The 113,234-nt window shown below is 60.7% G+C and carries 111 protein-coding genes and 1 pseudogene (2 of these 112 running past the window's edge); 57 read left to right on the top strand and 55 right to left on the bottom strand.

All coding sequences use genetic code 11. The features are described 5' to 3' along the window. The 4 genes from CQ020_RS01895 to CQ020_RS01880 form a co-directional block, all read left to right on the top strand. Positions 1-777, top strand: the 3' portion of a protein-coding gene (locus CQ020_RS01895) for a cytosine permease (RefSeq protein WP_105690292.1). 567 nt of this gene lie to the left of the window's left edge; the window shows 777 of its 1,344 coding nt (coding positions 568-1,344); its start codon lies beyond the left edge, outside the window; its stop codon occupies positions 775-777. Positions 778-782: 5 nt separating this feature from the next. Next, entirely contained in the window at positions 783-2,330 is a 1,548-nt protein-coding gene (locus CQ020_RS01890) for a hydantoinase/oxoprolinase N-terminal domain-containing protein (RefSeq protein WP_105690412.1), read from the top strand. Between the two features lies 1 nt (position 2,331). After that, the gene (locus tag CQ020_RS01885; protein WP_105690291.1) at positions 2,332-3,474 is read left to right on the top strand and encodes a DUF917 domain-containing protein; all 1,143 of its coding nucleotides are present in this window, start codon (positions 2,332-2,334) and stop codon (positions 3,472-3,474) included. Between the two features lie 65 nt (positions 3,475-3,539). Next, positions 3,540-5,129 carry a CdaR family transcriptional regulator gene (locus CQ020_RS01880; RefSeq protein WP_105690290.1) on the top strand — a complete coding sequence of 530 codons (1,590 nt, stop codon included), beginning with the start codon at positions 3,540-3,542 and terminating at the stop codon, positions 5,127-5,129. A gap of 6 nt (positions 5,130-5,135) precedes the next feature. On the opposite strand, the gene CQ020_RS01875 is transcribed toward CQ020_RS01880, so the two are convergent. Continuing rightward, positions 5,136-6,221 (bottom strand): hypothetical protein, encoded by a 1,086-nt coding sequence (locus tag CQ020_RS01875; protein ID WP_258141670.1) that lies wholly within the window; start codon positions 6,219-6,221, stop codon positions 5,136-5,138. 235 nt (positions 6,222-6,456) lie between these two features. Here CQ020_RS01875 and CQ020_RS01870 point away from each other — a divergent pair, with 235 nt between their 5' ends. After that, positions 6,457-7,920, top strand: a complete 1,464-nt coding sequence (locus CQ020_RS01870) for a YdiU family protein (protein ID WP_105690288.1) — start codon at positions 6,457-6,459, stop codon at positions 7,918-7,920. Between the two features lie 387 nt (positions 7,921-8,307). On the opposite strand, the gene CQ020_RS01860 is transcribed toward CQ020_RS01870, so the two are convergent. From CQ020_RS01860 to CQ020_RS01845, 4 genes are all read right to left on the bottom strand, one after another. Continuing rightward, positions 8,308-8,724, bottom strand: coding sequence for a MarR family winged helix-turn-helix transcriptional regulator (locus CQ020_RS01860; RefSeq protein ID WP_105690287.1), 417 nt, complete (start codon positions 8,722-8,724; stop codon positions 8,308-8,310). A gap of 148 nt (positions 8,725-8,872) precedes the next feature. Further along, entirely contained in the window at positions 8,873-9,172 is a 300-nt protein-coding gene (locus tag CQ020_RS01855) for a DUF4193 domain-containing protein (RefSeq protein ID WP_105690286.1), read from the bottom strand. Positions 9,173-9,257: 85 nt separating this feature from the next. Beyond that, positions 9,258-9,770: a hypothetical protein gene (locus tag CQ020_RS01850; protein WP_105690285.1), complete on the bottom strand. Its 513-nt coding sequence runs from the start codon at positions 9,768-9,770 to the stop codon at positions 9,258-9,260. Between the two features lie 125 nt (positions 9,771-9,895). Beyond that, positions 9,896-10,477 carry a DUF1349 domain-containing protein gene (locus CQ020_RS01845; protein WP_105690284.1) on the bottom strand — a complete coding sequence of 194 codons (582 nt, stop codon included), beginning with the start codon at positions 10,475-10,477 and terminating at the stop codon, positions 9,896-9,898. A 158-nt stretch (positions 10,478-10,635) separates the two neighbouring features. Here CQ020_RS01845 and CQ020_RS01840 point away from each other — a divergent pair, with 158 nt between their 5' ends. Together CQ020_RS01840 and CQ020_RS01835 are read left to right on the top strand one after the other, a co-directional pair. After that, positions 10,636-11,298, top strand: a complete 663-nt coding sequence (locus CQ020_RS01840) for a hypothetical protein (RefSeq protein ID WP_105690283.1) — start codon at positions 10,636-10,638, stop codon at positions 11,296-11,298. 2 nt (positions 11,299-11,300) lie between these two features. Then, a complete protein-coding gene (locus CQ020_RS01835) occupies positions 11,301-11,528 on the top strand; it encodes a helix-turn-helix transcriptional regulator (RefSeq protein ID WP_105690282.1) in 228 nt (75 codons plus the stop codon). Positions 11,529-11,677: 149 nt separating this feature from the next. Here the strand turns inward: CQ020_RS01835 and CQ020_RS01830 are convergent, their stop codons facing one another. The 3 genes from CQ020_RS01830 to CQ020_RS01820 all read right to left on the bottom strand — a co-directional run bounded on the left by CQ020_RS01830 (position 11,678) and on the right by CQ020_RS01820 (position 13,174). Next, on the bottom strand, positions 11,678-12,088 hold the full coding sequence (locus CQ020_RS01830) for an alpha/beta fold hydrolase (protein ID WP_105690281.1): 411 nt from the start codon (positions 12,086-12,088) through the stop codon (positions 11,678-11,680). Positions 12,089-12,188: 100 nt separating this feature from the next. Then, positions 12,189-12,620: a hypothetical protein gene (locus CQ020_RS01825; RefSeq protein WP_146116589.1), complete on the bottom strand. Its 432-nt coding sequence runs from the start codon at positions 12,618-12,620 to the stop codon at positions 12,189-12,191. Between the two features lie 224 nt (positions 12,621-12,844). Then, positions 12,845-13,174, bottom strand: a complete 330-nt coding sequence (locus tag CQ020_RS01820) for a PadR family transcriptional regulator (protein WP_105690279.1) — start codon at positions 13,172-13,174, stop codon at positions 12,845-12,847. A gap of 207 nt (positions 13,175-13,381) precedes the next feature. Between CQ020_RS01820 and CQ020_RS01815 the strand changes: the two genes are divergently transcribed. After that, positions 13,382-13,741 (top strand): iron chaperone, encoded by a 360-nt coding sequence (locus tag CQ020_RS01815; RefSeq protein ID WP_105690278.1) that lies wholly within the window; start codon positions 13,382-13,384, stop codon positions 13,739-13,741. Between the two features lie 208 nt (positions 13,742-13,949). Here CQ020_RS01815 and CQ020_RS01810 read toward each other — a convergent pair whose 3' ends face one another. Beyond that, positions 13,950-14,957: an alanine and proline-rich secreted protein Apa gene (locus CQ020_RS01810; RefSeq protein WP_258141669.1), complete on the bottom strand. Its 1,008-nt coding sequence runs from the start codon at positions 14,955-14,957 to the stop codon at positions 13,950-13,952. Between the two features lie 382 nt (positions 14,958-15,339). Here CQ020_RS01810 and CQ020_RS01805 point away from each other — a divergent pair, with 382 nt between their 5' ends. The 4 genes from CQ020_RS01805 (at position 15,340) to CQ020_RS01785 (ending at position 17,754) form a co-directional block, all read left to right on the top strand. Beyond that, positions 15,340-15,651, top strand: a complete 312-nt coding sequence (locus CQ020_RS01805; RefSeq protein ID WP_258141668.1) for a hypothetical protein — start codon at positions 15,340-15,342, stop codon at positions 15,649-15,651. Positions 15,652-15,684: 33 nt separating this feature from the next. Beyond that, positions 15,685-16,110 (top strand): hypothetical protein, encoded by a 426-nt coding sequence (locus CQ020_RS01800; protein WP_105690276.1) that lies wholly within the window; start codon positions 15,685-15,687, stop codon positions 16,108-16,110. Positions 16,111-16,261: 151 nt separating this feature from the next. After that, entirely contained in the window at positions 16,262-16,570 is a 309-nt protein-coding gene (locus CQ020_RS01795; protein WP_146116590.1) for a hypothetical protein, read from the top strand. Positions 16,571-17,136: 566 nt separating this feature from the next. Beyond that, positions 17,137-17,754, top strand: a complete 618-nt coding sequence (locus CQ020_RS01785; RefSeq protein WP_105690273.1) for a hypothetical protein — start codon at positions 17,137-17,139, stop codon at positions 17,752-17,754. Position 17,755: 1 nt separating this feature from the next. Here CQ020_RS01785 and CQ020_RS01780 read toward each other — a convergent pair whose 3' ends face one another. Then, positions 17,756-18,955, bottom strand: a complete 1,200-nt coding sequence (locus CQ020_RS01780; RefSeq protein WP_181151721.1) for a glycoside hydrolase family 26 protein — start codon at positions 18,953-18,955, stop codon at positions 17,756-17,758. 70 nt (positions 18,956-19,025) lie between these two features. On the opposite strand from CQ020_RS01780, the gene CQ020_RS01775 reads away from it, so the two are divergent. After that, on the top strand, positions 19,026-19,484 hold the full coding sequence (locus CQ020_RS01775; protein ID WP_105690272.1) for an SRPBCC domain-containing protein: 459 nt from the start codon (positions 19,026-19,028) through the stop codon (positions 19,482-19,484). A 53-nt stretch (positions 19,485-19,537) separates the two neighbouring features. Here the strand turns inward: CQ020_RS01775 and CQ020_RS01770 are convergent, their stop codons facing one another. From CQ020_RS01770 to CQ020_RS01745, 6 genes are read right to left on the bottom strand one after another with little or no spacing between them, the layout of a single operon-like run. Next, the gene (locus CQ020_RS01770; RefSeq protein ID WP_105690271.1) at positions 19,538-20,215 is read right to left on the bottom strand and encodes a response regulator; all 678 of its coding nucleotides are present in this window, start codon (positions 20,213-20,215) and stop codon (positions 19,538-19,540) included. Then, positions 20,212-22,836 carry a DUF4118 domain-containing protein gene (locus CQ020_RS01765; protein WP_105690270.1) on the bottom strand — a complete coding sequence of 875 codons (2,625 nt, stop codon included), beginning with the start codon at positions 22,834-22,836 and terminating at the stop codon, positions 20,212-20,214. Before CQ020_RS01765 ends, CQ020_RS01770 begins: the two co-directional genes overlap by 4 nt. Before the next feature lie 29 nt (positions 22,837-22,865). Then, positions 22,866-23,480 carry a potassium-transporting ATPase subunit C gene (locus CQ020_RS01760; RefSeq protein ID WP_105690269.1) on the bottom strand — a complete coding sequence of 205 codons (615 nt, stop codon included), beginning with the start codon at positions 23,478-23,480 and terminating at the stop codon, positions 22,866-22,868. A 9-nt stretch (positions 23,481-23,489) separates the two neighbouring features. Beyond that, positions 23,490-25,625 carry a potassium-transporting ATPase subunit KdpB gene (gene kdpB, locus CQ020_RS01755; protein ID WP_105690268.1) on the bottom strand — a complete coding sequence of 712 codons (2,136 nt, stop codon included), beginning with the start codon at positions 25,623-25,625 and terminating at the stop codon, positions 23,490-23,492. Continuing rightward, positions 25,622-27,289 (bottom strand): potassium-transporting ATPase subunit KdpA, encoded by a 1,668-nt coding sequence (gene kdpA, locus CQ020_RS01750; RefSeq protein ID WP_105690267.1) that lies wholly within the window; start codon positions 27,287-27,289, stop codon positions 25,622-25,624. The genes kdpB and kdpA overlap by 4 nt, the downstream gene beginning before the upstream one ends. 6 nt (positions 27,290-27,295) lie before the next feature. Further along, positions 27,296-27,394 carry a potassium-transporting ATPase subunit F gene (locus CQ020_RS01745; protein ID WP_105690266.1) on the bottom strand — a complete coding sequence of 33 codons (99 nt, stop codon included), beginning with the start codon at positions 27,392-27,394 and terminating at the stop codon, positions 27,296-27,298. A gap of 377 nt (positions 27,395-27,771) precedes the next feature. On the opposite strand from CQ020_RS01745, the gene CQ020_RS01740 reads away from it, so the two are divergent. Next, complete coding sequence (locus CQ020_RS01740) at positions 27,772-29,196, top strand: TrkH family potassium uptake protein (RefSeq protein WP_105690265.1); 1,425 nt, start codon at positions 27,772-27,774, stop codon at positions 29,194-29,196. Positions 29,197-29,495: 299 nt separating this feature from the next. Here CQ020_RS01740 and CQ020_RS01735 read toward each other — a convergent pair whose 3' ends face one another. Next, positions 29,496-30,941, bottom strand: a complete 1,446-nt coding sequence (locus CQ020_RS01735) for a hypothetical protein (RefSeq protein WP_105690264.1) — start codon at positions 30,939-30,941, stop codon at positions 29,496-29,498. A 186-nt stretch (positions 30,942-31,127) separates the two neighbouring features. Between CQ020_RS01735 and CQ020_RS01730 the strand changes: the two genes are divergently transcribed. From CQ020_RS01730 to CQ020_RS01715, 4 genes are read left to right on the top strand one after another with little or no spacing between them, the layout of a single operon-like run. Beyond that, the gene (locus CQ020_RS01730) at positions 31,128-31,595 is read left to right on the top strand and encodes a hypothetical protein (RefSeq protein ID WP_105690263.1); all 468 of its coding nucleotides are present in this window, start codon (positions 31,128-31,130) and stop codon (positions 31,593-31,595) included. Continuing rightward, positions 31,588-31,818: a helix-turn-helix domain-containing protein gene (locus tag CQ020_RS01725; RefSeq protein WP_105690262.1), complete on the top strand. Its 231-nt coding sequence runs from the start codon at positions 31,588-31,590 to the stop codon at positions 31,816-31,818. The genes CQ020_RS01730 and CQ020_RS01725 overlap by 8 nt, the downstream gene beginning before the upstream one ends. Positions 31,819-31,841: 23 nt before the next feature. Further along, positions 31,842-32,108, top strand: a complete 267-nt coding sequence (locus tag CQ020_RS01720; protein WP_105690261.1) for a hypothetical protein — start codon at positions 31,842-31,844, stop codon at positions 32,106-32,108. Then, the gene (locus tag CQ020_RS01715; protein WP_105690260.1) at positions 32,109-32,339 is read left to right on the top strand and encodes a hypothetical protein; all 231 of its coding nucleotides are present in this window, start codon (positions 32,109-32,111) and stop codon (positions 32,337-32,339) included. A 120-nt stretch (positions 32,340-32,459) separates the two neighbouring features. On the opposite strand, the gene CQ020_RS01710 is transcribed toward CQ020_RS01715, so the two are convergent. The 4 genes from CQ020_RS01710 to CQ020_RS01695 all read right to left on the bottom strand — a co-directional run bounded on the left by CQ020_RS01710 (position 32,460) and on the right by CQ020_RS01695 (position 37,630). Then, positions 32,460-32,873, bottom strand: a complete 414-nt coding sequence (locus CQ020_RS01710) for a hypothetical protein (RefSeq protein WP_146116591.1) — start codon at positions 32,871-32,873, stop codon at positions 32,460-32,462. Positions 32,874-33,324: 451 nt separating this feature from the next. Beyond that, on the bottom strand, positions 33,325-35,679 hold the full coding sequence (locus tag CQ020_RS01705; protein ID WP_219844468.1) for a N,N-dimethylformamidase beta subunit family domain-containing protein: 2,355 nt from the start codon (positions 35,677-35,679) through the stop codon (positions 33,325-33,327). Between the two features lie 3 nt (positions 35,680-35,682). Then, positions 35,683-36,030 carry a hypothetical protein gene (locus tag CQ020_RS01700; RefSeq protein ID WP_146116592.1) on the bottom strand — a complete coding sequence of 116 codons (348 nt, stop codon included), beginning with the start codon at positions 36,028-36,030 and terminating at the stop codon, positions 35,683-35,685. Between the two features lie 193 nt (positions 36,031-36,223). Continuing rightward, positions 36,224-37,630, bottom strand: coding sequence for an APC family permease (locus tag CQ020_RS01695; RefSeq protein ID WP_105690257.1), 1,407 nt, complete (start codon positions 37,628-37,630; stop codon positions 36,224-36,226). A 310-nt stretch (positions 37,631-37,940) separates the two neighbouring features. On the opposite strand from CQ020_RS01695, the gene CQ020_RS01690 reads away from it, so the two are divergent. Next, complete coding sequence (locus tag CQ020_RS01690) at positions 37,941-38,939, top strand: helix-turn-helix transcriptional regulator (RefSeq protein ID WP_105690256.1); 999 nt, start codon at positions 37,941-37,943, stop codon at positions 38,937-38,939. Positions 38,940-39,115: 176 nt separating this feature from the next. Here the strand turns inward: CQ020_RS01690 and CQ020_RS01685 are convergent, their stop codons facing one another. Further along, a complete protein-coding gene (locus tag CQ020_RS01685) occupies positions 39,116-39,775 on the bottom strand; it encodes a GntR family transcriptional regulator (protein ID WP_181151720.1) in 660 nt (219 codons plus the stop codon). Between the two features lie 80 nt (positions 39,776-39,855). On the opposite strand from CQ020_RS01685, the gene CQ020_RS01680 reads away from it, so the two are divergent. The 7 genes from CQ020_RS01680 to CQ020_RS01650 all read left to right on the top strand — a co-directional run bounded on the left by CQ020_RS01680 (position 39,856) and on the right by CQ020_RS01650 (position 46,892). Continuing rightward, the gene (locus CQ020_RS01680) at positions 39,856-40,653 is read left to right on the top strand and encodes a sulfite exporter TauE/SafE family protein (RefSeq protein WP_105690409.1); all 798 of its coding nucleotides are present in this window, start codon (positions 39,856-39,858) and stop codon (positions 40,651-40,653) included. Further along, on the top strand, positions 40,634-41,962 hold the full coding sequence (locus CQ020_RS01675) for an amidohydrolase family protein (protein ID WP_105690254.1): 1,329 nt from the start codon (positions 40,634-40,636) through the stop codon (positions 41,960-41,962). Before CQ020_RS01680 ends, CQ020_RS01675 begins: the two co-directional genes overlap by 20 nt. A 29-nt stretch (positions 41,963-41,991) precedes the next feature. Beyond that, positions 41,992-43,296, top strand: a complete 1,305-nt coding sequence (locus tag CQ020_RS01670) for an MFS transporter (RefSeq protein ID WP_105690253.1) — start codon at positions 41,992-41,994, stop codon at positions 43,294-43,296. Between the two features lie 5 nt (positions 43,297-43,301). Next, positions 43,302-44,000 (top strand): fumarylacetoacetate hydrolase family protein, encoded by a 699-nt coding sequence (locus CQ020_RS01665; RefSeq protein WP_105690252.1) that lies wholly within the window; start codon positions 43,302-43,304, stop codon positions 43,998-44,000. Next, a complete protein-coding gene (locus tag CQ020_RS01660; RefSeq protein ID WP_105690251.1) occupies positions 43,997-44,887 on the top strand; it encodes a polysaccharide deacetylase family protein in 891 nt (296 codons plus the stop codon). Before CQ020_RS01665 ends, CQ020_RS01660 begins: the two co-directional genes overlap by 4 nt. 200 nt (positions 44,888-45,087) lie before the next feature. After that, positions 45,088-46,026 (top strand): alpha/beta fold hydrolase, encoded by a 939-nt coding sequence (locus CQ020_RS01655; RefSeq protein ID WP_181151719.1) that lies wholly within the window; start codon positions 45,088-45,090, stop codon positions 46,024-46,026. A 44-nt stretch (positions 46,027-46,070) separates the two neighbouring features. Beyond that, complete coding sequence (locus tag CQ020_RS01650; protein WP_105690407.1) at positions 46,071-46,892, top strand: alpha/beta fold hydrolase; 822 nt, start codon at positions 46,071-46,073, stop codon at positions 46,890-46,892. Between the two features lie 615 nt (positions 46,893-47,507). On the opposite strand, the gene CQ020_RS01645 is transcribed toward CQ020_RS01650, so the two are convergent. The 12 genes from CQ020_RS01645 to rfbB all read right to left on the bottom strand — a co-directional run bounded on the left by CQ020_RS01645 (position 47,508) and on the right by rfbB (position 65,027). Further along, positions 47,508-48,890 carry an O-antigen ligase gene (locus CQ020_RS01645; protein ID WP_105690250.1) on the bottom strand — a complete coding sequence of 461 codons (1,383 nt, stop codon included), beginning with the start codon at positions 48,888-48,890 and terminating at the stop codon, positions 47,508-47,510. A gap of 1,539 nt (positions 48,891-50,429) precedes the next feature. Next, positions 50,430-51,050: an LPXTG cell wall anchor domain-containing protein gene (locus CQ020_RS01640; protein WP_105690249.1), complete on the bottom strand. Its 621-nt coding sequence runs from the start codon at positions 51,048-51,050 to the stop codon at positions 50,430-50,432. Between the two features lie 177 nt (positions 51,051-51,227). Then, positions 51,228-53,105 carry a DUF4012 domain-containing protein gene (locus CQ020_RS01635; RefSeq protein WP_105690248.1) on the bottom strand — a complete coding sequence of 626 codons (1,878 nt, stop codon included), beginning with the start codon at positions 53,103-53,105 and terminating at the stop codon, positions 51,228-51,230. Between the two features lie 3 nt (positions 53,106-53,108). Continuing rightward, a complete protein-coding gene (locus CQ020_RS01630; protein ID WP_105690247.1) occupies positions 53,109-54,422 on the bottom strand; it encodes a UDP-glucose/GDP-mannose dehydrogenase family protein in 1,314 nt (437 codons plus the stop codon). Between the two features lie 44 nt (positions 54,423-54,466). Beyond that, positions 54,467-55,903, bottom strand: coding sequence for a sugar transferase (locus CQ020_RS01625; protein ID WP_105690246.1), 1,437 nt, complete (start codon positions 55,901-55,903; stop codon positions 54,467-54,469). Positions 55,904-56,085: 182 nt separating this feature from the next. After that, a complete protein-coding gene (locus CQ020_RS01620) occupies positions 56,086-57,234 on the bottom strand; it encodes a glycosyltransferase (protein ID WP_105690245.1) in 1,149 nt (382 codons plus the stop codon). Positions 57,235-57,285: 51 nt separating this feature from the next. Next, positions 57,286-58,404: a glycosyltransferase gene (locus CQ020_RS01615; RefSeq protein WP_219844469.1), complete on the bottom strand. Its 1,119-nt coding sequence runs from the start codon at positions 58,402-58,404 to the stop codon at positions 57,286-57,288. 31 nt (positions 58,405-58,435) lie between these two features. Continuing rightward, a complete protein-coding gene (locus CQ020_RS01610; RefSeq protein ID WP_146116593.1) occupies positions 58,436-59,626 on the bottom strand; it encodes a lipopolysaccharide biosynthesis protein in 1,191 nt (396 codons plus the stop codon). Between the two features lie 7 nt (positions 59,627-59,633). Beyond that, positions 59,634-60,749, bottom strand: coding sequence for a glycosyltransferase (locus CQ020_RS01605; RefSeq protein WP_105690243.1), 1,116 nt, complete (start codon positions 60,747-60,749; stop codon positions 59,634-59,636). Between the two features lie 128 nt (positions 60,750-60,877). After that, positions 60,878-62,377, bottom strand: a complete 1,500-nt coding sequence (locus tag CQ020_RS01600; protein ID WP_105690242.1) for a polysaccharide biosynthesis tyrosine autokinase — start codon at positions 62,375-62,377, stop codon at positions 60,878-60,880. 243 nt (positions 62,378-62,620) lie between these two features. Continuing rightward, positions 62,621-64,027: a bifunctional dTDP-4-dehydrorhamnose 3,5-epimerase family protein/NAD(P)-dependent oxidoreductase gene (locus tag CQ020_RS01595; RefSeq protein WP_105690241.1), complete on the bottom strand. Its 1,407-nt coding sequence runs from the start codon at positions 64,025-64,027 to the stop codon at positions 62,621-62,623. A gap of 1 nt (position 64,028) precedes the next feature. Beyond that, a complete protein-coding gene (rfbB, locus tag CQ020_RS01590; protein WP_105690240.1) occupies positions 64,029-65,027 on the bottom strand; it encodes a dTDP-glucose 4,6-dehydratase in 999 nt (332 codons plus the stop codon). A 55-nt stretch (positions 65,028-65,082) separates the two neighbouring features. Between rfbB and rfbA the strand changes: the two genes are divergently transcribed. Both rfbA and CQ020_RS23970 read left to right on the top strand, forming a co-directional pair. After that, positions 65,083-65,979, top strand: a complete 897-nt coding sequence (gene rfbA / locus CQ020_RS01585; RefSeq protein WP_105690239.1) for a glucose-1-phosphate thymidylyltransferase RfbA — start codon at positions 65,083-65,085, stop codon at positions 65,977-65,979. A gap of 194 nt (positions 65,980-66,173) precedes the next feature. Next, positions 66,174-66,365: a hypothetical protein gene (locus tag CQ020_RS23970; RefSeq protein WP_146116594.1), complete on the top strand. Its 192-nt coding sequence runs from the start codon at positions 66,174-66,176 to the stop codon at positions 66,363-66,365. Positions 66,366-66,451: 86 nt separating this feature from the next. On the opposite strand, the gene wecB is transcribed toward CQ020_RS23970, so the two are convergent. From wecB to CQ020_RS01570, 3 genes are all read right to left on the bottom strand, one after another. Further along, positions 66,452-67,594, bottom strand: a complete 1,143-nt coding sequence (gene wecB, locus CQ020_RS01580; protein WP_308727304.1) for a non-hydrolyzing UDP-N-acetylglucosamine 2-epimerase — start codon at positions 67,592-67,594, stop codon at positions 66,452-66,454. Positions 67,595-67,693: 99 nt separating this feature from the next. Next, positions 67,694-68,242 (bottom strand): YdcF family protein, encoded by a 549-nt coding sequence (locus tag CQ020_RS01575; RefSeq protein WP_105690237.1) that lies wholly within the window; start codon positions 68,240-68,242, stop codon positions 67,694-67,696. After that, complete coding sequence (locus CQ020_RS01570; RefSeq protein WP_105690236.1) at positions 68,239-68,703, bottom strand: Lrp/AsnC family transcriptional regulator; 465 nt, start codon at positions 68,701-68,703, stop codon at positions 68,239-68,241. Before CQ020_RS01570 ends, CQ020_RS01575 begins: the two co-directional genes overlap by 4 nt. A gap of 171 nt (positions 68,704-68,874) precedes the next feature. Between CQ020_RS01570 and pdhA the strand changes: the two genes are divergently transcribed. The 5 genes from pdhA to CQ020_RS01545 all read left to right on the top strand — a co-directional run bounded on the left by pdhA (position 68,875) and on the right by CQ020_RS01545 (position 73,837). Further along, on the top strand, positions 68,875-70,098 hold the full coding sequence (gene pdhA, locus CQ020_RS01565) for a pyruvate dehydrogenase (acetyl-transferring) E1 component subunit alpha (protein ID WP_105690235.1): 1,224 nt from the start codon (positions 68,875-68,877) through the stop codon (positions 70,096-70,098). Then, positions 70,095-71,192, top strand: coding sequence for an alpha-ketoacid dehydrogenase subunit beta (locus CQ020_RS01560; RefSeq protein ID WP_105690234.1), 1,098 nt, complete (start codon positions 70,095-70,097; stop codon positions 71,190-71,192). Before pdhA ends, CQ020_RS01560 begins: the two co-directional genes overlap by 4 nt. Before the next feature lie 2 nt (positions 71,193-71,194). Continuing rightward, complete coding sequence (locus CQ020_RS01555; protein ID WP_258141663.1) at positions 71,195-72,709, top strand: dihydrolipoamide acetyltransferase family protein; 1,515 nt, start codon at positions 71,195-71,197, stop codon at positions 72,707-72,709. Positions 72,710-73,160: 451 nt separating this feature from the next. Further along, positions 73,161-73,565 (top strand): VOC family protein, encoded by a 405-nt coding sequence (locus tag CQ020_RS01550; protein WP_105568142.1) that lies wholly within the window; start codon positions 73,161-73,163, stop codon positions 73,563-73,565. After that, positions 73,562-73,837, top strand: coding sequence for a helix-turn-helix domain-containing protein (locus CQ020_RS01545; RefSeq protein ID WP_105690405.1), 276 nt, complete (start codon positions 73,562-73,564; stop codon positions 73,835-73,837). Before CQ020_RS01550 ends, CQ020_RS01545 begins: the two co-directional genes overlap by 4 nt. A 335-nt stretch (positions 73,838-74,172) precedes the next feature. On the opposite strand, the gene CQ020_RS01535 is transcribed toward CQ020_RS01545, so the two are convergent. Both CQ020_RS01535 and CQ020_RS01530 read right to left on the bottom strand, forming a co-directional pair. Then, positions 74,173-74,982 carry a MerR family transcriptional regulator gene (locus tag CQ020_RS01535; protein WP_105690232.1) on the bottom strand — a complete coding sequence of 270 codons (810 nt, stop codon included), beginning with the start codon at positions 74,980-74,982 and terminating at the stop codon, positions 74,173-74,175. Positions 74,983-75,202: 220 nt separating this feature from the next. Then, entirely contained in the window at positions 75,203-75,619 is a 417-nt protein-coding gene (locus tag CQ020_RS01530; protein WP_105690231.1) for a GNAT family N-acetyltransferase, read from the bottom strand. Between the two features lie 184 nt (positions 75,620-75,803). Between CQ020_RS01530 and CQ020_RS01525 the strand changes: the two genes are divergently transcribed. Next, entirely contained in the window at positions 75,804-76,106 is a 303-nt protein-coding gene (locus CQ020_RS01525; RefSeq protein WP_258141662.1) for a hypothetical protein, read from the top strand. A gap of 154 nt (positions 76,107-76,260) precedes the next feature. Further along, on the top strand, positions 76,261-76,632 hold the full coding sequence (locus CQ020_RS24085; protein ID WP_181151718.1) for a hypothetical protein: 372 nt from the start codon (positions 76,261-76,263) through the stop codon (positions 76,630-76,632). A gap of 75 nt (positions 76,633-76,707) precedes the next feature. Here CQ020_RS24085 and CQ020_RS24295 read toward each other — a convergent pair whose 3' ends face one another. The 5 genes from CQ020_RS24295 to CQ020_RS23965 all read right to left on the bottom strand — a co-directional run bounded on the left by CQ020_RS24295 (position 76,708) and on the right by CQ020_RS23965 (position 79,542). Then, on the bottom strand, positions 76,708-77,058 hold the full coding sequence (locus CQ020_RS24295) for a DUF5956 family protein (RefSeq protein ID WP_258141661.1): 351 nt from the start codon (positions 77,056-77,058) through the stop codon (positions 76,708-76,710). A gap of 49 nt (positions 77,059-77,107) precedes the next feature. Beyond that, positions 77,108-77,551, bottom strand: a complete 444-nt coding sequence (locus tag CQ020_RS01515) for a hypothetical protein (protein WP_146116595.1) — start codon at positions 77,549-77,551, stop codon at positions 77,108-77,110. 224 nt (positions 77,552-77,775) lie between these two features. Next, entirely contained in the window at positions 77,776-78,108 is a 333-nt protein-coding gene (locus tag CQ020_RS24695; RefSeq protein WP_105690229.1) for a PadR family transcriptional regulator, read from the bottom strand. A 156-nt stretch (positions 78,109-78,264) separates the two neighbouring features. Next, entirely contained in the window at positions 78,265-78,717 is a 453-nt protein-coding gene (locus tag CQ020_RS24290) for a hypothetical protein (protein ID WP_146117216.1), read from the bottom strand. A 558-nt stretch (positions 78,718-79,275) separates the two neighbouring features. Continuing rightward, positions 79,276-79,542 (bottom strand): hypothetical protein, encoded by a 267-nt coding sequence (locus tag CQ020_RS23965; protein ID WP_105714876.1) that lies wholly within the window; start codon positions 79,540-79,542, stop codon positions 79,276-79,278. A 97-nt stretch (positions 79,543-79,639) separates the two neighbouring features. Between CQ020_RS23965 and CQ020_RS01500 the strand changes: the two genes are divergently transcribed. Together CQ020_RS01500 and CQ020_RS01495 are read left to right on the top strand one after the other, a co-directional pair. Further along, positions 79,640-80,410, top strand: coding sequence for a cyclopropane-fatty-acyl-phospholipid synthase family protein (locus CQ020_RS01500; RefSeq protein WP_105690227.1), 771 nt, complete (start codon positions 79,640-79,642; stop codon positions 80,408-80,410). Positions 80,411-80,486: 76 nt separating this feature from the next. Beyond that, positions 80,487-81,146, top strand: a complete 660-nt coding sequence (locus CQ020_RS01495) for a maleylpyruvate isomerase family mycothiol-dependent enzyme (RefSeq protein ID WP_105690226.1) — start codon at positions 80,487-80,489, stop codon at positions 81,144-81,146. On the opposite strand, the gene CQ020_RS01490 is transcribed toward CQ020_RS01495, so the two are convergent. The 4 genes from CQ020_RS01490 to CQ020_RS01475 all read right to left on the bottom strand — a co-directional run bounded on the left by CQ020_RS01490 (position 81,143) and on the right by CQ020_RS01475 (position 83,439). After that, positions 81,143-81,667, bottom strand: coding sequence for a hypothetical protein (locus CQ020_RS01490; RefSeq protein WP_146116597.1), 525 nt, complete (start codon positions 81,665-81,667; stop codon positions 81,143-81,145). The two genes, CQ020_RS01495 and CQ020_RS01490, sit on opposite strands and share 4 nt — an antisense overlap. Further along, complete coding sequence (locus CQ020_RS01485; RefSeq protein ID WP_258141660.1) at positions 81,664-82,347, bottom strand: hypothetical protein; 684 nt, start codon at positions 82,345-82,347, stop codon at positions 81,664-81,666. Before CQ020_RS01485 ends, CQ020_RS01490 begins: the two co-directional genes overlap by 4 nt. 95 nt (positions 82,348-82,442) lie before the next feature. Continuing rightward, a complete protein-coding gene (locus CQ020_RS01480) occupies positions 82,443-82,961 on the bottom strand; it encodes a hypothetical protein (RefSeq protein WP_105690224.1) in 519 nt (172 codons plus the stop codon). After that, positions 82,948-83,439, bottom strand: a complete 492-nt coding sequence (locus tag CQ020_RS01475; protein WP_105690223.1) for a MarR family winged helix-turn-helix transcriptional regulator — start codon at positions 83,437-83,439, stop codon at positions 82,948-82,950. Before CQ020_RS01475 ends, CQ020_RS01480 begins: the two co-directional genes overlap by 14 nt. A 62-nt stretch (positions 83,440-83,501) precedes the next feature. On the opposite strand from CQ020_RS01475, the gene CQ020_RS01470 reads away from it, so the two are divergent. After that, complete coding sequence (locus tag CQ020_RS01470) at positions 83,502-83,870, top strand: VOC family protein (RefSeq protein ID WP_105690222.1); 369 nt, start codon at positions 83,502-83,504, stop codon at positions 83,868-83,870. 26 nt (positions 83,871-83,896) lie between these two features. Here the strand turns inward: CQ020_RS01470 and CQ020_RS01465 are convergent, their stop codons facing one another. Further along, positions 83,897-84,673, bottom strand: coding sequence for an AraC family transcriptional regulator (locus CQ020_RS01465; RefSeq protein WP_105690221.1), 777 nt, complete (start codon positions 84,671-84,673; stop codon positions 83,897-83,899). A gap of 38 nt (positions 84,674-84,711) precedes the next feature. Between CQ020_RS01465 and CQ020_RS01460 the strand changes: the two genes are divergently transcribed. The 9 genes from CQ020_RS01460 to CQ020_RS01410 all read left to right on the top strand — a co-directional run bounded on the left by CQ020_RS01460 (position 84,712) and on the right by CQ020_RS01410 (position 96,439). Continuing rightward, on the top strand, positions 84,712-85,182 hold the full coding sequence (locus tag CQ020_RS01460) for a DUF2000 family protein (RefSeq protein WP_105690220.1): 471 nt from the start codon (positions 84,712-84,714) through the stop codon (positions 85,180-85,182). A 51-nt stretch (positions 85,183-85,233) separates the two neighbouring features. Continuing rightward, complete coding sequence (locus CQ020_RS01455) at positions 85,234-85,599, top strand: cupin domain-containing protein (protein ID WP_105690402.1); 366 nt, start codon at positions 85,234-85,236, stop codon at positions 85,597-85,599. Positions 85,600-85,916: 317 nt separating this feature from the next. Then, a complete protein-coding gene (locus CQ020_RS01450; RefSeq protein ID WP_105690401.1) occupies positions 85,917-87,581 on the top strand; it encodes a TROVE domain-containing protein in 1,665 nt (554 codons plus the stop codon). Beyond that, a complete protein-coding gene (locus CQ020_RS01445) occupies positions 87,571-87,783 on the top strand; it encodes a hypothetical protein (protein WP_105690219.1) in 213 nt (70 codons plus the stop codon). The genes CQ020_RS01450 and CQ020_RS01445 overlap by 11 nt, the downstream gene beginning before the upstream one ends. 169 nt (positions 87,784-87,952) lie before the next feature. Next, a complete protein-coding gene (locus CQ020_RS01440) occupies positions 87,953-90,172 on the top strand; it encodes a S8 family serine peptidase (RefSeq protein ID WP_105690218.1) in 2,220 nt (739 codons plus the stop codon). A gap of 131 nt (positions 90,173-90,303) precedes the next feature. Further along, positions 90,304-91,176 (top strand): MBL fold metallo-hydrolase, encoded by an 873-nt coding sequence (locus tag CQ020_RS01435; protein ID WP_258141658.1) that lies wholly within the window; start codon positions 90,304-90,306, stop codon positions 91,174-91,176. Between the two features lie 129 nt (positions 91,177-91,305). Beyond that, complete coding sequence (locus CQ020_RS01430) at positions 91,306-92,370, top strand: hypothetical protein (protein WP_258141657.1); 1,065 nt, start codon at positions 91,306-91,308, stop codon at positions 92,368-92,370. Between the two features lie 98 nt (positions 92,371-92,468). Further along, positions 92,469-94,475 carry a cell wall anchor protein gene (locus tag CQ020_RS24075; protein ID WP_181151717.1) on the top strand — a complete coding sequence of 669 codons (2,007 nt, stop codon included), beginning with the start codon at positions 92,469-92,471 and terminating at the stop codon, positions 94,473-94,475. Between the two features lie 746 nt (positions 94,476-95,221). Then, the gene (locus CQ020_RS01410; protein ID WP_105690212.1) at positions 95,222-96,439 is read left to right on the top strand and encodes an MFS transporter; all 1,218 of its coding nucleotides are present in this window, start codon (positions 95,222-95,224) and stop codon (positions 96,437-96,439) included. Positions 96,440-96,535: 96 nt separating this feature from the next. Here CQ020_RS01410 and CQ020_RS01405 read toward each other — a convergent pair whose 3' ends face one another. Next, positions 96,536-97,936 (bottom strand): acyltransferase, encoded by a 1,401-nt coding sequence (locus CQ020_RS01405; protein ID WP_258141656.1) that lies wholly within the window; start codon positions 97,934-97,936, stop codon positions 96,536-96,538. Positions 97,937-98,155: 219 nt separating this feature from the next. Here CQ020_RS01405 and CQ020_RS01400 point away from each other — a divergent pair, with 219 nt between their 5' ends. After that, entirely contained in the window at positions 98,156-98,428 is a 273-nt protein-coding gene (locus tag CQ020_RS01400; RefSeq protein WP_105690211.1) for a hypothetical protein, read from the top strand. A gap of 147 nt (positions 98,429-98,575) precedes the next feature. Here CQ020_RS01400 and CQ020_RS01395 read toward each other — a convergent pair whose 3' ends face one another. Then, positions 98,576-99,487, bottom strand: coding sequence for a phosphatase PAP2 family protein (locus tag CQ020_RS01395; protein ID WP_181151716.1), 912 nt, complete (start codon positions 99,485-99,487; stop codon positions 98,576-98,578). A 154-nt stretch (positions 99,488-99,641) separates the two neighbouring features. Here CQ020_RS01395 and CQ020_RS01390 point away from each other — a divergent pair, with 154 nt between their 5' ends. From CQ020_RS01390 to CQ020_RS01375, 4 genes are read left to right on the top strand one after another with little or no spacing between them, the layout of a single operon-like run. Continuing rightward, on the top strand, positions 99,642-101,060 hold the full coding sequence (locus CQ020_RS01390; RefSeq protein WP_105690210.1) for a sugar ABC transporter substrate-binding protein: 1,419 nt from the start codon (positions 99,642-99,644) through the stop codon (positions 101,058-101,060). Then, positions 101,057-102,022: a carbohydrate ABC transporter permease gene (locus CQ020_RS01385; RefSeq protein ID WP_105690209.1), complete on the top strand. Its 966-nt coding sequence runs from the start codon at positions 101,057-101,059 to the stop codon at positions 102,020-102,022. Before CQ020_RS01390 ends, CQ020_RS01385 begins: the two co-directional genes overlap by 4 nt. Before the next feature lie 8 nt (positions 102,023-102,030). After that, a complete protein-coding gene (locus tag CQ020_RS01380; RefSeq protein WP_024817753.1) occupies positions 102,031-102,903 on the top strand; it encodes a carbohydrate ABC transporter permease in 873 nt (290 codons plus the stop codon). A 31-nt stretch (positions 102,904-102,934) separates the two neighbouring features. Next, a complete protein-coding gene (locus CQ020_RS01375) occupies positions 102,935-104,395 on the top strand; it encodes a glycoside hydrolase family 32 protein (protein WP_105690208.1) in 1,461 nt (486 codons plus the stop codon). Positions 104,396-104,539: 144 nt separating this feature from the next. On the opposite strand, the gene CQ020_RS01370 is transcribed toward CQ020_RS01375, so the two are convergent. The 4 genes and pseudogenes from CQ020_RS01370 to CQ020_RS01360 form a co-directional block, all read right to left on the bottom strand. Then, entirely contained in the window at positions 104,540-105,595 is a 1,056-nt protein-coding gene (locus CQ020_RS01370; protein WP_105690207.1) for a LacI family DNA-binding transcriptional regulator, read from the bottom strand. Positions 105,596-105,657: 62 nt separating this feature from the next. Beyond that, complete coding sequence (locus tag CQ020_RS01365; RefSeq protein ID WP_258141686.1) at positions 105,658-106,122, bottom strand: DUF2510 domain-containing protein; 465 nt, start codon at positions 106,120-106,122, stop codon at positions 105,658-105,660. Between the two features lie 27 nt (positions 106,123-106,149). Next, positions 106,150-106,245, bottom strand: a pseudogene (locus tag CQ020_RS24405) (DUF2510 domain-containing protein); the annotation flags it as partial. Next, positions 106,242-106,883 carry a DUF2510 domain-containing protein gene (locus CQ020_RS01360; RefSeq protein ID WP_105690205.1) on the bottom strand — a complete coding sequence of 214 codons (642 nt, stop codon included), beginning with the start codon at positions 106,881-106,883 and terminating at the stop codon, positions 106,242-106,244. The gene CQ020_RS01360 and the pseudogene CQ020_RS24405, both read right to left, overlap by 4 nt. A 103-nt stretch (positions 106,884-106,986) precedes the next feature. Here CQ020_RS01360 and CQ020_RS01355 point away from each other — a divergent pair, with 103 nt between their 5' ends. The 5 genes from CQ020_RS01355 to menD form a co-directional block, all read left to right on the top strand. After that, complete coding sequence (locus tag CQ020_RS01355) at positions 106,987-107,595, top strand: hypothetical protein (RefSeq protein ID WP_258141655.1); 609 nt, start codon at positions 106,987-106,989, stop codon at positions 107,593-107,595. 61 nt (positions 107,596-107,656) lie between these two features. After that, positions 107,657-108,673, top strand: a complete 1,017-nt coding sequence (locus CQ020_RS01350) for an o-succinylbenzoate synthase (RefSeq protein WP_105690203.1) — start codon at positions 107,657-107,659, stop codon at positions 108,671-108,673. Positions 108,674-108,751: 78 nt separating this feature from the next. Continuing rightward, positions 108,752-110,839 (top strand): PhoX family phosphatase, encoded by a 2,088-nt coding sequence (locus tag CQ020_RS01345; protein ID WP_105690202.1) that lies wholly within the window; start codon positions 108,752-108,754, stop codon positions 110,837-110,839. A 231-nt stretch (positions 110,840-111,070) separates the two neighbouring features. After that, positions 111,071-111,646, top strand: a complete 576-nt coding sequence (locus CQ020_RS01340) for a heme-binding protein (RefSeq protein WP_105690201.1) — start codon at positions 111,071-111,073, stop codon at positions 111,644-111,646. Between the two features lie 181 nt (positions 111,647-111,827). Then, positions 111,828-113,234, top strand: the 5' portion of a protein-coding gene (menD, locus tag CQ020_RS01335; protein WP_105690200.1) for a 2-succinyl-5-enolpyruvyl-6-hydroxy-3-cyclohexene-1-carboxylic-acid synthase. 303 nt of this gene lie beyond the right edge of the window; the window shows 1,407 of its 1,710 coding nt (coding positions 1-1,407); its start codon is at positions 111,828-111,830; its stop codon lies off the right edge, out of view.

Raw genomic sequence — 113,234 nt, 5'->3', positions numbered from 1 at the left:
GATGCCCCTCCGGGCCCGCAACTCGATTTCGTCACGGCTACCACCATCGTTGCTGGAAGCGCCGTGCTCGGGGCAGTCATCACGCCGGACATGACCCGCTACAACAGGAGCGCCGGCGACGTCGTCAAGCAAACCGTCGTCGGGATGACGCTTGGCAACTACACCATCGGCATGATCGGAGTCCTGCTCGCCCATGCGGTGAAAACGGCGGACGTCACGCAGATCATCTTCTCCTCGGTGGGCTGGGTGGGCATCCTGATCATTGTGCTGGGCACGTCCAAGATCAACGATTGGAACCTCTACAGTGCAGGGCTGGGCGTGGTGTCCTTCTTCAACAGCGCCATGAACAAGCGCTTGAACCGTGGCCACGTCACGCTGCTGCTGGGTGTGGTGGGAAGCGTCCTGGCGGCTGTCGGCATCCTGGACAGCTTCATCGACATCCTCATGGTGCTGGGTGTGGTCTTCCCACCGGTAGCCGGCATCATCATGGCTGAGTACTTTGTCATCCGGAAATGGCGGCCCCTCTTGGAAGCAAGCCGCGACTCAGGACTCCCGCCCGCCGAATCACCCAACTGGATTCCGGCCACATTCATCATCTGGGCGATCTCAGCGGCCCTTGGCTACTTCGTCACTTTCGGCCTCCCTGCCCTGAACTCTCTGGCAGCGGCCTTCATTCTCTACATCGTCGCCGGCAAATTAAACCTGTTGCGGTCCTTCGGCGATAACCAACCCACAAGCGAAAACACCACTAAGGAAGAATCGGTAACTGCACCATGAGTAGCCTGAGAATCGGCATTGACGTCGGCGGCACCAACACAGACGCCGTGCTGCTGGACGGCGCGCAGGTGCTCGCCTCCACCAAGGTCCCCACCACGAAGGACGTCACCAGCGGCATCACCCAAGTGCTCACCGCTCTGAGGGAACTGAACGGCTTCAGCCCGGACCACATCCGTGGCGTGATGATCGGAACCACGCATTTCATCAACGCCCTGATCGAGGCCCGGGACCTCAGCCCAACAGCTGCCATCCGCCTGGGACTACCTGCCACAGCTTCACTGCCGCCTTTCACGGATTGGCCAGACACCCTCACCAACGCCGTCAAGGGCCGCGCCTACATGGCTCACGGCGGACACGAGTTCGATGGCCGGCCCATCAGTCCCTTCGACCCGGACGAAATAAGGCGGCACGCAGCGGACATTGCCGCACACGGCATCCGATCAGTGGCAGTGTCCAGCGTCTTCTCGCCCGTCAACGATGAGTTCGAGCAGCGCACCCTGGCCATCCTCCGGGAAGAACTCGGCCCCGAATTCCCGGTCTCCCTTTCGCACGAAATCGGCAGGGTGGGCCTGCTGGAACGGGAGAACGCGACCATCGTCAACGCTTCCCTCGCGGAGATGGCGAACAGGATTGTTGACGGCCTCGCGAAAGCCGTCCTGGAGCAGGGCATCACGGCGCCTCTCTACGTCAGCCAGAACGACGGCACCCTCATGGACATCGAATACACGCGACGCTACCCGGTGGCCACGTTCGCTTCAGGCCCCACCAACTCTATGCGCGGAGCAGCGGCCCTCTCCGGCTTCACCGATTGCCTGATCGTGGACATCGGCGGTACCACCACCGACGTCGGCGTCTTGGTGAACGGCTTCCCTCGGGAGTCCAGCACGCACGTCCGCCTCGCGGGCCTGCGCACCAACTTCCGGATGCCGGACGTCCTCTCTGCAGGCCTCGGCGGCGGGTCCCGCGTTCGGACAGACCAAGCAACCGTGGGTCCGGACTCGGTGGGCTACCGCCTCACGGACGAGTCGCTCGTCTTTGGCGGATCTGTCCTGACAGCAACGGACATCGCCGTACGCAGCGGAAGGGCCGACGTCGGAGACGCGTCTTTGGTGAGTCACATCAGTGACGCTGTGGTGCGGTCAGCCCTGGAACAGATCGACCGGACCATCGCTGACATTGCTGATCGGATCCGGACCTCATCCGCACCCTTGCCGGTTGTCGCCGTCGGCGGTGGATCCATCTTGCTGGCAGACAAACTGGACGGACTTGGGACCATACACCGGCCTGCGAACTTCGATGTTGCCAATGCCTATGGTGCAGCAATTGCCCAGATCAGCGGGGAAGTGGATCGAGTGTCCTCCATCGGGGACGGCGACCAAAAGCGCATCATGGAGTCCGCGCGGCAGGAGGCCGTGGACCGTGCCGTGGCCGCCGGCGCAAACCCGGACACAGTCACGATCGTTGAACAGGAAGCCATCCCCATCCCTTACCTCCCCGGAAACGCCATGCGCGTTCGGGTGAAGGCAGCCGGCAACCTCACGTTAGGAAAGTGAAATGACCTTGGAAGTGGCACACGGCCGCAAACTGAAAAAGATCACGGTGGAGGATATTGACTCCCTGGCCCGTGGAGCAGCCATCCTCGGCACGGGCGGAGGCGGCGATCCTTACATCGGAGCGCTCCTGGCGAAGCAGGCAATCGAAGAATTCGGCCCAGTGGAGCTTGTGTCCCTGGAGGACTTGGCCGATGACGCCTTCATCGTTCCCATTGCTGCGATCGGCGCCCCCACGGTGGCCGTTGAGAAGCTCGACACCGTGGAGAACCTGTACCTCACCATCGAGAAGCTCGCGGCTTCCATGAACCGGACCGCGACCCATACGGCGTGTTTGGAGATTGGTGGCTCAAATTCGATGCTGCCAATCGTTGCGGCCGCGCAGTTGGGAATTCCCTTGATCGACGGCGACCTGATTGGACGGGCGTTCCCGGAAATACAGATGGGCATGGCGCCGCTGTACGGAATTCACGCCACCCCCATGGCTTTGGCCGATGAGAAGGGCAACACCCTGGTCATCGAGGCCATTGATTCTTTCTGGGCTGAGCGCTTCGCCCGGCAGGCTTCCATCGAGATGGGGTGCAATGCGTTCAACAGCACCTATGCCATGACCGGCGCTCAAGCGCGGGAGTGTTTCGTGGCCGGTTCCATGTCATTCGCCATCACCATTGGCGATGCCGTTGCCATGGCCCAACACAACAACCTCAACCCCTGCGATGTGTTGGCGGAAACGCTCAATGGCCGCATTGTTCATTTGGGCAAGGTGGCTGACTTGCAGCGCCAGACCACCGGCGGCTTTGCGAAGGGCCAGGCCATGATCGAAGGCATGGGTCCGGACGCCGGCTCCGTTCTTTCGCTGCATTTCCAGAACGAGCACCTGCTCGCCACCAAGGACGGAACCGTGGTGACAACTACTCCGGACCTCATCATTGTGGTGGACGCAGAATCTGCCGAACCGGTTACAACGGAGAACCTGCGCTATGGCCAGCGCTTGTGCATCCTGACGGCGCCCAGTGACCCCCGCTGGCACACTACGGAGGGCCTGCAACTGGCCGGGCCGGGGTACTTCGGCTACGGGGTGCCGTCCCACAGATGGGACGGGACGCCGGAAGAGCACACCGAGTCCATCGAGCGTTACCGCGCCTGACCGCCGTCGAACATCAGTGATGCCGCCGCGTTGCCGACGAAAGTTGGTGACGCGGCGGTGGCATCATGGAGGTAACCATCGAGAAGAACGGGAGCGGCAGAATGATTCCCCCGGTCCCGCTTTGGTCCGTCACGGGTCATCTCCCTGCCGGCGTCCTTGAAGGAACAGGGGAGCAGGGCGGCAGGACGGTATCGTCGCTCATTGCCCTGACTGGTTCCCTGGCCGAGGTCAACCGGCAGGTCCGCGAGCGGCGCAACCTCGATGGCGATCCATTGTCTTTTCCGGGCAGCCTCCTGCTGGCGCTGGAGCCGCTGCCGTCCGGGGTGTCCTGGGATGTTGAGGCGCTGTTGGCGCTGGCGTCCTCCGCCGGTGTGGTGACCCTTGCGGTAAAACTACCGGCCGACGACGGCGCGTTGCCGGTCAATGTGAAAAGGCTCGCCGAACGTTTGGGCCTAGTGGTGCTGGCAGTCCGCAACACCTGGCAATTTGGTATCGCCGCGCAGGAACTGCTCTCGGGAGCGGCCCATATTCAAGGTTTGCTGATCTCACGTGTGGCCGCCGAATGCCGGACACCTTACGGCTCGCTGAGTCATCTGCTGCAGCGGCTGGGGGTTGCGATCGGGCATGAAGTGACGCTGGTGGATCCTTCAGGGAAGCTGATTTCCGCCGACTCACCGGGTCCGGAGCCTATGCCGGAGCCCACTGGTTCATTGGATGCCTCGGCGGAGATTCTTGTGTTGGTCCACAGGGAGCAAGAGCACGGGCCGCGGCTCAGGGTGGTCCCCGGCGCATCGCTGGATCAAGAACGGTCGGCCATCCTCGCCGCCCTGGAAGTTGCGGCGATCGCAGTTTCGGAGCTCCTCTCACGGCAGCGGCTGGAGCGGGAACGCGACGCCCGGCACCGTATTGCCGCGCTGGGCCAGTTGATCGATAACGCCGGTGACGTCACGCCGTCGTTCAGGGCAAGGGCGCTGGAACTGGGCTGGACCTTGGACGGATACCACATAGCTTTCCGCGTGATCACCCGGGAATCCGTGGATCTGGTGGCTCGGAAGCCGGACCTGGACCGTGCTTTGATGCGCGAAAAGATTCAGGCTTCAACGGTGGAGCAGTCGGATGGTTGGTCCGGATGGATCAGCTTCCCGTCCAAGCCGGGGCCGGCGGAAGTCAGCCGGATCAGCAGTGCGCTTCGCCGTGCTCAGCGGGACCTTGGAGCCACCATTGCCACCCAGTTCGGAGTGGGCCGTCTGCAGGCCCAACCGGAAGGAATCGTCAGCTCGCTCGAGGAAGCCAACGACGCCGCCCGGATCGCCGGCGCCAGGGAGAACTCCGGCTACTTTGTCCACGTGGACAGGCTGGATATGGCCCAGCTCCTGCTGATCTGGACCCGAACGGACACCTTCAGGCCGGCTGCCCGCGAGCTCCTTGCCCCACTTCTGAAGGCCGGACCGGAGCTGTTGAAGACCCTCACTACTTTCCTGGACTGCGAATCGTCATTGACGGAAACCGCAGCCATTCTCAACGTCCACCGGAACACGGTCAGTGACCGCATCAGGCGCATCCAGTCACTGATCTCTATCAACCTGGAAGACCCGGAAGCGCGGCTTGCTTTGCAGTTGGCCTGCCGGAGCGTGCTGACGGATACGCCGGAGTAAGAGGGCTCAGGAGCTGAGCCGAGGTTGCCCCGCGTTGCCGGCCTTCCAAGCCCAGACGAGCAGGACGGCAGACCCAATCGGGGCAAGGAAAGTGGACATCATCACCAGGGGTAGCCCAAGGACCGAAGCCGCAAGCCCCATCAGGGCGACCACAGCTATGCGCGTAAATCGGCCGCCAGCCACCCACCGACCCAACGGCAGTGCAATGGCGAAACCCATGAGGGTTGCCGCAATCAGGATGCCATTCCATTGCAAGACGTGCCCGGCTCCAAGGAGCTGCGCGAACCCTTGAACGCCCATGGCCGAACATCCAAGAAGGACAGGCCACGGCATAGTGGGGCCGAGCCGCGCCGCTAGCGCCCGCCCGGCAAGAAGCAGCAAGGGGATGCTGGCGAATGCGCCGTAGGCCAAGCCGAGGTTCATGGCGTGGGTTGAGTCGGTCACCATGGGTGCCCAACTGCTTCCCGTGACGGCAAAGACGGCACATGCCAGCCCGACTACGAGCAAAGCCAGGGCCGCTCCGCCCACAATTCGGAGGTTCGGAGCAACCACTTGGCGGGGAACCACTCGCGAAGACCCGACGCTCGGCCGGACAGCGGGCATTCCCTGCCGGAGGGCAACGATCAGCAACACCATGGCTCCCAACGTTCCCGCCATAGGCGGCATCACCATGAGTGCCCCGAGCATAAGGGACATGGGTAAGGCCAGGAGAACGGCTTGCGTGACACGGATGGGAAGCGAACGCCGGCTTGCCAGCAGGGAGTACAACGGGACAGCCAGGCACGCGGTCCCAGCCATCCAGCCCGGAATCATGAACAGCAGCATGGACGATCCGAACCAGCTGAAGCCCTGATTCATATCGGCTTCGTCGAAGCGAACGGACCAACTTGCAGCAGTCGTCGCGGCCAGCGCCCAGGCTGGCACAGCAGTAACTGCTACGAAGAGGGCGTGACCGGCAGGGACGCGCTTGGCCAGGCGCAACAGCACGACGGCGGAAAGGCTCGCCGCGAGCGGGCCGACGAATCCCGTCAGTATGATGCGGGCAGGGCCTGTCCATGGGAGATGGAAGGTGTTACTGAAGAAGAGGGCCATGCCGCCCAAGAATGCGAGCAAAGATGTAGCTGCGAGCCCAACGGCCCAACCCCTTGTTGCTTTGAATCTGCTTGTTGCTGTAAATCGGCGCGCTTGCGCAAATGACCCCACGTATTGCCTAACTCTTTGGCGGAAACCGCCCCCAGTTGATCTCCCGCCAAAAGGCAGTGGTTCACATGCTAGCCGGGGATGGACCATCATTTCGCGCTGGGAACAGCATCTATATCCTTGAGAGATGAGTGAAGTCGCGCATTCCACGGTCGCCTTTGAGGGACGTTTCGCCCGGGTGCTCCCGGAGATGGCCATTCCTTGGCGGGCGGAGGAAGCCCCGGACCCGCAGCTTCTGGTGCTCAACCAGCCACTCGCCGTCGAGCTTGGTTTTGATCCTGATTTTCTTCGGAGCCCGGAGGGCGTGCGGCTGCTGATCGGAAATGCCGTCCCGGAGGAGGCTACACCTGTGGCCCAAGGCTATTCGGGTCACCAGTTCGGCTTTTATTCTCCGCGTTTGGGGGACGGGCGCGCCCTCTTGTTGGGTGAGATTGCAGGCGCTGACGGGAAGCTCCTTGATGTCCATCTGAAGGGCTCGGGGCGGACGCCGTTTGCCCGGAACGGTGATGGCCTGGCCGCAGTGGGGCCCATGCTGCGCGAGTACATCGTCAGTGAGTCGATGTACGCACTGAACGTTCCCACCACCCGATCCCTTGCGGTTGTGGCCACAGGACGCCAGGTTCAGCGGGAAACTCTCCTGCCGGGGGCTGTCCTGACCCGGGTGGCCAGCAGTCACCTAAGGGTGGGTAGTTTCCAATATGCCAGGGCCAGCAATGACTTGGATCTGCTCCGCCGCCTGGCTGACCATGCGATCGAACGCCACCATCCGTCGTCGGCCGGTGAAAGCAACCGTCACCTTGCACTGCTGAAGGGCGTCATTTCCGTCCAGGCGAGACTTCTGGCGCAGTGGATGCTGGTGGGATTCGTGCACGGCGTCATGAACACGGACAACATGACAGTGTCGGGTGAGACCATCGATTACGGTCCCTGCGCGTTTATGGAGGGCTTTGATCCCGGTGCGGTGTACAGCTCCATCGATGAAATGGGACGCTACGCCTACCGTAACCAGCCGTTGATAGCGGAGTGGAACCTTGCCCGTTTCGCCGAATCAATCGCGGTCTTGATCCACGAGGATGAGGAGCAGGCGGTGGCACTTGCCGTTGAGGCCCTCAATGGATTCCGCAAGGAGTACAGCGCCACCTGGTTCAACGGCATGAAGGCCAAGCTGGGTTTGCCTGAGGAAATCGACGACGCCGTCGCCTCACCTTTGGTGGATGACCTCCTTCAGCTGGTGCAGGAGGCCCGAGCGGACTACACCTCGTTCTTCCGGAGCCTTGGCAAAGCTGCGCGAGGGGAAGCTGAACCTGCACGCCGTCAGATCCTGGATTTGGCCGCGTTCGATTCATGGTTGGAACGGTGGCGGGAAGTCGCCCCGGATGCCGATGCCATGGACCGGGTCAACCCGATATACATTCCGCGCAACCACTTGGTGGAGGAAGCTCTTGCTGCAGCGACTGAGGGGGATACTGGCCCAACCGAACGGCTGCTGGCCGCAGTTTCTGACCCGTTCAGCGAACGTCCCGGTTTGGAGATGTACGCCGAGCCCGCACCGGAGAGCTTCGGCCCGTACCGGACCTTCTGCGGGACGTAGGGCTGCAGGGCTAGCGACTCAGCCAGGCCGGGTCGCTAGCCTGCAGTTGATTGGTCTAGCTCCAGGCGGCCCGAACCACCATGTCTGCACCCGCGGCCAAATGATTACCGGTGTGGCCTGCATCCAGGACGCACACGTCTTCTGAACCGGATGTTGTTGTTGAAACAAGACACTCTGCTGCCCTGAAACTCAGAAGGTCCACAGGCAGGCTGTCGCCTATTTGAAGTTCACTCATGATGCCCTTTTGCTTGTCCGGGCATCACCCTAGGTGTGGGTAGCCCGGTTTGGTGGGGAGAAAATTTTCCCCTTGGAACGCCGGACTTCATCAGCGGATAACTCCATACTGCCTTGCTTGACGGACTTCGTCCACGCAGGGTGGGCTAGCCTTTAGTTGAAATTTGTGTGGCTCACGATTGCCAGCAGGTCTTCGCGGAGCCCCTCGGAGTCCAGATTAATGACCGACAGTACGTTGTTCTCCTGGCGGTGCGATTGTTCCAGTAGCGTCAGGCCCGAGTCAGTTATGGATATCAACTGGCTGCGGCGGTCGAAACGATTGGGTTGACGGAGGATGTACCCGCGCGCTTCCAATCTGGTGAGCAGCGGGCCCATGGTTTGGGCTTGAACGCGGACGCTACGGGCAAGATCGCCGGGCGTGATGGGTCCTCCCGTAGCAACGGCGTCAAGGGTCAGCACCGCCGGGTAGGTCAACCCCAAAGGGCGCAATCTGTCATTCCATGCCAATTCCACAAGCCGCGCCGCCGTGGACAGCAGCCGGCTTGTTGGCCATCGGTCCATATCAGGCATTCAGGCTCCCCAGGCTTTCACAGATAGTCAGCTTCCTTATCAGGCTACATCAGGCCTGGGTAGGTAACGGGACTACCGGCCGGCGGACCGGCTCGCAGAAGGGCGCGACGGCGGAACTCGCCAACAGCGTTCCGGCGTGTGGTGCTCCCTAGCTCTCACACTCAGTGCAGTATTTCTGTCCGTTGGTTTCCCGGGCGAGTTGGCTGCGGTGGTGGACCAGGAAGCAGGACATGCAGGTGAACTCGTCGTTCTGGATGGGGATGATCTCAACTTGGAGTTCTTCGCCGGAGAGATCAGCGCCGGGAAGCTCGAAGGCATCCGCAAGCGCTGCTTCGTCAAGGTCGATGATGTCCGTGAGTGCAGTTGCCCTAGCCGGTGATAGCTCGGCCAGAGGCAGTGCCTGTTCTTCCTCCGTCAGGACCCGGGGAGGGTCGTAGTCGGTGGCCATGGTGGTGAAACCCCCTTGTAAAAGTGCGGTGTGTTGCTGTTTGCGCACTTAGTAACTCCGGGACTTCGCTCCGTATTCCCGCAGTCTAGGAGAGCTCGTACGCCGGGCGTCCCGCGCCTTGATCGGCACTGTGAACGTGCAGGGCGTGGCGCATGGCTTGGCGGTTTTCTTCGGCGAGTTCGGGCTGCTCGGCCACACGGTAGAGGTCTGCTGCCCATTGAAACTCATCGGCGGCGGCTCGGAAGCGGGCTTCGTCGAAAAGGCGCCGGCCAATGTGGTGACGAACGTAGGCTTCCTCTTCGGGTGACCGGACTGTTCGCAAGGCTTTTTCGTGGAGCACGGCGGCGTCATGCCAGCGGTACTGGCGCTGATGGATTTGGGCCAGTACCAGCAGCAGCTCCCGACGTTCAGGCGAGTTTGGCAGCAGCTTGAAGCCATGGTCCAGAGCTTCGGCGTCCCGGCCGAGCAATGCCAGGTACCTGATCCGTTCCACGGGGGGACAGTCGCCTTCCAGCGCAGCTTCCAAGGCTTGGCGGTTGATCACCACGTCGCGGAACGTCGTAGGGTCAGTGCGCCAAAGACTTGCAGTATCTTCCACCGTGATGTGCCCCCCATAGGCTTGTTATGGAGCCAACTGAGTCGCAGCACTGCCAATGGCAGGCTGCAGGAAACTCCATAATCTCATGAACGGTGAAGCCCGCAAGCTTGCCAGGCTTGGCGGCCTCAGTGGAGCTGGATATCCGGCGCCGTAGCTAGCCAGGAGTGGAAGGGGACCGTCAGCCCTGAGCGCGTTGGTGCACAGGTGAAAGGGCCGGCGGCGGCCACAACATCAGGTGCCAACGGCACTACCCTTACGAGCTGGAGTTCGTTGATGCCGGACGCGGCCCGGATGGTGAGGGCGTCACCGGCGCGGCTGACCCGCATGCGAACCCGGCCGCCGTTCCATTCAGGGACAGGCGCCAAGGACCAGTCAGAGAAGCGGTCCGTAACCACCGCGCCCAGTTGAGCGGCGCCGTCGGCGAATTCCACGCCAGCCTTGATCCAATGCTCGGCGCTGATGCGGACGAAGATGCCCGCTTGGTCGAACTGTTGGGAGAACGCGGCCGTGAACTCAACCTCCATGGCGCTGTCCTGCGGGAATGGGGCGAGCAGCGCGTGCTCGGTGTCGTGGATGAAACCGTAGGACGTGACGCGCCAAGCGTCGCTGCTTTCGGCCGCAGTTACATGGAGGTCACCTTCCTGCTCGACGACGGCGGCTGGCTGGTTGGTCCATTCGCCGCGGTTCCAGGGGATGTGGGTAGTCACAGGACTCCTTGAGGTTTCAGCGCATGAAGTTCCAGTGCTTCTAGGCAGCTGGCGTTTGGATCAGCGTATTCGATGCGGACTTTCCGATTCCAAGGACATGCGGCAAGCTGACATGTTATCGTTTATCAATATATTGGTAAACGATAAGGAGTGGGCGCGTGAAAACTGCATTTTCTGCCAAAACATCGGTGAACGTTGCGGCGAAGGTGGGGCTCTGGCTCTTACTGATAGCCGCCTGTGGAGTGGCTGTGGCGGCGATCCTTCGGCTTGTCTCCACGGTTGGTTACGCGATCACTGGGGTGACCACTGTGACGTTGCCCGGTTTGGGCTTCAGCAGGACAGATCCGTCCGGTCCCAGCGTCCTTGGCCCGAAGGTTCAGCAGGTTCTCCATGGAGGCAATATCGATCTCGTCCTCCATGACCTTCCTGGAGGCGCGCTGGTCCTGAACACCGCAGCCGCGATCCTCGGGCAGCTAACCACTCTGCTGGTGTGTGCCGCCGTGATCATGCTGTGCTGGCGTTTGCTGCGGGGAGTGCCGTTCGCACCGACACTAACCCGTTCTATCTCCATCATGGGTGGCGTGCTTGTCCTCATCGGGGTGGTCGTTCCGATTCTTCAGGGATTCAGCAAACTCTTGATCGTAGAGAGCTTGGACAATGTGCTCACCGTCGAGAGTCCACTTGGCAAGGGCAATCTCGATTACTACATTGTCTTCAGCGTGGACCTCCTGCCAGTGGTCTTGGGCATAGCGCTCCTGCTCCTGGCCGCTGTGTTCGCGAAGGGTGCTCAACTGCAGCGCGACACCGAGGGGCTGGTGTAGCGATGGCTCCGGCCAAACAATCCGACGAGGACATGATTCACTGCCGGCTCGATGAGCTTCTGGATCAGCGGGGTATGACGCTGACAGACTTGAGCCGGGAGGTAGGGGTTACTCTCGCGAACCTCTCCGTCCTGAAAAATGACAGGGCGAGGGCTATCCGGTTCTCCACCTTGGCAGCCATCTGCCGGGTACTTGAATGCGAGGTCGGCGACCTGCTCGTCATCGGCTAGGGCCTGCTTGAAAGGTGCCAAGGAATTAAGGCTCTTTTAGGTTGCTTCAGTCGGGCAGCAGATCCATGAATTCGTCGAAATGGCTGTACCAGACTGCGTGGGAGGCACCAGGAATGTCGTGCACAATAACGCCTCTTTGACGCATGGCATTAGCGTCCTCGTCCGAAACGAAATTGCTGGGCCGTGCACGAATAACGAGGGTGCCCGCAGGGGCCGGCCATGATCCGCCTGGTGCCGCCGAGAGTGCTGCCGCCGTCCCGGCGTCGAATCAGTGCCGCAGATAGGACGAGCCCGCCGAAGGAGTGCCCCATGGCAAGCGAAGGTTTGAGTGCATCGCGCAGGTTTGCCGTGGCCACCACAGCTTCAGCCGCTCGTTCCACTGTGAGTCGGAGATCCCGTGGCGAGTGGCCGTGCCCAGGGAGGTCCATCGCGAGCACGCGATATCCATGCGCAGCGAGGGCTGGCCCCACTCGCCACCAGCTTTCAGACGAACCCATCATTCCGTGGAGCAGGATTACTGCGCGCTCTCCCAGGCCCCACTCCCGCACATGAAGTCCCATTGGAGCAGTCTTTCATGCCTATTTCAGCCATCTGCCGGGTACTGCACTGCGAGGTTAGTGACCAGTTGGTCGTCGAGCAGGTCTGTGAATGGATGGAAATCTATCCGGAGTAGCCACTTTCATCCGTAAGTTTGGGCCAGCCCTTTTCGTCCACTGGAAAGTCCTCGATGACATGTCCCGTGGCTGTGTCGATGATGACCACGGAATTTGCGGGCCAGTCAGGGTCTGGAGTCACATTGAAGGTGGAATCCGCGGCGGTCATTTGCTCCCCGGCGGACGCCTTCGCCCGATTGAAGTAGTCCACAATCTCTCCGCTGGTGGTATTTACTGCCACCGTCTCGTCTGGACCTATCGGGCTTCCGTCCAGCGGAGTCGAACTCCACCAGCCCTCATATCCTCCAACAATGCGATCTTCGATGGGGGATCTAGCTAAGGAGCCGTCATTCGCGCCTGTACCGTTTCCTTGGACGCCGACGGCTATAAGCGCAGCCAGCGCCACGGCCGTCCCTAACGCTCCGAGTGCGAGTTTCATGTTTTCCCCCTTTGTAAATCGTTGCAGCAACGTGCGGCAACGGAGTAGCACCTCATGGATCCTGGACGTGACTGACGAGCGTATTGCTCCGAAGAGCAGAGCTGATACCGGGATGCCCATTTCAGGGCCATCTCGAAGGTCCGCTCTCCATTGCTCTTCACGCAGCGACCTGAAACGGGCGGCCGTTAGTGCCACGCAAACGGCTAGGACGGACTCCCTGAATTTCATGCCGGGTTCCATGCGCCCTTGCCTGTCTGCGATGGCCGCTGCGCGGGAGCGTTCTTTGACTGCTGCGCCCTGACATACTCATGCGCCAGAGGGCGGGCCTCGGAAACCAGACGGTAGTAGCGGCGACGCGGCCCCTTCCGTTCTTCGGTCGTCTCCCATTCGCCTTTGACCCAGCCGGCCGCTTCGAGACGCTCCAAGATGGGATACACGGTGCCCGGCTTCTTGGCAGTGTCCTTCACTATTTGAAGCCCCCACACCTTAGTGGCCGACAGTAGGGATTCAAGGACCAGTGCGGTGGCTGGTGTGACGCGTCCCAAGGATTCCATGGCGTTAATCTAGCTATATAGATTTAGGAAATCAAGTACGGAGATCTCTCACCCGGCATTGCGGGGCTGGTTGAAGACCGGCCCCGCAATGCAGCGTCCAGTTCACTGATATCTATACGAGCGCTTGGTCCTGTTCAGAGATACGCTGACGGATCGCCTGCCAGCGGCTGTAATAGGATCGGCCTTGCGGCGATAAGGGGAGATCACATGACAGCGGATTCCATCAGCGAGTACATCGAACAGTTCGACGGTGACGTCCGGCAACGATTGGTGACCGTGTACGATCTGATCCGCTCGGCTGTGCCGGATGCAGCTGAAGAGTCGATCAGTTGGCGCATGCCCACCTTCAAACTCGGCACTGAGCCGTTGTTCTTCTTTACTGCAGCAAAGAAGCACATCGGGTTCTATCCGACTCCGGACGCGATGGCGCATTTCTCGGCACAGCTGAGCGAATATGGAACCACGGACCACCTTGTTCAGCTACGCCACAGCGCTCCACTTCCCATCGATCTCCTTCGGGAGATCATCAACTGGCGGCTGGGGCAGCTGCAATTGGACAAGGACTGAACCTGCCGGCATTGGCTTCGTCTCAGCTACCCGGGTTCCGAGCAGTGCCCAAGTGGCTCTGACTCCGCGCACTGCCAACGCGACGGCAAACGATGATGTCATCAGCACAACTGCTGAGACTGCAACGATCATCACGCCAACTATGTGAACCAGCAGGACAGCGGACATTACTACGGTGTGTGCGTCGAAAAGTTCCATGACTGACCAACTATTCCGCGTATTCGAGGCTCGTCAGGAGGGCCTTGAGCTTGCTGTACTGCTCGGTTTCCATCCAGGCCGCGGCGCTTTCGGGTGTCATGGAAACTTCGATGTTGGCAGTGGCTTGGGCTGCGCCGTTGCCCATGATCAAAAAACTGCTGGCGGAGGTGCTGTCAGGGCCCTCAGTCATTAAGTCATCTGTCACCACACCCATGAAGTAGCGGGTGTATTCGGTGTCAAAGGGGTATTCGTCCTTGAAGAAGGCAAAGTGCGAGGCTCCGTGTCGGCTATTGAAGCCGGTCAATGGCTGAGAGTCCAGGATGGTGCGGTTCACGGGCCCGCCCACCACGCCGCCATAAATACCGCTGGTGATCTGCGCAACCTCAGCGCCCGTTTCGTCATGGATGTGCGCTATGGCTGTTTCGTAGTGCTTACCGTTCAAGTCGAAGGGCAGTTGCTCGGTTTGCGCGGTCCAGCCCGCCGGCAGCAGGAAGGAGATGTGCCCGTCCGGGAATGTGTACAAGCCGATCTGCGGGTAGTCGGGCGAGACGTGTGGGGTTGACGGTACCGCTGGTGTTACCGGCGTTATTTCGGGTACAGCGGGAGGAACGGTCGACGGCGGAACGGTTGCCTGCGGTGCCGGAGTAACCGGCGGCGCGGGAACAGCGGGTGGAGCAGGAACAACTGGTTCAGCGGACACGGCGGGAGTGGTCGGTGCTGCCGGGGCCTCAACATTTACTTCCTGCACGGGAGTGATCGCAACAGGAACTTCGGATAGGGGAAGAGCGACCTCAGTCTGGCTGAGTTGCGCAGAGGGGCTGTGTTCGGATGCCGGGGCAGCGAGTGCTTCTTCCAGTGGGGCTGCGGGGAGCTGGACCAAGTTGCTGGTTTCTTCCGCTGCGGTGGTGAATGAATTACTGGCGACCGGGGTGGACGGTGCGCAGGCGGCGAGCGTGAGTGCCAAGGTCAACGTTGCGAGAGTGGCGTACTTGGCATGTCCGGATCGGCGGTACTTCATTTTGGGTTCCTTCCCCCACGGAGTGATCGAGCAGTTCTTGTGCTCATACCTCTTGTTTCCGGCAGGAGGCCCTTGATTACACCAGTTACAAGAATTCTTTTGAAAAAGCTTTACACCTGCGCGGATGGGGTGAAAAGGGGCGGCGCAATGGGCTGAACTGCCCGGAGAAAGTTCTGCGACCGCCCCGGTAAGTGATTTACTAACTTGACTGCACAAACTCAGTGGGGGATCTGTTTGAGGCCTCCGGACCACCCAGCAAACCGGCCAGGAAGAGAGCACCGTGCAACCTCAGAACCCATCTCCTCCTAACTATGTTCCGCCTCAACCCGGACCGGTGGAGGTTCCGCCGCTGCCTGCGTGGGCAAGGACATTTCGGTCAGGTTTGCTGATTGGTGCCGGACTTCTGGTGCTCCTGTTGCTGCTTCTAATAGTTGTGGCCACGTCCGGTTCCAGCGCGGGTGGGGTGGGCATCCTGGAGGCCGTACTCTGGTTGGGCTTCGGATTATTCTGGCTAGCAATCCCGTACGTGCTCGCCAGCATTATCTATGCCGTTTTGTGGGCCACCAAGCTGCGTGGCAACGGCTACCGCCGGTACCCGGGCACCAGCTGGATTCTGGTGGGCGGCCCGATTCTCGCCGGGTTACCTCTGTTAGCCCTGATATGGCTGATCGCGGCGAACCCGGTCGTGCTGTGACACCCTCATAAGGAATCAAGGAAGAAACGGACCATGTATTCAGACGTCGAGCGGCGCAATGACGCCGTGTACGCCGAGCATAAGGCGGCGGTAGCAGCAGGGGAGAAGCGCGTTCTCCGCAACACCAACACCGGCGAATTACACAGCTACCCGGCGGACGAAATCGGCTTCACACCCGGCGGTGGTCAGGCGCAGGTCAGCACGTGGTGGGGGATGGGCATTCTCGCGGTGGTTGCCGCGATACTTACCGTCTTTTCGGTGGTGTTGTTGCTGGCTCCGTTGGGGCAAGGTCAGGGTCCGATGTGGGGAGCGCTTTTCCTGACCGCTCTGGCTGGTGCCTTCACGTTCTATGCGGTCACGCTGTCCCGTCAGGAATACCATGCGACGCAGCTCCGCAAGCTGCGGGGTTCACCGAAACCTGGCTCCACCGGCCGGGTAGACATACCCGCAGATCACTAATTCAAACGTGCCTTTGGGGGACACCGGAATGCGTCGTGGAACGAAAATAGGCTTCGCCCTGCTTGCGTTGCTAACGCTCACAGCCGCGGGCTGTTATGAAAGACCATTCACCCGTGACTATGCCCGGTCCGTTCCAAACTCTGCCATTCAGGTGGGTGAGCTTACGGACAGGACTTGGGAGTATGTGGACGCGGATGGCGTATCCAGGGAACTCAAACCCTGCGAGGACTTGAGCCCGTGGAATGTTGCCTACAGCTGTACCTCGCCGGACGGCAAGGTGGGGCTGACTTTCAACGACTCTAAATACGGCATCGACGACGTCATTCTCCACGTCGGCGGCGAAAAGGTGCCCCTGTACTGCGTCGTTAACCCAACGTGGGGCGACTCATTGAGGTTCTGTATACCGGCGTCGGACCCTGCCGTCCCGCCCCAGCCGGTTCCCCGCCGTGACAAGTCCTAACGTGGCCTGAAAAGCCACGCGTCGACGGCGGCTGGCTGGCGTCAGCGGTCATGCTCAGGTGGACGTCACGAGTCCTCTGCATAAGGCCCGGCAAAGCCGCTGCTTAGGGCCGTTTGGGAAGCATCGCGGCAAACAAGAGGACGGGCCCGTAGTATCCGAGGTAGATGACCGTGATTGTCAGCATCGCTAGAAACCAGCCAGTCAGCTTAGTTCGCAGTTTCGTCCGGGCCTTCTCTTCTTCCATGAGTTCAGACTTGACATAGTCATTGTCATGCAGCGGCAGGGATTTCCTTGTACTCCTCACCAAATGTGTAAGGACCAGTATCGCTATCAGCAAGAGCAGGCAGACAGCGGTGAGCACTATAGCCACCGCAATAATTTGTCCCAGAGTCATACCGCCCCCAACGGTTTGTGGCTTCTTCGTCGTCGCCACCATACCTGAAGGGGTTTGAGCCGCTCCATGTGGGCGGGGCTAGACTGTGCGGGTCAAGACGGATTGGGGGATCCCGTGCGAGTTGTCGTCGCCGCTCAGCTGGTCGGTCGCATCAGCGAACTGAGGACACGGCATGAACTTCTTCGATGGCTTTCCCAAGCCCGAGCCCATGGAACGCGGCAAGAACGCGAAGTTCGTACCCCCGCCGTGGATTGGGCCGCCGCAGGACGAGCTGCCCTCTGTGTTGCCTGTAGGGCAGTTCCTGTATCGCAGCCCTACTCGCGTTCTGGTAGTCAAGAGCGCTGAAATTTACACCACGGGTTGTTCGTTCCAGCTGGCGTGGATCATTCGTCGGGGTGAGGAGAGCGACGAAGAGTGGACCACTCTTCACGCGTCGGTCTTCCAGCACGGTCCTGGTATGGGGCCCACCAGCGCGGACCTGCAGTTGCTGTTTGGTGTCCAGCTACCGGATGAAACGAGTGCCAGGACGGGCATTTTTGGCCCTGGTGGACCCGTGAATCATGACAAGGAGCCCGCAGCTCCGGCGCTGACGTTCCGCGGTGGCGGGGGCAGCGGCAACGACGACGAAGTCTCGGCCTCAGGCAGCCTCTGGCTGTGGTCCTTGCCGGCTGACGGAGAATTGCGGTTGCTGGCGCAGTGGAAGGGGCTCGGCATCGAGGAGTGCTCCGTTGCGATTGACGGAAGTAACTTCAGTACTGCTGCTGCCCGCGCACAGAACCTCTGGCCGTAGCTCAGGAAGCCGCGCTTTCGGCGGGTGAGCACTTCGCAGGGGCCTCGGCGAAGGTGAACCAGTCCGGGAGCGCTGCGGTGTAGGCCTCCCGAACCTGCGGGTCCTTGGTTGCTGTCCAGTCAACGGTGGCCTTGACCTCAACCTCGTTCTTGTCCCACTCGAACCAGTTGATCATTTTCAGGGCAGGGTAATCCCGCGGGATGGAGGGGTCGAACAGCTGGCCCCACCAAGCCTCCTTGATGGCCAGGACTGCGGCGCCCTCGCCGGGTGCCACTGTGAGTGCTGCAGTTTCGGGAATGGCCACGGGCTTGTTCCGAGCAGTTCCGTAGTCGGCATAGAAGTCGGGGATTGCCAGATCGTTTCCGCCGGCGCCGTTGTAGGTGCCGGTGAGCTGCTGAAGGAATTTGCCTGGCTCGGGGATGACGTTTGCACCCCACGGATACGTGTTGCCCCAGTGGTAGAGGGACATGCCAACCCAGTCCACTGCGTCGTCGCCGGGGTAGTAGGGCGCGTAGGGATCGTCCGCTCCCGTGATGGCCCCGTCCTTGTCAGTATCCAGAGCTGCGAAGTCAGGGGATCCGGCCACGGCTTCATACTGGCCGCCGCTAAAGGGATAACCGCCGCCATAGTTCGGTGCCCACATCATGGCGCTGCCTGCGGCTTGGGAGTGCACCGCGTCAGCCATCCGCTGATAAGCAGCTACATACGCGGCCGGTTGCTGACCCCAGGCGTACCAAGAGCCGTTCATCTCGTGAGCGAACCTTACGATCACCGGAACCCCTGCGCCGTTGAAGCGGGCCAGCATGGAGGCCAGTTCCTCAGCCTTCTCTGAAGTTACTGAAGCCAAACCCTGCTTGGGCTCCAAAGTGAGGAGCATGGTTCCACCGTTGGCGCGGATCTGTTCGAAGGCCGCGTTGACGTTCTTTTGGTCGGTGTCTGACATCGGAAAGTCGGTGAAGGTGACCGTAACAGCCGGTCGGCGACCCAGATTGGCCGCATATTGCTCCAAAGTCTCGTGCTCCCAGTCAAGATTCACCCCGGCAAGAATCCCGTCTTTGGGTACCACCGGAGGCGTGGGCTCGCACACCGGGAGGGGAGTAACTGAAGTGCCCGGCTGCGGCCCGGCACAACCGCCCACAGAGCCACCCAACAAAGCGCCGGTCACGATCACAGCGCCGAACTTCCTGAGCCCCCAAGTCATGGCTTTCAATGTAGCAGCGCCGCTGTAGCATCAAAAGCAACAACGCATCTTGCGGGTTAAGGAGTCGGAAATGTCTGAAACACCTGACGGTACTGCCACCACAATTAGCAAAACTTTCAGCCGTGAAACCCGGGTTTCCACCACCATTGATTCGCCGCAGTCCACTATCTGGCGGCTTCTCACGGATGCCAAAGGCTATCCCGCGTGGAACTCCACGGTGGTTTCGGTGGAGGGCGAGATTGCGCCGGGCTCGAAAATCAAACTGGTGTCCACGCTGGATCCCAGCCGTACCTTCTCACTCAAGGTCAAAGAGTTCCAAGCCCCAATAAAGCTCGCCTGGGGCGATGCTCTTGGAACCAGGACTTACAGCATCACGGAGACCAACGACGGTCGGTCCATCTTTGAGATGGCCGAGAAGATCGGCGGTCCCATCTTTCCGCTCTTTGCATCGAAGATTCCGTCCTTCGACGCCAGCTTCACCCAATTCGCGGCAGACCTGAAGGCGGCGGCCGAAAAGGAAAAGGAATAACGACGGCGCTGCTGCCGCCGACTACGGGACAAACCGGCTACGCGACAAACCAGCTACGGAACGAACCTGTAGCCCATGCCCGGCTCGGTGATCAGATGCCGCGGGTTGCCCGGCTCTGTCTCGAGTTTGCGTCTGAGCTGCGCCATATAAACACGGAGATAGTTCGCTTCCTTTGCGTAGGCCGGTCCCCACACCTCTGTGAGGAGCTGCTGCTGGGTAATGAGCTTGTCCGGATTCCTGAGCAGGATGTCCAGAATGTTCCACTCCGTCGGGGTCATTCGAACATCCACGCCCGACTTGGTGATTTGTCTCTTGTCCAGATCCACGGTGAAGGAGCTGGTTGTCACCAGGGTGACTTCCTCGCTGGAGTCGTTCCTGCGACGCAGCAACGCCCGGAGTCGCGCCAGGAGTTCATCCAGTCCGAAGGGCTTGGTGATGTAGTCGTCAGCTCCAGCGTCCAAGGCCTCCACCTTGTCGCTGGATCCGTGTCTGGCTGATAAGACAAGAACGGGTACGGAGCTCCACTCGCGCAGAGCAGAAATGACAGCTTTGCCGTCCATATCCGGTAGCCCCAGGTCCAGGATCATCACCGAAACGGGCCGTTGCGCCGCTGAGTGAAGTGCCGATTGCCCGTCAGTTGCAGTGACCACCGTGTACCCCTGGCCCTTCAACGTGATGGCGAGTGCCCTGACGATGTGGGGGTCATCGTCCACTACCAGGATGGTGTTCACTCGAGGCCTTTCGGGGCAGGCAGGGCAGGAATTCCAGGGGCTGTGAAGCGTTGCGGCACATCGAGGGCGGGACCCGTTGAAAGGGGCAGCCTGACCAGCATGGTCAGCCCGCCGCCAGGCGTTTCTTCCGCGGTGAGTGTCCCGCCCATGGCTTCGGTAAAGCCTTGTGCCACAGCGAGTCCTAAACCTACGCCCGTGGCTGCCGGCACGTCGTCGAGCCTTTGGAAGGGTTGGAACATTTTGAGCACATTGGCCGCGGGTACACCTTGGCCGTGATCGATGATGCGGAGTTCGCTGGCTGGCCTGCCGGCCAGAGTGGTAGTGCTGAGACCGCCGGCGGCACCCACAATCACAATGTCGGAGTCGGGGGCGTACTTCACCGCGTTTTCCGCAATGTTGGCGATGACTCGTTCCAGCATGCCGGCGTCGGCGTCCACGGCGGGCATGTTCGGTGGCAGGTCCACCCTGACCCTGCCGGGCGGGATGCCGTGCAGGGCAGCGGGAATGACGTCGTACCAGCGGATGGGTTTGATGAGGGCATTCACGGAGTCTGAGGTGATGCGGGACATGTCCAGCAGATTGCCTACCAGCCCGTCCAAGCGGTCCGAACATTCATCAATGGTGGCCAGCAGCTCCTCTTCTTCCTGTTCGGTGTACTGAACACCTGGTTGGCGAAGGCCTCCCACTGCGAGTTTGATGCCGGCCAGCGGAGTTCGCAGATCATGGGACACGGCCCGCAGGATGGATGTCCGCATGGTGTTGCTCTCGGCCAGGCGCATCATTTCACGGCGGGTGGCTGCAAGTTGCCGGCGTTCAAGCAGCGCTGAGAGGTGTGCACCGAAAGCGCCCAGGAGCCGGCGGTCACTGGCGGGAAGGACCCTGCCGGTGAGGACAAGGCGGGTGTTGCCGTCAAACTGCTCTATGTTCTCGGTATCGTCGGGGTCAACCTGTGGCTCGCCTGCCGATGCCACCAGCTGCCAAGCGCCACCGCCGCCGCCGCCCGAGGAAGAGGAGGATGAGGAGGGCTGGGTCCTCTCCGCAGCAAGGTACAAAGCAGCGGTCCGCACCTGGAAAACGTCCAATGCCTGTTCCAAGAGACCTTGCACGGGGTCTTCCGCGGTGGACGCTCCGCGGGTGAGATCCCCGAGTGTCGCCGCTTCGGACCGGGCCCGTGCGGCTTCTTTCGATCGCCGGGCGGAGAGGTCCACCACCACGGCCACAGCGGAGGAGACTCCGGCAAACACCAGGAGGGCCAGTAGGTTTTGGGGGTCGTTGATGGTCAACGTGCCAAGCGGTGGAATGGAGAAGTAGTTCACCAGGAAGCTGCTCCAGAGTGCACCCAGCAGCGCGGGCCAAAGGCCGCCGATCAAGGCGACGGCAACGGATCCGGTGAGCTGTATGAGCACCGCCGTGGCAATGTTGTGAGACGGTGCCACTGCCAGCAACAGTTGCAGCAGCACCGGCACCACCAGGGCCATGGCAAATCCCACGGCTACCCGCACGCGGCCAAGGTCGCGCTTCCGGGTGCGTTCTATCCCGCGCCCTCCCAGCGGATGGGAAACCATGTGCACATCAATATCGCCGGAGCCCCTGACCACGCGGCTTCCAACGCCACCCTTCAGGAAACTGGACAGGAGCTTGTGGCGGGATACTCCCACCACAATCTGGGTGGCGTTCACACTGCGGGCGAAGTCGAGCAACGCCTTGGCGGGGTCCTCACCGGACACTGTGTGGTAACTCCCGCCGAGGTCCTTGATCAAGGTTCGTTGGGCTTCCAGATCATGGGGGGATTCGGCAGCCACACCATCTGCAGCCCGGACGTGGACGGCCAGAAGATCGCCGCCGTTTACCCTCTTGAGGATCCGGGCCGCCCGTCTGATGAGCACTTCGCCTTCGGCGCCGCCGGTGAGGCCAATGACAATGCGTTCCCGGGCGGGCCAGCTTTCCTCAATTTGGTTCTCGGCCCGGTACCGCGTGAGTCCTTCATCCACACGGTCCGCGAGCCACAGCAACGCCAGTTCGCGCAACGCCGTCAGGTTGCCCACCCGGAAGTAGTTGGACAGGGCGGCGTCGATCTTCTCTGCTGCGTAGATCTTGCCGTCACCGAGCCTCTGCCGAAGCAGTTCCGGTGAGATGTCCACCAGGTGGATCTGGTCGGCGAGGCGCACAACTTCGTCGGGGACTGTTTCGGCCTGTTTCACTTCGGTAATGGCGCTGACCACATCGCCCAATGAAGCGAGGTGCTGCACGTTCACCGTTGACAGGACATTGATGCCTGCCCTCAACAGTTCTTCAATATCCTGCCAGCGTTTTTCGTTGCGGCTGCCCGGAATGTTCGTGTGGGCATATTCATCCACTATCGCTGTGTGGGGGCGCCGGGCCAGGACCGCGTCGAGGTCCATTTCCTCAAAAGCGCTTCCTCGGTACTCGATGACCCGCGGCGGCAGGGTTTCCAGTCCGTGAGTGAGGGCCAGGGTGTCGGAGCGTCCGTGGTGCATGGCAAATGCCACCACCACGTCCTCGCCCCGGCCCAACAATCTGTGAGCTTCTTCGAGCATGGCGTAGGTTTTGCCGACACCGGGTGCAGCCCCCAGAAAGATCCTCAGTGTTGCCCGCGCCATGTGCTCATTCTTCCACTCTGAAAAGGTAGCTAGTTCCGGTGTGCAGCCAGGCTGGCGACATCCAGATTCAGCAACGTGACGTTCACTGAGGGCTGGCTGAGGAAAGCCTCAAGACCACTGCTGGTTTGCTTGTCCACCAGTTCCTGGACGTCCCGGGTTTCCAGCCCATGGGCCTGGGCAACCCGTGGTACTTGGAGGTTGGCGTAGTCCTTGGAGATGTGCGGGTCCAGTCCTGAGCCGCTGGACGTCACGGCATCGGCTGGAACCTCCTCAGGGCTGACGCCCTCGGATGCCGCAACTGTTGCGCGGTTGGTGGTTACGGTCTCCAGGAGTTTGGCCTCGTTGGGCCCCAGGTTGCTGGCCAAGGACGTTGCCGGGTCCCAACCCACCGCTGAGGGCCGTACGTGAAACCACTGCGGGTCCTGCGTTCCTGCGTCATCTGCGGCGGCTTGGACGATCAGCGCGGACGCCGCAGCCTGCCCGGAGGAGTCCTTCACTATTGAACCGTTGGCTTGGAACGGTGCGGCGAGCTGTCCTGCGCCGAAGACGGCGAGGGGGTAGAGCAGCCCCAGCACTATTGTCGCGAGCAAAAGGAACCTTATGGCCGTGCCTGCTTGGCGGAGGTATCCGGAAATGATGTTCATGCTTGTCTCCTAGCCGATGCCTGGGATGAGGGATATGACCAGGTCTATGAGTTTGATGCCGAGGAAGGGGGCTACCAGCCCGCCCAGACCGTAGAGCAGCAGGTTTCGGCCCAGGGCCTGATTGGCGGTAACTGCGCGGTACTTCACGCCGCGCAGCGCCAAGGGAACCAACGCGATGATGATGAGGGCGTTGAAGATCACCGCTGACAGAATGGCCGACGCCGGACTGGCCAACCCCATGATGTTCAGCAGGCCAAGGCCCGGGAAGGCAGCGGTGAAGAGGGCCGGGACGATTGCGAAGTACTTGGCAACATCGTTGGCGACGGAGAACGTGGTGAGCGCACCACGGGTGATCAAGAGCTGCTTGCCGATGCCCACGATGTTGATCAGCTTGGTGGGGTCCGAGTCGAGGTCCACCATGTTGGCTGCTTCCTTCGCGGCCGGTGTACCTGAATTCATGGCGACCCCTACATCCGCCGCAGCCAAGGCTGGGGCATCATTGGTGCCGTCACCTGTCATGGCCACCAAACGCCCTTCACCCTGCTCACGCCGGATAACGTCCAGTTTGTCCTCGGGCGTGGCTTCGGCAACGAAGTCGTCGACGCCGGCCTCGGCCGCGATCGCTTTGGCTGTGACCGGGTTGTCACCAGTGATCATCACTGTGCGGATGCCCATTTTGCGTAGCTCGGCGAATCGGGCCTTCATGCCCGGCTTGACCACATCTGCCAGGTGCACGGTTCCCAAAACCCGCGCGCCGCCGTCGTGCGTGGTCTCGGCAACCAGCAACGGCGTGCCGCCTTGGGCAGAAATCTCCTGAACGCGTCGCTGGACTTCCGCTGGAAGGCGACCTCCGGCGTCGGTGACGAAATTCCCGACGGCGGACGCTGCCCCTTTGCGGATGAGGCGCCCGTTCAGATCCAGTCCGCTCATGCGTGTGCTGGCCGTGAACTCCACAATGGTGATGTCGGAGTAGCTGCTGCGAAGAGCCGCCAAATCGGGGCCGTCCGTACCTTTGGCGCTGGCGAGTTCCACAATTGAGCGGCCCTCCGGGGTTTCGTCCGCGAGGCTGGAGAGCCTCGCGGCGGTGATGAGTTCCGTCATTTCAACATCGTTGGCCGGGAAAAAGTTGACGGCCCGGCGGTTGCCGTAGGTGATGGTGCCGGTCTTGTCCAACAACAGTGTGGTGATGTCGCCGGCTGTTTCTACCGCCCGTCCGGACGTGGCCAGGACGTTGTGCTGCACCAGTCGATCCATGCCAGCTATGCCGATGGCCGGGACCAAGGCCCCGATGGTGGTGGGAATCAGGCAGACCAGCAGCGCCACCAGGACGATCGGAGACGGGGTAGCGTCCGCAAGGGATGCGAAGGGTGCCAAGGCCATGGTGACCACCAGGAACACGATGCTCAGCGAGACGAGGAGGACGTGCAGGGCGATCTCGTTGGGGGTCTTTTGCCGGACAGCGCCCTCAACCAGCTTGATCATCCTGTCGATGAACGTGGCTCCTGGCTCAGCGGTAATGCGCACTACGATCCTGTCAGAGAGGACCTTGGTGCCGCCGGTGACGGAGGATCGGTCTCCGCCGGATTCCCTGATGACGGGCGCAGATTCGCCGGTGATGGTGGACTCGTCCACGCTGGCCAGGCCCTCAATGATTTCTCCGTCGGAAGGGATCACATCCCCGGCCTCACAGATGACCACGTCATTTAGCTTCAGATCTGTGCCGGCAACTTCTTTGATGGTTCCATCTTCCAAGCGGAGCCGGGCCATCACGCCCTGTCGGCTGGCGCGGAGGCTGTCCGCCTGTGCCTTCCCGCGCCCTTCGGCGATGGCCTCGGCGAGGGTGCCGAACAGGACCGTGAGCCAAAGCCATACGGTCACCGCGATGCCAAAAACGTCAGGTTTCAGGAAACAGATCACAGTGCAGGCCGCTGCCCCCACCAGCACCACAAACATCACGGGGGAGTGGATCATCTGCCGTGGATCCAGTTTCCTGAAAGCTAGAGGAAGCGCTGCCAGAAGGGTTGACGCGTTGAGTTTCGCCGGCGCCTTGGCGTGGTGGTGGCCGGGCTGACCAGGGGCCGGAGTGCCGCTGGTGTTGACGGGTGATGGGGTCTCCGCGGCCGGAACCGTGCTGGAGCTGGTCATTTGATAAGTCCTTCTGCGAGGGGGCCCAATGCCAGGGCCGGAAAGTAACTCAAAGCGGTCAGGATCACGGTTACGCCCAGCAGCAAGGAGCCGAACAGCGGGCCATGTGTTGGAACCGTTCCGGATGAGGCCGGGATCTTCCTTTGCCGCGCCAGCGAGCCAGCCAGTGCAAGGACCAACGCGATGGGCAGGAACCGGCCCAACAGCATGGCCAGCCCAAGCATCGTGGACAGGTAGGGGCCGGAGCTGGTGATGCCACCGAAAGCTGAGCCGTTGTTGTTGGCACCGGAGGTGAACGCGTAGAGCAGTTCGCTGAATTGATGCGGCCCGGATGCCGGAGCATTTGCCATCACCTCGGGGAGGAGGGAGGAGATTCCGGCGAGCACCAGCACCAAGGTCGGGGTCACCAGGATGTAGAGCGCCGCGATCTTCATTTCGCGTGGGCCGATCTTCTTTCCCAGGAATTCCGGGGTTCGCCCCACCATCAGCCCGGCAATGAACACCGCAATGATGGCCAGGACCAGCATTCCGTAGAGTCCGGATCCGGTTCCGCCCGGAGCAACTTCGCCGAGCATCATGTTCAGCATCGCGACGCCACCAGCCAAGGGAGGCAGGGAATCGTGGGCAACGTTGACGGCACCGGTGGACGTGAGCGTAGTGGACGCGGCGAAGATGGAGCTCGCTGCGGGCCCCAGCCGCTGTTCGAAACCTTCTCCCAAGCCACCGGCTGCTGCGGTTGCGGTTCCCTGCGCGGAAGATACCGCCCAGGCCATCAGCACAGTGGACGTCAGCCACAGTGCTCCCATCACACCGGCCACGGTGTAGCCCTGGCGTTGGTCACCCACCATCCGCCCGTACATGTAGGGCAGGGCTGAGGGGATCAGGAGGATGAGGAACACCTGGAACAAACTGGTGAAGACGCTCGGGTTCTCAAAGGGGTGGGCAGAGTTGGCATTGAAGTATCCGCCACCATTAGTACCCAGAACTTTAATTGCTTCCTGGGAAGCGACGGGACCACCCGGAATCAGCTGGCTGGCGCCGGTGGCGGTGTTGGCCACCTCTGTGGACCAGAAGTTCTGCACGACGCCGCCAATCACCAGGGCGATAGCCGCCACCGTGGCGATGGGCAACAGGATACGGAACGAAGCACGGGCGAGGTCCACCCAGAAGTTGCCCAAGCGATCCGTTGTGGTCCGCGCAATGCCCCTGATCAGGGCAACCACCACCACGATTCCGACGGCGGCAGACAGGAAATTCTGTACGGCCAGCAGGCACATCTGGACGAACATGCCCACAGTGGCCTCGGGTACGTACGTTTGCCAGTTGGTATTGGTGACAAAGGAGATGGCTGTGTTCATGGCAACCCACGGGTCCACGCCGGGCAGGGAATTGCTGCCCGGCAACACGGCCTGCAGGCGCTGAAGAGCGAAGATCACCAGGATGGATATCAGCGAGAAGAGCAGAACGCTGCGCAGATACACAGACCAGCTCTGTTCAGTCCCGGAATCCACCCCGGCCAGGCGGTAGATGGCCCGTTCAGCTTTGGCGTGTTTGGTGCTTGAGAAGACCCGCGCCATATACAAACCCAAAGGCTTGTGCAGCAGTGCCAGGACGAGCACCAACACGGCTATCTGGGTGATGAAGGATGCAGTACTGAAGACCACCCGCCGTCACCACTTTTCCGGGTTGAGCAACACTGCAAGCAGGTACCCGGCAACGGCCAAACCAAGGATGAACAGGCTCACCCACATGGTGGCATCCACGTTCATTGCCCGCTCACCGGGCCATCGCCGTCAACCATCTTGCCCAAAAGGTGGGCCACCCACATCACGATTCCCATGCTCACCACAAGAATCACCACAACAGCCACGTCGGCCACTGGAACGTCCTTTCATCAGAGCCCCTTTTGCAGGGCTGATGTCAGTCAACTCCTGCAAAAGTGGCGAAAAGGCGTTCCTTACGAATCCTTAATGCGGACGCTGCAAATCTTGACGCGCTCTTAACGGGTCGGCGTTAAGGATTCGTCAAGATCTTTACTCTTCTGGTCGCTTGGTTCGGTTTCAGTGCTAATTTCGGCACGGGTTGTGATGCTGACGGTCCGCCCGGAAAGGGATCCAGTGTTCAAACATCCTTGGGAGCATGCCCAATGACGCGCGCCCCCGAAAGACTGCCCACCGCTGGACGACCCGTCATTCGCAGCAACCCAATGCTGCAGGCTCTTGGCCGCGAGGGAGAGCGGCTCAAGTTGTCCTTGTTGCATCCGGTCCGGTCGGTCCCGCTGGCATTCTTGGCCGTCATCATCGTGGGCGCCGGGATTTTGATGCTGCCCGTCTCCCGGACAGGGACCGTGGATGACATCGTCACCACGGCCTTCTTTACCGCCGTCTCCTCTGTCTGCGTCACTGGCCTGATCACAGTAGACACAGCCACTTTCTGGACCCCGTTCGGGCACGTGGTGATCTTGGCGCTCATCCAGGTAGGCGGTTTCGGGATCATGTCCCTGGCAAGCCTGCTGGCCTTGTTCGTACGCAAGACCATCGGTCTCCGCGGCCAGCTCGTGGCGCAGTCCGAAACCCACACGTTGAATTTCGGGGATGTTAAGTCCGTGCTGTTTCGGGTTATGAAGATCATGGCTGTCTTTGAGGCCGTCACGGCGCTCATCCTGACGGCTCGCTTCTGGATTGCGTATGACGATGATCTTGGTACCGCTGTATGGCACGGCGTATTCCATGCTGTGTCAGCTTTCAATAACGCAGGTTTTGCCCTTTACAGCGACAACCTCATCGGCTTTGCCGAAGACCCGTGGATTATTGTGCCCATCTGCGCGGCCATCATTGCCGGGGGACTCGGTTTCCCGGTGATCATCCAATTGATCAGGAACCCTTTCAACGTCAAGAACTGGACCATTCACCTCCGCTTGACCGTCTATGGTTCCTTGCTGCTGCTGGTAGTGGGCATTGCCCTATTCGCTGCCTTCGAATGGAACCGCCAGGAGACACTGGGGCCGCTAAGTCTTGGCGGGAAGATCCTGGGGTCTCTGGCTGGTGGAGTCTTCCCCCGGACGGCTGGATTCAACAGCATCGACTACGGGGCAGCCACCCCCGAGACCCTGATGGTCACCAACATTCTGATGTTCATTGGCGGTGGCAGCGCGGGAACGGCCGGCGGCATAAAAATCACCACCTTCCTGGTTTTGGGCTTTGCGATCTGGAACGAAGTCCGTGGCCGCGAGCAAGTCACCATCGCCCACCGGTCCATCAGTTCTTCCACCCAACGCCAGGCCCTCACTGTCGCCCTGCTGGGTGTGGGAGCGGTCATCCTCGGGACGTTTTTGCTCCTCATGTCCACCGACTACAGCTTGGATAAGGTGCTTTTCGAAACCATCTCCGCGTTCGGAACCGTAGGCCTAAGTACGGGCATTACGTACAACCTGCCTCCCACCGCCGAGTGGGTTCTGATGGCCCTGATGTTCGCGGGGCGCATCGGTACCGTCACCGTTGCCTCAGCCATCGCTCTGGCATCCCGTCCAAGGTTGTTCCAATTACCCGAAGAGCGGCCCATCATCGGCTGATAATTTCAGCCGAACTGCCCGGGGGTTGTATCGATCCGCATTGAGTTTCAGCCGCTGGATTTCAAGGAAAATGGGCTCTCGCGGCAAGTAGCCGGCTCTCGGATGGCACAAGAAGACGAGTACCGACTACTCGTGCCCAGGCAGCGTCCAAGGGTCTTTACTAATCACAGCGGCTCACGAACTACCTCCAATAAACCCCCAATAGTTGGCGGTTGTACGAACCGCGGGCCGGGGCCGGACACGGTACCCAAATACAGGTGTCCGGCCCCTCGCCGTAACAAGCAGGACTTCCGTGGCCGCTAGGGCGTCTGGACGCGATCGTCCAACTCAGAGTTCCAGATCTCGTCTTCGCGCTGCTGAATGTGCATCCGGATATCCCACGCGCAGGATCGGTTTCTCCTAGCGGCTGCTTCCTCACTGCTCGGTGCCGGGCGGGAATCCTCCCAGTCGACGAGTTCCTTCGCCAGCCGGAGACTGGTGACGGTTCGGATCATTTTGTCCACGGCGAGGTTGAAATAGACCTCGTTGGAACCCGCATCGAAGGGGTAGAGGCCCTGCTCTTTGTAGATCCTCCTGATGACCGCCATCTGCTTCGGGTTGGGATAGTACGACTCATACGCGGACGAATCATCTGCCTGCCTCCATTGCAGGATCATGAAGGCTGCCGTGTATTCGCGGATAGCCGAGGGCGATTCCAGCAACGTGGCCGAAGCCATCACACTGATGTCGGTGCTGCCGGTCCCACCAGATGCTAGTGACGGCAGGGCGAGAATACCGAGATCTTCCAGGCCGTCGCTGAATGACGCCCGGACTGGGTAGCTGCTATAGCGTTTCAGGCACTCTTCGAAGTCCTTCACGGCCTGGTCCCACGGGGTCGGCCTAGTGTAGGGCTCAAATCCTGTCACCGGGAAGACCTCGTCTGGACTTGGGTTAGCTGAACCCGACGGGTAGAGGGCATTGCCAATGACGGGGTCGTCAACGGCGGGAACACTGATGTCGTCGTGGCCCGCCCTTGCCTCGGCCAGAGTGTACTTCTTCTCGTCCGAGCTCTTTCCTTCGAAAAGTAACTCCACGATGAATGCCCGACCGTTGGGGACGTAGAAGTCCTCCTCGAACGGATCCAGTCCCAAGTTGCGGCAGATGTGGACCAAGGTCTCGTGGGGAAAGCAATCAAGGGCACGCGGCGCAGAGTACTGCTCGACGTCTTCGAAGTCGTACGGTTCTCCACCGTGGCTGAATTTCCACGGTTCGGAGTGGTAGAGGCTAAGCGATCTCCGGGGACCGGACTCGTCAATAATTGAGAGGTTTCGTCCGCCCCAACGGCCCCTGGCCAACTCGCCGGGCATCCGCTTCATGTTCTTGGGTTCGTCTTCCACTTCAATAGTGGGAATTTGCCTGACTTCCCAGAGATGGTGATAGAGGGAGTAATTAAAAGTCACGCCACCAGTCGTGTTCTCCATAACAGCGGTCCATTCCGGGTTTGCCGTTTCCAGAAGCAGCCACCGCGTCCCATAACCTAAGGGCAAAAGCATACTCAGCAGCTCGGTCAAAGTGCCCTGATGCTCGGTGACGCCAATGCCGCCACGCGCCTGATGGTTGCTTCGTTGGACCCACTTCCGCCACTCGACGGCGGCCTCGTCCAGAGGCTTCTTCACGAACCCGATCTTGTTAGTCACGGGCGCCCATTCGCCGCCAAGCAGGAGCTTGGCGGCCAACTTCTGGGCAGGGCTTTGGCGCGGTGGCATTCTTGGGTTCCTCTCCCGGCGGGTTCTGCCCGTAAAGCGTCCCACAACTGACTTCGCACAGACGCCAGCGCCCCGCGGAGGTAGAAATCAGGAGTATGACATGGCTGGATGTGACGGCGCGCACTGCTACATTATTCTCGATGGGGGCACAAAAGAGTTCCTTCTGCACTCTGAACTGGAGCCCTTATGAGCCTTCAAGTACCTCGCCCAGGCGACCTGCCGACATCCACGGTCTCCGTGGAATACGACCCTCGGAAGGCCCGCAAGGCGCGAACGTCCATCGGCGTCGGGCTCGTAGTATTTTCAGTGGTCACGGCAGCGGGTTTCGTCTGGCTCTACTCGATGTATGGGTCGGAGCTGGAAGCTCTCACCGATGCTGAACGATCAGAGCAGGTCGGCTACATTGCTCTCAATATTCTCTACTTCCTAGCCCTGGCTGGCGTCGGAATCTGGAACATTGTTGCCCGACGCAGCACATCCAAGCTTCCGCTCATTGCCGCGCTTGTGCTTTCAGGGTTGGCGCTGACATTCACTGCCGTCAACATGTTCGACTACGCAACCACCAGCGGCCGGATCCCTGGTCTGTTCATGTTGATCCTTATCGTGGGGATTGTGGTCCAGACGATCAAGCTTTTGCTGGCTAAGCGTGCCTGAGGACATCAAACGACCTCGCTTCCTGACCGTTGAGCAGGTGGCTGAGGAACTTAACGTGTCCGTGAGCCAGATCAGGGCGTCGCTCAAGTCCGGTGAGCTGCGGGGCATCCAGGTCGGGGGCCGGAACGTATGGCGTATCGCTGTTACCGACGTCGAAGACTACATAGCTGAGGCCTACAGGCAGACTGCCGAACGCATCGCCGCCGGCGAGCTGGCTGAGTAAGTACCGGAGGACTTGAGGGAAGCATGACGCTCGGGCTCATCTTCATCGGGGTCGGCCTGGTGTGGCTGCTCTTCAGGAAGTGGATCGCTCGCATGCAGTATGGGGCCTCGTTAGAAATGCTTGGCCGGAAAGTGGATCACTCCAACTCCGAACTGCACCCTGAAGCAGATGAGGAGCGAGTACGGGGCTTCGGGATGCTCGGAGTGTTCTTCTGCTCGGTCTTGATCATTAGCGGCCTGCTGATTGTGGTGCTGACACTCATTTTCCGGCCACCGTGGGCAGGAGCTTAGATGGGAGATCCTTTCTTGGCATTCGTCGGAGCCTTCCTCATCCTCAACGGCCTCATGCTGTACCTGATGCGCAACGTCATGGCACGTACCGGCGTTAGTGGTTGGGCGTGGCTGCCCGAGGGCAGTCAGTTCAAGACCTATAAGCATCAACTGCTCTGGTCGAAGGTGACAGCCGCCATTCCGGTCTTCGCCGGGCTGGTCTTCCTAGGTATCTTCCTGTGGTCAAGGTAGTGACTCCTGCGGCGCAGTGCAGCGAGACGGTTTCGTCGGCCGGATGGTTTCGTTGACCCGAAAGGGGACACGGACACCTGAAAGATATCCTGTGGCATTCAGTTGGTACTGACCCTGCCGTCACGCCCGCAGCATGCACTGGTCTGGACCCTGGGGCACGCTTTTGGACCTTCCCTTCACTAGCTGAAAGCATCGGGGATCTGAGGCGGCGTCGATAGCGAAGTAAAGTGCCCGTTTTGAGTCCACCTCGCCAAAATAGAGAGACAAGTTCCGTCCCGTCGTCCCAGACAAATCGAGCTCGTAACCAGTGAGGTCGATCTTCCAGCGTCCCTCCCAGTCGTAGGTCTCCCAGGGCGATAACCGCCAGTCCTGATCTTCACCGGGGTCGGTATACAAGGGCGCCTTATCTAAGGTGAAAGTCTGATCGTCCCGTAAAAAGAGGCGGGTCTGCCCGTTGACCCACACCCCGACCAGCCCGGCAACCGTTGGTTCGGGAAGCGGGGTGAAGATGCAACCGGACAGCACGGTGGTCATGACAAGCCCTCCAACCGCAATCGGTAGGCGCCTGTCTTCGATTCGTCGGAACACCGCGAACTCCTCTGGTCTTTTGGAAACAACATACGGGACTGCCAACGGGAAGTGGACTCCGTGGCTCCTGGCCGTCCATCTCGTGGGGAAAATCCGTCAAGGGCGTTCTATATGACTACTTCTTCGCTGCATCCGGAAGGCATCATTGCAGCGGGCAGGAGCGCGACGACGAGCAAGAGTCCGTGGGCGCCGGGAAGTTTCATCGCGAGGACGATCTGTGCGTACCGCGAAAGTAGTACTCAAGTGCACACCTGAGGGTGACGCGCAGGCATGACGTTATGGATGGACTCCTTGATGAACACTGCGTCGGAGGGCGGGACGCACTCGAAGAATGTGTCCCGGCCTCCGTCCTGACTCTGGCCCGTCCGGCGAGTTGAGATAACAGGCCGTTGGCGCGTCAGCTACCGGTCACCTGGAGTGTCTCTGTTTCGTTGAGCTCTGCTTCCAGTGGCTGGGCCTGACGGAATCGCCTCAGCACGTTCCCGGTCATTTTGGCGATGTTGTTGTCGTAGTTGTTGTGGGAGAGCGCGGCTGTGTAGGCGATTGAGCCGACTGAGAAGAACCCGCCGCCCCCTTCCAGGGGGCAGTAGACGATGTCAGATCGGACGCCTGGTTGTTCGGTTGCGCCGATGCCGGGAATGGATTCGTACACTTCCTCTGCGGCTAGGAGGTAAGCGTCCGATAGTGGGCCTGACGTTGCAAGGACCAGGGTTCCGGGGGGCGAGCCGAGGCCGGGTTGATAGCAATCTACTTCCGCGCCGGCGGCGCCGCCTCCCATGATCCCGAATTCGCCGATACGCTCGTCTTCACCGATTCCTTCGAAGATGAATTCAGCGGCAGGGTTGTGGCTGTCTTCAAGCCTTTCGTAGTAGGTGCAGCGGTCAAAGCCTTGCGCGGCGAATCCGACGCCGGCGAGCTTCTGTGGTGGCAGGCCCTTGTTCCTCCAGATACCGGCGAGTTCCCCGGAGGTGGCGTGGCGTTTGTCTCCGTACGGGGACTGGTGGGGGCGCGTGCCGCCGTCGGAGCGTCGGAGTTCCATCAAGTGTGGCTGTTCCGGGTCGAAGGAGACGGTGGCGTAGAACCCGTTGCCGCCCAGGTACATCAGCCTTCCGCCGTTGGAGGTGAACTCCTCCAAGGCAGTGAGCTCGTTGCGTGTGACGTACTCGGGGTGGCTGCCGGTGATGACTACCCTGTAGTCGCTCAGGAGGCTGTAGCCTTCGCGGTCGAGGTCTTCATCAGTGATGGCGTCGTAGTCGCAGTTCTCGGTTTCGAGCCAGTGAACGATGCACAGGTCTGCGGGCAGCCCCCACACGCCTTCAGCCTGGAACCAGGCCCGATGTTTGGGCTGGAGGGTAAGGATGGGTTTGCGGACGCTGCCGAAGACAACGCCTGTGCCGTCGTTGTGGATTTCATAGCAGGAGCGGCCGAATTCGGGGTGATCCTGGAGGGTGAGGTCTTCTCGGTCCAGGATGGGCGTCCGGCTCACAATGATCTCGGCTCCGTCGGCTTCGAAGGCAATGCGGTCGTTGGCATAGGCCAGGTAGGTAGCTGTGGAGAACAGCACGGCGACGTCGTTCTTCTTTTCCCCTGCCCGGACGAAGAAGGGAAGGTACTCTTCCGCGCCTTCGGCAGTGAGTTTGGCTGCGTATACGCCGCTGGGCAGGTTGTGGGGCACGTCGAGTGTGAATGCTGCGGGCCAGCCAGCGTCGGTGATGTCGTCGTCGTGGAAGTGGATTGCGTCGTATTCATCGGGGGCAATCCGGAAGTCGTCCACCAATCCCGTGAAGGAGTGTCCTGCGACGGCCCGGGTTGGCGCATTGTGGCACGTTCCGTGGAGCTGGTTTGGTGATTCGTCGATGACATCCCACAGGAGCAGTCCGTCGTCACGGCTGCTGCGTCCAAAGTGCCAGTCAGCAATGGCCTCGGTTCGGGAGGGTGTGCGTCGTTGGATGGAGACGTCGCCAATCTTGCCGTTGAAGCCGTTGGCTGCAAGCCATCGTCCGCCGTCTCGACGCGCTCCGGCGCCGATTCGGAACGGGGCCTTGGGGTCGGTGCCTGCAGGGATGGCGTGTGCGACCTTGTCTTCTGCTTCCAAGGGCAGTGCGTGGTCGGTGTACCGGTTCATGATGTTGGACAACGGTGCTTGGGTCAGATGGATCTGTCCAGCTGTGGTGTCCACCTCGACCCGGAGGCTGTACCAGTGGTGCCCTTCCAAGGGGCTCTCAAGAGCCACTGACTTCACGGTGCCCTGTTCGCTCCAGAGGAAAGTGGGCCGGCCGGCGTCCAGGACAAGTGCGTAGCCGCTGGAAGATGCTTCATCCCAGTTGCCCAGGATGACCTGCCGGTCGCTGCCTCCTCCGAATGAGTTCTGAGTAACGTGGTAGGCGCCGTAGTTTCCGGAGCGGGAGCTCAGGGGCAACGTGGGGTACACCTTGGCTTTGATGACCAATCCGTCCGGGGTTGTCATCAGCGAGGACGGGTCTGCCACCTCAATATAGGATCCAGGCTGGCACGCGTATTGGGTGCCTTGTTTTTGACCATCGAATTCGGATGCAACCTGCGTTTCCAGGAAGCCCGGCCCGGCTTCCCCTGTGAAGCCGTGCCGTAGGCGGACAAGTGAGGCTTGGTACGCGGTGGGTCCCTCGCAGCTGACGTGGAAGGAGATGCTTTCACCCGGGCGGGCGGCGAAACGGTCGGTGTATCCGAAGATTTTCGGTTCGACGCGGATCTCGGTTGTGGCTTCGGCAGTCATGGTTCAGCTCTCCAAAAAGTTCTTGCGACGCAACGCGAACACTTCGCGCAACGCGTTTTCGTAGGTGTAAAAGGTTGAAGGCAGGAGAACCAGGTTTCCGGGTGCTCCCACAGTGATCCTGCCGATCCCCCACGGACCATTTGGCCCAAGGTTCAGGATGATCTCTTTGCCGGTGACTGAGGCGTTGCCCAGGGCCCGCACAACACGGGCGGTCTTGTCGTCGTGAGGTCCCAGCGGGGAACGGTCGTACGCCACTGCTACTTCATCGGTGAAGTCGCGGCGAAGCCGGGCGGAGAACCGCTGTTCAAAAATGCTCATAAGTTCGGATGAGCGGTCAGCGCTGGTACGCATCAGTTCGCTCCCTCCGGCAACAATTTGCTTGGCCATTTGGTGGACTGGTCCGCGGTTTCAAGGGGTTCTCGCTTTCATTCTGAGATTGGATTGCTGGGTTTTCAGATAAAGGCCACGAAGGCTTCGCACACCGCAAAGACGGGAGGTCCGGTGCGTTCGCTTCGTCGTTGAACGGCAAGCCGCGTGTGGCGGTCTAGAGGCCGTCTTCAGTTTCGAGGGTGCGGCCGGTGCGCTTCAGGATGAGCGCGACGATCGTTCCTATGAGTAGCCAAGAGATGCCAATGACTTTGGCCAAGACGTTGGTGCTGTAGAGGGCATAGCCGAGTACGGCGATGCCAAGGATGGGCGAGATCCAGTGGATGAAGTACTTCTTGCTGGACTGCCTGATTCCAAAGTGAATGATCACGCTGATATGCAGCAGGATGTACGCGGTAAGTGCGCCGAAGGTGACCATCGTGACGATGAGTTCGATCTGGCCTACAGCCAGCACACCAATGACGGCGGTAAGGATGGTCACCACAATCATGGCTGTGGCAGGAACCTGGTGTTTCTGGCTCACGACTGCCAGACGTCGGGGCAGCTGCCCGTCGCGGGCCATAGCGAAGAGCATCTTCGAGGTTGTGGCGTGGGAAACCAGCACGTTGGCGAAGAGCGCTATCAAGGCTGTGATCAGTGTAAAGACGATCTTGAACCACGGCGCCACCACGATTTCGCTGATGTGGTAGAAGGCATTGTTTACGGCGTCACCGTCGGCGAAGGGTTCGTTACTCGGAACAAACAGAGCGGCGAAGTAGACCTGTGCCACAAACATTGCGATGACAAGCCAGAGCACAATCATGGTGGCCTTCGAAACCGCTTTTCCCCCACCTTTGGCTTCTTCATTGAGCGTGGAAATCGCATCAAAGCCGATATAGCTAAGCGCGGCGACAGGGATAGCGGTGAACACGAGCTCCCACGAGAAGAACTCGGGCTGATAGAAGGGGGCAAGGCTGAACTGAGCCCGTCCTTGGGTGATCGCTATCAGGGCTCCGCCGACGAACACGACGAGCGCTGCTCCTTGAATGATCAAGAAGATCATGTTCATCCGTGCCGTGACCACGATTCCGCGGAGGTTGATGAAGGCCACCACGGCGATAAAGCCAATGACCCACACCCAGCCTGGAACTTCAGGCATGAGTGCTCCCATGGCGGAAGCTGCGAGGATGCACAGCAGCGCCGGCAGGAGGAGGTAGTCGAGGAGGATGGCCCATCCGGAAAGGAAGCCAACGAATTTGCTGGTACCCAAGCGGACATAGGAGTACACGGACCCGGCCACGGGGTATTCCTTAGCCATCTCCTTGTAGCTGACCGCGCTGAAAAACATGGCAATACCGGCCACCAGGTAGACCAAGGCGGCCATGCCGTGGGAGAAGTTAAAGATGGTACCGAAAACGGCCACGGGTGCCAGCGGCACCATGAAGATGAGCCCATAGACAACGACGTCCGTCAGGGTCATGGTGCGATTGAGCTCTTGCTTGTAGCCAAGAGCCCCTAGTTTTTGCTGTTCGACGTCGTTGATGCCGGCGTCACTGGCCGGGGTGGCGTGACTGTCAGTTTTCATGGGCTGTGGGTGCCTCTCGAAAGAAATCCTAGCCGTGAATTCGGCTTAGTGGATTCTGTAGTTGGATCATTGGGGCGAGCGATCGGACGGGGCGCTTTGTGCTCTTTCACGATTCAGGTGACGCTCATCACTCCGTACCCTCAAGCCTAGGAATACAGAGGTCCCGGCAATATCGGTATTTGTACGTACGCGGTGGACGAAGCCAGGCTGCCTTGGTCTCCGTAGATTCCGCACAGGTCAGCAGTGAAGGAGACGGTCGTATAATTAGCGAGTACTCGGAGGACCGGATCCTCCCGTCTTGGAGGCCTTCATGGTCAGCGGAAAGTCCCAAATTCTGCTCAAGGCAGCTTTTGCTGCCGGCGCAGCCCAATACCAGCGCGACGGTGCCGACGAGATCCTGCGCGTTTTGGCCGATGGAACCAAGCACGACGCCGCAGCCCTGATCTTCTGGAACCGCGCACTGTCCAGACACGACGTGTTGGCTAACGCTGGCTATCAACCAGAGACGCTGACCGCATTGGGTGACCCCTACGCTTCAACCAAAGCCCATCGAAAGCTGCTCAAACTTCACCAACCGCTACGCATCGATGACCTGAAGTACAACTACAGGGACACTCAGCTCTTCCAAAACGCGCTGGCGCCCGCTGGTTTCGCGGATGGAATGAGCGCGTGCCTTATATCCGACGACGGTCAATACGCGGGAATGCTTCACCTGTCGGCCTCTCACGTCCACAACTTCGACGACGATGCCCGCGACCTCATTGGCGCGTTGTCTCCGATCGTCGCAGAGCTGTGCCGAAGGCAATCCTCCGGCTACCCGATCCTGCGACTTCGCGAAGATTGTAGAGCAGCGCTCTACAATGGAGACGATTTGCCAAGACCCGTAAGTTCCAGGGAAATGAGCGTCGTCGTATTTGACCCCCGCTTCAAGGATTTCATCGCCCGCTTCCTAGCGGGGCCGGCGGACACCGTGTCCGGGCTGTGGGCCTCCGAGAAGGGGAGCGTAGCTCTGGAGATCACCCGCACCGCCGGGATGGCATCCGGCAAGGGTGACGTCGCCTTGATCGTTGAGACTCCATTGGAGCTTCCCTTCGGACTGACAGTACGTGAAGCCGAGGTCACCGATCGTATTGCGTGGGGACGCTCTAACCAGCAGATCGCATCAGAACTTGGCATTTCCATCCGTACCGTCACAACTCACGTGGAGAACATCCTTGTGAAAATGGCCCAGGAGTCCCGAGCCGGGGTGGCTGCCGTAGCCGTTAGCGCCGGCCTTCGGAGACTCGACCCACACAGCTCCCACCAGTGAGGTGATCGACGCGGCCATGGCAGGAGAGCCTGAGCTGCTCGGCAAAGGTCTCGGACGGCACTAGTCGCAGTGGCGGGTGCCCATCAGCGACGTGCCGGCTGCATACCTTTGTGAGTTTCATCCCGGGGACGATCTGTGTGCACCGCGAAAGTAGTACCTAGCCGAACGCTTGCTGACTATCCGGGTTCGTCGAAGACGCGTTGCGCGTCGCGGATGTGCGCTTCGGAGAGGCTTCGGGCTGAGGCGACGTCCCCGGCTTCGATCGCGCCGGCAATGTCCTCGTGCTGCCTGGCTGCTTCGTTGGCCCAGTCAACATGCTCCAGGTTCATGGCTGTTGATACGGCAAGCCGCGCTATGGCCCTTCGGTGCGCCTCGGCCAGGAATTCATTGCCACTTCCTTCCACAATCAGATTGTGGAAGTGCATGTTGAGCCTGCTGGAGGCTCGGGCGTCACCGCTCTCCACCGCTTCAGCAAACTGACGGGCCGCATCTCGGAGGCTGGTGAACCAGGCGGGGGCGATGAGACCGTCCCGAGCTCGGGTGGCGGTGAGTTCGGCGGCGAATCCTTCGAGGTTTCGTCGTAGGTCAAACAACCGGCGCATGGCCTCGTGATCCAGGCCGGAAACCACGACGCCGCGGGCTGCTGGTGTGACCAGGCCTTCTGCCAGCATGCGGCTGAGTGCTTCTCGAACGGGGGTGCGACTGATTCCCAGTTCCTCCGCAAGCGCAGCCTCCGGCAGCCTATTTCCCGCGATGTAGGTGCCATCAAGGAATCGGGACCAAATGACGTCGTAGGCCGAACGTGTTGATCCTGTAGCTCCAGTGTCTCCGGTCATGACTTCAGCATACAACGCATGCAAATCCACTATTGCATTCATTGCATACAGTGCGTACATTGAGCATGGAGGTGAAAGAAATGGAAGCTACATCGGTATTACTTTTGGCGCTGGCTGGGGCCGCCGCTGGGGCGATCAACGCAGTTGCCGGCGGTGGGTCCCTGGTCACCTTTCCGGCTCTGCTGGCCCTCGGTTACCCGCCGGTTTCCGCCAACGTTATTAACACGGTCGCCGCACTTCCGGGTTATGTGGGCGGCGCTTGGGGTTACCGCCGGGAGCTATCCGGTCAGCTACGACGCGTCCTGGTGTTGGGGGCAGTTACTGTCGCTGGAGCGATCTTGGGATCTGCCCTTCTGCTGCTTGGTCCTGAATCCACCTTTGTAGCGGTGGTTCCTTGGTTGGTACTCGGGTCAACGCTGTTGTTGGCTGCCCAACCATGGATAGCCAAGATCTCCTCTGCCAGTTCTGGAAGAACCTCCGGTGGTGAACCAGCTGTGCCGCTTCGGGAACGCCTCCGTTGGCCGGGACTTGGCCAATTGGGTGTTGCCGCCTATGGGGGCTATTTCAACGCAGGTCTTGGGATCATGATGCTCGGGGTCCTCGGGGTAGCACTCGATGATGGGCTTCCCAGGCTCAATGCCCTCAAGAGCGTGCTGTCCGCTGTTGCAAGCGGGGTATCGCTGGTGTTCTTCAGTATCTTCGCAACCGTCGCATGGCCTGCGGCGCTCGTGATTGCCGTAGCGGGATTGTTCGGTGGATGGCTGGGCGCTGTGCTTGGCCGGCGTCTTCCAACCGAACTCCTGCGGCGGTGTGTTGTCATTTTTGGCCTTGTCATATTCGTCGTTCTTTGGGTGGATCATGCTTCCTCAACGCACTAACTTGCTCCTGCAGAACGCTTACGTTCTGTCCCTCGATTCACATGTCCCTGAGGGCGTGGCAGACGTCCTGATCCGCAATGGTTCCATCGAAGCGATAGGACCCCGCCTGCCAGTCCCGGACCTTATGGAGGTCATTGATGCCTCCGGTAACCTCGTGCTGCCAGGGTTCGTTGATACGCACTGGCACCTCTGGAATTCCTTGCTGCGTGGCACCGTTGGCGATGCTCCGGGGCGTGACTACTTCTCCGTCAAACGCGGACTGGCCCCGCACCTGGGTACCGAGGATTTCTACTGGTCGGCACGGTTCGCCCTCGCTGAGGCTGTCCAGAATGGCATTACCACCGTGCATAACTGGGACCACAACGTTCGCGGCGCCGAGGACGTGGACGCAAACATCCAAGCCCAGCTCGACTCAGGACTACGTGGGAGGTTCTCTTACGGACCCCGGGATTCTTCCGCTGCTGATGAGCCCATGGATTTCGCCGGGCTGGACGAGGCGAGGACCCGGTGGACGGCGGAACGGCTGGACGATCGAATCCACTTCGGCGTCGCGTTGCGTGGCCCGTACCGCACCTCCACCGAACTTTCAGAGTTCGAGTGGCGGTCAGCGCGGGAACGCGAAATGCCCATCACCATGCACTGCGACCGGTGCATGCGGGAACCCGGATGTAAGTCGTGCGGATTGACCAGGCTTGACCGCGAGGGCTTGCTCGGGCCGGATGTGCAGATCGTGCACGCTGTCCACGCTTCAGCGGAGGACATCGCCGCGGTTGCACGAAGCGGCACAAGCATTTCGGTCAGTCCTTTATCCGAGATGCGGACCATGGGTTTCCCGGTAGTCACAGAGTTCCTCGAGGCCGGGGCCCTGACGTCTCTTTCGATAGATACGCTCGCGATGCCCGCAAATGCGGACATCCTCGCCACTCTTCGCGCCTTGGTGTCCGTGGAACACGCCCGCACTGGACGTGCCACACTCACCCCACGGATCGCCCTCGAGATGGCCACCATACGTGCAGCCCGCGATCTCGGAATCGAGAACATCACCGGATCTCTCCGCCCCGGGAAGCGAGCTGACCTTGTGTTGATGGACATGTCCCACACATCAATGCTCCCGAGCGGTGACCCAGTGGAAAGCCTTATTTACCACGGCACGTCCGCTGCGATCCAGACGGTCATTGGCGACGGCCGAATCCTGCTCCGTGATGGCAAGCTCGTGCAACCATCCGCCCGCCAGGCGATTCAGAGCGCAGGGGAGCGACGCGACGACCTGGTCCGGAGGGCCCGCAACGCAGGAACTTGGGACGACTAAACCGTACTCACCTAGGAAGGCAATCAACGATGATCAGCCAGAATCACTCGCAACCACTACCCACCCAACGGCCACCAGACGCAGCTAAGCCGGTCAAGGGAGCCTCGGGTTCCAAAGCGGCTTTGCTCATGTTCGTCCTTATTCTGCTCGCGTATTCGGTCAATGCCATGGACCGGATGGTCTTTCCAGTCCTCTTGAGCGAAGTCAGGGCCGAGTACAACTTCGGTCTTCCGGAAGCGGGATTGCAATCGACCCTCTTCGCCCTGGGCATGGGGCTCACAGGTATCCCGGCCGGTATCGCGCTGAGAAAGGTGAACCGAAAGTATGTCCTCGTGGCAGGCACTGTCCTCTTTTCGATGGCAACAATTCTCACAGTTGTCAGTTTCGGTTTCTGGGACATGCTGGCATGGCGAGTGCTCAGTGGGGTTGGAGAAGCCCTTCAACTCGTCGCGATTCTCACGGTGGCCACACACGCTTTTCCACGCCACCGAGGCATCGCCATCGGTTCAGTCAATGTCGCTTTCGCCACCGGCGCTCTGATTGGGCCCAACCTCGGGGTAGCGCTTCACCAAGCCTACGATTCGTGGCGTGCCCCCATGATTGCCTTCGGGATCATAGGTCTGGTGGCGGCAGTACTCGTCGTCGTGTTCGTGCGCTCTTCCTTCACCGAACAAAAGTCGGCCCGGGAAGTAGTTCACTATGTTGGGGGCGCCACAAGCTTCTTGAGCCGAAATCCGCTCATCCTTGCAGTCATTACTGTGATGTTTGGCCTCATCGACTTTGGCTACATAGGAATGTACGCGAGCTTTTTGATCGAACATCTTGGACTGAGCCAAGCCGACGCCGGACTGGCGATGGGCCTGTCAGGGCTAGCCGCATTTGCCTCGCCTTTGGGCGGTTGGCTGGTTGACCGGCTGACCCCAAAGATTGCGATTACGGCACTGAGCATCGCTCAAGCCGTGTGTGGCATCGCCCTGTTTACAGGTCCTGCAACGCTCGCGTGGCAAGCGACATGGTCATTTCTTTTCGGGCTGGTGGCCAGTTCAGGACTGTACGTAGGCCTGGTGGCTTCCCTCGTCAAGAGCATGAATGAGACGCACTCTTCACGGGCATCCGGCCTCTTCACAACCTGTATTTACAGTGCGGCTGGCTTCGCAGGCCTCGTCTTCAGCCTGATCGTCGGGGGAGTCGGGTGGAGCACCGCTGGGCTGATTCAAATCAGCGGCCTATCCATTGCCTCCGCAGTTCTTGCTCTCGCCTTGCGTAACCAGGAGTTCAGCAAACTTGCCCCGCTTGATCGCACTACCACCCCACAACCCAAAACTCAGGAGTAAGAGACATGCAAGCACTTTGGACAGAAGCCCCCGTACTGGTCCCAGTCGCAGGCACGGACTCCGGCTTCCCTGTGCGCCGGATCTACTGCGTCGGAAGGAACTACGTAGATCACATCCGGGAAATGAAAGAGGGCGACGAACGCGACGACCCGTTCTTCTTTCAGAAGCCAACGGACGCAATCGAAGTGGACGGCTCAACCATTCCTTACCCACGGGCAACAGAAGATTTCCAGTTTGAAGGCGAGCTGGTCATTGCTGTCGGGAAGTCGTTGCGCAACGTCGATGCTGCGGACTCGATGGAAGCCATTTATGGCTATGCGGCAGGAATTGACCTGACTCGCCGCGATCTACAGAAGGCCTCCGTTTCTCAGTCCCGTCCGTGGGAGCCCGGTAAATCATTCGACAGATCGGCCCCGTGCGGCCCGATTCTTCCCAAGCATTCCGTTCAGAACCTCGAGAACGCAACCCTGGTACTCCACGTCAACGGCGACGAGCGGCAGCGTACAAGTCTCCATCTGATGATCTGGTCCGTTCCCGAAATACTCTCGCGTCTTAGCCAGCTCTACACGCTCGAACCTGGCGACCTGATCTTTACAGGCACCCCGGCCGGGGTCTCAGCGGTGAACCCCGGCGATCAGATCAGTGTTGAAGTAACAGGACTTCCGACCCTTAGCGTCACCATCACCGACCAGGAGGAATCATGAAACCAAGCGAACGCCTTGACTACAGCGCAATCGTCGACCGCCCACATCGAGTACTCCCTGACGGGAAGAAGGTAGCGGTTTGGGTCATCGTCAATATCGAAGAATGGAATGACGACGAAGCCATGCCCCGCACCGTCCTCACGCCCCCTGCGGGCGGGATACCAACACCCGATGTCCCCAACTGGTGCTGGCACGAATACGGGAACAGGACGGGATTCTGGCGCCTCCTCAAAACACTCGACAAACATGGCATCCCGGTAGCGCTTGCTATCAATGGCAAAGCGGTAGCAACTTACCCTGCGATCTCGAACGCTGCTATTGAGCGCAATTGGGAGTTCATCGGACACGGCTTCGGGCAAAAGAACATGCAAAAAGTGCCTGATGAGAGAGAAGACATTCGGCTCACCACCGAGGCCATCCGCAAAGCAACAGGCCATGCACCGCGCGGTTGGCTTGGTCCCGGCCTGACGGAGACTTGGGAAACCCCCGACATCCTTGTGGAAGAAGGATACGAGTACGTCTGCGATTGGGTCTTGGACGATCAGCCGGTGGAACTCAGGACCAGAACCACGCCCATCACAAGCATCCCCTACACACAGGAATGCAACGACGTGGCAATGATGCTCATCCAACACCATCCCGCCCGCGAGTATCTCCAACGGGCCAAGGATCAGTTCGACCAACTGGCCGAGGACGCCGAAGACTCCGCAAGGGTCATGGCACTGGTTGTGCACCCTTACATCATGGCGGCACCTCATCGGCTGAAGTACTTGGACCAGGCACTCACCCACATCCGCGCCGATGAACGATCAGTCTTCATGACAGGCGGGCAAATACTGGACTGGCACCGCCAGACCTCAACACACGAGGCTATGGCAACCCTGTAACGGAGTTCGTGAACATCAGCGGATCAATCATTAAGGCGCGACGACGGCGGCAAGACGGCGCCGTCGTCGTCGCCCTGTTGGACTACCGCGTGTACCGCCAAAGGACTACCCAAGTGAACACCTGGGGGTGACGCGCCCGCGGCCCCACACAAGCGAGGCTGGATCCTAAGGGTACATGGTGTGCCCTGGGAGAGGCACGGTTGAAGAGGTCTGTTAGGAAGTTGCTGGTCAGCGTCACCGCAGTTGGTGCCGTGCTGGCGGTCGGTTTGGCCACCACCACTGTGGTGAATGTGGTGGCGAGCGAGGGGGAGAGCCACCGGATCGAGTCCTACGGGCAGAGGGTCGCGGTGGACGGTGGCCAGATGAACGTCCTGATCACCGGGGCAGGGCCGGAGAACGTGGTGCTTCTGCCAGGGTTTGGAACGGCGTCGCCTGTGTTGGATTTCGGGCCATTGGTCAAGGACCTTGCTGCGGATCATCGGGTGATTGTGGTGGAGCCCTTCGGTTACGGACTCAGCGATGGCACGGACAAGGAGCGGACCACGGAGAACATTGTGCAGGAGGTTCATGGTGCACTCGAGGCTCTGGACGTTGACCGCTACACGCTGATGGGCCACTCCATCGCCGGCCTCTACGGGATCGACTACGCCAGGCGTTACCCGGAGGAAGTGACGGCGTTCGTGGGCATCGATACCAGTGTCCCCGGACAACCCGGCATGGACACCCAGTTCCCGACGGGCCTGATGTCCGCGGCGAAGAACCTCGGCCTGCTCCGGCTGATGACCGCCATCGCTTACGCCAACGACACCTCCGTCAACTACACCGACCACGCCCGTGAGCAGATGCAGATGCTCAGCAACCGGAACTCCCTCTCAACCACGTACCTCAACGAGATGGGCCACATCAAGAGCAACTTCGAGAATGCTCTGGGTACGGGCTTCCCGAAGGATCTGCCGCTGCTGTTGATCGTGGTGGCGGAGAACAAGCAGGTCCCGGAATGGCTCGAGCTGCACCACCGCCAGGCCGCGAGCGTCACCAACGGCACCGTGGTTCCCCTCCCGGGCGAGCACTACCTCCACCACACGCACGCGGGGGAGATCGCGGATGGGGTCAGGGAGTGGGAGGCGGAGCGGGGGTAGGTCTTATCTTCCTGTCAGAGGCGGGGCGAGCGTACGCTGGGGCCATGGAGGCCGAGGTCAGGACCGTCTCTTTGAGCACCGGGATCAGCGTGCCTTGTTTCGTGCAAGGGAACCTTGAGCAAACAGCCGACGACGGCGACGCGCCACTGCTGCTATTGCATGCGTGGGGTGAATCCTGGCGGAGTTTCGATCGCCTCATTGCCTCGCTTCCGACGTTCGTCATTGTGGCGCCTGATCTGCGAGGGCATGGTGATGCGGACAAACCCGACAGCGGTTACGCACTTTCCGACGTTACCGGGGACGTCGTTGCTCTGCTGGATGCCCTAGGCGTCAAACACGCACATGTCCTGGGCTCATCCAGCGGTGGTTACGTTGCACAGCACCTCGCTGTCACTCATCCGGATCTTGTTGCATCTCTGACGTTGGTAGGCGCACCCCTAAGCCTGCATGGCAAGCCACCATTTGCGAACGAGGTCGAGGCACTCAGCGACCCAATCTCAGAAGGCTGGATGCGCGAGTCTTTGGCGTGGTACCGACTGCTGCACGCCGTGCCGACCTCCTACATCGAAGACCGAGTCCAGGACGGGCTCGCTATGCCAGCCTTAATCTGGAGGGCGTCCCTGCGGGGTTTTTACGAGGCCGTTCCTCCGACGGAAACCGGCGATGTCTCCGTCCCCACACTTATGCTCTGGGGTGCCCACGACCACCTCGTTCCGCGGCAACATCAAGAAACTCTGGCTGGCCGCATCAAAGGCGGACGATTGAAGATCTACGAGGACACCGGTCACCTGGTGCTCTGGGAGTGTCCGGAGCGAGTGGCAGAGGATGTGACGAGCTTCCTCGGAGAGCGGCCTAAGGGCCCGTAACTTTGCGGAACGTTTGGACGCCGCCTTTGAATCGCGTGTCCTACGCTCGACAACGCCATTGCCGCCGCTGCTGTTCGTGGTGACGCGGGAATGGTCAGCCTCTACTCCGCGCTTCTGGGTGCTGGGTACGCCATCGCGTTGTCCCGAATGCACGGCAACAACTGGGGCAGCCAAAGCGCCGTTGATGGCATCGTGAGGGTCTACAAGTACGCACGTGACCGGTTCGCTATCGGAACGATAGCTAATGCTCTGCCAGTCCATAGGGTGGGCTCGCTACTAACACGGCCTTGGCTCAGCGAGTGCTCCCAGGCGTCGCCGGCGCGGCGCTGATCCACCCAGTGACGAACCTCGCCAACATGTACGGCTCCCGAAGCTTCAGTGGTGATCTGCACTGGAAACCACGATGACATCAGCCACTTCCAGCCTGCTGACCTCTTGGCGTTCTACGCCCGCTGCCTCGGCTCCTAGTGGGTGCCAGGGCACTTCATCTCTTCGACGCAAGCGTCGGAGCAGAACGGGTCCACGGCATCATCCCGTAGGGGCGTGCTGCATTCTGCGCATTGTCCTTTGCGGAGCTTGCGCGTGGTGTTTCAGCGTGTGAGAAGTCCCCACTAGTCATGAGGTAAGGGTAGCCAGTTCCTTGTCAGGTGCTACTGGTTCGGGTTCTTGGGGGCCAGTTTCTGGCATCCTTGCGAAAGCGGCACCGATCAGGAACCAGACAGTGAACCCAACTACAGGCCAGGTGAACAGGTCGAAGATCATGCCTGTGATGGCAACGGCAAGCAGCAGTATTCGTAGCGTGGTTGATGCACGCCGGAAAGCCACGATCATCATGATGACCAAAAGGGCCAAGCCGAGCAACCCATTCTGGGCGAATGTGAGCACGTATTGGTTATCTACGGCGGCTAGTCCGTCACTTTGCAGGAGACCCTCGGAGTAGAGCCGGGGTGTAGCTGCGCTGCCGTCGCCGAAGAGCACCGCGAACGTTCCCCGGTAGTCGAAGAGTCGGCCAACGGATTCAAGCGCTCCCACGCGGTGGAAGACCGAACCTGTGGTGACGATCTGTTCGAACTGTTCCAGCAGGAAAGGTGCTGCGATAGCGAGCCCACCCAGACCAAGCAGGAAAAGTATGGTCAGTCGGTTGAGCAGCCTAGGAAGCGCTACCGTCAGCACCGACAGCAAGACAAACAGAATGATTGCGTTGCGGCTGCCTGAAACGAACACGCCGACGCCCATCAGAACGAAGAGAGCGAATCGGATAGCAGGATGGAATGCCTTTGTGCGGAGAAGCGTCAACGCCCCAAGAACCAGCATGAACGCAAGCGGCAACGGGTGACCAAAAGTTCCCTGAGCACGGGGAATGCCAGACACGAGCTCGTTACGCATCCATGTGGAAGTGCCATCAGTGAGAATGCGCCCACCCCGCCACAACGGAGCGCTGAGCTGCAACACCTCGAACACAGCAAGCGCGGCCTCCGCCGCCGTCGCAAGGATAAGTAGCTTCGACACGATAGGCCAGGCTTTGAGCTTTGCTGCGGCCGCCGCGAAGACGACCGCCGTGCCAGCTACCAGGAGTTCCAGCCCGTAGAACAACCACTCGTTGTCATCGGGGACCGCCGAGGTGGCAATGAAGCCGAGGATGAAGAACACAATCGTCAGGCCCACCAGCGCGCCCGGCGGCGCAACCCTTACCCGAAGAGCCACCGCAACGGCTGTGGCGACGAGGACAGCGGCGATGCCAACGCGGAGGACATTATCCGCTTGGGTGAGTCGAAGGATCGGTACAGCCATGAGCGCCACCAGTGCGAGGCCGAAGTGAGCGGCGAAAAAGCGCTCAACCTTCCAGAAAAACGACCACAGGAATACGCCGACACCTACCAGAGCAACACCGACCAGAGGCTGCACAGCCAGCGTGGCTGTGACCACAGCGGCAATCAGGAACGCGCCAACGTACCAAAGCGGAGTTGTCCTGTCGATGGCAGGTTTGAGTCCGGGCAAGTTTCCCCCATGTGTCGGATGTCCAGTCTTGATTCTAAGGCCCACTCACAAGGGCAACATAAGACCGGTTATGCGTGGCTTCATAAGCAACCCTCAGTTTTGCGGCGTAGAGAGACTCCCGTGAGCTTTGGGTGCTAGGCGGCAAGGACAGGCCCTCGGGTAACCGTCCAGCACGAATAACGGCCGTTGCGGGGCGGATGGCTGTAGCAGGCGCGCAGTGAGTTCTGGAAGCTAGTGATTGGTCAGAACGAGAGCGACGGTCGCGATTGTGACGATGAGCAAAACTGCCAGCCCGGCGTAGGCTGGCCACCTTGACTTCGTCTTGTGGGGGTTGATGTCGACGTAAGGCATACGCGGTCCTTTCAATGAACGGCACGATTCTGGGCGCGTGAAAATGATCGGTCCGTGCACGATTGTTGGGGCAGTGGCACGCCCCTGTTTGGGCAACAGTGGATGGGGCGTGCCACCCGCATCATCATAAGGCTACTTTCCAACATTCCTGAATGTTTCGTGTGAAACTTTAATGCCCTGACTAGTTCCTGCGGAAGGGTTCGGTGGGTGCTCTCGTCGAGGTGGAACCCTTCCAGAAAGCGCCTACGGGGTGGGGACATTTCGGAAATCGCAGGCCAGGACCTTGCGGGCGTCCGCAGTTTGGTTGAAAAACATAGCCTCGAGGGTGCCGCTTCAAATTTAGCGGTCATCGGTCGTTATACCTTTACTGGCGGTCTTCGAGGTCCTTGGAAACACTGCACCAGGACTTGGAATGAAATTCAGTTGACTGATGCGTTGCAGATGTTAGCCGCTGTTGAAGGCATAGGTTCAGGGACCTGTCTCGTCTGTCAGGTGACCTAAGCCTTCGCAGGTGCGGCGACTTTGCTCTGAGTTGCTAGGCGTGCCGATGCGATCCCAATGACAGCACCCACGGGATTAGTGACTACATGCTGCAAGCTGAAAAACGCGCTGAAATGAAGAGAAACTGACTGGGCTCCATGGTGCTGAGTGAGCGCACCGACGCGGCCAACTCCCAAGCCCTTGGGGGAAAGCGACCGAAACGAAGAATGCGAGTGAAATGAATCTAAGTACGTTGGCAGAGGCCTCCAGGAAACTGTATCCGAGTCACTCAGGCATTCCATGCCTGTGTAGGTAGCGCACCACAGACGGAAGCGTGCCTTGCATTGGCTTGCGCACTGGGGCCGAGCCAGAAGCCTATCGTCACCAATCAACCCATCAGCGCAATTCTCAACGCAGTGGGTTTTCTGATGTCTGCCTCAGTATGTGCGGGCGATAGCCCAGGCAGTGACCCCAATGGTTGCTACAACTAATAGTCCTAACAACACATACTTTGGAAACTCCTGCGTTACTCGTAGTGGTCGCAGGGCCGGAACGTTCAGGGCTGTACGCCACGTTCGCCTTCTCCAATGTCGCCCCATAATTCATACGAGTACCACAGTGAACAGGAATCGGGAAGATGGCAAACCAAAAGGGTGGGTTGCTGGCGAAAAAATGGCCAGCAACCCACCCCCGAGTGGTTGTCCTGAATTAGGCGGAAACCTCAGAGCCCTTTGCGCGACGGCGAGCTACGACGACGGATGCCGTTCCAGCTGCCAACGCCCCTGCGCCCACGAGGGACCACAGGATGAGGCTAGAGTCTGCGCCGGTGTTGGCCAGCGGAACTCCGCCGGTGTTCGCCAGTCCAGTTCCCGTGCCGGCGTTACCGCCAGTGTTGGAAAGTGCAGCGCCGCCAACGACTACCGTTACAGGGCCGACGGTGACGCCGGACGAGTTACCAGTTGCGGTGACTGCGTAGGCGCCGGGTTCGTTGATAACGATGGGAGCCGAGAACGCACCGTTTCCATCGGCCGCGGCCGACAGGGTGGAAGGAGCCAACGGGATGCGAGCGGAAACTGAGAGGCTTCCGGCCGAAACATTGCTGCCGCTAGCGGCAGGGCTTCCTGTCGGCGTTACGGTGATCGTGATGCCTTCGCCCGGGGTAAAGCCCGTGCCACTGAAGACAAATGCTTCGCCAGGCGCCACGGAGGCGTCGGAAACAGCGACCGAGGTATTGGGTGCCGGGTAATTGGCGTTGTTTGCTACGGCCGGAACTGCGCCGAGAAGTGCGATGGAACCTGCGAGCGTAAGCGCTGCGAGAGATTTCCTCATGTGTGTCCCCCCTGAGACCTTTGGTGGTGCGACGTGGTGGTGTTGGAGATTCCCGAGACCCTACGAGACCGTAAGTGAAATCCCATTATGCTGCCCACCTAGAACTTACCATTCAATGCAAGGTGGCTGCAAAGAAAATCCATACCCGTTACAAAGGATTAACGTGGGCGTCTTTCCCTATTCACAACGGGACGCATCTGTGGCCTGGATCACATCTTTGAAAGGCTGCGTTGTCGGTGTTACAACCAAATTAGGTTCCGCGTGCTGGACGATGTGCCCGAAATTAAACTCCAAGGCTGTACTTTCGCCTGGAGCCACTCTGACTGTGGAGGTGCCTACGGCCCGCTGGCTGTGGCGCTGTGCTGCGAACGGGATCTTCTGACCGTCTTTGACAACTGTGTCAATATTCGACAGCACGGGACCATAGGCAACGATATTGGTTTGGACTGTACCCGCTGGGACACCGAAGGCTCCTGCTCCAGTCACATATTGTGGCAAGGAGGTCGCAGCGTCGGCAGGGGCGGTATTTGTACTAGTAACCTTCACCGTTACTTCTCGATATCCGTCCCGTGTACAGTCCTTCACCACTTGCACCGTTCGCTTCATCCAGTAGTCCATTTTTGCTCCGGTGCCATCGTTGAAATAGACGCCAAACTGGGCTGGTGAGACCGAGTTACCTGCGATTGTTCCACTGAGTGTGTAACGGCTGATTTTGGACTGTTCTTCAGCGGAGTTGGACCAGAGAAGTATGCGACGTTCCTCGACTCCCTTCGTAACGGCTGCGAGGAGTTTCTTAGCGTCCGTTTTTCCGGAGGATAGAGCAGTGAAAACCTCATTGGCTGCACCTGCGAAGTAGACATCCTGATCTTTTGGTTCTTCGATCTTGGCGTAGGCATCCGACAATAGCGTCTGAACAACGTTTCTTCCCGTCAGTTGTTGTGGCAGATCTCGACCAATCTGCCTAACTAGCGGGTCTGTGACCTCGACCGGGCCTGTGGCCTCGAGGATAAAGCTCAGCGCTACGGGGTCAAGTGACAAGACTCCGTCTAGTTGTTCTCCCGTGCTCTTTTCCCACATCGCACGAGCTGTGCTGGCCGACGTTGCGAAGTCGGGGGTCAGGTTAACGTCCTGCATAAACTTCCCCAGCCTAGCCGTGTAAATCGCCCGCTGTTCATCCTCAACGGCCACGGGCGGAACAAAGGATCCCAGAGCTGTAGCGCTTGTTTGCGACTCCAATTCCAGTGCGCCCTTGTCGACTTTCAGAACCGCCAGGGCCCCAGGGATCCCTCCGGTTGCACGGGATTCTGCGTTGTTCTGCATGAGTAGTAGATATCTGCGTGGACCTTCAGCCCCGAGCATGTCAGGCGCGAGGGCGGCCACGTCCGATGCGGAATTCAGGTCGCCCTGCAGGGATGACAGTTGGCTGCGTGCGTCCACCAATGGTTCTGATACCTGAGGTAGCAATGTGTCAGCATCGATACTGTTGAGTCGATCTGCGGACTCGCGGATTGTGCGTGCCGCGGCCTGAACTTTAGGTGCGGCGGCTTTGAGTGGTGCGAGATCCATGCCAGAGGAAGTTGGGGTTAAAGCCTTCCAATCTAAGGACTGAAAGGCCGTGACCAACGGCACCGCGCCCAACTGTGCCACGTCATCAGCGGTGGTGGCCACCTCGCTAACTGCTTCAAAGTTTGGTCCCAGAAAAGGGAGAACTGATGCAAACCTCCAGACAGGGTCTGACGCTGCGGTTCTAGCAGTTTCGGTGTGCTTGACCATTGATTGAACCGCAGCCTCGGCTCCGGCCGCGTCATTGGAAGCAAGTGCGGCTTTCAGTTGAGGGACGATTTCGGTGGCGGCTTGCAGTTCGCTCTTCACCGATAGCGCTTTAGAGCCCAACCATGCTGTTGCGCCAAGGAGCAATACGACTATGGCTGAGACCACGACCCCGGCAACAACAAAACGGCGTCGACGTTGGGCCTTCAATCTTCCCTGACGGCGAGCGTCCGATTTGGCCGCATCGTGTCCGTGCTGCTGTTCTTGATTTCCCTCGGTACTCATCGACTACGGCCGACCAAGACCACGGTAGTGCCAACCAGCGGCCCGCCACTTCGCTGGATCAAGAACATTTCTCCCGTCGAGAATACGAGGCTCCGCCACATACTGTTTGACCGTATGCGGATCCATATCGCGGTATTGCTGCCACTCTGTGAGTAGAAGGAGAGCATCGGCGTTCATGACTGCTGTCTCTGCGTCTTCCACATACTGTAGTTCGGGGAATCGGCGGGCAGCGTTAGCCAGTGCCTTAGGGTCGCTGACCGTCACCACTGCCCCTTGCAACTGCAGCTGTGCAGCGATGCTCAGGGCCGGCGAGTCGCGGACGTCGTCGCTTTCGGGTTTGAACGCAGCGCCCAACACGGTAATTCTCTTTCCGAGCAAGCTGCCGCCACACAACTCCCGAGTCAGCTCAACGACTCGAGTCCGTCGACGCATATTAATGGCATCAACCTCGCGGAGGAACGTCAGTGCCTGGTCAGCGCCTAATTCTCCAGCGCGAGCCATGAAAGCACGAATATCTTTAGGAAGGCAACCTCCTCCGAATCCGATACCGGCGTGGAGGAACTTGCGTCCAATTCGGTCATCCATGCCGATAGCGTCGGCCAGCTGAGTGACATCTGCTCCTGCGGCTTCGCAAAGCTCCGCCATGGCGTTGATGAACGAGATTTTTGTTGCAAGGAATGAATTGGCGGCTGTTTTTACGAGCTCTGCAGTCGCGAGGTCGGAAACCAGCCGGGGAGTCCCCGCAGACAGGGGCGCGTCGTAAACCTCATCCAGGATGGCGACCGCCGGGTGATCCTCAGAACCATCGGCGACACCGTAAACAAAGCGATCTGGATTGAGCGTGTCGGATACCGCATGGCCTTCACGCAGGAACTCAGGGTTCCAAACGAGGTGCGCATCTGGTTGAACTTCAGTGATCACTCCAGCGAGACGAGAGGCTGTACCAACTGGAACAGTTGATTTCCCAACAACTACGTCCCCTGCGGAAAGATGCGGCAGAAGAGACCTAAGAGCGGCGTCCACGAAGCTCATGTCAGCGGCGTTTTCCCCCTTCTTTTGGGGTGTGCCGACGCAGATGAAGTGAACGTCGCTCCCAGCAGCTGATGCCATGTCTGACGTAAAGGAGAGACGGCCTGTTTCTTGGACCTCCTTAAGAAGGTCTTCAAGTCCAGGCTCATAAAAAGGGGCAGTTGCCGCGGAGAGCTCAGCGATTTTGCGCTCATCCACATCGATGCCGACGACGTGGTGGCCCAATTTTGCCATGCATGCGGCATGAACTGCACCAAGGTAGCCGCAGCCAATTACTGAAATACGCATTGTGAGTCGATTCCTTTCGCAGCAATCTGCGTGGGAGGTGGGGCCTAGTACGCGCCGGTGCTGTGGAACACGGCGCGAGCGGTTCGAAGGATGATGACAAGGTCCCCAGCCAGGGACCAGTTTTCAACGTAATAAAGGTCGAGACGAACTGAGTCCTGCCAAGAGAGGTTGGAACGGCCGCTTACTTGCCAGAGTCCGGTTAGACCTGGTTTAACCAGCAACCGGCGGCGAACATCTTGTTCATAAGCCTCAACTTCTCGCGGGAGTGGTGGCCGCGGGCCGACAAGGCTCATTGAGCCTCCCAAGATATTGAAGAGTTGTGGCAACTCGTCGAGGCTGTACTTACGGAGGAACCCGCCGATCCTAGTAATTCGGGGATCATCCTTCAGCTTGAAAAGAAGTCCCTTGCCTTCGTTGCGATGCTCGAGTTCGGCAAGGCGTGCCTCCGCATCAACAACCATGGAACGGAACTTGAGCATCTGGAACGGACTGCCTTCGATACCCACACGGGATTGCCTGAAGAGTATTGGGCCTTTGCTGTCCAAGCGGACGAGGAGCGCAATTAGCGCCATGAGCGGGGAAGCAACGAGGATCAACAGTCCAGATACGACTATGTCGAAGAGTCGCTTCGCCACACGTTGCCCGCCCTCTAGAGTCGGCGTTGTCACGTGGATTAGCGGGAGTCCAGCAACTTGCTGAGTATGAATTCTTGGACCAGCAATATCCGTAAGGGCCGGCGCCATGATCAAACCGACATTTCGTGAAGCGAGCTCCCAACCGAGTTGTCGGATCGTTTGGGGATTTAGCTGCACACCGGCAGAGACGGCCACTGCATCAGCCTTGCATTCGTCGATGGCTGCCAACACCGACGCAGTGTCGGTGCCATTACCCAAGATTGGAAGGCTCGAAGCCTCTCCCAGCGTTTGCTGGGAGAGGCTTCCCGGAGTATACGCAGCGATAGGAAGGTATCCAGCATGCTTGGCACTGTGCAGAGACGACGCCAAATGGGCGACAGCGCTCGGCCCTCCGAGCAATAGCAGACGCGACATGCTCCGGCCCTTTTGCCGAGCGACGCTCAGGTGCTGTCGAAGCAGCCAGCGCGCTAACAGGAGTCCTGCAAGTCCGACGGGCAGTGCGATGCCCACATAGCCTCTCGCTGTTTCAATCCGAAACACGTACGAGAAGATGGCTATCAAACCAAAGAGCCAAAGCGAAGCAGCTGCCACGCGCTTGTACTCGTCCGGGCCTGCGCCCAGGATGCGGCTTTGGCGGCTGCTCCATGCGCCAAGCATGCACCACCAAGCGGCGGCCAGGACGGCCGAGAGCCAGGCGTAGTTAAGTTCCTGACCCGAAACCACAAAACTAGGTTCAAGCCCGAATCTTATGACGTAAGCACCGGCTACGGCCCAGATAATGACAAAGCCGTCAACAACACGAAGGATGCGGGACGTGCGCTGTCGCCAATCAGAATCCGTGTCCAATTACAAACCCCATGACATAGATAATCTTGGTCGGGGAGACCCCCGTTGCTAGGATACAGGCGCGGTTCGGGGTGCCGTAATATTTCGGCACCCGTCGATGGCTGGTCATGCCCTTGGGGCAATCTAACGCCGCCAGTTTAGAATTGTGACAAGGCGCGTCAGTTCCTCGAGAAAGGACCACGTCACTTTGCACGCTGGAAACGCCGCAAGTTGAACTTTGCTGGACTGTCAGCGCCCTCAACCAATCGGGTAAGAGCGGCCTCGTAAGATGCGCACACGCCTTCCCACGAGTAGTCGGAAATAGCTCGCTTTTGTGCTGATTCCGAGAGTTCCTGTTGTATCTTGGAGTCATTCATCACTGCAGAGAGTCCGGCAGCGATTGATGCGGGAGTCGCCTCGACGAATTCTGCCCCGCTGCCCAGAACCTCTCTGTTGTAGACGGTGTCCCGTGCTACAACAGGTGAGCCGCATGCCATTGCTTGGACTAGCGCAGGGTTTGTGCCGCCAACACTGTGCCCGTGGAAGTAGGCTCCGGCATGTTGCCAAAGGGAATGCAGTTTTCGATCGTTGCTAACGTGGCCGAGCCAGTGAAAGTTTGCCGACTTGGCACTGAGATCCGCAGCACGTTCGTCGAGCTCACCGCCATAGCCTGACGAGCCAACGAGTACCACGGGCCAAGACTCTGCGAGAGTTTCAGCTGCGTCCATGAATTCTGGAATAGTGTTCTCTGGTACAAATCTGGCCACGGCGAGAATGTATCCTCGGTGAGTAAAGGGCTCCTCCAGCGGCAATTCCTCCGGCACATCACCGCCGTAAGGGATGAACTCTCCATCCACCTTGAATTCTTTGCGCCAGTAGTCGCCGATAGCATCCGCGTCATAGACCATGCGCGTGCCAAACCTGGCGGTCATGACGGCCCCCAAATGGAAGGCCTCTTTTGCGAGACGCCCCCACTTGGCGCGTTCCCACTCAATGCCGTCAACATTAACGAGGGTCGGGATGCCTCTCATCTTGAGCATGGGTAGGAAGTAACCGTTTGCGGTATTCATCACCAGTGCCACATCAGGTTTCTTGACGAGAGCATGCAGGGAAGAAGTCAGTCCGTACGAGAGAGTGCTTAGTGACTTAGATTCGACGCCCGGCATGACCACTGACTTAACTCGAGGATCCCTCGTGGTGTCGTTAACCTTGGTCGCATTCTTCCGACCGTAGACAGTTACGTCCCAGCCTCTCTCGGCGAGATAAGGTGCGAGCCGTCGGACAGCGGTCTCAAATCCGCCGTAGTAGCTGGGGTAACCCCTGGTTCCAATGATGGCTACAGATCGTTTCATGGGTGATTCCGTTCTTGGATGTTGTTCAGTTCCGGCTGATTTGATGACGCGTCAACGGGTGAGCTCACTGAGGACGAATTCGGTCTTATGCCGCCAGGTGTGGACCTCCGGGATGTTCCCCGGCTCGCGCGGAATCCTCTTCTGGGACCCGACCTTTGTCTCAATCCAGGCGACGTGCTCTTCGGCTGGGCGAACGTATACGGATCCCAAATCCCGTTGTCCAGCGCCCGCAACGGGAGTCGACAAAACAGGTAGGCCAGCGGCTCTGTACTCGTAAGTCTTGAGAACGTCTCCGCCAACTTCGAACTCGCCCACGTTGTGTGGGACCCAACCAATATCGAAGGACTGGAGGAGGGCAGGTACGTCCTTGTAATGGACGTCGCCCAACAGTTGGAGGTTTGGAAGGTTTTCCATGACGGGCTTGTATTCACTGTCCAAGATTGGCCCTGCAAACACGAAAGTGACTTCCGGCAACTTTTCAGCTGCCTCGCGAACCAGTTCGAGGTTGACCCGTTTCCCAATCTTCCCGACGTAACCGACGGTGATGGGTCCCGATGCGGTGGATGCCGGGTCAAAGCGGTCTGGGTCGCAGCCGTTCGTCAACAACGTGGCATCGTGTCGCCCGAATCGGTGGGCCAGTGCCAGGGTGCCCTCAGCATTCGCCGTAACAGAGTCAGCTCGATCGAAGATACGCCTATACGCTACTTCGAGCTCCGGCCAAATGGTTTCGAAGGCATAGTGAATTGACCAGTCGTCCAAGAGGTCGACGGATATCTTTCGCTTCCCACTTTGAAGCTCATTCCAGATGTTTGACAGGGCGACCAGTGGATTCCAGACGACCGCAGGAGTATTTACACCAGCGTTTGGCAGGGTGTAATCATTCTTCGACTGCAACCACCACGCGCGCCTGTCCTTGAACTTGGGAATTGCCCAAGAATACGAATCAAAGGCAACAGTGTTAGCCGCGGGAGGCATTCGCAGGATCTTGCGAGTGAGCGGCCGCAGCAGCTGCGGTTCTGGACGTGAGAGCACGGCAACGGGGCCAGTCGATGAGTTGAGCTTTCCAAGCCACTCGATCATGTGGCCATCGCGTGTTCGATAACCCTCACTTAGCAGTTTCTGTTGACCGTGCATGGGGAAGGCCAGGACTGAAGGGGTTGAGTTCTGCAAGGATGACATCCTCTGGTTGGGCTGTGATGGTTTACGCTGCGACTCGAACATGTCGTCCGATCATGAGAACAGTGCTCTTTTGATGCATCGAACGGCCCAAGAGCCAAATGAGCCAGAGCAAGTATGTAGCCGCAGACACGAATGCGGCGCCGACAATCCCAAAATAGGGACCGACAATGAAGTTGCCGCCAATATTCAAACCGGCCAGCAGCCCAAGCATTCCCATGCTCGAGCGGTATGATCCTGAAGCCATCAGTGCCACATAACGTGGGGCACTCCAGACCATGAAGAGTCCTGCGGCCACGACGCCGATAGCAACGTCATAGCCCGCCACGTATCGGCCACCTGAGAGAATGTTGGTTCCCCAGTGAACTCCTGGAACCAGCAGAACAGCTATGAGTGCCATGCCGCCTATGTACAGAGCACCTGATTTTGAAGACGTTCCTTGAAAGGACCGGCGGAGATTTCGAGCGATGTAAGCGTTGGATAGCGACCGGAAGACGCGATCTACAAGACCGTAGGCCATCGCGTACGTAGCGAGCTCCAACGGTTGGACAATGCCCTCCAAGATCAGCCGGTCAGCGCTGGCAATAATCCACAAAGCCATGTTCATGGCACCCACAGAGTGGCTAGAAATGCCCTTGGCCCGTTCTAGGGCGGCACTCCAACGACCTGGCCACAGCGATAGAGAGATCAGATTCGCGGCGAAAGTACTGCATATCGCAGTGGTGAAAGTAACGGAGTCAAGAACGAACAGTGTTCCGAGAAACAGCAGAGGGGTTAGTGCTCTTGTCGCAAGGATGATGAGGTAGCGGTTGAAGCGGCCGGCGCCGAGTTCGAAGGATGTACTAGATTCAGCGAATACGAAGCTCAGCATGCACAGGCCGGTAATCAGGGCATCGATGTTGTACTCGCGTACTGCACCAACGTAGAGCCCTACTCCGGCAGCAGCAGCAACGGCCACCCAGAGTTCGGACTGCTGGAATCGGATCCTCCTGTGCCCATCGGCGGACATCTTGGCAATGCGAGTCCCCGTCCCTGTTCCAACAACAGCATTACCTATCGCCCAAAGCGCAGTAACAACTGCGTAGTGTGCGTAATCGGTCGTTGGCATCCCTTGTGCCAAGAGGGAGACTGTCACCAAGGCAGTTACGGCGGTCAGTCCCTGTGCCAACAAGGACTGATGGAAGAGAGCCCGCGCGGCGCGCTTTAACCGCTTCATGATCTTGTCACTGCTTCGAATCGAGCGACGACAGCAGGACCGACAACTGGCCTGCAGCCGCTGTCGGCGTAAGTAACGCTTCGAAGCGTTGCCTGGCCAACTGACCAGAACGCCCTTTCGCCAAGCTTCTGATTTGTTCAGCAACAGCCAACGGACTGAGCGAAGTCTGGAGGGGGGTGTACGCTTCCGAAGCAATCTCATCGATAGCCGGCGTGGGTGATGCCAACACCGGAACGCCCGACCTCATGGAATCAACCAGCTTGGCGGGGAGCTGGAACTGAGCTCCCGGTCCATCATCGGTTATCGGGATCAACGACACGTCGACCTGAGAGTACGCCTCGTGCAAAGGCATGTTTGGCGGAAGTTCGATCCAGTTTTCGTCCGTGGCCTCCGGCTTTCCAAGTCCACAGTTGGCGAACGTCACCAGGGTCAGGTCTCTGTTCTGCCTCATTAGCTCCAAGAGGAGCCCGCTGCCCTTGTGAGGACGAAGCGTTCCCAATGAACCGAATGTCACTTTCGGGGTTGAAGCGGGTACTCTCGGGATGCTTCCAATATCCTCACGAACATGGGGAACCCGTGCCTGGGGCTGGAACGATTTCGGATACACACTCGCTAAGGAATTACTTGAAAACGTAAAGCCGTGGGCAACACGGGCGATGCGGGCTTGGGCTTGCCGTATCCTTCGAGCACTTCCTCGGCGAAGAGGATTCAATTTGAGCCTGTTAGTGAGGCTCTGCTTGATGAACGCGTCCGCTAACCCAGCATCGTCATCATCTAGGTCCAGAATTATGAGCGCATCAGGTATAGCGTGACTGATGTAGGTGGCAAGACGGTCAAGGGGCGAGATACCCTTTGCCAACCAGAAGACCGTACGACGGTTGGACCTCTTGCTGAGCGTGGCCAAGTCATTCTTCCAGTGTTTGCCCAGCCTTTCGGCAGCAATCTGAAATTGGCTAGCGCCCTTCCACATTGGGTTGTCACCGAAAGCGAACAGGCGAGTAGGACCAATAGCTTCGGCCACCATCGCCATGGAGATCGCCCTGCCGAGGGCGTTCGAGTCGATGGCATGGCCAATGACCACGAAATCGAAAGCCTGGTCGCTTGCCTTTTCGTCGGCTGGCATTTACGTCTCCAAAGGGATCAAGGGAGTTGACACCAATGGTGACAACTTCGGCAGGCGGCATTGACCGCACCCCTGGTTCTTGATTTGAGACCGGGAAGCAGAAGCGGGTCGATGCTACGTAACGTCGGTTAGCTCTTCAAAGGGAAAACACTGGCGGGGCGGGTGCTGTCGGAATCAATATGCTCACTAGAAGTCGCAGAAGAGGCAACGGTACTCGAACGAACCTTTGCGCGAGACCCGGAACGAGGCCGTACGTCGGACTCCATAAGTTGAGCTTTTTCGTCGTGGCTGTAGTAACTGTAGGCATAGGCATCTGGGCCCTTGGAGGGCAGCCTATTCAAGACAATTCCAAGAACGGAGGCGCCTACCAGCTTCAGTGAAGACATCGACTTTTCCAAGTCGTGGTGCCGGAGCTTCTGTGAACCAACTACGACCACCACACCGCCGACATGCTGTGATAGGACCGCGGCATCCGTCACCGGAAGCAGGGGAGGGGCATCAATAATCACTGAGTCGAAGACCTGTTCCAGCCGCGAAATAAGGTGCTTCATTTCACCGGAAGCCAAGAGCTCGCTGGGGTTTGGGGGAATTTGGCCCGAGGTCAGGACGTAGAGATTATCCTCGCCCCACGGCTGCAACAAGTCATCAACATCTGCAACACCGACTAGCGCCGTAGTGAGTCCCGCTCCTCGGTCCAGCCCGAGGTACTCGTTCACCATGGGCCGCCGGAGGTCGGCGTCAATAAGACAAACCGTTTGGCCAGCTTGCGCGAGGGCAAGCGCCAAGTTTGTTGCGGTTGTGCTCTTACCTTCACCGGGCAGCGAGGACGTCATGAGTACCGTCCTGGCCTGGCCTGAGACGTTTGCAAACTGAAGATTCGTACGGAGCTGCCTAAACGATTCCGCTCGCGGGCTTTGTGCTGGAGTCTGTGTCAGCAGCGGTTTGTCGCTCGCATCAGGGTCAAAGGTGATGGCACCCAGCAGAGGGGCATCCGTAACTCGCCGGAGGTCTTCTTCGCCTCTAATGCGGCTGTCCAGGGTAGTGCGTAGGACAGCGGCGGAGACGCCTACAGCAAGTCCCACAATCAGGCCCAGCAGTAGATTGAGCTTTGTGTTCGGCGCTGAGGGGCTGGCGGGTGCTTTGGCCGGTTTGATGACTGAGAGGCTTACAGGAGATGAGCCGCCGGTCTTGGGCTTTTCCAGTGAATCGACGGCCTTGATGAGGCTGTCAGCCACAGCTTGAGCAATAGCCGCAGACTGAGCCGGTGAGTCATCGGTCACGGCTATGTTGATGAGCACTGTGTTGGCATCTGTGCTTGCCGTGACCTTCGGGGCCAGATCCTCAGCTGCAATAGGAAGACCGAGGCTATCAATTACAGGTTGAAGCACCACAGGGGTGTCAACAGTCTTCACATACGATTGCACCCGTGCCTGGGTGAATGTATTGCCTTGCTGCAGTTCCTGGACAGAGCCGGAACTCTGGATAGCTACGAACAATTGCGTCTCAGCCGTGTAGCTCTGCTTCACGAGGACGGAGGTTAGGCCTCCTGCAAGGACACCGCCAACTGTGATCGCCGTGATCAGTATCCAATTACGGCGCAGAATGCGCAGGTAATCGCGTAGGTCCAAACCGGAATCCCCCTGTGTTGTTAAGCTGAAGGCGCTCGAGCAGCGTCCGCATGAGTCAGTGGGACTGCGCCTCAGGGCAATTGTACCCGTCTCATGCGTTGGGTCTTTACTTGTCAGGGTGACGCATTTCGTCATTCAAAAATCAGGGTATAAGACCAGAAGCCAGCCCACAGAAAGTGATGTTACGAGCAAGTTAAGATCTGGTAAAAGTCGTCACTAAGCCTGCCCAGGGCGTCACGACGTTTACTGCAGAGACGCCGTGAGGCGGTCTGCGGCATGGGGCGGAATGAATCCGGCAGCAGTAATCTTTCTGAGATCCAAGGTGCTCTGGAGTGGGCGGGGTGCAGCATCCTTGTCCCTGAAATACTCCGCTGTGCTTACACCGCTCACGTCTTCACGTGATGCTCCGGCGATCTCAAAGACGTCGGCGGCGATCTCTGCCCAAGACTGTGTACTGCCTTCGCTACTCAGGTTATACGTACCGTATTCAGCTCCCGAGTCGAGCAGATGCCGAATGGATTCAGCAATGTCCACTGCGAAGGTGAGTCGTCCGGTCTGGTCATTCACTACGGCAGGTTTGACTCCTGCGGCTGCGAGTTTGGCCATGGTCCGAACGAAGTTGTTGCCTTCGCCGATCACCCAGCTTGCGCGAACGATGTAGTGCTTGGGAACGACGCTGACAATGGCATCACCCGCAGCCTTTGTCTGCCCATAGACCCCGAGCGGAGAAAACTCTTCGTCCTCCGTATGCAACTCTGCTGTCCCGTCGAAGACGTAGTCGGACGAGACATGCACCAGCGTTAGGTCGTGTTTAACGGCGAGGCGAGCCAGCCGTGCCACGCCGGAAACGTTCGTCTGCCAGGCTGCCTTGCGGCCGTCAGGGGATTCCGCTGTATCGACTGCCGTGTATGCGGCTGCGTTGATGACGGTGTCGTAGTTCTTCCAATTTCGTGAATCGAATGCTTCGTCCGCGGTGAGGTCAAACTCTTCCCGGCCGGCAAACTCCACAAACGGGTCATCTTTGTACGCTTCGCGAAGTGCTTTCCCGAGTTGTCCGTTGGCGCCCAAGACCAAGGTCATGCGTGGTGGCATTGGACTGACCTGTGAGAGACGCGGGTGAGCTTTGTCTTTGTCGGAGAGCTCGGCCTGGGAGAGAGGGATAGGCCACTGAATAGCGGCGGTCTCGTCTGCCAGGTTCAGGAATGTATATTGCCCTTGGGCATCTGCACTCCAGTGATCATTTACCAAGTAGGTGTAGGCGGTGTTGTCTTCGAGAGTCTGGAAAGCGTTGCCGACACCTCGGGGTATGAAGATAGCTTGGCTTGCATCCAAAGTGGCGGTAAATACGTTTCCAAACGTGGGTCCCTGCCTGAGGTCGACCCAAGCGCCGAAGATCCTGCCTGTGGCAACCGAGATGAACTTGTCCCACGGCTCCGCATGGATTCCGCGGGTTGTTCCGGCTTTTTCGTTGAAAGAAACGTTGTTCTGGACAGGCTTGAAGTCCGGGAGGGTAAGCGCCAGCATCTTTTCGCGCTGCCAATTCTCTTTGAACCATCCACGGTTGTCACCGTGGACGGGCAGGTCAAAGAGCACCACTCCGGGAATAGATGTTTCTGTTGCGCTCAACGGCTTCGAGAACTCGATCGACATACTACTGACCCTGCTTCGTGTACTTGGCCTCGGTCTGGGCCTTCTGCGGGCGCCACCATGCTTCGTTGTCGCGGTACCACTCAATGGTGTTCTTAATGCCAGCGTCAAAATTGGAGTACTCAGGGCTCCAGCCCAACTCCGTGCGCAGTTTTGAGGAATCGATTGCGTATCGGAGGTCGTGGCCCGGGCGGTCCACCACGTGATCATAGGCGTCGCGGCTTTGACCCATGTGCTCAAGGATCAGTTCGACTACCTCTTTGTTGTTCTTTTCACCGTCTGCGCCGATGAGGTAGGTCTCACCGATGCGGCCTTTCTCGATGATGGCCAGCACTGCAGAGGAGTGATCGTTTGCGTGGATCCAGTCTCGGACGTTTTCGCCCTTGCCGTAGAGTTTGGGCCGCACTCCGTCGATGACGTTTGTGATCTGGCGAGGGATGAACTTCTCAACATGCTGGTAAGGACCATAGTTGTTGGAGCAGTTGCTGATTGTGGCCTGCAGACCAAAGGAACGTACCCACGCCCGAACCAACAGGTCTGAACCCGCTTTAGTTGATGAGTACGGACTGGAAGGGTTGTACGGAGTGTTCTCTGTGAAGCGCTCCGGATCATCGAGCTCCAGATCTCCGTACACCTCGTCAGTCGAAATGTGATGGAAGCGCTTGTTGTGCTTGCGGGCAGCTTCGATCAGCGTGTAAGTCCCGATGATGTTGGTGTCGAGAAAGGGGCGCGGATCATGCAACGAGTTATCGTTGTGCGATTCAGCAGCGTAGTGAACTACTACGTCGTGCGTTTCGACAAGGCCTTCGACAACCTCTGCGTCCGCAATATCACCCTGAACCAGCTTGAAGCGGTTGCTGGGGAGCCCTGCGAGCGACTCCACGTTGCCCGCGTAGGTCAGCTTGTCAAGCACAGTGACACTGTGATCCGTGTTTTCAACAATAAAGTGAACAAAGTTTGAACCAATGAAGCCGGCGCCGCCGGTTACGAGTATCTGCCCCATGACGCATAACCTTACGGGTTTGCGGATGCCCATACGAACACGGAATGATCTGTTCATGCGAGGAATCATCTTGGCTGGGGGAACTGGATCGCGTCTGCACCCGATCACCCTCGGCATCAGCAAGCAACTTGTCCCGGTCTATGACAAACCCATGATCTATTACCCTTTGTCGACGCTGATTCTGGCTGGCATTCGCGACATCCTTATCATCACGACGCCTCACGATGCGGAGCAATTTCAACGTCTCTTGGGCGACGGCTCCCGTTTCGGTGTGAACCTAAGTTACGTCCAGCAGCCCTCGCCTGATGGCTTGGCGCAGGCGTTCACCTTAGGAGCCGATCATATTGGTGGCGATACGGTTGCTCTGGTCCTCGGCGATAATATTTTCTACGGACAGGGTATGGGTACTCAATTGCGCCGTTACGCTGACGTCGACGGCGGCGCGGTCTTTGGCTATTGGGTCAAGGACCCCAAAGCATATGGTGTGGTCGAATTCGACCAGGACGGCCGTGCCATCTCGCTACAGGAAAAACCCGAGAACCCTCGCAGCAATTACGCCGTTCCCGGTCTCTACTTCTACGACAACGACGTCGTTGAGATTGCCCGAAACCTTAAGCCATCCGATCGTGGCGAGCTTGAGATCACCGACGTCAACAAGACCTATTTGGAGCGAGGCAAACTCCAGGTTGAAGTGTTGCGTAGGGGGACGGCATGGCTGGACACCGGGACCTTCGAGGACCTCAGCGATGCGTCGAACTTCATTCGAACTGTTGAAAACCGGCAGGGCTTGAAGGTTGGTGCCCCTGAAGAGATTGCTTGGCGTTCGGGTTTCCTCACAGATGATGAACTGCGTGAGCGGGCCGAGCCGTTGGTGAAGAGCGGCTATGGCTCGTATCTCTTGGGGCTTCTTGAAACGAAGCAGTCCGATTCCAAGTCTGTGCCTGTTCACTAGGTGGCCTTTTCGCGCCCCCTAGTCTGCTTTTCAAAGTCGTGCGAAGCCCGGGTTCTTTGAGTTGAATGCTTCGGGAGGGCCCGTTCCATGCTGAATTGCCGAGTACTTCGTAGCTGAGACCAAGTAGTGGGTCAAAAAAACACAAGTACTAACTACTCGTGTGCTCGGTGCCTAGACTTCTCTAGTCTCAAGGAATGATCACCCTTTTAGATACCGGCGGCGAGCCTCCGGAGCAAGCGGGTCGCAGGGCTGTTGAGTCACTCCAAGACGCCGGCTGGCTAACGCTATCAATCACGACAGCATTGGTATTGCTCCCCGTGATTGCCTTTGACGAAGCATTACGTGCAATTTTTCCCTCGGGAAAGCGCAACCACCACATCTACTGATCCACACAGTTGAGTCGGCATGCCCAGGGTTGTGGCCGCGCTGGAGAATCGCCCCGGATCCACGCATTCATCCGCGTGCTGTGCCGCTACCCAACGGTCTCCATCCCGAACTCCTCCGCCCGGCGCCCCACACCCAGCAGCTCGGCGATAGCGGCGATGGTGCGCTCCGACGCCAACCCATCTCCGTAGGGGTTCACGGCATTCGCCATGGCCTCGAAGTGCTCAGCATCGTGAAGCAGCCTGCTCACCTCGGCCACGATCCGCTCCTCGTCCGTGCCGATCAACGCAACGGTGCCGGCTTCCACGGCTTCGGGACGTTCGGTGTTGTCGCGCATTACCAGCACGGGTTTGCCCAAGCTGGGTGCTTCTTCTTGGACTCCACCGGAGTCGGTGAGGACGATGTGGGCCAGGGAGAGCATGCGGGTGAACTCGCCATAGGCCAGTGGCTCAGTGACGATAACGTTCGGCTTGCCCTCCAAAGAAGGAAGGACAGCTTCGCGGACCACGGGGTTCTTGTGGGCTGGAAGGACAATGACCAGGTCCGGCTCGGCGTCGGCGATGCGGGCGAGGGCCCGTCCGACTCCGCGCATGGCGTCGCCCTGGTTCTCGCGGCGGTGCGTGGTCACCAGAAGAATGCGGCGACCACTGGCAGCGAGGGATTCAAGCTGGGGATCGGAGAACGGGACCTGCTTATCCACAGTGGTCAGCAACGCATCGATCACCGAGTTGCCGGTCACCACGATGTTCTCGACGGCCACCCCCTCGGCCAGCAGGTTCGCCCGGCTTGTGCTGGTCGGCGCCAAGTGCAGGGACGCGATCTGGCTGGTGATCTTGCGGTTAGCCTCTTCCGGGAACGGTGAGAGCAGGTTGCCGCTGCGGAGGCCGGCTTCAACGTGGATCACGGGAATGCCGTGATAGAAAGCGGCGATAGCGCCGGCAGTGGAAGTAGTGGTGTCGCCCTGGACGATCACCGCATCCGGCTTGGAACCAGCGAACAACTTGTCCAGCCCGCTCATGGTGCGGGTCATGATGTCCGTGAGGGACTGCCCGGGCTGGAGAATGTTGAGATCGTGGTCCGGAGTAATGCCGAACAGCTCGTTGACCTGGTCCAGCATTTCCCGGTGCTGCCCGGTGACAGTAACCACGCACTCGAAGAGGTCCGACTCCATCAACGCCCGCACAATGGGGGCCATTTTGATGGCTTCCGGGCGGGTCCCAAAAATAGGCATGATGGTGTGCACGTTTTCCCCCAAATGACCGGCCCTAAAAGGCACTCGAAACTAGAGCAATCCTAGCCGTTCAAAAGCCAACAAAAGTGCGCAGAACACTTAGCATTCGGGCCGCAACCACACATCAAACAGGCCGCCGGTTTCCACCACGAACCGCCAAAGCCAGCCAGCGGGGGAGAGCTCCGGTTTGGTGCCCACCATGTGCACGTCAGCTGCGATGCACTGCTTCATGAGGGTGCCGGCCCGCTGGAGGTGATAGTCGGACGTCACCACGGTCACCGAGGTCCAACTTCGTTCCGCGGCAAGATCCCGCAACCGCAACGCCTCGCCTCTGGTGTTCAGCGGATCCGGGCGGAAGCAATCAAGGTGAGGGTCGCCGTCGTGCGCTTCACAAAACTCGTCCGAACCGGCGTTGGCGGGCAGCCCCGTGGTGATAACCACCAGGTCCTTGATGCCCAACTGCTCCCGCAAGGCGAGGCCCATCGGGAGGCGCTCACTGCTCATGCCGCCCAGGACCACAATGGCGTCGGTCCGCTGGGGATTGGCGTGAGGCGGGTTGTGAAAGAGCTGGAAGGCAGCAATCAGCCACAACACACCCGCCAGGACGCTGGCCACCAGCGTCCAGGCGAGCTTTCGTTGGAACGTCACCGGGTATCTACGTCCTCGAACACCAGGAAGGTTTGCGTGTCCAGGATGCCGTCCATGGATTGCAGTTGATCGAAGATCACGCGGCGGAGGTGGATGTTGTCTGTGGCGCGAACCAGGAGGATCACGTCGAAGTCGCCGCCCACCAAGGCAATGTGGTGGATCTCCGGGATGGCCCGCAGCTGTTCCTTCAACTCACGCCACGAGTGCTGCTGAACCTTCAACGTCACGTACGCCGAGGACCGCAGCCCCGCCTTGATGGGATCCACCAGAGCCGTGAACTTGGTCAGCACGCCCTCACCCGTGAGTCGGGCGATCCGGGAGTAGGCATGGGCGCGGCTGATGTGGACGTTCTCCGCCACCTGCGTAATGGACATGCGCCCATCAGTGGTCAGCTCGCGGATGATGTCCCGGTCCACACCGTCCAGCGGTACGGCGGTCTGCTCCGCCTCGGCCTCGCTCACTGGCTCTCCAATTCGTCTACAGCACAGGCACGTAACCCAGCTCACAATTGCAATTTGTCTTTCAGGATACCCAGTTTAGGCAATGGCTTCCATGATTTTGCCGAAAGCTGGATACGAAACAGACCCGGGGAACATACTGGAAGCACATAGTGGCTAGAGAAGGACGGACCAATGACGATCCACGCAGATCACTCTGCGCCGGAAACGGCTGTAGAGGACCAGGCTGCTGACGTTCGGACGAAATTCGGCATCAGCGTTGAGGACTACATGCTTCCCGCCCGGCACCAGATCCAAATGGTGAACCCGGACGGCACCCTCCGCTCCCATGACGAGCAAGGCACCGAACCCGGCCACGAATACCCCACACCCGGCGACTCTGAACTGATGGCCGCGTACGAGCAGCTCGTCGTCGGACGTCGCGTCAACGATCAGAACTCTGCGCTGGTCCGGCAGGGCCGCATGGCCGTCTACCCCTCAAGCCACGGCCAGGAGGCCTGCCAGGTTGCAGCTGCCATGTGCCTGAGCGAAGGCGACTGGCTGTTCCCCACCTACCGTGACGCCGTCGCCGTCATGACCCGCGGGGTGGACCCCGTTGAGGTGATGACCATCTTCCGCGGCGACTGGCACGGCGGGTACGACCCCACAGAGCACAACGTCGGCATTCAGTGCACCCCGCTCACCACCCAGCTGCTGCACGCTGTGGGCGTTGCCCACGCTGCCAAGCTGCGCGGTGAAAACACCGTAGTAATGGCCATGTGTGGCGACGGCGCCACCAGCGAAGGCGACTTCCACGAGGCATTGAACTTCGCCGCCGTCTTCCACCTGCCCGTCATCTTCTTCGTGCAGAACAACAAGTACGCCATCTCCGTACCGCTCAGCCACCAGTCCGTGGCACCGTCGCTGGCCCACAAGGCTGTTGGCTACGGCATGGCCGGTGAGCGCGTTGACGGCAACGACCTCGTGGCGCTGCTCGCCGTGATGGACCGGGCCGTGAAGCTGGCCCGCGATGGATCCGGTCCGCTGCTGATCGAAGCCCACACCTACCGCATGCAGGCGCACACCAACGCCGACGACGCCACCCGCTACCGCCCGGACAGCGAAGTTGCCGAATGGCAGGCCAAGGATCCGCTGGCACGCATGAAGTCGTATCTCACTGACAAGGGGCTGCTGGACGCCGCCGCTTCGGAGCGCATCGCCTCGCATGCTGAAGCCGTGGCTACCCAGCTCCGTGAAGGCCTGGGCGAGGACGTCCCCGTCCAGCCGCTGGACCTCTTCAAGTACGTCTTCGCCAAGCAAACGCCGCAGCTGAAAGAACAGTCCGAGCTGCTGGCCAGCGAACTCGCTCGCGCTTCAAGCGGCGACACCGACAACTCCGGAACGGAGAGCGCAAAATGACCGTCACCACTGCAGGCACCAGCGCCAACGGTAACGTCAGTGCGGCCACCGCCAGCGCCGCCGCTTCCGCCGCGGCCACTGCCGAAGCCACCGGCCCGCAAAGCCTCACCATGGCCAAGGCGCTCAACACCGCCATGGCCGACGCCATGCGCGCCGACCCGTCCGTCCTGGTCTTCGGCGAAGACGTGGGAATGCTGGGCGGCGTCTTCCGCATCACCGACGGCCTCATGGCCGAATTCGGCGAACAACGCTGCTTCGACACCCCCCTGGCCGAATCCGGCATCGTCGGCATGGCCGTGGGTATGGCCATCAACGGCATGCGCCCCGTGATCGAAATGCAGTTCGACGCCTTCGCCTACCCGGCCTTCGAACAGATCGTCAGCCACGTAGCCAAAATGCACAACCGCACCAAGGGCAAACTCAAAATGCCCATGGTCATCCGCGTTCCCTACGCCGGCGGAATCGGGGGAGTGGAGCACCACTGCGACTCCTCCGAGTCCTACTACGCCCACACCGCCGGCCTGAAGGTCTACACCCCGGCCACCGTGGCCGACGGCTACCGCATGCTCCGCGAAGCAATCGGCTCCGATGACCCCGTCATGTTCATGGAACCCAAGAAGCTCTACTGGTCCAAGGACCAAGTGGACCTGGGTGCCCTCCGAGTAGAGCACGACGCCGGCACCTCCACCGAGGGCCGCGCAGCTGTTGCCCGTCCCGGCACAGACGCGACGCTCATCGCCTACGGCCCGTCCGTTCCCACCGCGCTCGCCGCTGCAGCAGCCGCCGCCGAAGAAGGCCGCTCCCTGGAAGTCATCGACGTCCGAACCCTCGTCCCCTTCGACGACGAAACCGTCTGCGCGTCCGTACGCAAGACGGGACGCGCCGTCGTGATCGCCGAAGCCCACGGATTCGCCTCCGTATCCTCCGAGATCGTGGCCCGCGTCCAGGAACGCGCGTTCCACTACCTCGCCGCACCGATACTCCGCGTGACCGGCTTCGATGTCCCCTTCCCGTCTCCCAAGCTGGAGCACTACTACCTGCCAAGCGTCGACCGTATCCTCGACGCCGTCGACGACCTTCAATGGGAGGACTGACCATGAGCTCAGATATGCAGGTCTTCAAACTGCCCGATCTTGGGGAGGGCCTCACCGAGGCCGAACTGGTGAACTGGCTCGTTGCCGTGGGTGACGAGATTGTGGTTGACCAGCCCATCGCCGAGGTTGAGACCGCCAAGTCCATGGTTGAGGTGCCCTCGCCTTACGCCGGCACCGTTGCCGAGCTGCACGGTGAGGCCGGTCAAACGCTCGACGTCGGCAAGCCGCTGATCTCGATCGCTCGCGCGGGTTCTTCTGCTGGTTCGCCCGCTGCCGCTCCTGCTCCTGTTCCGGCTGGTTCTGTGGACCCTTCGCCAGTGTCCTCGGGCCTCGACGTATCGTCCGATGTAGAAGCTGCTGCCGAGACGTACCGGACCGAGGAAAAGGCAGGCTCGGGCAACGTGCTCATTGGGTACGGTACGCCCGGGGGAGTCACCGGTGGACGGACCCGACCGCGGAAGGCGAGTGTTTCTGTCGTTGATTCTGCAGTTGCTGCTCCTGCCGCTTCTGCCTCTGATACTTCTGTTGCTGAGCCGGTGATGGAACCTTCTGTGGCGGGGACGCGTATCCCTGGCAAGCTCAGTGCTGTCATCTCGCCGCTTGTCCGCAAGATGGCGCGTGACCATGGGGTTTCCCTCGAAGCGATTGAGGGTTCGGGCTCCAGCGGGCTCATCATGCGGCGCGATGTGGAGGCCGCGATTACTGCCCCTGTTGCTGCTCCTGCTGATTCTCGTGTGCCTGCTGCCGCTCCGGTGGCCGCACCCGTAGCCGCTTCCGCTGATGCGGGTGCCGTTGACAGCCGTACTGGTTTGTCTGTGTCTGCGCGGACGCCTGTTCGCGGGGTCCGCAAGGCTGTGGCCGCCAACATGACCCGCAGCCGCTCGGAGATCCCCGAAGCCACGGTATGGGTGGACGTGGATGCGACGGCGCTGTTGGAAATGCGGGCCGAACTCAAGAAGCGCGCACCGCACGATACGCCTGGTCTGCTGGCTTTCATCGCTCGTTTTGTCACGGCTGGGTTAAAAAAGTACCCGGCCCTGAACACGCGCTTTGAAACCGCCTCGGACGGCTCACAGGAGATCGTCGGTTTCGACGGCATCAACCTCGGCTTCGCAGCCCAGACCGACCGCGGACTCGTGGTCCCGTCCGTACGGAATGCGCACCAGCGGAGTGCCCGCGAACTGGACGCAGAGATCCGCCGACTCACCGCCGTCGCGCGTGAAGGAAAGGCGACCCCCACGGAACTGGGCTCCGGCACTTTCACGCTGAACAACTACGGCGTGTTCGGTGTGGACGGCTCCGCCGCGATTATCAACTACCCCGAGGTTGCCATGCTGGGCGTGGGCCGCATCATTGACAAGCCCTGGGTGGTCAACGGTGAGCTGGCCGTCCGCAAAGTCACCGAACTGACCCTCGCCTTCGACCACCGCGTGTGCGACGGCGAAACGGCGGCCGGCTTCCTTCGGTACGTCGCCGACGCAATCGAAAACCCAGGCGGCGCGCTCGCGGACATGTAACCCCGCACGCTCTCTCACATCCCAAGGGCTTGAGCGGGTCCCTCTATCACTTCCCTAGGGCTTGAGCGGGTCCCTCTATCACTTCCCTAGGGCTTGAGCGGGTCCCTCTATCACTTCCCTAGGGCTTGGGTCGGACGCTCTATCACTTCCCTCGGGCTTGGGTCGGACGCTCTATCACTTCCCTCGGGCTTGGGTGGAACGCTCTATCACTTCCCTAGGTGTATAGGACCATGGGCGGGCCTCCCACTCCGGGTGGCCCGCACGCGGGGCTCACTAGACTGCATCTGAACGTGATCTTTCCTGGACTTGGAACACGCCCCTGAGGCTGCTGCCTGGCCGCTGTGATGGTTCTAGTACTCGACCGCACCTCGGATTGGCTCCTAAAAACCCCAAAGTGATGAAGCCCGGCCAGGTCTTGACGCGGCACTTGCATTTTGCAAGTATGGGCCGCATGAGCCTATTTATCACATGTCCGGTTGAGAACGTCGAACGCGCCACAGCCTTCTACACCGCCCTTGGCTGGACCCTCAACACCGAGATGTCCGATCACAACGTGTCATGCTTCGCGATCGCCCCCGAGCAGTACGTCATGCTCGGCAGCCGTGAGATGTACGCGAGCGTCGGCGGCGCCGAGGAGCTGGTCGGCGGACCCGATACCCCCTCGAAGGTCACGGTCTCGTTCGACCTCGGCAGCCGCGAAGCGGTGGACGAACTCATCGAACGCGCAGGCGCCGCCGGCGGGCGGATCGGTGACACCGACGACTACCCCTTCATGTACCAGCGCCAGTTCGACGACCCCGATGGCTACCACTACTCGCCTTTTTGGATGAAGCCGGACGCCGATCCGACCGCGTGAGCGACCTCGCCGCGGCCCTAGACGTCGTCGGGCCACGGTGGGCCCTGCTCATCGTGGAGCGGCTGCTCGAAGGGCCACAGCGCTACGGCGATCTGCAGCGCGACCTCGGAGTGCCGACCAACATGCTGGCGACCCGACTGCGTGAGCTCGAGGCCGCAGGCGTGCTGTCCCGACTGCCCCTCCGGCACAACACCCGGGCCTACGCACTGACCGATAGAGGGCTCGCCCTGCGCGAGGCGATCGATGCACTGGCATCCTGGGGTGACGAGTAGCGGTCCTGATTCCCAGACTTTTGGACACCCAAACGGGGTGAGGATGATCCGGGTGCCATCACCGAGGAACACAGGCGCGACGAAGACCTGTAGCTCATCGATGAGGTAGTGCTCGAGGTATTCCGCAGTTCATCGCGACGATCGAAGGATCGGCGGCTATCTCTTGGGGTCGGTGAGTAAGGATGATCTCGGTTCCCGACCATGCTCCGCCGACGCCGCGGACGTCATCTCGTCCCGCTCGTCGCGTTAGGCTTGTGCGGCGTCGTAGCCGTTTCTGCCGGCGATGATGACTGAGACTTCCCCGGCACGCTGCCCGCTCGGATGTCCGGATGGCATCACAAACTCGGACGATTGACGGGCTGCTGCAGCTCGGTCACCCAGTCGGATTGGTCCTCTGAAATTGCTCGGACGTAAAGTTCCCGGCAGGGCCCTGAATGGAGGAGCCGTCGAGCGAAGATCTCTGCGTGGAGTGCTTGCCAACTTTCCGCAATGTGCTCCATGGAACCGAGGTGGACGCCGCAAGCGGCATTTTCGACAGCTGGCAGCTCGATGATTTCGAAGCCGTCGCGGGGCGGGCCGGTGTAGGCATAGCCAGCGATGATTTGCAGGCCGTCTTCAACCGTCTCGTACAGTGCGACTGGAGTATCCAGAGTTCCGTGCTCATCACCGATGATCCGGGAAACAGCGTCAAAGGCGGGACCCACTGCGCCCGCGACCTCAGGTTGGTCTGCTACGACCATGCGGCGGGCTGCGAGGCGCATAGATGGCAGGGGCTTCTCGATGATCTCGATCTGGGACATGTGGTTTTCTTTCTCGATGAGATGGAGCCTGCGTTGCACGTCTGCGAGCCGTCCAGCAGCGATTCGGTGTTCCTGCTCAACCTCTGCGCGGCGAATCCGCAACAGAGCTGCGATGCGACCGGCCTCGACGCCCTGGTCAAGAATCGACGAAATATCTTCAAGGCCGAAGCCCAGCTGGCGCAGCGCAACAATACGATGCAGGCGCTCTAGTTGAGATGGATCATAGGATCGGTAGCCACTGAACTCGTCAACGTGGGCTGGCACGAGCAGACCTGCAGTGTCCCAATGCCGCAGCATCCGATGGGTCACCTGCCCGATCTGCGCGAAAGCTCCGATGGTTAACATGTCTCAGTTCTCCCGCCTTCCACAGTGTCAGAGTCAAGTATTGCCTGAACCGCTGCGGCCCTGCCGATTCTCATCCTTCGGATTCGACACCGCTCATTGTCGAGCGAGACGTCAGAGGCCGCGAAGGAGGCCGGCAGCTCATGGATTTGCTTTGGGGGTTGACTTTCAGCGGCAACTGCGACGATTTCGCTGCCCCGGGGGTGCCATATATGGGGTCAGGTCAGCGCATGCGCGCCATCATTTTCGATGGCTCGGTCAATTCGGTGAAGCCAAACTGGGCGTAAAGTCCGTGGGCATCTGAAGTTGAGAGCAGAATCCTCTTCAAATCGAGGGAATCCAGGTCCGCCATCACACCGGCCGCGAGCATTTTCCCGATGCCTTGACCGCGGGCTTCGAGAGCCACAAACACATCGCAAAGCCAGGCAAACGTCACGCCGTCAGTCACCACGCGAGCATAGGCCAGTTGTTCTCCAGTCCCGCGGACATAGACCCCGTAGTTCCTTGAGGCATCGATAGCTGCATCTTGCTGCTTACGACCCCGGCCTTGCGCCCAGTAGGACTGCTCACTGAGCCACTGGTGTATGCGGTCGCGATCAACTCTGTCCGCTTCGGCGGAGAAAAAATATATCTCTGACATGACACCACCTTAGGGGGAGTGGACAACGCAGTTCCCATAAATGCATAGCAAACGCCTGCCGCGGATGAGGATCGTGTTGGAAGCGATGTGTCCACATGATGGTCCGGGATGATTGGTGACATACGTGTGCGGCATAGCGGCTCCGAGGGCGCGCCGAACATTCGTTGATGAGCAGAGGATTTCAATGACCGACCATTCAACGAGTTTCACAACCCAGGAATTGCGCGAGGTGTTCGACGTCCTGATGCGGCACGTCGAGGAACGCCATGGCTCGACCATAAAAGTAGATGTGGACTATTTTTGGTCAATCCCACCTGATGCGATCTACGACGTCTATGACCAGCCGACCGAACTCACCATTGGGCAGCTCACTGAATCCCTGGACAACATCAGAAGCGTCGCGGCAGATCCCGAACAAGCCATTTCTTATGCTCTCGTGTGGTTAGGGGACGTTCTTCGGGCTACCGGCCACAAGCTGGTGAGCTAAGCGGAGACGCTCGTTAGTCACCGCATACGGGAGTAGTGAGGTGCCTAATGCAGAGCCGTGTGGGCGGTGGTCTGGTAGCGTCGGGCAACGAACACTTGGGGGAATATTGGACACCGAATTTGCCAGGGTAAGACCTGATCGACCACTTATAGCCGTGGTCCTGGCTACGATCTTCTGCTCATTGGCAGTTCTGCCCACTATTTTATCCGCTCTTATCGCTGGCGCCACCATCATTTCCGTACTCACCGGGAGCGGAGCTACGTCGAACCAGGCACTGCAAGTCAGCGCAGTCCTGGCAACCTTTATAGCTGGCTTAGTGTCATTCGTGATGATGCGGCGAAGCGTCACCGCCCGAAGAACCTGGGTATGGGCAGGCCTGACCATTGTCCTCGTTGTGGCAGCATCCGCCCCTATTCTTTGGGTAACTGCGCAATCCATCGCCGAGGAGTGGTGCGAATATCAACCCGGCGGCAGAGGTGGCGCCGAAATTCGCTCGTTTGATGAAGTTCCGGCCGTGTGCCGTTAGGCCTTTAGACTACAAAGGCTCGTACCTCGCTTTCCTCCAGGCCCGTTGTTCTTCGCGCAGGCTGAAGGTGCGCGTTCAATCGCGGTAAAAGCTAGCCATGGCCTCTTTCGCCGGACCTGCCATCGTCGACGGACGCAGCCCATTCTCAGGAAGTCCCTCGGGCGTGGCTGCCCAAATGAAACCCCAGAACTTGTCGTCGTCCAGCTCGCAATCGGAGGGGCGTCGGATGAACCAATCGAATCCGCGGGGTCTCGGCGGGATGCCCGCCTCGGCCAAAAAGACATCAATGTCGTCGTTGATAGATGACAGGTCGGCTTCAGTCAGCGTGAATGGCTGCCTTTGTTCTCCACCCCCTGGTAGGCGACGCGCAATAAAACCAAAACGGTCAGGCGACGCTGGGCGTACCCTCTTTGCCTGGCGCAGCACAGTCAGCCAGGGGGCCGTACGGCAGTCGGACACCGAGGATTACTCCCACCTAGTATCCGACGACGGTGGTGCCGTCATCGTGTGTATAGATGACCCGACCCTTTTCGTCCACAGGAAAGGTGTCAATGGTTTTCCCGGTTGCGGTGTCGATGATGACCACAGAGCTAGCGGGCCATGTCGGATCCGGGACGACGTCGTAGGTGGCATCTGCAGCTGACAACTGCTGACCGGCTGCGGCCTTCGACCGATTGAAATAATCCACAATCGTTCCGGTGTTCGTGTTCACGGCGACGATCTCCGGCGGACCAGCCGGGGTGCCGTCAATGTGTGTGGAGTTCCACCAGCCCTCGTAACCAGCTATCCCAACGTCCGCCATCGCAGCCTGCAATTGCGCACCGTCATACGGCCGGTTATCTGCGTTTACCTGAATGCCGCCAGCAACAACAGCTGCCAACACTGCGGTTGCGCCCAGCGCACCTACTGCGAGCTTCATGTTCTCCCCCTTGTTGATACGTGACAGCATGATGCCGCCACGTCTTCTTAGCTCGTAAGACCTAGACGCCGCTGCTGAACACGCCGCGCCAAGCAGGATCGTGGACGGTGGAATTCCCATCCCTGGACCGTCAAGGAGATCAGCTCTCCACTGCTCTTTGCGGTCAGCCCGGAACCTCGCAGGAGTCAGCACCAGACAGACAGCCAGAATTGCCTCACTTAGCGTCATACGGCACCCCATGCACCCTCATGAAAGCCCGGCGACGGCTGTGCATCTAACGCGTTTCGTGACCTTTGCGTCCTAACAAACTCCCCAGCCAGTGGACGCGCTTCGGCAAGAAGGCGGTAGTAGCGCCGACGAGGACCCTTACGCTCTTCCGCTGTTTCCCATTCCCCTTGAACCCAGCCAGCAGCCTCAAGGCGTTCCAAAATCGGATACACCGTACCGGGCTTCTTGCCCGTATCCTTGACGATTTGCAGCCCCCAAACGCTCTCCGCGGACAGTAGGACCTCCAAGACGAGTGCCGTGGCGGGCGTGACGCGCCTCAAGTTCTCCATGGCACTAATCTAGCTATATAGATTTAGAAGTCAATACGATGTAGTTGAACCTTGTTGTGAACCGAAGGGAACGCCACGGCAGCGCATCCGGACCAAGACGTTGAACAGCAGCCGGCCTAGCGCAACGCTCTTAGCCGTCAGCTCTCCCCCATTGCGCTATCCGCAGGCCCAGTCGAAGGTATCGGATTCCAAGTCGAATTGAGCGTTTCCGCCACCGCCGAAGTTAAGGCCCGAGATCTCTTCCAGTTCGAGGTACCAAGGTGTAAGGCCGTCAGGCATTGCTTGGATGGGGAACGACGTTCCGCCCAGGTGGCTCAAGGCGAATAGCGGTTCTGCCCAGTCGGCAAGTCCGTTCCCTGTTGAGGGATTGACGTACCCATCGGGGCCGACCTGATCTCCCCAGAGTTCAACGGGAGCCTTGCCAGAATTTGGATCGGCGCGCGGAATCAGCCAAATGTCGGTGGTCGGCTCGACGTTGTCCCAGGCATTTGTACCTTCCGACTCATCCACGTACTTGCCCTTGGCGCGAAGATCGGGACGAGGTGCCGTCGGACCTGCCGCCAACTCATCATCCGAAAGCCAAACGATCGCATATTCTCCATCGATCACGTCCCTGCGCCTAAGCAGGCCGGGATGGTTCTCGGTTGCTGCAAGGTCACGTAGGAATGGATCGGTTGCTTCAGCGCTCGGGATGGGAGATTTGTCTTCCAATGCGAATTGGCCCTCACCAGCAAATATGGCAATCCCCGGAAACTGTGGCCCGCGCCTTTGGAAGTCTGCGGGTAGCCAGAGAGTCAGCACATGCATCATGGGCAAACCAGTATTGAGGCTTCTTGGCCAGTGTTCCCAACGAACGCCCGGCCCATGGCTTCCTGTCCACCCTGAGGGCGGCTGGCTTGGCAGGGTAGTAACGGCAGTTCCTCCTGGCGCATTGCCAAGGCCATTGCCACAACGAAAGGCCAGGTTCCAAGCGATCATCTCGGTCATGGCACCACCATACGAGGTCAACGATCCAATCCAGACCAGTCGGACTCAAGTTGTGTCCAATGAAGGGTCGGCAAACGGACGTCACTTCGAGTCTGCCAACAGAGCAATTCCAAGACCCCCACACGACCTGAGCGATGATTGTGCCCATGACATCGGATCTTGATTGGACGTGATGGCCATTCACCTTTGCCGCCCAACAGTCACGGTCTTGCCGAATTTGAGAGCTTTGCTGTCTGGCCCGTCGATGGAGTACGTGTCAACTTCTTCCCGGGTCCGGACGCGGTGATATTCGACGTCGACCTCCGGGAACTCGTCAATCAGGCAGCAGTAGACGGCATAGCCCACGTGATGCGAAAGCTCGGAGCAACGCTTCGTCGAGATGTTGTGCTGAGAGACGAAGGTTCGACCGGTGCGCCAGTCATTCGCTTCATTAGTGCAACGGACCATTTTTCACTGAGTTGAATGCGGGGGCACAGCAGACCTGGGGCCCGCCCGGTAGAGGAACTGCAACCGTGCTGCTTCCCTGACGTGAGAACATCGTTGAGTGACCGACAGCACGCTTGAACTGCCTCCCCTCTATGAGTCCTTGACCTGGCTTACGCCGCTCTCCGAGGAACGCGCTGCACACCTTGTGGCGTTCCTGACCGAGCCTGCGCCGGCTGAGGTTCTGGATATGGGGTGCGGATGGGGTGAACTACTACTTCGGGTTTTGACGTCGGCCCCGCAGGCACGGGGACGCGGAGTGGACAGTGCTTCCGCGTCCATCGATCGAGCGAAGCAACAAGCATCGGCTCGAGGGCTGCTCGACAGAGCGACGTTTGATTCGATTCCTGGGCTAGAAGTCCAGGATCGCCCAGCAGACGCTGTCATCTGCATCGGTGCGAGCCAGATCTGGGGGCCGCCGGTAGAGGACGCGCAGCCGCTCGACTACGCCGCGGCCTTGCGCGCCCTTCGAGATCTGGTGCTTCCCGGCGGCCGACTCGTCTACGGCGAGGCGATCTGGTCAGCAACACCTCATCCGGCTGCCACCGCCCCTCTGTCTGGACGTGATGACGAGTTCCTAACAGAAGATGCGTTACGCGAACAGATCCGCGCCGCTGGTTTTGAGGTGGTGGACCAAGAGCAGGCAAGCATTCAGGAGTGGGACGTCTTCGAGGCCGGGTACCGCGCCAGGTTTACCCGTTGGCTGGAAGCACATGATGCCGGCCATCCCGCCGCAGCGCAGGTCCTTCGGCAATATGAGGAACTGCGCGCTGCATATGAAGAGGGCTACCGAGGCGTACTTGGGATGTCGTATTTCTGCCTCAAGGGATAAGAGTCCACTGCGACTCACTGTCACTGAGCCGCTCACGAATTAGAACCACGAAACTTATACAAAGGAAGCAGAAGTTATGGGGAAATTTTCGGACGGCCATCTTTGGACTCTGGTTCATGCTGAGCGCGCCGCGCTGTTGGAGGACTTGATGGGCCTTAGCGCGGAGCAGTGGCGTCACGAGACCCTGTGTGGGCGGTGGGATGTGGAGCAAGTAGTCGCGCATCTCACGGCCGCGGCGAGCCTAAACCAGTGGCGGTGGTTGCGCAGCATGATCGGTGCGCGTTTCCGCTCTGATGTGCACAATCAGCGCAGACTGGAGGAGCATCGCGGTAGCACCCCGGCTGAGACCTTGGACCGGTTCCGCGCCGTCGTCCACAGCAGCATCGCACCATCCTCCGATACTCCGGCTTACCTGGGTGAGGTAGTGGTGCATGCCCAAGACATTCGCCGGGCCTTGGGACTTTCCAGTACTCCAAGCATTGATGCTTTAACACCCGTGGCGGAGTTCTACGCGCGCCGCGACTTTGCGGTTGCCAGCCGCACGCACGCCGCCGACCTGCGGTTGAGGGCGAATGACGGGCCCTTCTCAGCAGGTACAGGACCGCTGGTTACTGGTACCACCGTCGCCCTGGTGATGGCGATGGCCGGACGTACTCCCTACCTTGACGACCTCCAAGGTCCCGGCGTTCCTACCCTTCGCTCACGTCTGGACATCTCGGCCGCGAGGTCCGCTTAGTTACCGGCCCTCGGAGTTCCCTGAACCAACTCCTGGCCCACCGTCGGCCCAGCCGAAGGCGCAGGCACCGACCCCGGCCACTCGCCGTACCTGGCCACGAGATCGGCCCCTCTCAGGCCTACCGCCGAGCCGGCGTACTTCATGGAGCGGAGCCCGAGGCCGGCTAGGGCCGCCGAGGTTGTGTCTGCTGTGCGACCCGCGCCGCTCACTCGCAGCGTGACGTATTTCTCCGGTGCATACTCGTCCTGGGACCACACCTGCGCCAGGACGGAGTCCAGGAGGGCGGCCTCATCACCAGTGAAGGCCTCGGAGACCTCCACATTCACGGAAAGATACGGGGTTGTGCCGTCGTATGCCCTGCCTATACGCGCCGTAACGCCAGGTGTTTTGGCGATGTCAGCCTCGGCCGCGGAAGTGCTGCGTTGAGGCTTCGAATTGTCGGCGGGCACTGTGCATCCGGCGAGCAACGCAGAGCAGAGCAACAGGACTGTGATGCCCACTCCCGGGCGTCGCCCCATCATTTGCCCACGGGATCGAGGTCGGTACGCTCGGCAATGACTATGTCTTTGACGTCAGTAACGTCCGACGGTTCCGGCGCTGGCACAAACAATGCCACGGGAAGGGTGACGTCCGAGCATTCCAAGTCCGGGAGCCCGACTGTGGCTTCAACCCGCATGGTTCCATCGGGCAGCCGCTCCATCCGGTACTCCACGCCGTAGCCCTTCAACTCGGCAGGCACGTCCCCCTCCTCCGAGGACCACCCCGTTGCCTTGCAGCCCCTCACAGCTGCCCGGTCAGGGTTGCCCCGAAAGTCAGGCGTCACGCTTACCGGCAAGAACGGTGTTGGCCCGGGAAGAATGTCCGGGCGCCGTCCCTGTTTGACGTCATCGAATGCCGGCCTCGCAGCACGGCTTCGCGCGTCCCTGCTGGCCGTGTGGACCAGCTCCGGAATGGAGAAATCGTTGATATTGCGGGCCACAGCCTCTGCCTCAAGGAACTTCCTCGTGGCCTGTACCCACGGGGCGGATTCAAGCGCTCCGTTGGGCGCGGCGCCCTGCCACTCCACTGCCGGGTACGGCGGCGCTGGCCGCTTCACAACGCGGCACCCGGCAAGCCCGCCCGCCGTAACAGCGGCGAGCACCATCACCGCTGTAGCCGAAAGCAATCGGTGGTGCCGCCGTCGTAAATCTGTCCTGCGCATTAAATCCCCCAAAGTAGCCCGAACTCTTCCCGGGCACCTTCAACCCTATGCGTGAAGAGGGGAGGCTGCGATGGGCACAGCAATCCATCCGGGATTCAGTCTTTTGTAATGAGCGACGCCGGGGGCTCGGGTACCGCTGCGGGCCACGTGCCGTAGCGGTCGTCCAGGTCCTGATTGGAAAGTTCCAGTGAGGACCCGCCGGCGTACCGTGCAGAGTCGATGCTCAGAGATGCGAGGAGTGCCTTGGTGGTGTCTGCGTTCTGGCCCGGCGCTTCGAAGCTGAAGCGCACCAAGCGACCACGATCCACCTCATTCTGGGAAGCGAGTTGCGCCAAGGAGTAGTCAATGAGAGCTGCCGGGTCACCGGAGAATGCATCTGTCGCGGAGAGGGTCGCGATGACGTATGCGGTGGTGCCGTCCCATGCGCGGGCCGCCCTAAACTCCGCTCCCGGGATTCGGGCAACTGCTTCCTCCGCTGCCTGCATTGATCGCGTTGCGGCGGTGCTTGATGAGGCCGCCGGGGGAGTGGTTTGGTTCTCAGTGATGCAGCCGCCCAGCAGCGTCACGATTGCTACAGCGGCGACGCCGAGCCGGACGGTTTTAGCGATTGTCATTGGTTACGTCCTGGGTGTCGTCGCCCGCGGCATCGCCCTCGGGGTCGCGCAAGGACGCGATCATGCTTTGCAGTGCCTTAAAAGCCGTGGCCTGTTCTTCCTGCGTCATGCCGCCGAGCATCTTGTTCTCGACGGCGCGGACGGCAGCGCTCGCTGTGGCGAGGCTGCTTCGACCAAGGGGAGTCAGCTGCGTGGGAAGGACTTTCCCCACGCGGGCCTCCTCCAGGCGGCTCACATAGCCGTCGCGTGCCAGGGCTTGGAGCAGGACGTTCATGGATTGCCGGGTAACGAAAGCTCCCCGGGCCAGCTCGGAGTTGGATAAGCCCGGGCGCTGCGCCAGGAGTTCCAGGCACGAGTAGTGGGTGATGGTCATTCCAAGGGGCCGCAGCGCTGATTCCATGGAAGCGCGGAGGGCACTCGATGCTTCTTTCAGCAGATACCCCAACGACGTGGTGAGGTCGATCCCGCGTTGACTCATGTCAGTATTCTGACATAGATTGTTCGTGTCAGATAACTGACAAAGAATCGAAGGAGCATCACATGCCCGTCACCGGCCCCGACTTCATCTCACTCCAAGCGCGCGACCTCGACGCGTCCCAAGCGTTCTACGAGCAGTACCTCGGCCTTGTCCGCTCGCAAGCAGGGCCGCCCCACGCCGTCGTGTTCGACACGAAGCCGATCGCCTTCGCGCTCCGCACCATCGCTCCCGGGACGGACCTGACGTCCGTTGATCAGCCGGGAATCGGCGCCGCGATCTGGCTGCACGCCACTGATGTCCAAGCCATCCATGACGCATTGGTCGGCGACGGACACACAATCATCACGGCGCCCATTGACGGTCCATTCGGACGCACCTTCACCTTCGCCGATCCTGACGGCTATCACGTGACTCTTCACGACCGGTCTTAACCGCTACACCCGCGACGGCCTAAGGGTCAGGCGGTGAAAGCCCCCGGCGTCGTTCCGAGGACGCGCCGGAAATGCCGGGTGAGGTGCGACTGATCATGGAAGCCCGCCTCAACAGCTGCTTCTGACGCCGGGCGACCATCCAGCAGCAGGCGTCGGGCACGGTCAACGCGCCGCCCTGTGACATAGCGGTAAGGGGCAATGCCGTAGGCCTTGGAAAATGCGCGCACCAAATGGCTCGGGTGCGCACCCAGTAATTTAGCCGCTTCGGCAATGGTGAAGGACTCGAACAGGCGGTCATCCAGCATCTCGCGCAGCTGGCGTGCCAAGGGGGCATCCCGCGCCGGCGACGACGGCGTTCCCAAGTGTGAACGCACGGATTCCCGGAGAGCCAGAACGCCGCATTCGGCCTCCATCGCGTCCGCCGGCAAGGAAAGTGCCGCGTGGATACCGTTCACGGTTGCCACCGTTCGCGGATCCAGCAGCAGGGGTTGCGCCACTGCGGCCTCCGTTGCCTTGGCAGGCAGCCAGTCCTCGCTCAGGTACAGGACCCGCTTACGGAATGATTCACCCCCGACGGCGGATCTGCCGTCGTGCGGGACATGCGGCGGTAGCAGGGTGATTGAGGCGGGAACCGCCTGATGCTCGGTGCGTCCGAGGTCGTAAGTCACTGCCCCTTTGTCGATCAGAAGCACGGTCCAGTCCTCATGGGTATGGGACGGGTAGCTGTGATCCTCGAACGTTGCATGGAGCACCTCGCGCACATAAGGCACGGCCGGATGCCACGCCTGCACTGAGTTACCCATGCAAGAAATGTACAAGACCAGCGTTCCTGCCTGCGGGCATGCTGGGGTTTATGCAAGAAAACGCGACCACAACCCTTGATGCCCCTTCCTCCGCGACCGTTCGTTTTGACACTAAAGTGGTGGTGGTCCTGAGTGACAACCTTCTGCCGTGGCAAGAGCTCAACGTGACAGCGTTCCTCATGAGTGCCATCGCCACCAGCGCCCCGGGCCTGACGGGGGAGCCCTACCGGGATCGAGACGGGAATGACTACCTTCCCATGCTTCGTCAGCCCGTCCTGGTTCTCACGGCCGGGCAGGAACTCTTGGCGGCAGCACGGGAACGGGCGCTTGCTCGCGAGATCCCCGTCGCCCTGTACACGCGTGAATTGTTCTCCACCGGCCACGACGAAGCGAACCGTGCGGCGGTAGCGGCAGTGGCTGCCCAGGACCTTGACCTGGTGGGAATTGCGCTCCGCGGTCCTAAAAACGTGGTTGACAGGATCGTCAAAGGCGCAAGAATGCACCCGTGAAAAATGCCGGAATCATCTGTCAAAGACCTCAACAGAAAGCACCGATCACCCATGACTCATTTGGTACGCAACATCAACACCGCTCTTGATTCGATCTCGGAACACTGGCAGCCGCACAGGCTGACAAGCATCAACGACTACGACGTGAAAGTGGTGAAGATCCAGGGCGAATTTGTCTGGCACACGCATCCTGACACCGACGAATTGTTTATGGTCATCAGCGGGAATCTCACCATTCAACTCCGCGACGGCGATGTGGTTCTCGGGCCGAATGACATCTACGTGGTCCCTAAAGGAATGGAACACTGCCCCAAAGCTGACAACGAAGTCCAGGCGCTGTTGTTCGAGCCAAAAGGCACCGTCAACACGGGGGACGTGGGCGGTGACATGACTGCCGTGCTGCGCGAACTGGGCTGAAACCAATAAGTGCCCCATCACCCCTTTCCCTAGGGGGTGTAATGCATTACACTCCTATTAGTGAGTGGGCCGGGAACTGTCGGTTAACTGGTATAAAGCAGGTTCGATCCCTGCCCTTGCTGCTTCGATTTATCGTGGCAGTAAGAGATCCGGCGGTTATCAAACATGTCCACTCACATGAAACTGAAAGTGGCGGCGGGCCGGAGAGATTCGGTTACCTCTGTTAAGGACCCAAAGGTGGCGGGTTCGAATCCCGCCCGGAGTACGCTCCGGTAGCTCAGATGGATAGAGCGTTGGGCATCCCGGGACTCACAAACATGCCCGCCGCCACTTTCACCTATGGGAGGATCACTGTGGCCGATGCACTAAGCGCAATTAACCTACGGGCTACGCCCCAGTCGCAGCCCTCCGATTCCCGCCAGGTTCCCAACAACGCTGGCGGTCATGCCTTCACTGTGGCGCCTTTGGAACGCCTGCGCCGCTTTCTGGTGCTCGGCACCGACGGCGGCACTTACTACGGATCCGAACACGCCCTGACGGTGGAAAACGCCGAAGTTGTTCTCGGATGGGCTCGTGAGAGGACCGCCGAACTTGTGGACGAAGTCGTCGCGATTTCCGCGGGCGGGCGAGCACCACGGAACAACCCGGCACTGTTCTGCCTGGCAGCTGCCACGGCTCTGGGAGATCCGGGCGGCCGGCAGGCTGCCTTGGCTGCACTGTCCAAGGTGGCCCGCACCGGAACCCATCTGTTCCTTTTCGCTGGCTATGTTGAGCAGTTCCGGGGTTGGGGCCGCGGTCTGCGCCGGGCAGTGGCTGACTGGTACCTGTCCAAGCCGGTGGATGAGGTGGCCTACCAGGCTGTGAAGTACAGGCAGCGCGGAGGCTGGACGCACAAGGATCTTCTACGCCTTGCGCACCCCTCAACTACAGAGGCTGACCGGAAGCAGCTCTTCGACTGGATCTGCGGCCGTGGAACTGATGGCCCACTGATCGTTGAAGGATTCGAGAAGGCGCAGGTGGCCACCAAGCCCACGGAATGGGTTGCACTCCTGGATGACTACCATCAGTTGTCATGGGAGATGCTGCCCGACGCTGCCCTCCGGGAACCGGCTGTTTGGTCGAAGCTTCTGGACAACGGCATCCCGCAGACGGCACTGATGCGGCAGCTACCGCGGCTGACGCGCCTTGGCCTTCTCGCGCCCATGTCTGAAACGCTCGACGCCGTCACTCGCCAGCTCACGGACAGCACCAGGTTGCAGAAGGCCCGGGTGCACCCCGTCAACGTCCTGGTGGCTGCCCGCACCTACGCCTCTGGTACCTCTGCGCGTGGAAAGTCCTCGTGGGAACCGGCGGGACAGGTAGTGGATGCCCTGGATGCTGCCTTCTACGCGTCCTTTGCTACCGTAACGCCGGCAAACAAGCGGACGTTGCTTGCCTTGGACGTCTCGGGTTCAATGACCATGCCAGTCTCGGGGTTGCCCATCACAGCCCGGGAAGTTTCGGCAGCGATGGCCCTGGTGACAGCCGCAACGGAGCCGAAGACCACTACCCTTGGCTTCACGTCCAACTCGAGCAGTGCCAGGAAGGGATTGTTCCAGCGCAACGTGCCGTTGGATGGGATCTCGCCGCTGCCCATTTCCTCAAGGCAGAGGCTTGATGACGTGCTGAACACCATCTCCGGGCTGCCTTTCGGCGGGACGGACTGTGCGTTGCCGATGCTGTGGGCTGCAGCAAACAAGGTCAAGGTGGACACGTTTGTCATCTACACCGACAACGAAACCTGGGCTGGCCGGATTCATCCACACGAAGCTTTGCGCAGGTACCGGGATTGGTCCGGAATCGATGCCCGGCTAGCTGTGGTTGGCTTGACGGCCACAGACTTCACCGTGGCCGACCCCTCCGATCCGGGCATGCTGGACATTGCTGGATTCGATGCATCGTTGCCCACATTGCTGAGCGACTTTTCGGCCCGTGTCATCTGACTCAAGCATTCAACAGGCACGCGAGCATCACCGACGCGCTGCCGATGCCCTTGCGCTCGCGGAAAGGCATCGGCAGCAGCGGGATGCATTCATACGACGCGCACGCCAAGAGGATCCCGTCCGGTGGTCCTATGGCGCCTTGGCCGCTGCTGTTGGCTGCAGCAAAGAACTGATTGCTGCCATCATCAAGGGGCGCGTCTAGAGTCTCCGAGCTCGTCGGCCCAGACTTTCTGTCGCTGTCATAATCGGCACCGTGTAGCTTTTACAGCCGAGAGTCAGCTTACAATTTCCTGGGGGTCAGCTGGTGGTCTCCAGTTGCCCGCGATCAGCCCGTCATCAGGCTGCCCGCGCTTTCCCTAGGATGCCCGCATATGGTGAAAAACTCCCGACTGCGCCCGCTGAGTTCCATCGGCATAGCAGTAACCACACTTCTTATCAGCGGGGGACTGGCTGTTCAGCCAGCGGCCGCCGCCGATCTTGCCGACCTCATTCCGAGCACCCCGCAGGCCCTTCAGTCGACACCCGAAACGGCTACGGACCAATTCATTGTTGGTCTTCGGGACAACGCTGCCCAAGCGGCTGCAGTGAAGGCCGAAAATGCGGCTGACCAGGCAGCAACCAAACTCGGTGTCTCTGCGGAGAGCTCGCGCCTGAATGCCACCGGCGGGCACGTCATCAAGCTCGACGAGGCCCTCACGCCGTCGGAAGCCAAGCTTTTCGTGGAGACGCTCCGCGCTGATCCGGCCGTCGCTTACGCAGAGCCGGACGCCATCATGCACCCCACGGCACATTCGAAAGACTACGGCTACACGGAGCAGTGGAACCTGTGGGATAACTTCTCCGGCGTCCGCACCCCCGCTGCCTGGAACTACAACCACGGTGAAGGTGTGGTGGTGGCGATCGTGGACACCGGCATCACCAGCCACCCCGAGCTCGATGCAAATGTGCTCCCCGGCTACGACATGATCTCGAGTGCCGCTGACGCACGCGACGGCGACGGCAGGGATCCGAACCCCGCTGACCAGGGAGACTGGGTTCCAGCAGGAGAATGTGAAGATCAGAGTCCCGCTGAAAATTCGTCGTGGCACGGAACACACGTGGCAGGAATTGTGGCCGCAGTTGGAAACAACAGTATTGGCATCAGCGGCGTAGCGCCGAAGTCAAAGATTCTTCCGGTGCGGGCGTTGGGCGTCTGCGGAGGCTACAGCTCAGACATCGCTGACTCCATCATCTGGGCAGCAGGCGGCGTGGTCACAGACCTTCCCATCAACCCGAACCCGGCAAAGGTCATCAACATCAGCCTCGGTGGCGTGGCCACGTGCTCTGCCACCTACCAGAATGCCATCAACTTTGCGTACAACGCCGGCGCGGCAGTTGTGGTCTCAGCAGGAAACTCGAACCGCCCCGCATCAGACATCAGCCCCGGCAACTGCCAGAACGTCATCACCGTGGCGGCGAGCACCAAGTCCGGCGCGCGGGCCGAGTACTCCAACTACGGAAGTGCCATTGACGTGACGGCGCCCGGCGGCGACATGACAACAGATGTCACCGGCGGCATCTTGTCCACGTTGAACTACGGAACCACCACACCGGACGAACCTGCATTCGCCTTCATGCAGGGAACGTCCATGGCGTCACCTCACGTTGCAGGCATCGCGGCTCTGCTCTTCTCGGCCGAAGGCAACACCCTCACGCCCCAGCTGCTGGAACAGCAGCTCAAGGAATCAGCGCGGCCGCTTCCGGCCGGCTGCCCAGCCGGGTGCGGTGCGGGTTTGGTTGACGCCACGACGGCGTTGAAAAAGTTCGGCGGCGCCGCTCCTCTTCCTGCGCCCCATCAAAAGCTCACCGATTTCAATGGTGACGGCACCAGCGACGTGGTTGCTCGTGACAGCAGCGGCGTTTTGTGGCTCTACAAGGGCAGCGGCTACGGCAACTGGCGGGGCCGCACTCAGATGGGCGTCGGCTGGAACGTCATGACCGCGGTTGAAGCGCCCGGCGACTTCAACGGAGACGGCTACGCCGACGTCATTGCCCGCGACGGCAACGGTGTTCTCTGGCTGTACCCCGGCAATGGATGGGGTGGTGTGCTTGGCCGCACCCAGATTGGTGCCGGCTGGAACGTGATGACATCCATCAAGTCAACTGGTGATTTCAACGGCGACGCGACTGCTGATGTTATTGCCCGTGACGGCAACGGCGTTCTGTGGCTGTACCCCGGCAACGGCACCGGCGGTTGGCTGCAGCCCCGCCAGATCGGCACTGGCTGGAACGTCATGACAGCAATCGACGGCGTAGGAGACTTCAACGGCGACGGCAAGGCTGACGTTATTGCCCGCAACGGAGCCGGTGCCCTGCTGCTGTATCCGGGCAACGGAGCCGGCGGCTGGCTTGCATCGGCCCAGATCGGTGCAGGGTGGAACATGTTCAACGCCATTGAAGCTCCGGGCGACTTTGACGGCGACGGAAAGGTGGACGTTCTTGGACGCACCAGCGGCGGAGAACTGATCCTGTACGCAGGTAACGGCTACAGCTGGTGGTTGTACTCCGAGCAGGTCGGCAGCGGCTGGAACACCATGAACGCCTTCCTGTAACACTGGACTCGGCGGCCCGGAAGCAATGATTGCTTCCGGGCCGCTTTCGTTTCCTTCCAGCATCCGCACGGGTTCCGTGGGTAGAGTAGAGGCCTGAAGATCGCCGGATTGCAGTGGATACGGAGCACGAATTGTCAGCTTGGCTAGAACTCGGACCGGACAACTACGTCTTGGAAACCGAGGGATCGTTACTCAATACCGGGCTGGTGGTGGGCTCTGAGCTCGCCATGGTCATCGACACCGGCTGCGGCCCGCGCCAAGGCCGCGAGATCCTCGCTGCAGTCCGCGAAAAGACCCAGCTTCCGCTGGTTGTGGTGAACACCCACGCCCACTACGACCACTTCTTTGGTAACGCAGTATTTGCGGACGACGGCGTGACCGAGTTTTGGGCGCACGCCAACTGTGCGGCCACTATTGAACGCGACGCCGATAACCAGCGACGCTTCGTAGCCACCAACGAACCCGAGATGGCAGCGGGGGAGGGCGACGCCGTCGACGTCGTTGTCCCCAACGCCCTGGTCCACGATCAGCCTGTCCTCGTTGACCTCGGCGGCATCGCGGCCACGCTCTTCTACCTTGGCCGGGCCCACACAGACGGCGACCTCCTTGTTGGCACCAGTTCCACCCTGTACGTGGGCGACCTGGTGGAACAAGGTGCGCATCCGTCGTTTGAGGACTCGTACCCGGAAGAATGGGCGGATGCGCTGCGGCACATCTCGGCCCTGCGCCACCGCTACGAATTCCTGGTTCCGGGGCACGGCGAACCTGCCAGCGATGAGTTCGTCAAAACCATGGCTGACACCATGGGCACGGCGGTCAGGCAAGCGACGCAGTCCATTCGCGATATGCCGTCCGACGCCACAAAGGCCATTCCTGTACTGCCTTATGGCCCGGAACAATCACGCTGGTTTATCAAAAGGCTTCAGGAAACCAACGCCCACGGGCGTTCCTCTGTGGCCACTCCGGACTTTGGACCGGAAAAGACAGGCTTTTATCCTTCGTAAAACAAGGTTCCTTACAAATTTGTCATTTTGTTTACTCCCAACCATGGACTAACCGCGTGATGCCGTCCTAGGATGAAGGCGACCAATGGTTCGCGACTACCTGGGGGTGTCGAGATGAAGGGTTCACGCGTGTTTCCGCGTGCTACCAGCATTCTCCGCTCCGTCATGGTCGCAGGCGCTGGCACGGCAATCTGGATGGCACTCTCCGCTTCGGCGGCCAGTGCAGACACCGGAACCTCTGACAAAAACCTCTTAGGCAGTGTCACGTCCTCAACGACCATCAGTGTTCCGGTGCCGAATGTACCGCTGCCGAACGTGGTCAAGGAACTAGTACCCACCAACCAGATCAACGTCCACGTGCCTGCCGTGACACCCCTTGTGGAACATCTTGGCGGCACGGTTGATCAGGTGGTTTCTGCCGTGCCGGTGGCCAATCAATTGGTTCCACCGGACACTGCAGGAACCGTGGTGAATACGGTGACCACTCCTGTCACTAACACCGTGGACAACACCGTCAATGTAGTTGTACCGCCGGTGAATCAGCTTCTGGAACCCGCTCGGCTGGAACCAGTCACCAGCGTGGTCACCCCGATCGTGGATCCCATTGTTGGCGTGGTGGACACCGTACTGGCTCCCGTCGACGCCATCGTCCCGCCGGTAGCTGTTCCGCCGGTAGCTGTTCCGCCTGTTCCGCCTGTGGCAGTTCCGCCGGTGGTGGCGCCTCCCTCCGCGACGCCTGAGACTCCCGGTGTGCCGGGCTCCGACGTTCTTGTTGTCCCCGCAACGGCTGATGCTGGCACCGCGGCGACTACCGGCGTCGTACATTCCACAGTTCTTGAGACCGGCAAACCGGGGCTGAGTGCGACCGCGCCAGGGGTGAACGCTGGCATTTCAGCGCTGCTGAATCCCGCACGAAACTTCGGTCCCACAGGGATCACCGCGGTGCTCGGCGGAACCTCCTCACCCGCCGATCCCGCCTCGCCCGCGGACCTCCCTACAGACCCCGCAGCCGTGCCCGGCAGCCTCACGGGAGCCGGCTCCGGGAACTCCCAAAACGGTCCGCCGAGCCCCGCAGCAGCATTCCTGCAGGGAGCCTTGATCATTCCCGTCGACGCTCTGCCCGGCCTGGCAACTGCAGGCGATGAACAACATCCAAAGCCGGTGTGCTTCGATCCCGGCTCCTCTCCTGACTAGTTCCCCGGCCAGCCGCGCAGCTCTTCGCGGCAGACGGTCATTCGGGCGATCCGTCACTCGGACGTCCTTGGGAACAACGTCTTCAGGAGAGAACCACAATGAACACGACCATACGCAAGTGCCTCATCGGCACATGCTTTGCCGGGGGCATGATCGTCCTCAGCGCTACTGCGGCAAATGCCGCGGACACCACCAGCGGCAAGGACGGACTCCTGTCCGGAACGCAAGTGGTGGCGCCAGTAACAGCGCCGATCAGCCTCGGCGGAACATCACTTGGACTGTTGGGGGATTCAGCAGCTACGACGTCCGCGCCGGCACCTGCTGCAGGTTCGGGTGCGGCTCCGGCCGCAAGCACCAGCGGTTCCAACGGCATCGGCTCCGGAACGCAGATAGTTGCTCCGGTAACGGTGCCCATAAACCTGGGCTCGTCGTCAGTGGGTCTGCTGGGGGGCTCCACTGCGGCGAGCTCAGCCACACCTGCCGCACCAGCAGCTGCAGCTCCTGCCGCGGCAACAAGTTCGACGCCGGCAGCCAGCACCAGCGGTTCCGACGGTATCGCCTCGGGAACCCAAGTTGTTGCTCCGGTGACGATTCCCATCACGCTGGGAGCGACCTCCGCCGGTGTACTTGGCGACTCGGTTGCTACATCTTCAGCTCCTGCTCCGGCCCAGGCTCCCGCTTCGGCGCCAGCACCGGCTCCGGCGCAGGCAACGACGTCGGGGGGAGAGGGTATCGCGTCCGGCGCTCAGGTAGTGGCTCCGATTTCGGTCCCTGTTAACATCGGAGCCACTGCCGTGGGTGTCGGCGGGGATTCGTCCGCCACGTCCGGCACGGCTGCTTCTCCTGGAACTTCGGCTCCTGGTACGTCGGCTCCGGCTTCCTTGGGTTCTTCGACGTCCGGTTCGGATGGCGTTGGTTCGGGCACGCAGGTTGTTGCTCCTGTAGCTGTGCCGATCAACCTCGGTGCGACCTCGGCTGGTCTGTTGGGTGACTCGTCCGCTACGAACACCGGCACCGGTACTTCAGGCTCGACCGGCGGAACTGTGCCGACGGGCACGACCTCCGGTAGCACCACCTCGGGTTCGGATGGCGTTGGTTCGGGCACGCAGGTTGTTGCTCCGATTATGGCTCCGATCAACCTGGGTTCCACCTCAGCTGGTTTGCTGGGTGACTCGTCCGCTACGAACACCGGCACCAGCGGCGGCCCTGCCCCGACGGGCACGAACTCCGGCAGCACCACTTCGGGTTCGGATGGCGTTGGTTCAGGGACGCAGGTTGTTGCTCCGATTACGGCTCCGATCAACCTGGGTTCCACTTCAGCTGGTCTGTTGGGTGACTCGTCCGCTACGAACACCGGCACCAGCGGCGGCACTGCCCCGACGGGCACGAACTCCGGCAGCACCACTTCGGGTTCGGATGGCATTGGTTCGGGGACGCAGGTTGTTGCTCCGATTACGGCTCCGATCAACCTGGGTTCCACTTCAGCTGGTCTGTTGGGTGACTCTTCGGCAACAAACACCGGCACGGGTTCTTCGGGTACTTCGGCTCCGGGTACGTCGGGTTCTTCAACCTCGGGCAGCGACGGAATTCTTTCCGGCACCCAGCTGATCATCCCGATCACGGCTCCTGTCAGCCTTGGCGCCACCTCGGTAGGAGTTGGTGGAGGATCTACAGCAACGGTCAACCCTCCGGTTGTGAATCCTCCGGTTGTGAATCCTCCGGTCGTGAACCCTCCCGTGGTCAACCCGCCGGTCGTGAACCCTCCCGTGGTCAATCCTCCTGTTGTGAACCCTCCCGTGGTCAATCCTCCTGTTGTGAACCCGCCCGCTGGTGGCGGTCTTAACGCCGGCGGAGAAACCGGCGTCAACGCTCCGGTAAACGGCATCATGAATACCGGTGTGGGCACCCAGGCCGGCGCCGTAGTGACCCAGGGCTCCACCCAGGGTGCATGGACCGCGGCAGCCCCCACCGCCGTCGGAAGTGCCAACACGTTGGCCAACACCGGCCTGAACGGTCAGTGGGTTCTCTGGGCAGGGGCCTTGCTCCTGATGGGGCTCGTGCTTGCAGCAGTCGGTCGGCGCAAGGCAGCAGCCAACCGCCGCTAAGCCAAGGAAGCAATCTCACTTCGCATGTAGTTGTTGCGGCTCCGGCTTCCCGGAGCCGCAACAACTGCGAGCATCGCGCTGGACCCCAGCGCACCAACACTCCAGCCCCAACACTCTCGCATTCGCACAATCGGGCCCAGCCACCCGTCGTCGTCGCTACCGTACCCGCCGATCGCCCCCGTAACCTCTGGTGCATTTGGCGCGTACTGGTGCGGTCCTGACCACGAAAGGGTGCGCAGGGCGGAAAGGGTGCGGTCCTGACCGCGAAAGGGGTGCGACCCATCCCGTCCTACAAGTCACCCCAACCACCCCTTAGTGGCCCTCCACGCAATCGGGCCCAGCCACCCGTCGTCGCTACCGTACCCGCCGATCGCCCCCGTAACCTCTGGTGCGGTTGGCGCGTACTGGTGCGATGCCGACCACGAAAGGGAGCGCCAGGCGGAAAGGGGTGCGCAAGGGAATGGGGGCGACCCATCCCGTCCTACCACCAGGCACTCCAACCACCCACGGCGGCGGTCCACGCAATCGGACCCAGCCACCCATTTGTCGTCGCTACCGTACCCGCCGATCGCCCCCGTAACCTCTGGTGCGCGCGGCGCGTACTGATGCGGTCCTGACCACGAAAGGGAGCGCCGGGCGGAAACGGGTGCGCGCCAGGCGGATAAGAGTGCGAGCCGGCCCTCAGCGCGAGCACATAACGTCATACCGCCCCGCGACCCGGCGACGGCGGTCATAGGATGAAAGGGATGACCACCACCCAAGTAGACAAAAACTTCAGCCTCCGCAGCGTAGCGCCACCGGCATTCGGGCCAGCTGTGCTCTTCTGCCTCGGTGAGGGTGCTGTGCTCCCGGTCATTGCGCTCTCAGCGCGCGACCTCGGCGCATCGGTGGCGGTTTCGGCCTTGATTGTGACGCTGATTGGCCTGGGCTCGTGGTTATTCAACATCCCGGCGTCGATCATCACCGAGAAGTTCGGTGAACGGTGGTCGATCGTGGGAGCCGGAGCTGTGGGCGCCATTGCCCTGGGCGCGGCAGCGTTCGCCCCGCAAATGGATCACGGACTATGGCTGCTGGCCGCGTCCATGACGTTGGTGGGCATGTCCGCCAGCGTCTTCAACCTTGCACGGCAAAAGTTCCTGACTGAGGCCGTTCCTGTCATGTTCCGCGCGCGAGCCCTGTCAACCCTGGGCGGTGTTACCAGGATAGGCCTCTTCATAGGTCCGTTCGTGGGTGCCGGCGTGATGCAGTTCGCCGGTATCAGCGGCGCTTATTGGGTGGGCTTTGGTGGCATGCTGGCTGCGGCTTTTTTGTCGCTCACCATCCCGGACTTGGTTGCCCCCGGAAGGCCCGACGGCGGTCCCCGACCTCCTGCGTCCTCCTTGAGGAGCGTCGCGGTTTCCCATGCCGGGGTGTTCCTGACGGTTGGCTTCGGCATCCTCCTGCTGAGCGCATTGCGTGCATCGCGGCAGGTGGTCATCCCGCTGTGGGCGGACCATCTGGGACTCGATGCCACACATGCTTCGTTGATCTTCGGCTTGTCCGGAGCGATCGACATGCTGGTGTTCTATCCCGCCGGAAAACTGATGGACAGGAAGGGACGTCAATGGGTGGCCATCCCGTCAACGTTGATTATGGGAACGGCGCTGATCCTGGTTCCCTTCACTGCCGGGTTCGTCCCGCTCCTCTTGGTTGCCTTGCTGATCGGGTTCGGCAACGGCATCAGTTCCGGGCTCATCATGACGCTCGGTGCTGACTTCTCGCCGGATAACGGGCGCAGCCACTTTCTGGGGATCTGGCGCTTCATGGCCGACTCGGGTGGCACCGGAGGGCCTGTGCTGTTGTCCGGGCTAACGGCTGCGTTCTCGTTGTCGGCGGGTGTCTGGGCCACGGGCGTACTGGGCTTCGCAGCGGCAGTGGTGTTCGCCGTCGCAATTCCACGTCTGAAGCACCGGCGTAACTACTAGCTATTGCCTGTGGCTGCCTGACCTCTTTTGAACAACGCAAAGGCCGTAGAGCAACCCCATGAGGTTGTTCTACGGCCGTTCGGCTTGCAAAGAAGGTCAGGAAGCCGCGGCCCCTGATGAAACACTGCGCGGGGTCTTCCACGCCCTGTCCGGAAGCTTGCCGGAGACCAGAGCCACGGCGATCACCAGCAGCACCACACCCCAGGTGGCATTCGAAACGTCCAGCGCCGACCTCATCACCACGAACGGCGGAATAATGGCCAGGACAGTTCCGGCAGCGATGCGCCACATGGCCGGCCTGGTGGCACCCGGTGCAAGTGCAGTGCTGGCGAGTTCCAGGCGGACCAACGGCGTGGAAACCAACAGCACCAGTGCCCAGGCAGCTACATAAAACAGCGGACGACTCAGCCACCACTCGGTGCTGGCGGGTTCGGGGAACGGCAGGCGAAGGACCAGCGCTATGCCAAACATGGCGATGATCAACGGCAGGTGCCACAGGTAAATGGTCATCGCCCGGCTGCCCACCACATACATCACTTTCTGCACCCAGCCAACGTGAACGCATCGCTGCAGCACCGGATACGCGGCTTTCACCAACAGAATGTGTGCCAGTCCAACCAGGATCAGCGGAAACATGGGCGGGTTCTGGCTGGTCAGCATGTCCACGGGGTACGGCCCCGCATGCGTGAGCGGAACCATCACGGCGTAGCAGCCAGCAGCCGCTAGAACGAGCTTCCACTTGGCGAAACGGTCAAAGAAGCCGTCTGCGTAAAAGAACCCCAGCTGTTGCAGAAGGCCCCACACGAACACCATGTTCAACAGACCGATCGGGTTCGAATCGAAGCCCCACGGATTGCGCTCCAAACCCAAACGAAGAACATCAACGACGACGGCGCCCGCGGCCAGCGCCGCGATGGTCCGGTACGGTGCTGCCTCGTGGAACTTGGCCATGGTGGGGACCATTGCCTGGCAGATCAGGTACGCGGCCAGGAACCACAACTGCACTCCCGCGCCCGCAGCGATCACGGCGAGCAGATCGACCGGGACGCCAGCCGCCGTCGCACTCCACAAAGCAATGGCGAGAAAGATGTACAAGGCGACCGTTGGCCGGACCAGCCGCAGCACCCGGTTCCTGAGGTAGTCGCCGCCATCGCCGCCCTTGCGTTTCAGGCTCCGCCACGACGTGAGCGAAGCGAAACCGCCGACGATGAAGAACAGCGGCATGACTTGCCCGAACCACGTACCCTGCGCAAACCAACTCAGGGAGGTGAGGGGATTGCCAACGCCGATGCCGGATTCACCCACGCTGATTCCCATCATGAGCAAATGAACTGCAACCACGGCAAACATGCAGGCTACGCGGATGAAATCCACCACCAGATCGCGGGAAGCGGGGACTGCGAGAGCCGGGGTGGCGCTCCGACTCGAGGCGGACTTGCGCGAGGCGACCTTGCGCGGGGCGGACTCGCGGGAGTCTGACCTAAGGGTGGATGACATGAGAGCTCCTCGGATTAGCCACTGTTTATCCATCGAATGGACTAACTGTAACCCATGAAAAGCGGGCAGTCGACGTCATTACCGAAAACGTTTGTGATTGCAGGGTGGGATCGGCAAGAGTCGGCGTAGCCTAGAAGAGGACCTCCGTCCCCGATCAACCGAGTGTTTCACCGCCGCGCAGGGCGCAGTTTGCGAACCCACCCCCACCAATGAAGGGCAGTGCTGATCGTTGTGCACATCAAAGAATTCTGGGACCAGCTGTCTCCGGACACGCAGCAATGGCTTATCGACAATCCGGGAACCATGATTGTGCCGCGGACCGTCACCGCGATTATCAATGGCGAAACGGGGGAGAGCGACACCGCGGACGCACATGGCGGCACGGTGCTCACGGATGAGGATCGGCATTTCATCCAAGAGCGGGCGCGGGAGCGCGGAGCTGCTTCTGAGGAAGTGCCCAAGTTCTTCGACTCGGTCGGTCCAGCGGACTAAGGTCCCTGCGCAGCGCTCCCTTTAGCGCCGATCGCCCCCGTAACCTCTGGTGCGCGGGGCGGGAATGGGTGCGCCGTCGTAGAGGAAGTGGGGCGGGTGCGGCTGCGCCGCATGGGCTCCCAGCGCGCCGTCGTCGCACCAAGAGCGTTAACCCTTACGCGCCGCCAGGCCGAACAGCCACGTGCCGCCGAGGGCGGACAGGTACCCGGCGATCACAATGAAAGCGGTGCCGGCCCAGAAGTAGTCGATGGTGCTGTCGGTGCTGAGGCCGGGCATGACTTGGAGCAGCGAGTAGGCCGCCACAAAACCGGCGATCACCAGTGCCGAAACAGTGAGCCAGACCCACAGGCGCGAGGCGGCCCAATGTTCGCCGTAACCCTTCCATACGTTCCAGCTGTTGCCGGTGCGGAGGACGAGCCAACCCGCCGGAAGCATCACGGCGGCCACCACCAGGAACGCGGCCACGACGTCGGCCGGGCGGTGCCATTGATTGATGAGCGTGGAGACCCCCGTGGCTACAGCGAAGGTGCTCCCGAGGAAGCCTGCCAGTGGGCGCCAGCGGGGTGAAACCATGAGGAACACTGCTGCTGCGGCTGATGCTGCCAGTGTGGTGTGTCCGGAGGGGAGTGAGTTCAACTCCAGGGTTTGGACGCCGCGGTCGGGACGGTCCGGGATGAGGAGCTTGAGGACTTGGGTGGCCGCGTTTGCAGCGATGCATGCTGCCACGGCGATTCCGGCGGCGGTCCAACGACGGCGGGCGACTGTCACGAAGAGCACCATGATGGCGGCGATGGCCAGCGAGAGCATGGGGAGCATGTCCAGGAATTCTGTGGAGGCCCTGCCGGCTGCTCCGGCCAGAACCGTAGCTTCAACCAGCGCTGACTCGTCGATGAACTGGCCTGCGGTGGTGCGCACAAAGAAGTAGTACGTCGCAGCCAGGCCAATGGCGCTGGCAATAGTAGCGAGGCAGAACAGGAATCCTGTGCCTACGCCTGCATCGCGTCCTTGAAGCGGCCGTTTGCTCGACCTCCCGCTGGTGCGGAATTGCTGGGAACTCATTCTGACTAGACTGCCACAGTTCTCTGGACGGCTCGTGTGTGTTCCCTTGAGCGTGGCGGCCCGGTGTGAGGCCTCGGCAACAATTCCGTGACGCTTGACACGTGTTAGGCGACGGGAATAGGCTTCCTAACACGTGTTAGGAAAGGGAATCTACATGTCGGGAATCAATGGAGCTTTGCGTGAATTCACACGTAGGAGTGCCCTCACAGCCCTCGGCGCAGGAATTGTTGGAGTCACAGCGGCGTCGTGGCCGCGCCTGACCGGGGCCGACATTCCGGGGCGCGGAGACAATAGCCTCAGCATCGCCATCATGGGCACCGCCGCAGACGCCGCAGCCCGCCAGAAGGTCATCGACGCTTTCGCCAAGGTCCACCCCGAGATCAAGGTCAAGGTCCAAGCCATCCAGGCAGTGGACTGGAAGGACTTCTTCACCAAAATCCTCACCATGGTTGCAGCAGGCACCCCGCCGGACGTGGTGTACGTGGCCACGGAAGGCGCCCAACTCTTCGCCGAGAAACTTGCCCACCCGTTGGATGAGTACCTGCGCCGAGACGCCGACCACATGCGGGAGTACTTCGAGGACGTCCACCCCAGCCTGGTGGAAGCGTTCATGTACAAGGGCAGCCTGTTCCAGCTCCCCATCGACTGGAACGCCGCCAATATGTACTACAACACCACTGCGCTCAGTAAAGCGGGACTGGAACGGCCCTCCGACAACTGGACGCACACGGATTTCCGCAGCACCCTTGCCGCCATGAAGAAGGCCAACCCCAAGGACTTCACCCCGTACTACTGGACCAACCGCCTCTTCGGTGGAGTGGTTCCGTGGCTCTACGCCAACGACACCAGCTTCCTCAAGGAAACCAAGTCCCCGGGCGGCGAATGGCTATGGGATGGCTTCTACGCCAACGACCCCTCACGCAGTCTCCGCTCCGGTGGCTACCAGTGGCTTGAGCCCAACGCCGATGATCCCCGGGTCTTCGAATCCTTCGACTACCTCCGCGGACTCGTGAAGGACGGGCTGGGTGTCCGGCCCGAGGAAGGCGGCGGCAGCGCACTGATCGGCCTCTTCGCTTCCAACAGGATAGGTACGACGCCGGCGGGCGGCTATTGGGTCCAGGGCCTCCACGAGGCGGGGATGACTGAGAACGACTTCGACGTCCAGTTCTTCCCGAAGTGGCGGACTCAGCGCCACCAGTTCGGCACGGCAGGCTACGCGATCATGAAGACTGCCAAGGACAAGGACGCCGCCTGGGAATGGGTCAAGTTCAGCTCCAGCCGTGAAGCCATGCAGATCGTCTTCCCCACACCGAACACCACGCCGGCCCGTCGCTCCATGGTCAACGAGCAGCTCTACGCCGGCAAGGGTCCGCGGAACTGGAAGGTCTTCTACGACACCCTGGACAGGTTCCCCACCACTGGCCCGATTCCGGCGCCACCCCAGCAGGCCGCCGTCGAAACCGCCCTCATGAAAAACGTAAGCCTGGCTGTCAGCGGAGACGAGCGTCAACTCAAGGACGCCCTTACTTCCATGCAGCGCGATCTTGAACTGGCCCTGAGGAGGCAGCCATGAGCACCGCAACCAGTACGCCAACGGGGACGGGGAGCGAGCCGGGCCGTCGTCAGGCCGCCCACAAAAACGGACCAGGCTCCAAGCGTGGCCGTGTACAGCAACGCTGGCTTCCCTGGGCCTTCCTCGCCCCCACCATCGTGGGCATGGGCATCTTCACCTTGCTGCCGATCGTTGCTTCGATCGCCCTCGCGTTCTTCCGGTGGGACATCATCTCGGCACCAACATTCGTTGGCTTCGACAACTTCGCCGAGGTAGTCCAGGACCCCACCGTCCGGGTGTCATTCCTGAACACCATCGTGTTCGTGGTGGTGGCTGTGGCCCTCCAACTCGGACTCGCGCTCGGGTTGGCCATCATGGTGCAGGAGAAACTCCCGGCCTGGCTCAGGGTGTTCTTCCGCTCGGCGTTCTTCTTCCCGTTGATCCTCTCCGCAGCCTCGGTATCGATCTTCATGCGGTACCTCTTTAATGAGCAATTCGGCGTGGTGAACTGGTTGCTGTCCATCGTGGGCATCCCAGCGGTCCCGTGGCTGACGACGCCAACCGGGTCTGCCGCCGTCGTGATTCTTGTGTATGTATGGCAGAACTTCGGGTTCTCGTTCCTGCTCTTCATCGGTGGCCTTGCCTCCATTCCGGTGGAGACCTATGAGGCGGCGTCGATTGATGGTGCCACGGGTTGGCGAAAGCACTGGTTCGTCACCCTGCCGCTGCTGAGCCCCACCACCTTGGTGGCCTCGGTCATGGCGATCATCAATGCGCTGCAAGTGTTCGACCAGCCCTACGTGCTAACCCGCGGTGGACCCGGCGACTCAACACGAACGGCCGTCATGGTGATCTTTGAGTCCGCATTCCAGCGCCTTGAGTTCGGCGAGGCCTCGGCGATCGGAGTGATCCTGACGCTGATCATCATGGCCATCACCGCCGCGCAGTTCCGGCTCAGCAAACGATTCGTCTTCTACCAGTAAGGCCCGCCATGACTATCCTTCAAGAACGTGTCACCACCACGGCGCCTGTAGTGAAGCGGAAGAAGCGCGACTGGTCAGTGGCCATCCGCGTCGTTGTCTTGCTGATCGCGTCCGTCTTTGTCCTGGGCCCGGTGTTGTGGACGCTGTCCACCTCGCTGCGACCGCCGTCGGAATCCTTCCAGCTGCCGCCCGCCTTCCTGCCGCTGAACCCGGACCTGACCTCCTACGAGCAAGTGTTCAAACAGCTCAACATCGTGGCGCTGGTGGTGAACAGTGCGTTGGTGACCGGTTTGATTGCCGTGGGCCAGATGATCACTGCCGCACTGGCCGGGTACGCGTTTGCGCACCTTCGTTTCAGGGGCAGGGGAGCGCTGTTCTCGATCGTGCTGGCCACCATGATGGTGCCCGCGCAGGTCACCATAGTTCCCGTGTTCATGCTGATCCGCGGCGTTGGGCTCTCCGACACCCTGCTGGCTCTGATCATTCCGGCCATCCCGACGGCGTTCGGCACCTTCCTGATGCGCCAGTACTTCATGGGGTTGCCGGGTGAGCTCGCTGAAGCGGCAGCGATTGACGGCGCCTCGCCATGGCGGACATTCCGTTCCGTGTACGCGCCGCTGGCCATGCCCGGCCTGGCAATTGTGGGCATCCTGGCGTTCAACTTCCACTGGAACGAGTTCTTCAGGCCACTGATTATGACCATCTCCGAACAGAACTTCACGCTGCCCCTGGGCCTGGTCTCACTCCAAGGCAACCTCGGCACCGGCAGCATTTCCGTGGTCCTGGCCGGCGTTGTCCTCTCCATGATTCCCGCACTGGTGGTGTTCATGTTCGGCCAGCGCGCATTGCAGGACGGACTCACCGCGGGCACAGGCAAATAGTCTCTTCTTCATCATTTTGAAAGGTGTTCCGTTGACGGACCTTGCACTCTCTTCCTCCCTTTCCGCGGCGGCGACGCACCCGGATCCCGCATTCCCGCGCTTCCACCCGCGGCCCGCGCAGGGCTGGATCAACGATCCCAACGGCATCAGCTACATCAACGGCCGCTACCACGTGTTCTTCCAGTACAACCCGTCGTCCGCGCGGCACTCGCACATTAACTGGGGGCATGTCAGCTCCCCGGACTTAGTGCAGTGGGAAGAGCACCCGGTAGCGCTTTCGCCCCAGGCAGGCGGACCGGACTCCGCCGGCTGCTGGACCGGCGTAGTGACCTCCGACGACGGCGTGCCAACCGCTTGTTATTCGGGTATCCAGGACCACGGCGGGCACTCGCAGGTGGTGATAGCCCGGGGTGCCTCTGACCTCGTGGACTGGAAGCAGGACGGGCACGTTGCGGCCTCCATGCCCCAAGATCCGCTGGTCACCGCCGTGCGGGACCCCTTCATCTTCCACTTCAACGGCGCCCGATACGCCATGCAGGGCGCCGGACTCTCCGACGGCCGCGCGGCCTTGCTGCTCTACACCGTGGAGTCCCTTGACGACTGGAAATACCAGGGGATCTGGTTCACCAGCGACGACCCCGTGGCCGCTGCCCATACGCCGGCCGAGATCTGGGAATGCCCCCAGCTGGTGCAGGTCCCGTCTTCTTCCGGCGGGTCCAGGTGGGTCATGATGTTCTCACTGTGGCTCACAGGCGACGACCACGAGCACGCCAACGGGGTAGGGCATCTGATCGGTTCCCTGTCCGCAGACCCCGTGTCCGGGTTGCCGGTGTTTACTCCTTCCTCCGGTGGGAAGTCCGATCTTGGCCGCGACTTCTACGCGCCGCAGATGGTGCAGCTCTCGTATGGTTCGGCTGCTGAGCTTGCTGCTGCTTCGGCTTCGGCTGATGTTGCCGTTGCTGAGCCTGCTGCGCTGCTGTGGGGTTGGGCCAACGAGGGGCCCGGGCGTGATGGTCGCCGGGGGCGCACTCAAGAAGAAATCGACGACGCCGGGTGGTCCGGTGTGTTGACTTATCCCCGCGTTGTGTCCGTGGTTGACGGGGCACTCGCCGTTTCTCCTGTGCCCGAGGTCGGGGCGTACCGGGGTGCTTCTGTGGCTACGGGTACTGCGGGTTCCGTTGAGCTTCCTGGGTTCGCCGAAGTGCTGGTCCGGGGTGCTGCTGCTGTTGGTTCGGGGTCGGGTTCGGGGTCCGGGTCCGGTTCCGTGGAGTTGGTTCTTGGTTCGGGGGCCGACGCTCAGGTGGTCTACTCAGGCTCTCTGGCTCCCGGCGAAGAGTTGCGGATCTTCATCGATGCCTCCCTGGTAGAGGTATACCGTTCAGGTTCAGTCGCCACCACCCTCCGGGCCTACCCGGCTCCGGGGGAGGAATGGCAGCTCACTTTGCCCAACGGCGCGACTGCCGACGCGTGGGAGTTGACGATCCCAGCGTAGGCGGCAGGCCGGCGTCGTGCGTGTGTTGCGGGGCCCGCTTGGCGTGCTTGCTGGCCACGAACGTCGGGAACCCGCTATTCCGTTGCTGGGCAGCGACGGAATAGCGGGTTTGCGACGTTAATGGCTCTGTTCGCGGGCTGATGCTCAGCGCGTGGGCGCCGGGCCGGTCGATTCCCGGGTGACGAGACGGCAGGGGACCATGGTCTCAACGCTGGATCCAGAAGTTCCTGAGCCGTCCGTGCCCTCGATCGCGTCCAGCAGCGTGGTCATTGCGGCGCGGCCGATTTCCCGTAGGGGCAAGGCCATGGTGGTGAGGGAGGGAACCATGGTGTCGGCGATCCGGGTTTCGTCGTCGTAGCCCATGATGGACAGGTCCTCGGGAACTCTCAGTCCCAGGCGCGCTGCGGCGAGGGCTACGCCCACCGCCAGGCGATCGTTTGCGCACATAATGGCTGTGGGCCGATCGGCGGGGGATACGCCGTCGAGCACTTTCATGGCGCCGCGGAAGCCGGCGTCGATGTCCCAGCCGGCCATGAAGATCCGGTCCTCCTGGACCGGTATCCTGGCCGCGGCGTGTGCGTCCCTGTAGCCCTGAACGCGCAGCGGCGCCGCGGACGAATCCTCTGACCCGGCAAGCAACGCAATGTCCCGGTGGCCAAGCTCCAACAGGTGCTCAGTGGCCTCCCTGCCGCCGGTGACCTCGTCCGGAATCACGTGGTGCAACTGGGGCTGGGGGTGCTCATCGTAGCAATTGGCCAGGACCGAGGGGACGCGCAGCATCCCGTGCGGAACCTCGATGGGCTTCAGACCCACGGTCACGTACATGAGGCCATCAACCTGGCGGTCCAAGAGGGTTTCAATGGCGCTCGCATCCCTGGCGGTATCGCGTTCGGTGTCCATGACCACGGTGACGAATCCGCGGCTGCGGGCAACGTCGTCGGCGCCACCAATGATGTTGCCGTCAAAGGGGCTGACCACAACTTCGTCGGACAGGATGCCGATCACGCGCGACCGCTGGTTCCGGAGGCTCAGGGCGATCGCGTTGGGGGAGTAGTTGAGCTCCTCTGCTGCCTGCCGGATCCGGTCCTGACTTTCCTTGGCCACGTTCCCGTCGCCACGACCGTTGAGAACCAGCGAGACCGCGCTCCTGGACACACCAGCCTTCTTGGCGACGTCCAGCGCGGTGGCCTTGCGGTTCATTGAAAGTCCTTCCGTCCATTATTGTCAGCAGTCTACCTAACGCGTGTGAGGATTCGCTGGGGTCAGGCCGGGTAACCCAATTCACCCGCCGCAGTCCCCATGAAGTCCAAGACCTTGATGGTCCCCGCGACGTAGTAGAGACCCCACCCGGCAACGATGGCCGCAATCGGCCACAGCCCTCTTCGTGGTGCCACCTTATGAATCACCACGGCTCGCCCGATCACGTAGGGCACACCGCCAAGAAACGACCAGGCCCAATGGAAAGGTCGGACAACGCCCGATCTCACCAGGCGTCGGGTATCAAACAGCGCCAGCATCACCGTGGAGCAGTAGGTGGAGACCAAACCGCACCAGATCAAGAAGTAGCCAGTGCTGAAGATCGTCGCGGGGTCCAGAGTGAGGGCGCCGTTCCTGGTGTAGGTGCGAACCTCGATATGCCACGTGAGCATCAGCAGACCCGGCAGGAAAGGCAGCACGGCAATAAGCCAGATATACGGATTCACCACGCTCTGGTCTTTGGGAAGCATCGGGCGCTGAATCTCTGGAGGCTGGACCACCGGAGGCACGACGTGGTCTACCCACTCGGTACCATTCCACCATCGGAGGCTGTGGGGGTCCCGAGCATCTGCATACCAGCCGGGAGCGGTCACGTCGCGACTGAGTAAGCCAGCTGGTTGTACATGGACTGCATGAAGTTGGACATCCAAATGCCCGTAATCACCAGGCTGATGACAATCACGGCGATGCTGGCCCACACCGGCCACAGCCCCCGCTTAGGCGCCACTTTGTTGACGATCACAGAGCGGCCGATCACGTACACCAGCGCGCTGAGGAACGTCCAAGCCCAGTGGAAGGGACGGACGACGCCGGACTTGAGCAGGCGTTGACGGTCCAGGAAAGCGAAAAACACTGAAAGGCCGTAGGACAGGAAACTTGCGCCCATCAACACGAAATAGCCGGGGGTGTACATGGAGAAAGGGTCCATGGTGGTAACGCCCTGCCGCGTGGTGATCATCCTGAACTCCGGCTGCCAGGTGAGCAGGAGCAGGACGGAGAGCAGCGGCAACAAGGTTATTGCCCAGATGAACGGGTTGTACACGGGTGTGTCCGGGCTGAGCTCAGGACGTGGCAGCTGGACGGGTGCCTGGAACTGGCCCTGCGCCTGGAACTGAGCCGGCGCCTGTTGCGCTGTCCACGCGCGTCCGTCCCACCACCGGACGAAACGTGGGTCCGAAGGGTCCGGGTACCAGCCGGGAGGCGTCGTCGAACCGGGCATTGATTGAGTCATTATTCCCCCGCATTGAGTCGTGGTTCTGAGAATATCGCGATTGCGGCCTCTCGCTTGCAAAGAGCCCCTCCCCAGACGCCACGTGGCGGTGTATGGATGGAGCATGAGCTTTTTCGATGACCTCCCTCAACAACCGTCGCGTCCACGTGAACCGCAGCCTGCCCAGCCCGGGTGGTTCGGCCCGCCGTCGGACGAGATGCCTGGCATCGCGCACGTTGGCGGGTTTGTTTTCAAGAGCCAGCGGATGGTCGTGGTGCTGAAACTGGTGGAGGTTTACTCCACTGGTTGCCTGTTGGACCTGGTCTGGTCCGTGCGGCGGGGCAGCGAATCGGACCAGGAATGGCGGGAAACGGTGGAGGAGAGTTACAACCATCCGCGGTCCAGCCTGGACACCAGGACGGGGCTGGAATTAGGTGTTGCTTTGGCGGACGGACGCAAAGCTGTGGCGGCCATCCACGGGCCGTCGGCCTTCGAAGACCCCGACGACGTCACCGGCCCGGTGCTGACAACCTTGGGAGGCGGCGGCGGAAGCAACAACTCCGAGTTTGTCCAGTTCACCGGCCGATACTGGTTGTGGCCGTTGCCGGTTGACGGGGATACGGCGTTGGTGGCCAAATGGGATGCCTTGGGAATACCGGAAAGCTTGCTCGTCCTGTCCGCACAACAGCTATCTGATGCAGTGGGGCGGGTGCAAAAGTACTGGGACCAGTAGCTTTTCCACATAGCCGAAAAAGCCTGCCTGGTGGGTGGGAGGCCGCCGGTACAGTGGCAATATGCCTGCACTTCCCTCCCCCGAAGAACTCCTCGATTCCGCCCACGTAGTCTCGCTGCCCATGCGCGTGAAATTCCGCGGCATCATGGAGCGCGAGACACTCCTCTTGCGTGGACCGCTCGGCTGGGGTGAGTTCTGTCCCTTCCCCGAATACGACGACGACGAATCCTCCCGCTGGCTGGCTGCAGCACTGGAAGCGGGCTGGCTGGGTTTCCCCTCACCATTGCGGGACAGGATCCCGGTCAACGCAACGGTTCCCGCCGTCGCTGCAGAGCGCGTGCCCGATGTACTGGCGCGCTTCGGGCGGGTTGATGCCGTCAAGATCAAAGTCGCAGAGCGGGGACAGGAACTGGCGGACGACGTCGCCAGGGTGAAGGCAGTACGCGAGGCCCTACCTGACGCTGCCATCCGGGTGGATGCCAACGGGGGATGGGACGTGGACCAGGCCGTGGAAGCGCTGAGCAAACTCTCCGACGTTGGCCTTGAGTATGCCGAACAACCCGTTCCCACCATCGAGGGCCTCGCTGAGGTCCGGCGTCGGCTGACCGCTGCAGGTACGCCTGTCCTCATCGCCGCGGACGAGAGCGTCCGGAAGGAAGAGGATCCCCTGCGTGTGGCCCGGGCCGGAGCGGCTGACCTGATCGTCGTCAAGGTCGCCCCACTCGGGGGAGTTGCGCGTGCACTGGACATTGTGGAGCAGGCCGGGCTGCCCGCCGTCGTAAGTTCTGCCTTGGACACCTCCGTTGGCATCCGTGCCGGCCTTGCGCTCGCTGCCGCGCTGCCGTCCCTTCCTTATGCTTGCGGCCTTGGCACCGTTTCGCTGTTCGCTTCGGATATCACTCTGGACCCGCTGGTGGCCGACGACGGCGCCATCCAGTTGCGCGATGCCGTTGCCGATGCCGGACTGCTTGAGCAGTATGCGGCACCGGGGGAGCGTCGGGACTGGTGGCTGGACCGGCTCCGCCGCGTGCACTCAGTGTTGGCGCGAAACCAGCACGGTTTGTTCACCGCGTCTTAACCAGGGCGACCCTTCAGCTTTGGATTCCGCTGAAAGGCTCAGCGGGAACCTCGTACACCCTCTGGAAGGTCTACCCCCATGTCTGAAACCACCGGACGCATGTTTGCGCTGCTCCCCATGCTTGGCCACACCAAGGGCAAGCGCAGTCCAGTGACGTGCGCACTGAAATGCGACAACGCCTGCTCGGGCGATGTCTGCAACACCAGCGCCAACGGTTACTTCCGCGACATCGCTTCAACGGCCATGTCCCGCCGTGCCGCCCTTGGGCTTGGCGCCGCAGGAGCACTCGCGATCGTCCTCGGTGGCGCTGTGACCGGTGGCGACACTGCCGTGGCTGACCCGGGCAACGGACTCTCCGATGCCGCAAAGAAGGGCTTCGATAAGTCCAAGCTCAAGTTCACTGCCATCAAGCCCGTAGACGCAGCGGTGGATGCCTTCACCGTGCCCGAAGGGTTCGACTGGAAGCCGGTCATCCGCTGGGGCGACCCCCTCTTCGCCGACTCACCTGCCTTTGACCTCAACGCGCAGACCGCTGCAGCGCAGGCACGCCAGTTCGGCTATAACAACGACTACACGGACATCCTGCCGATTCCCGGTTCCAAAGATCGCCGTGCCGTGCTGTTCAGCAACCACGAGTACACCAACGAGAACATCATGCTCCCGGAAGGCTTCGACCCCGCCGAAGCAAGGGCAATCGGTCGTGCAGGGCATGGTTTGGCCGTGGTGGAACTCGAACGCAAGAACAAGAACAAGCCGTGGAGCTACGTTCAGGGCGCACCGTTGAACCGACGCTTCCTCACGGACACTGTCTATGAGTTGACCGGACCCGCAGCCGGCACCAACCTGGTCAAGACCATTGACGACCCCGCCGGTCGTTGGATCAAGGGCACCCTGGGTAACTGCGCAGGCGGAACCACCCCGTGGGGAACCATCCTCTCCGGCGAAGAGAACTTCAACGGCTACTTCGCTGCCCCAGGCACCAGCGACGGCGACAAGCGCTACGGAATTTCCGCCAAAGCCACCACGCGCCAGTGGGAGCTCGACGAGCCGCGCTTCGATACCCGCAACTCCGGCTACGCCAACGAGACCAACCGCTTTGGCTGGATTGTGGAAGTGGACCCATTCGACCCCACCTCCACACCCAAGAAGCACTCCGCCATGGGACGTTTCAAGCACGAGGGCGCCAACGTCATTGTTGCTCCTTCCGGCCGCGTAGTGGCTTACATGGGCGACGACGAGCGCTTTGACTACCTCTACAAGTTCGTTTCCAAGGGCAAGTACCAGGCTGGTGACTCAAAGGAAGCCCGCAAGAACAACATGAACCTGCTGTCCGAGGGCGACCTCTACGTAGCTCGCTTCACGGGTGACTCTCCCGCGGACATCGACGGTACGGGCAAGCTTCCCGCAGACGGTGCGTTTGATGGCACCGGTGAATGGCTTCCGCTGGTGGTCAACGGAACCTCGGCAGTGCCGGGCATGACCGTGCCGGAAGTTCTCGTCTACACCCGCCTCGCCGCTGACAAGGTTGGCCCCACCAAGATGGACCGTTGCGAGGACGTGGAGCCCAACCCGCGTACAGGCAAGGTTTACGTCGCCTGCACCAACAACACGGACCGCGGCAAGCCGGGCAAGGAAAGCGCCACCGAGGTTAACCCGCGCAATCTCAACCGTGACGGCCACGTCGTGGAGATCACCGAAGGCCGCGAGCAAACCGGCACCAAGTTCAACTGGAACCTCCTTCTGGTTGCCGGAGACCCCGCCAAGAACACGTCCACCTACTTCTCAGGATTCCCGGCCGACAAAGTCTCGCCCATCTCCTGCCCGGACAACGTGGCTTTCGACTCCGTAGGCAACCTCTGGATCTCCACCGACGGCGCGCCGTCCACCATCGGCTACGCGGACGGCCTCTTCAAGGTAACCCTCGAAGGACCTGAGCGTGGCAAGGTGGAGCAGTTCCTCGCTGTACCGCGCGACGCCGAAACCTGTGGTCCCATCATCCATGACGAAGAACGTACCGTTTTCGTTGCCGTCCAGCACCCTGGTGAGGACGGCACGTTTGCAGCCCAGAACTCCTTCTTCCCGGACTACGTTCCGGCCGGAGCCACACCCGCCGCCGGTGCAGTGCGGGCACCCCGCCCCTCCGTAGTGCAGGTCTTCCGCAAGTAGCACCTGCCTGATTCAATACTGACGAATGCTCCCCCGCCCGGGCTTCCCGGGTGGGGGAGCATTTTTCGTATCCACGCTCTCTCACGTTCCGCGTGCTTGGGCCGGTCGCTCTCTCACGTTCCGCGTGCTTGGGCCGGTCCCTCTCTCACCTCCCGCGTGCTTGGGCCGGTCGCTCTCTCACCCACAGCTCTCTGGCGGCTTGTGGCGCGGCGGCGTAGGGTCGTTTGGATCATGACTGAACAGCAGCCGTACGATCTGGTCCAGCAATATCCACACTTCGAGCTGCGTCGTTATCCCGCGCATGTACTCGCGGAGGTGCACGTCCACGCCGCCTTTGATCGCGCAGGAAACGAGGCTTTCCGTTTTCTTTTCAACTACATCAGCGGCAGCAACACCACCAGGCAGAAGCTGTCCATGACCGCGCCGGTCATTCAGGAGAGCGGAACGTCAGGGGAACTGGTTATGACGGCACCGGTTCTGCAGAGCGGCCCCATCCCGGGTGGTGGGGATGAAGACTACGTTGTTGCCTTCGTCTTACCAGCCGGAGTGACAGCGGAGACTGCCCCTGTGCCCGATGACCCCAGGGTCAAGATCCGTGAGGTACCAGGGGCACTATCGGCTGTAGCACGGTTCACGGGCAACGGATCGGCCGCGGCCTTTCAACGCCATACAGTAGCGCTGGCGGAGGCCCTTCAGCTGGCTGGTTTGACACCGATCGGTTCGCCCAGGTTCGCGCGCTTCGACCCTCCCTTCAAGCCTTGGTTCCTCCGCCATAACGAGGTAGTTCTGGAAATCAAGGAAACCTAACGGAACCTGAGTGAGAGATGCTTGGCCGGAAGGGCTCGGGAGGTGAGAGATGCTTGGCCGGAAGGGCTCGGGAGGTGAGAGATGCTTGGCCGGAAGGGCTCGGGAGGTGAGAGACGGTTGGCCGGAAGGGCTAGTGATGTGAGCGAGCGTTTGGGTCCGGTTGCGCCAATAGACTGGAACGGTGACTTCCCAGGACTCTCTGACATCCATTGGCGCCGCCCGAATCGCCGTTACGGCACTGCTCGACGGCGGTGTGCGGCACGTGGTGGTGGCGCCCGGTTCGCGTTCCGCGCCCATGGCCTACGCGCTCGCGGAAGCTGAAGCTGCTGGCAGGGTTCGGATCCACGTCCGCATCGATGAACGGGACGCTGGATTCACTGCCCTGGGCCTTGCCCTCTCCACTCAAGCTCCCGTGGCAGTGGTGACCACTTCCGGAACAGCGGTAGGCAACCTCCTGCCCTCGGTCATGGAAGCCAATCATTCCGCCGTCCCCGTGGTGGTGATTTCCGCTGACCGTCCTGAAGAGCTCCACGGCACCGGTGCAAACCAGACCACCATCCAACTGGATCTTTTCGGCGACCACGTGAGATTCGCCGTCGACGTCCCGGCCGGTGACCATCCGCAAAAGGCGGTTGCTACTGCGCTTTACGCAGCCACGGGCGCCCTCGAAGATACCCCTCCGGGGCCTGTCCAAGTGAACCTTGCCTTCCGCGATCCCTTGGTTCCGTCGGACGGCGACTCCCTTCCCGCCGCCGCGGGTCGCGGCGTGTTCCATTACGACGCCGGCCCCCAGGCGCTGGACCTCGCCGCAGCATCAAGCGAACTGGCAGAGCGACGCACCGTGGTCCTCGCCGGCCACGACGCCGGGCCCGTAGCCGAAGCTTTTGCCCGCGCTCACGGATTACCCTTGCTGGCTGAACCCTCATCCAACGCACGCTTCGGGCCGAACGCGGTTGGACCTTACCGGGTCCTGCTGGCCCACTATGGTCCTGATTCACCCATGCCAATCGAACGCGTCGTCCTGTTCGGACGGGCGACCCTATCCCGCCCGGTGGCTGCCCTGCTGGCGCGTGAGTCTGTTGAATCCGTGATTTACCAACCCGTCCCCGTTGCTTGGTATGAGGCAGGTCGGCGCCGCGAAACACCCATCGAAACCTTGCCCGAGCTCGCCGATTTCGCCGGCCGTGGCTCTGCCGAATGGCTCGATTCCTGGCTGCTCGCCGGCGCTGCCGCTCAGCATGGCCTCGATGGGGTGCTCGTGGGGGAGAACCTCGCAACCGGTCCGTCGGTTGGCGCTGCCGTCTGGGAGCACTCCCGCGGACAGTTGGTGCTCGGTTCTTCCAACGGCATCCGCGACGTTGACCTCGCGGGCAAACCTCACCCCGAACCCATCGCTACGGTTCACGCCAACCGCGGCCTCGCCGGGATCGACGGAACCATCGCCACAGCCACCGGAATCGCCCTGGGCAGCGGACGCGAAACCACGGTCCTGCTGGGCGACATCACTTTCCTTCACGATGCCGGGGGCCTGCTCCTCGGCCACGGAGAACCCGTGCCGGACCTCCGGATCGTGGTGCTCAACGACTCC

Origin of the sequence: Arthrobacter sp. MYb23, assembly GCF_002979775.1 — a bacterium.
Lineage (GTDB): Bacteria > Actinomycetota > Actinomycetes > Actinomycetales > Micrococcaceae > Arthrobacter.
Note: the sequence above shows the minus strand (reverse complement) of the source record. Positions and strands in the feature narration are given on the sequence as shown.

What these genes read in the sequence shown, in the direction of transcription:
- CQ020_RS01385 (WP_105690209.1), top strand. Translation starts at nt 101,057, where the DNA reads ATGAGCACCGCAACCAGTACGCCAACGGGGACGGGGAGCGAGCCGGGC.
- CQ020_RS01800 (WP_105690276.1), top strand. Translation starts at nt 15,685, where the DNA reads ATGTATTCAGACGTCGAGCGGCGCAATGACGCCGTGTACGCCGAGCAT.
- CQ020_RS01705 (WP_219844468.1), bottom strand. Translation starts at nt 35,679, where the DNA reads ATGACTGCCGAAGCCACAACCGAGATCCGCGTCGAACCGAAAATCTTC.
- CQ020_RS01525 (WP_258141662.1), top strand. Translation starts at nt 75,804, where the DNA reads ATGACCGACCATTCAACGAGTTTCACAACCCAGGAATTGCGCGAGGTG.
- CQ020_RS01860 (WP_105690287.1), bottom strand. Translation starts at nt 8,724, where the DNA reads ATGCCTGATATGGACCGATGGCCAACAAGCCGGCTGCTGTCCACGGCG.
- CQ020_RS01740 (WP_105690265.1), top strand. Translation starts at nt 27,772, where the DNA reads ATGACGCGCGCCCCCGAAAGACTGCCCACCGCTGGACGACCCGTCATT.
- CQ020_RS01380 (WP_024817753.1), top strand. Translation starts at nt 102,031, where the DNA reads ATGACTATCCTTCAAGAACGTGTCACCACCACGGCGCCTGTAGTGAAG.
- CQ020_RS23970 (WP_146116594.1), top strand. Translation starts at nt 66,174, where the DNA reads ATGATCACCCTTTTAGATACCGGCGGCGAGCCTCCGGAGCAAGCGGGT.
- CQ020_RS01360 (WP_105690205.1), bottom strand. Translation starts at nt 106,883, where the DNA reads ATGACTCAATCAATGCCCGGTTCGACGACGCCTCCCGGCTGGTACCCG.
- CQ020_RS01485 (WP_258141660.1), bottom strand. Translation starts at nt 82,347, where the DNA reads ATGCGCAGGACAGATTTACGACGGCGGCACCACCGATTGCTTTCGGCT.
- CQ020_RS01780 (WP_181151721.1), bottom strand. Translation starts at nt 18,955, where the DNA reads ATGACTTGGGGGCTCAGGAAGTTCGGCGCTGTGATCGTGACCGGCGCT.
- CQ020_RS01515 (WP_146116595.1), bottom strand. Translation starts at nt 77,551, where the DNA reads ATGAAGCTCGCAGTAGGTGCGCTGGGCGCAACCGCAGTGTTGGCAGCT.
- CQ020_RS01640 (WP_105690249.1), bottom strand. Translation starts at nt 51,050, where the DNA reads ATGAGGAAATCTCTCGCAGCGCTTACGCTCGCAGGTTCCATCGCACTT.
- CQ020_RS01715 (WP_105690260.1), top strand. Translation starts at nt 32,109, where the DNA reads ATGGGAGATCCTTTCTTGGCATTCGTCGGAGCCTTCCTCATCCTCAAC.
- CQ020_RS01555 (WP_258141663.1), top strand. Translation starts at nt 71,195, where the DNA reads ATGAGCTCAGATATGCAGGTCTTCAAACTGCCCGATCTTGGGGAGGGC.
- CQ020_RS01690 (WP_105690256.1), top strand. Translation starts at nt 37,941, where the DNA reads ATGGTCAGCGGAAAGTCCCAAATTCTGCTCAAGGCAGCTTTTGCTGCC.
- pdhA (WP_105690235.1), top strand. Translation starts at nt 68,875, where the DNA reads ATGACGATCCACGCAGATCACTCTGCGCCGGAAACGGCTGTAGAGGAC.
- CQ020_RS24695 (WP_105690229.1), bottom strand. Translation starts at nt 78,108, where the DNA reads ATGGAGAACTTGAGGCGCGTCACGCCCGCCACGGCACTCGTCTTGGAG.
- CQ020_RS01390 (WP_105690210.1), top strand. Translation starts at nt 99,642, where the DNA reads ATGTCGGGAATCAATGGAGCTTTGCGTGAATTCACACGTAGGAGTGCC.
- kdpB (WP_105690268.1), bottom strand. Translation starts at nt 25,625, where the DNA reads ATGACCAGCTCCAGCACGGTTCCGGCCGCGGAGACCCCATCACCCGTC.
- CQ020_RS01695 (WP_105690257.1), bottom strand. Translation starts at nt 37,630, where the DNA reads ATGAAAACTGACAGTCACGCCACCCCGGCCAGTGACGCCGGCATCAAC.
- CQ020_RS01870 (WP_105690288.1), top strand. Translation starts at nt 6,457, where the DNA reads ATGAGTGAAGTCGCGCATTCCACGGTCGCCTTTGAGGGACGTTTCGCC.
- CQ020_RS01605 (WP_105690243.1), bottom strand. Translation starts at nt 60,749, where the DNA reads ATGCCAGCCGACGAAAAGGCAAGCGACCAGGCTTTCGATTTCGTGGTC.
- CQ020_RS01635 (WP_105690248.1), bottom strand. Translation starts at nt 53,105, where the DNA reads ATGAGTACCGAGGGAAATCAAGAACAGCAGCACGGACACGATGCGGCC.
- CQ020_RS01665 (WP_105690252.1), top strand. Translation starts at nt 43,302, where the DNA reads ATGCAAGCACTTTGGACAGAAGCCCCCGTACTGGTCCCAGTCGCAGGC.
- CQ020_RS01370 (WP_105690207.1), bottom strand. Translation starts at nt 105,595, where the DNA reads ATGAACCGCAAGGCCACCGCGCTGGACGTCGCCAAGAAGGCTGGTGTG.
- CQ020_RS01630 (WP_105690247.1), bottom strand. Translation starts at nt 54,422, where the DNA reads ATGCGTATTTCAGTAATTGGCTGCGGCTACCTTGGTGCAGTTCATGCC.
- CQ020_RS01405 (WP_258141656.1), bottom strand. Translation starts at nt 97,936, where the DNA reads ATGTCATCCACCCTTAGGTCAGACTCCCGCGAGTCCGCCCCGCGCAAG.
- rfbA (WP_105690239.1), top strand. Translation starts at nt 65,083, where the DNA reads ATGCGAGGAATCATCTTGGCTGGGGGAACTGGATCGCGTCTGCACCCG.
- CQ020_RS01825 (WP_146116589.1), bottom strand. Translation starts at nt 12,620, where the DNA reads ATGAAACTCGCACTCGGAGCGTTAGGGACGGCCGTGGCGCTGGCTGCG.
- CQ020_RS01745 (WP_105690266.1), bottom strand. Translation starts at nt 27,394, where the DNA reads ATGAACGTGGATGCCACCATGTGGGTGAGCCTGTTCATCCTTGGTTTG.
- CQ020_RS01765 (WP_105690270.1), bottom strand. Translation starts at nt 22,836, where the DNA reads ATGGCGCGGGCAACACTGAGGATCTTTCTGGGGGCTGCACCCGGTGTC.
- CQ020_RS24075 (WP_181151717.1), top strand. Translation starts at nt 92,469, where the DNA reads ATGAACACGACCATACGCAAGTGCCTCATCGGCACATGCTTTGCCGGG.
- CQ020_RS01775 (WP_105690272.1), top strand. Translation starts at nt 19,026, where the DNA reads ATGTCTGAAACACCTGACGGTACTGCCACCACAATTAGCAAAACTTTC.
- wecB (WP_308727304.1), bottom strand. Translation starts at nt 67,594, where the DNA reads ATGCCTATTTTTGGGACCCGCCCGGAAGCCATCAAAATGGCCCCCATT.
- CQ020_RS01560 (WP_105690234.1), top strand. Translation starts at nt 70,095, where the DNA reads ATGACCGTCACCACTGCAGGCACCAGCGCCAACGGTAACGTCAGTGCG.
- CQ020_RS01550 (WP_105568142.1), top strand. Translation starts at nt 73,161, where the DNA reads ATGAGCCTATTTATCACATGTCCGGTTGAGAACGTCGAACGCGCCACA.
- CQ020_RS01495 (WP_105690226.1), top strand. Translation starts at nt 80,487, where the DNA reads ATGGGGAAATTTTCGGACGGCCATCTTTGGACTCTGGTTCATGCTGAG.
- CQ020_RS01670 (WP_105690253.1), top strand. Translation starts at nt 41,992, where the DNA reads ATGATCAGCCAGAATCACTCGCAACCACTACCCACCCAACGGCCACCA.
- CQ020_RS01660 (WP_105690251.1), top strand. Translation starts at nt 43,997, where the DNA reads ATGAAACCAAGCGAACGCCTTGACTACAGCGCAATCGTCGACCGCCCA.
- CQ020_RS01855 (WP_105690286.1), bottom strand. Translation starts at nt 9,172, where the DNA reads ATGGCCACCGACTACGACCCTCCCCGGGTCCTGACGGAGGAAGAACAG.
- CQ020_RS01395 (WP_181151716.1), bottom strand. Translation starts at nt 99,487, where the DNA reads ATGAGTTCCCAGCAATTCCGCACCAGCGGGAGGTCGAGCAAACGGCCG.
- CQ020_RS01490 (WP_146116597.1), bottom strand. Translation starts at nt 81,667, where the DNA reads ATGATGGGGCGACGCCCGGGAGTGGGCATCACAGTCCTGTTGCTCTGC.
- CQ020_RS01440 (WP_105690218.1), top strand. Translation starts at nt 87,953, where the DNA reads ATGGTGAAAAACTCCCGACTGCGCCCGCTGAGTTCCATCGGCATAGCA.
- CQ020_RS01880 (WP_105690290.1), top strand. Translation starts at nt 3,540, where the DNA reads ATGGAGGTAACCATCGAGAAGAACGGGAGCGGCAGAATGATTCCCCCG.
- CQ020_RS01785 (WP_105690273.1), top strand. Translation starts at nt 17,137, where the DNA reads ATGAACTTCTTCGATGGCTTTCCCAAGCCCGAGCCCATGGAACGCGGC.
- CQ020_RS01680 (WP_105690409.1), top strand. Translation starts at nt 39,856, where the DNA reads ATGGAAGCTACATCGGTATTACTTTTGGCGCTGGCTGGGGCCGCCGCT.
- CQ020_RS01475 (WP_105690223.1), bottom strand. Translation starts at nt 83,439, where the DNA reads ATGAGTCAACGCGGGATCGACCTCACCACGTCGTTGGGGTATCTGCTG.
- CQ020_RS01830 (WP_105690281.1), bottom strand. Translation starts at nt 12,088, where the DNA reads ATGGGACTTCATGTGCGGGAGTGGGGCCTGGGAGAGCGCGCAGTAATC.
- CQ020_RS01480 (WP_105690224.1), bottom strand. Translation starts at nt 82,961, where the DNA reads ATGACAATCGCTAAAACCGTCCGGCTCGGCGTCGCCGCTGTAGCAATC.
- CQ020_RS01465 (WP_105690221.1), bottom strand. Translation starts at nt 84,673, where the DNA reads ATGGGTAACTCAGTGCAGGCGTGGCATCCGGCCGTGCCTTATGTGCGC.
- CQ020_RS01365 (WP_258141686.1), bottom strand. Translation starts at nt 106,122, where the DNA reads ATGCTTCCCAAAGACCAGAGCGTGGTGAATCCGTATATCTGGCTTATT.
- CQ020_RS01595 (WP_105690241.1), bottom strand. Translation starts at nt 64,027, where the DNA reads ATGTCGATCGAGTTCTCGAAGCCGTTGAGCGCAACAGAAACATCTATT.
- CQ020_RS01710 (WP_146116591.1), bottom strand. Translation starts at nt 32,873, where the DNA reads ATGACCACCGTGCTGTCCGGTTGCATCTTCACCCCGCTTCCCGAACCA.
- CQ020_RS01875 (WP_258141670.1), bottom strand. Translation starts at nt 6,221, where the DNA reads ATGGCCCTCTTCTTCAGTAACACCTTCCATCTCCCATGGACAGGCCCT.
- CQ020_RS01685 (WP_181151720.1), bottom strand. Translation starts at nt 39,775, where the DNA reads ATGACCGGAGACACTGGAGCTACAGGATCAACACGTTCGGCCTACGAC.
- CQ020_RS01470 (WP_105690222.1), top strand. Translation starts at nt 83,502, where the DNA reads ATGCCCGTCACCGGCCCCGACTTCATCTCACTCCAAGCGCGCGACCTC.
- CQ020_RS01730 (WP_105690263.1), top strand. Translation starts at nt 31,128, where the DNA reads ATGAGCCTTCAAGTACCTCGCCCAGGCGACCTGCCGACATCCACGGTC.
- CQ020_RS01815 (WP_105690278.1), top strand. Translation starts at nt 13,382, where the DNA reads ATGACAGCGGATTCCATCAGCGAGTACATCGAACAGTTCGACGGTGAC.
- CQ020_RS01720 (WP_105690261.1), top strand. Translation starts at nt 31,842, where the DNA reads ATGACGCTCGGGCTCATCTTCATCGGGGTCGGCCTGGTGTGGCTGCTC.
- CQ020_RS01810 (WP_258141669.1), bottom strand. Translation starts at nt 14,957, where the DNA reads ATGAAGTACCGCCGATCCGGACATGCCAAGTACGCCACTCTCGCAACG.
- CQ020_RS01450 (WP_105690401.1), top strand. Translation starts at nt 85,917, where the DNA reads ATGCCCGCCGCCACTTTCACCTATGGGAGGATCACTGTGGCCGATGCA.
- CQ020_RS01530 (WP_105690231.1), bottom strand. Translation starts at nt 75,619, where the DNA reads ATGTCAGAGATATATTTTTTCTCCGCCGAAGCGGACAGAGTTGATCGC.
- CQ020_RS01700 (WP_146116592.1), bottom strand. Translation starts at nt 36,030, where the DNA reads ATGCGTACCAGCGCTGACCGCTCATCCGAACTTATGAGCATTTTTGAA.
- CQ020_RS23965 (WP_105714876.1), bottom strand. Translation starts at nt 79,542, where the DNA reads ATGGTCCGTTGCACTAATGAAGCGAATGACTGGCGCACCGGTCGAACC.
- rfbB (WP_105690240.1), bottom strand. Translation starts at nt 65,027, where the DNA reads ATGGGGCAGATACTCGTAACCGGCGGCGCCGGCTTCATTGGTTCAAAC.
- CQ020_RS01340 (WP_105690201.1), top strand. Translation starts at nt 111,071, where the DNA reads ATGACTGAACAGCAGCCGTACGATCTGGTCCAGCAATATCCACACTTC.
- CQ020_RS01675 (WP_105690254.1), top strand. Translation starts at nt 40,634, where the DNA reads ATGCTTCCTCAACGCACTAACTTGCTCCTGCAGAACGCTTACGTTCTG.
- CQ020_RS01885 (WP_105690291.1), top strand. Translation starts at nt 2,332, where the DNA reads ATGACCTTGGAAGTGGCACACGGCCGCAAACTGAAAAAGATCACGGTG.
- CQ020_RS01535 (WP_105690232.1), bottom strand. Translation starts at nt 74,982, where the DNA reads ATGTTAACCATCGGAGCTTTCGCGCAGATCGGGCAGGTGACCCATCGG.
- CQ020_RS01355 (WP_258141655.1), top strand. Translation starts at nt 106,987, where the DNA reads ATGAGCTTTTTCGATGACCTCCCTCAACAACCGTCGCGTCCACGTGAA.
- CQ020_RS01345 (WP_105690202.1), top strand. Translation starts at nt 108,752, where the DNA reads ATGTCTGAAACCACCGGACGCATGTTTGCGCTGCTCCCCATGCTTGGC.
- CQ020_RS01350 (WP_105690203.1), top strand. Translation starts at nt 107,657, where the DNA reads ATGCCTGCACTTCCCTCCCCCGAAGAACTCCTCGATTCCGCCCACGTA.
- CQ020_RS01455 (WP_105690402.1), top strand. Translation starts at nt 85,234, where the DNA reads ATGACTCATTTGGTACGCAACATCAACACCGCTCTTGATTCGATCTCG.
- CQ020_RS01835 (WP_105690282.1), top strand. Translation starts at nt 11,301, where the DNA reads ATGGCTCCGGCCAAACAATCCGACGAGGACATGATTCACTGCCGGCTC.
- CQ020_RS01735 (WP_105690264.1), bottom strand. Translation starts at nt 30,941, where the DNA reads ATGCCACCGCGCCAAAGCCCTGCCCAGAAGTTGGCCGCCAAGCTCCTG.
- CQ020_RS01620 (WP_105690245.1), bottom strand. Translation starts at nt 57,234, where the DNA reads ATGAAACGATCTGTAGCCATCATTGGAACCAGGGGTTACCCCAGCTAC.
- CQ020_RS01610 (WP_146116593.1), bottom strand. Translation starts at nt 59,626, where the DNA reads ATGAAGCGGTTAAAGCGCGCCGCGCGGGCTCTCTTCCATCAGTCCTTG.
- CQ020_RS01460 (WP_105690220.1), top strand. Translation starts at nt 84,712, where the DNA reads ATGCTGGGGTTTATGCAAGAAAACGCGACCACAACCCTTGATGCCCCT.
- CQ020_RS01760 (WP_105690269.1), bottom strand. Translation starts at nt 23,480, where the DNA reads ATGAACATCATTTCCGGATACCTCCGCCAAGCAGGCACGGCCATAAGG.
- CQ020_RS01410 (WP_105690212.1), top strand. Translation starts at nt 95,222, where the DNA reads ATGACCACCACCCAAGTAGACAAAAACTTCAGCCTCCGCAGCGTAGCG.
- CQ020_RS01650 (WP_105690407.1), top strand. Translation starts at nt 46,071, where the DNA reads ATGGAGGCCGAGGTCAGGACCGTCTCTTTGAGCACCGGGATCAGCGTG.
- CQ020_RS01820 (WP_105690279.1), bottom strand. Translation starts at nt 13,174, where the DNA reads ATGGAATCCTTGGGACGCGTCACACCAGCCACCGCACTGGTCCTTGAA.